Origin of the sequence: Chryseobacterium oryzae (assembly GCF_022811665.1) — a bacterium.
Lineage (GTDB): Bacteria > Bacteroidota > Bacteroidia > Flavobacteriales > Weeksellaceae > Chryseobacterium > Chryseobacterium oryzae.
Genome location: NZ_CP094529.1, coordinates 2,941,248 through 3,056,590 on the forward strand (window position 1 = coordinate 2,941,248; position 115,343 = coordinate 3,056,590).

The 115,343-nt window shown below is 34.1% G+C and carries 109 protein-coding genes (2 of these 109 cut by a window edge); 61 read left to right on the top strand and 48 right to left on the bottom strand.

The genetic code is table 11. The features are described from left to right. Nucleotides 1–758: the 5' portion of a class I SAM-dependent methyltransferase gene (locus tag MTP08_RS13340; RefSeq protein WP_243576360.1), read on the bottom strand. 19 nt of this gene lie to the left of the window's left edge; only the first 758 of its 777 coding nucleotides appear in the window; its start codon is at nucleotides 756–758; its stop codon lies off the left edge, out of view. A 90-nt stretch (nucleotides 759–848) separates the two neighbouring features. Here MTP08_RS13340 and MTP08_RS13345 point away from each other — a divergent pair, with 90 nt between their 5' ends. The 8 genes from MTP08_RS13345 (at nucleotide 849) to MTP08_RS13380 (ending at nucleotide 8,225) form a co-directional block, all read left to right on the top strand. Next, entirely contained in the window at nucleotides 849–2,000 is a 1,152-nt protein-coding gene (locus tag MTP08_RS13345; RefSeq protein WP_243576361.1) for a glycosyltransferase, read from the top strand. Between the two features lie 38 nt (nucleotides 2,001–2,038). Then, nucleotides 2,039–2,959, top strand: a complete 921-nt coding sequence (locus MTP08_RS13350) for a glycosyltransferase family 2 protein (RefSeq protein ID WP_243576362.1) — start codon at nucleotides 2,039–2,041, stop codon at nucleotides 2,957–2,959. A gap of 1 nt (nucleotide 2,960) precedes the next feature. Continuing rightward, entirely contained in the window at nucleotides 2,961–4,112 is a 1,152-nt protein-coding gene (locus MTP08_RS13355) for a glycosyltransferase (protein ID WP_243576363.1), read from the top strand. A 31-nt stretch (nucleotides 4,113–4,143) separates the two neighbouring features. Beyond that, nucleotides 4,144–4,701 (top strand): serine acetyltransferase, encoded by a 558-nt coding sequence (locus MTP08_RS13360; protein WP_243576364.1) that lies wholly within the window; start codon nucleotides 4,144–4,146, stop codon nucleotides 4,699–4,701. Between the two features lie 131 nt (nucleotides 4,702–4,832). Then, nucleotides 4,833–5,501: a carbonic anhydrase gene (locus MTP08_RS13365; protein ID WP_209389447.1), complete on the top strand. Its 669-nt coding sequence runs from the start codon at nucleotides 4,833–4,835 to the stop codon at nucleotides 5,499–5,501. A 19-nt stretch (nucleotides 5,502–5,520) separates the two neighbouring features. After that, entirely contained in the window at nucleotides 5,521–5,823 is a 303-nt protein-coding gene (locus tag MTP08_RS13370; protein WP_209389446.1) for a hypothetical protein, read from the top strand. Between the two features lie 142 nt (nucleotides 5,824–5,965). Next, nucleotides 5,966–7,561, top strand: coding sequence for a SulP family inorganic anion transporter (locus MTP08_RS13375; RefSeq protein ID WP_243576365.1), 1,596 nt, complete (start codon nucleotides 5,966–5,968; stop codon nucleotides 7,559–7,561). Between the two features lie 28 nt (nucleotides 7,562–7,589). After that, nucleotides 7,590–8,225, top strand: a complete 636-nt coding sequence (locus tag MTP08_RS13380) for a carbonic anhydrase family protein (RefSeq protein ID WP_209389444.1) — start codon at nucleotides 7,590–7,592, stop codon at nucleotides 8,223–8,225. A gap of 531 nt (nucleotides 8,226–8,756) precedes the next feature. Here the strand turns inward: MTP08_RS13380 and pth are convergent. The 3 genes from pth to mfd form a co-directional block, all read right to left on the bottom strand. Next, nucleotides 8,757–9,320: an aminoacyl-tRNA hydrolase gene (pth, locus tag MTP08_RS13385; protein ID WP_209389443.1), complete on the bottom strand. Its 564-nt coding sequence runs from the start codon at nucleotides 9,318–9,320 to the stop codon at nucleotides 8,757–8,759. An 86-nt stretch (nucleotides 9,321–9,406) separates the two neighbouring features. Continuing rightward, complete coding sequence (locus MTP08_RS13390; RefSeq protein ID WP_243576366.1) at nucleotides 9,407–10,354, bottom strand: hypothetical protein; 948 nt, start codon at nucleotides 10,352–10,354, stop codon at nucleotides 9,407–9,409. Nucleotides 10,355–10,566: 212 nt separating this feature from the next. After that, the gene (mfd, locus tag MTP08_RS13395) at nucleotides 10,567–13,929 is read right to left on the bottom strand and encodes a transcription-repair coupling factor (RefSeq protein ID WP_243576367.1); all 3,363 of its coding nucleotides are present in this window, start codon (nucleotides 13,927–13,929) and stop codon (nucleotides 10,567–10,569) included. Nucleotides 13,930–14,166: 237 nt separating this feature from the next. Here mfd and MTP08_RS13400 point away from each other — a divergent pair, with 237 nt between their 5' ends. After that, nucleotides 14,167–14,556 carry a hypothetical protein gene (locus tag MTP08_RS13400; protein ID WP_243576368.1) on the top strand — a complete coding sequence of 130 codons (390 nt, stop codon included), beginning with the start codon at nucleotides 14,167–14,169 and terminating at the stop codon, nucleotides 14,554–14,556. A gap of 158 nt (nucleotides 14,557–14,714) precedes the next feature. Beyond that, nucleotides 14,715–14,972, top strand: a complete 258-nt coding sequence (locus MTP08_RS13405) for a hypothetical protein (RefSeq protein WP_243576369.1) — start codon at nucleotides 14,715–14,717, stop codon at nucleotides 14,970–14,972. A gap of 51 nt (nucleotides 14,973–15,023) precedes the next feature. Here MTP08_RS13405 and trpS read toward each other — a convergent pair whose 3' ends face one another. The 12 genes from trpS to MTP08_RS13465 form a co-directional block, all read right to left on the bottom strand. After that, entirely contained in the window at nucleotides 15,024–15,992 is a 969-nt protein-coding gene (gene trpS / locus MTP08_RS13410; RefSeq protein ID WP_243576370.1) for a tryptophan--tRNA ligase, read from the bottom strand. 173 nt (nucleotides 15,993–16,165) lie between these two features. Further along, nucleotides 16,166–17,434 (bottom strand): serine--tRNA ligase, encoded by a 1,269-nt coding sequence (gene serS / locus MTP08_RS13415; protein ID WP_243576371.1) that lies wholly within the window; start codon nucleotides 17,432–17,434, stop codon nucleotides 16,166–16,168. 87 nt (nucleotides 17,435–17,521) lie between these two features. Further along, entirely contained in the window at nucleotides 17,522–18,064 is a 543-nt protein-coding gene (locus tag MTP08_RS13420) for a hypothetical protein (RefSeq protein WP_243576372.1), read from the bottom strand. Next, nucleotides 18,064–19,962, bottom strand: a complete 1,899-nt coding sequence (gene asnB, locus MTP08_RS13425; RefSeq protein WP_243576373.1) for an asparagine synthase (glutamine-hydrolyzing) — start codon at nucleotides 19,960–19,962, stop codon at nucleotides 18,064–18,066. The genes MTP08_RS13420 and asnB overlap by 1 nt, the downstream gene beginning before the upstream one ends. A 60-nt stretch (nucleotides 19,963–20,022) precedes the next feature. Continuing rightward, nucleotides 20,023–21,285, bottom strand: coding sequence for an MATE family efflux transporter (locus MTP08_RS13430; protein WP_243576374.1), 1,263 nt, complete (start codon nucleotides 21,283–21,285; stop codon nucleotides 20,023–20,025). Continuing rightward, nucleotides 21,282–22,424, bottom strand: a complete 1,143-nt coding sequence (locus tag MTP08_RS13435; protein WP_243576375.1) for a glycosyltransferase — start codon at nucleotides 22,422–22,424, stop codon at nucleotides 21,282–21,284. Before MTP08_RS13435 ends, MTP08_RS13430 begins: the two co-directional genes overlap by 4 nt. A gap of 69 nt (nucleotides 22,425–22,493) precedes the next feature. Continuing rightward, a complete protein-coding gene (locus tag MTP08_RS13440) occupies nucleotides 22,494–22,982 on the bottom strand; it encodes a hypothetical protein (RefSeq protein ID WP_209390262.1) in 489 nt (162 codons plus the stop codon). Between the two features lie 11 nt (nucleotides 22,983–22,993). Continuing rightward, nucleotides 22,994–24,136, bottom strand: coding sequence for a hypothetical protein (locus MTP08_RS13445; protein WP_243576376.1), 1,143 nt, complete (start codon nucleotides 24,134–24,136; stop codon nucleotides 22,994–22,996). A gap of 33 nt (nucleotides 24,137–24,169) precedes the next feature. Beyond that, nucleotides 24,170–24,955, bottom strand: coding sequence for a (Fe-S)-binding protein (locus MTP08_RS13450; protein ID WP_243576377.1), 786 nt, complete (start codon nucleotides 24,953–24,955; stop codon nucleotides 24,170–24,172). Nucleotides 24,956–25,043: 88 nt separating this feature from the next. Continuing rightward, nucleotides 25,044–26,375, bottom strand: coding sequence for a (Fe-S)-binding protein (locus MTP08_RS13455; protein WP_243576378.1), 1,332 nt, complete (start codon nucleotides 26,373–26,375; stop codon nucleotides 25,044–25,046). Between the two features lie 11 nt (nucleotides 26,376–26,386). Further along, a complete protein-coding gene (locus MTP08_RS13460; RefSeq protein ID WP_209390258.1) occupies nucleotides 26,387–27,337 on the bottom strand; it encodes an MlaD family protein in 951 nt (316 codons plus the stop codon). Nucleotides 27,338–27,465: 128 nt separating this feature from the next. Then, the gene (locus MTP08_RS13465) at nucleotides 27,466–29,607 is read right to left on the bottom strand and encodes a SurA N-terminal domain-containing protein (protein WP_243576379.1); all 2,142 of its coding nucleotides are present in this window, start codon (nucleotides 29,605–29,607) and stop codon (nucleotides 27,466–27,468) included. Nucleotides 29,608–29,866: 259 nt separating this feature from the next. Here MTP08_RS13465 and lon point away from each other — a divergent pair, with 259 nt between their 5' ends. Then, a complete protein-coding gene (gene lon, locus MTP08_RS13470) occupies nucleotides 29,867–32,275 on the top strand; it encodes an endopeptidase La (RefSeq protein ID WP_243576380.1) in 2,409 nt (802 codons plus the stop codon). A gap of 129 nt (nucleotides 32,276–32,404) precedes the next feature. After that, on the top strand, nucleotides 32,405–33,517 hold the full coding sequence (locus MTP08_RS13475; RefSeq protein ID WP_243576381.1) for an AI-2E family transporter: 1,113 nt from the start codon (nucleotides 32,405–32,407) through the stop codon (nucleotides 33,515–33,517). 74 nt (nucleotides 33,518–33,591) lie between these two features. On the opposite strand, the gene MTP08_RS13480 is transcribed toward MTP08_RS13475, so the two are convergent. Continuing rightward, entirely contained in the window at nucleotides 33,592–34,950 is a 1,359-nt protein-coding gene (locus tag MTP08_RS13480) for an acyl-CoA dehydrogenase family protein (protein WP_243576382.1), read from the bottom strand. Nucleotides 34,951–35,149: 199 nt separating this feature from the next. Between MTP08_RS13480 and MTP08_RS13485 the strand changes: the two genes are divergently transcribed. From MTP08_RS13485 to MTP08_RS13520, 8 genes are all read left to right on the top strand, one after another. Beyond that, on the top strand, nucleotides 35,150–36,052 hold the full coding sequence (locus MTP08_RS13485; protein ID WP_243576383.1) for a DUF4349 domain-containing protein: 903 nt from the start codon (nucleotides 35,150–35,152) through the stop codon (nucleotides 36,050–36,052). An 83-nt stretch (nucleotides 36,053–36,135) separates the two neighbouring features. Next, nucleotides 36,136–36,999 carry a hypothetical protein gene (locus tag MTP08_RS13490; RefSeq protein WP_243576384.1) on the top strand — a complete coding sequence of 288 codons (864 nt, stop codon included), beginning with the start codon at nucleotides 36,136–36,138 and terminating at the stop codon, nucleotides 36,997–36,999. A gap of 125 nt (nucleotides 37,000–37,124) precedes the next feature. Then, nucleotides 37,125–38,765, top strand: coding sequence for a glucose-6-phosphate isomerase (pgi, locus tag MTP08_RS13495; RefSeq protein ID WP_243576385.1), 1,641 nt, complete (start codon nucleotides 37,125–37,127; stop codon nucleotides 38,763–38,765). 107 nt (nucleotides 38,766–38,872) lie between these two features. After that, on the top strand, nucleotides 38,873–39,757 hold the full coding sequence (locus MTP08_RS13500) for a bifunctional 5,10-methylenetetrahydrofolate dehydrogenase/5,10-methenyltetrahydrofolate cyclohydrolase (RefSeq protein WP_209390252.1): 885 nt from the start codon (nucleotides 38,873–38,875) through the stop codon (nucleotides 39,755–39,757). Nucleotides 39,758–39,763: 6 nt separating this feature from the next. After that, nucleotides 39,764–40,393, top strand: coding sequence for a 7-carboxy-7-deazaguanine synthase QueE (locus MTP08_RS13505; RefSeq protein ID WP_243576386.1), 630 nt, complete (start codon nucleotides 39,764–39,766; stop codon nucleotides 40,391–40,393). A gap of 247 nt (nucleotides 40,394–40,640) precedes the next feature. Next, the gene (locus MTP08_RS13510) at nucleotides 40,641–41,393 is read left to right on the top strand and encodes an MlaE family ABC transporter permease (protein ID WP_209390250.1); all 753 of its coding nucleotides are present in this window, start codon (nucleotides 40,641–40,643) and stop codon (nucleotides 41,391–41,393) included. Continuing rightward, complete coding sequence (locus tag MTP08_RS13515) at nucleotides 41,393–42,208, top strand: ABC transporter ATP-binding protein (protein ID WP_243577761.1); 816 nt, start codon at nucleotides 41,393–41,395, stop codon at nucleotides 42,206–42,208. The genes MTP08_RS13510 and MTP08_RS13515 overlap by 1 nt, the downstream gene beginning before the upstream one ends. Beyond that, nucleotides 42,192–42,830 carry an outer membrane beta-barrel protein gene (locus MTP08_RS13520; protein ID WP_243576387.1) on the top strand — a complete coding sequence of 213 codons (639 nt, stop codon included), beginning with the start codon at nucleotides 42,192–42,194 and terminating at the stop codon, nucleotides 42,828–42,830. Before MTP08_RS13515 ends, MTP08_RS13520 begins: the two co-directional genes overlap by 17 nt. 52 nt (nucleotides 42,831–42,882) lie before the next feature. On the opposite strand, the gene MTP08_RS13525 is transcribed toward MTP08_RS13520, so the two are convergent. Further along, nucleotides 42,883–43,320 carry an exosortase F system-associated membrane protein gene (locus MTP08_RS13525; protein WP_243576388.1) on the bottom strand — a complete coding sequence of 146 codons (438 nt, stop codon included), beginning with the start codon at nucleotides 43,318–43,320 and terminating at the stop codon, nucleotides 42,883–42,885. Continuing rightward, entirely contained in the window at nucleotides 43,307–43,837 is a 531-nt protein-coding gene (xrtF, locus tag MTP08_RS13530; RefSeq protein ID WP_243576389.1) for an exosortase family protein XrtF, read from the bottom strand. Before xrtF ends, MTP08_RS13525 begins: the two co-directional genes overlap by 14 nt. 50 nt (nucleotides 43,838–43,887) lie before the next feature. Here xrtF and MTP08_RS13535 point away from each other — a divergent pair, with 50 nt between their 5' ends. The 5 genes from MTP08_RS13535 (at nucleotide 43,888) to MTP08_RS13555 (ending at nucleotide 47,439) form a co-directional block, all read left to right on the top strand. After that, entirely contained in the window at nucleotides 43,888–44,907 is a 1,020-nt protein-coding gene (locus tag MTP08_RS13535; RefSeq protein WP_243576390.1) for an aminoglycoside phosphotransferase family protein, read from the top strand. A 69-nt stretch (nucleotides 44,908–44,976) separates the two neighbouring features. Beyond that, nucleotides 44,977–45,387 carry a RapZ C-terminal domain-containing protein gene (locus MTP08_RS13540; protein WP_243576391.1) on the top strand — a complete coding sequence of 137 codons (411 nt, stop codon included), beginning with the start codon at nucleotides 44,977–44,979 and terminating at the stop codon, nucleotides 45,385–45,387. A gap of 50 nt (nucleotides 45,388–45,437) precedes the next feature. Next, on the top strand, nucleotides 45,438–46,151 hold the full coding sequence (locus MTP08_RS13545) for a nucleotidyltransferase family protein (RefSeq protein WP_243576392.1): 714 nt from the start codon (nucleotides 45,438–45,440) through the stop codon (nucleotides 46,149–46,151). Nucleotides 46,152–46,157: 6 nt separating this feature from the next. Continuing rightward, entirely contained in the window at nucleotides 46,158–46,910 is a 753-nt protein-coding gene (locus MTP08_RS13550) for an LOG family protein (RefSeq protein WP_243576393.1), read from the top strand. A 58-nt stretch (nucleotides 46,911–46,968) separates the two neighbouring features. Further along, nucleotides 46,969–47,439 carry a DUF6702 family protein gene (locus tag MTP08_RS13555; protein ID WP_209390243.1) on the top strand — a complete coding sequence of 157 codons (471 nt, stop codon included), beginning with the start codon at nucleotides 46,969–46,971 and terminating at the stop codon, nucleotides 47,437–47,439. Between the two features lie 71 nt (nucleotides 47,440–47,510). On the opposite strand, the gene MTP08_RS13560 is transcribed toward MTP08_RS13555, so the two are convergent. Further along, nucleotides 47,511–47,822: a hypothetical protein gene (locus tag MTP08_RS13560; RefSeq protein WP_243576394.1), complete on the bottom strand. Its 312-nt coding sequence runs from the start codon at nucleotides 47,820–47,822 to the stop codon at nucleotides 47,511–47,513. A 75-nt stretch (nucleotides 47,823–47,897) separates the two neighbouring features. After that, nucleotides 47,898–48,698: a M48 family metallopeptidase gene (locus MTP08_RS13565; RefSeq protein WP_243576395.1), complete on the bottom strand. Its 801-nt coding sequence runs from the start codon at nucleotides 48,696–48,698 to the stop codon at nucleotides 47,898–47,900. A 107-nt stretch (nucleotides 48,699–48,805) separates the two neighbouring features. Between MTP08_RS13565 and MTP08_RS13570 the strand changes: the two genes are divergently transcribed. Then, nucleotides 48,806–49,342: a DUF4251 domain-containing protein gene (locus tag MTP08_RS13570; protein ID WP_243576396.1), complete on the top strand. Its 537-nt coding sequence runs from the start codon at nucleotides 48,806–48,808 to the stop codon at nucleotides 49,340–49,342. Between the two features lie 12 nt (nucleotides 49,343–49,354). Here MTP08_RS13570 and meaB read toward each other — a convergent pair whose 3' ends face one another. Continuing rightward, on the bottom strand, nucleotides 49,355–50,338 hold the full coding sequence (gene meaB / locus MTP08_RS13575; RefSeq protein ID WP_243576397.1) for a methylmalonyl Co-A mutase-associated GTPase MeaB: 984 nt from the start codon (nucleotides 50,336–50,338) through the stop codon (nucleotides 49,355–49,357). Nucleotides 50,339–50,578: 240 nt separating this feature from the next. Between meaB and MTP08_RS13580 the strand changes: the two genes are divergently transcribed. Both MTP08_RS13580 and MTP08_RS13585 read left to right on the top strand, forming a co-directional pair. After that, nucleotides 50,579–50,872, top strand: coding sequence for a cytochrome C (locus MTP08_RS13580; protein ID WP_243576398.1), 294 nt, complete (start codon nucleotides 50,579–50,581; stop codon nucleotides 50,870–50,872). 29 nt (nucleotides 50,873–50,901) lie between these two features. Beyond that, nucleotides 50,902–51,189: a cytochrome C gene (locus tag MTP08_RS13585; protein ID WP_243576399.1), complete on the top strand. Its 288-nt coding sequence runs from the start codon at nucleotides 50,902–50,904 to the stop codon at nucleotides 51,187–51,189. An 84-nt stretch (nucleotides 51,190–51,273) separates the two neighbouring features. Here the strand turns inward: MTP08_RS13585 and MTP08_RS13590 are convergent, their stop codons facing one another. Further along, nucleotides 51,274–51,954, bottom strand: coding sequence for an RluA family pseudouridine synthase (locus MTP08_RS13590; RefSeq protein ID WP_243576400.1), 681 nt, complete (start codon nucleotides 51,952–51,954; stop codon nucleotides 51,274–51,276). 292 nt (nucleotides 51,955–52,246) lie between these two features. On the opposite strand from MTP08_RS13590, the gene MTP08_RS13595 reads away from it, so the two are divergent. The 9 genes from MTP08_RS13595 to fabF all read left to right on the top strand — a co-directional run bounded on the left by MTP08_RS13595 (nucleotide 52,247) and on the right by fabF (nucleotide 61,367). Then, nucleotides 52,247–53,794, top strand: coding sequence for a sensor histidine kinase (locus tag MTP08_RS13595; RefSeq protein WP_243576401.1), 1,548 nt, complete (start codon nucleotides 52,247–52,249; stop codon nucleotides 53,792–53,794). Between the two features lie 24 nt (nucleotides 53,795–53,818). Next, nucleotides 53,819–54,505 (top strand): response regulator transcription factor, encoded by a 687-nt coding sequence (locus MTP08_RS13600; RefSeq protein ID WP_243576402.1) that lies wholly within the window; start codon nucleotides 53,819–53,821, stop codon nucleotides 54,503–54,505. Between the two features lie 78 nt (nucleotides 54,506–54,583). Next, entirely contained in the window at nucleotides 54,584–55,222 is a 639-nt protein-coding gene (locus MTP08_RS13605) for a hypothetical protein (protein WP_243576403.1), read from the top strand. Between the two features lie 24 nt (nucleotides 55,223–55,246). Continuing rightward, a complete protein-coding gene (locus MTP08_RS13610; RefSeq protein WP_243576404.1) occupies nucleotides 55,247–55,609 on the top strand; it encodes a hypothetical protein in 363 nt (120 codons plus the stop codon). 98 nt (nucleotides 55,610–55,707) lie between these two features. Further along, a complete protein-coding gene (locus MTP08_RS13615) occupies nucleotides 55,708–58,398 on the top strand; it encodes a TonB-dependent receptor domain-containing protein (protein ID WP_243576405.1) in 2,691 nt (896 codons plus the stop codon). A gap of 158 nt (nucleotides 58,399–58,556) precedes the next feature. Next, nucleotides 58,557–58,973: an OsmC family protein gene (locus MTP08_RS13620; protein WP_209390934.1), complete on the top strand. Its 417-nt coding sequence runs from the start codon at nucleotides 58,557–58,559 to the stop codon at nucleotides 58,971–58,973. 121 nt (nucleotides 58,974–59,094) lie between these two features. Then, on the top strand, nucleotides 59,095–59,697 hold the full coding sequence (locus MTP08_RS13625; protein WP_243576406.1) for a TetR/AcrR family transcriptional regulator: 603 nt from the start codon (nucleotides 59,095–59,097) through the stop codon (nucleotides 59,695–59,697). A gap of 2 nt (nucleotides 59,698–59,699) precedes the next feature. After that, nucleotides 59,700–60,125 carry a PaaI family thioesterase gene (locus tag MTP08_RS13630; protein ID WP_243576407.1) on the top strand — a complete coding sequence of 142 codons (426 nt, stop codon included), beginning with the start codon at nucleotides 59,700–59,702 and terminating at the stop codon, nucleotides 60,123–60,125. Beyond that, nucleotides 60,126–61,367 carry a beta-ketoacyl-ACP synthase II gene (fabF, locus tag MTP08_RS13635; RefSeq protein ID WP_243576408.1) on the top strand — a complete coding sequence of 414 codons (1,242 nt, stop codon included), beginning with the start codon at nucleotides 60,126–60,128 and terminating at the stop codon, nucleotides 61,365–61,367. It begins immediately after the preceding gene. 95 nt (nucleotides 61,368–61,462) lie between these two features. On the opposite strand, the gene MTP08_RS13640 is transcribed toward fabF, so the two are convergent. Next, a complete protein-coding gene (locus tag MTP08_RS13640; RefSeq protein ID WP_243576409.1) occupies nucleotides 61,463–62,506 on the bottom strand; it encodes a PA0069 family radical SAM protein in 1,044 nt (347 codons plus the stop codon). A gap of 138 nt (nucleotides 62,507–62,644) precedes the next feature. After that, on the bottom strand, nucleotides 62,645–62,836 hold the full coding sequence (locus MTP08_RS13645; RefSeq protein WP_209390929.1) for a hypothetical protein: 192 nt from the start codon (nucleotides 62,834–62,836) through the stop codon (nucleotides 62,645–62,647). A 183-nt stretch (nucleotides 62,837–63,019) separates the two neighbouring features. On the opposite strand from MTP08_RS13645, the gene MTP08_RS13650 reads away from it, so the two are divergent. Continuing rightward, nucleotides 63,020–63,364, top strand: coding sequence for a hypothetical protein (locus tag MTP08_RS13650; RefSeq protein ID WP_243576410.1), 345 nt, complete (start codon nucleotides 63,020–63,022; stop codon nucleotides 63,362–63,364). A gap of 77 nt (nucleotides 63,365–63,441) precedes the next feature. Here MTP08_RS13650 and MTP08_RS13655 read toward each other — a convergent pair whose 3' ends face one another. Together MTP08_RS13655 and MTP08_RS13660 are read right to left on the bottom strand one after the other, a co-directional pair. Further along, nucleotides 63,442–66,051 carry an AsmA family protein gene (locus MTP08_RS13655; protein ID WP_243576411.1) on the bottom strand — a complete coding sequence of 870 codons (2,610 nt, stop codon included), beginning with the start codon at nucleotides 66,049–66,051 and terminating at the stop codon, nucleotides 63,442–63,444. A gap of 29 nt (nucleotides 66,052–66,080) precedes the next feature. After that, nucleotides 66,081–66,872: a DUF2797 domain-containing protein gene (locus MTP08_RS13660; protein WP_209391175.1), complete on the bottom strand. Its 792-nt coding sequence runs from the start codon at nucleotides 66,870–66,872 to the stop codon at nucleotides 66,081–66,083. Nucleotides 66,873–67,009: 137 nt separating this feature from the next. Between MTP08_RS13660 and MTP08_RS13665 the strand changes: the two genes are divergently transcribed. The 6 genes from MTP08_RS13665 to MTP08_RS13695 all read left to right on the top strand — a co-directional run bounded on the left by MTP08_RS13665 (nucleotide 67,010) and on the right by MTP08_RS13695 (nucleotide 76,269). Beyond that, nucleotides 67,010–68,032, top strand: a complete 1,023-nt coding sequence (locus tag MTP08_RS13665; RefSeq protein WP_243576412.1) for a GDP-mannose 4,6-dehydratase — start codon at nucleotides 67,010–67,012, stop codon at nucleotides 68,030–68,032. 141 nt (nucleotides 68,033–68,173) lie between these two features. After that, nucleotides 68,174–68,395 carry a DUF2795 domain-containing protein gene (locus MTP08_RS13670; protein WP_027382805.1) on the top strand — a complete coding sequence of 74 codons (222 nt, stop codon included), beginning with the start codon at nucleotides 68,174–68,176 and terminating at the stop codon, nucleotides 68,393–68,395. Nucleotides 68,396–68,518: 123 nt separating this feature from the next. After that, nucleotides 68,519–71,593 carry a preprotein translocase subunit SecA gene (gene secA / locus MTP08_RS13675; RefSeq protein WP_243576413.1) on the top strand — a complete coding sequence of 1,025 codons (3,075 nt, stop codon included), beginning with the start codon at nucleotides 68,519–68,521 and terminating at the stop codon, nucleotides 71,591–71,593. 145 nt (nucleotides 71,594–71,738) lie between these two features. Beyond that, a complete protein-coding gene (locus MTP08_RS13685; protein WP_317233003.1) occupies nucleotides 71,739–73,874 on the top strand; it encodes a TonB-dependent siderophore receptor in 2,136 nt (711 codons plus the stop codon). Nucleotides 73,875–73,996: 122 nt separating this feature from the next. Next, entirely contained in the window at nucleotides 73,997–75,223 is a 1,227-nt protein-coding gene (locus MTP08_RS13690) for a PepSY-associated TM helix domain-containing protein (RefSeq protein WP_243576414.1), read from the top strand. Nucleotides 75,224–75,303: 80 nt separating this feature from the next. Beyond that, complete coding sequence (locus MTP08_RS13695) at nucleotides 75,304–76,269, top strand: ROK family protein (protein WP_243576415.1); 966 nt, start codon at nucleotides 75,304–75,306, stop codon at nucleotides 76,267–76,269. Between the two features lie 76 nt (nucleotides 76,270–76,345). Here MTP08_RS13695 and MTP08_RS13700 read toward each other — a convergent pair whose 3' ends face one another. Next, entirely contained in the window at nucleotides 76,346–76,654 is a 309-nt protein-coding gene (locus tag MTP08_RS13700) for a thioredoxin family protein (protein WP_243576416.1), read from the bottom strand. A gap of 11 nt (nucleotides 76,655–76,665) precedes the next feature. After that, nucleotides 76,666–78,075 (bottom strand): MBL fold metallo-hydrolase, encoded by a 1,410-nt coding sequence (locus tag MTP08_RS13705; protein WP_243576417.1) that lies wholly within the window; start codon nucleotides 78,073–78,075, stop codon nucleotides 76,666–76,668. A gap of 409 nt (nucleotides 78,076–78,484) precedes the next feature. On the opposite strand from MTP08_RS13705, the gene MTP08_RS13710 reads away from it, so the two are divergent. From MTP08_RS13710 to MTP08_RS13765, 12 genes are all read left to right on the top strand, one after another. Continuing rightward, entirely contained in the window at nucleotides 78,485–80,014 is a 1,530-nt protein-coding gene (locus tag MTP08_RS13710) for a helicase HerA-like domain-containing protein (RefSeq protein ID WP_243576418.1), read from the top strand. Between the two features lie 99 nt (nucleotides 80,015–80,113). Next, a complete protein-coding gene (locus MTP08_RS13715; RefSeq protein WP_243576419.1) occupies nucleotides 80,114–81,337 on the top strand; it encodes a 3'-5' exonuclease in 1,224 nt (407 codons plus the stop codon). 222 nt (nucleotides 81,338–81,559) lie between these two features. Next, nucleotides 81,560–82,759 carry a diaminopimelate decarboxylase gene (gene lysA / locus MTP08_RS13720; protein ID WP_243576420.1) on the top strand — a complete coding sequence of 400 codons (1,200 nt, stop codon included), beginning with the start codon at nucleotides 81,560–81,562 and terminating at the stop codon, nucleotides 82,757–82,759. A gap of 117 nt (nucleotides 82,760–82,876) precedes the next feature. Beyond that, nucleotides 82,877–83,359 carry an energy transducer TonB gene (locus MTP08_RS13725; RefSeq protein ID WP_243576421.1) on the top strand — a complete coding sequence of 161 codons (483 nt, stop codon included), beginning with the start codon at nucleotides 82,877–82,879 and terminating at the stop codon, nucleotides 83,357–83,359. Nucleotides 83,360–83,463: 104 nt separating this feature from the next. Then, a complete protein-coding gene (locus MTP08_RS13730) occupies nucleotides 83,464–84,123 on the top strand; it encodes a hypothetical protein (protein WP_243576422.1) in 660 nt (219 codons plus the stop codon). Nucleotides 84,124–84,317: 194 nt separating this feature from the next. Next, nucleotides 84,318–85,754: a tRNA (N6-isopentenyl adenosine(37)-C2)-methylthiotransferase MiaB gene (miaB, locus tag MTP08_RS13735; protein ID WP_209388764.1), complete on the top strand. Its 1,437-nt coding sequence runs from the start codon at nucleotides 84,318–84,320 to the stop codon at nucleotides 85,752–85,754. A gap of 9 nt (nucleotides 85,755–85,763) precedes the next feature. Beyond that, nucleotides 85,764–86,279 carry a hypothetical protein gene (locus MTP08_RS13740; RefSeq protein WP_243576423.1) on the top strand — a complete coding sequence of 172 codons (516 nt, stop codon included), beginning with the start codon at nucleotides 85,764–85,766 and terminating at the stop codon, nucleotides 86,277–86,279. Beyond that, on the top strand, nucleotides 86,251–87,054 hold the full coding sequence (locus MTP08_RS13745) for a tetratricopeptide repeat protein (protein WP_243576424.1): 804 nt from the start codon (nucleotides 86,251–86,253) through the stop codon (nucleotides 87,052–87,054). Before MTP08_RS13740 ends, MTP08_RS13745 begins: the two co-directional genes overlap by 29 nt. 26 nt (nucleotides 87,055–87,080) lie before the next feature. Then, nucleotides 87,081–88,376 carry a sigma-54 interaction domain-containing protein gene (locus tag MTP08_RS13750; protein WP_243576425.1) on the top strand — a complete coding sequence of 432 codons (1,296 nt, stop codon included), beginning with the start codon at nucleotides 87,081–87,083 and terminating at the stop codon, nucleotides 88,374–88,376. Between the two features lie 12 nt (nucleotides 88,377–88,388). Continuing rightward, a complete protein-coding gene (locus MTP08_RS13755) occupies nucleotides 88,389–89,093 on the top strand; it encodes a hypothetical protein (protein WP_243576426.1) in 705 nt (234 codons plus the stop codon). Between the two features lie 4 nt (nucleotides 89,094–89,097). Next, entirely contained in the window at nucleotides 89,098–89,619 is a 522-nt protein-coding gene (locus MTP08_RS13760) for an LptE family protein (protein ID WP_243576427.1), read from the top strand. A gap of 4 nt (nucleotides 89,620–89,623) precedes the next feature. Further along, nucleotides 89,624–91,585 carry a tetratricopeptide repeat protein gene (locus MTP08_RS13765; RefSeq protein WP_243576428.1) on the top strand — a complete coding sequence of 654 codons (1,962 nt, stop codon included), beginning with the start codon at nucleotides 89,624–89,626 and terminating at the stop codon, nucleotides 91,583–91,585. 144 nt (nucleotides 91,586–91,729) lie between these two features. Here MTP08_RS13765 and MTP08_RS13770 read toward each other — a convergent pair whose 3' ends face one another. The 14 genes from MTP08_RS13770 to mraZ form a co-directional block, all read right to left on the bottom strand. Beyond that, the gene (locus MTP08_RS13770; protein WP_209388692.1) at nucleotides 91,730–92,176 is read right to left on the bottom strand and encodes a GatB/YqeY domain-containing protein; all 447 of its coding nucleotides are present in this window, start codon (nucleotides 92,174–92,176) and stop codon (nucleotides 91,730–91,732) included. Nucleotides 92,177–92,279: 103 nt separating this feature from the next. Continuing rightward, nucleotides 92,280–94,163: a cell division protein FtsZ gene (gene ftsZ / locus MTP08_RS13775; protein ID WP_243576429.1), complete on the bottom strand. Its 1,884-nt coding sequence runs from the start codon at nucleotides 94,161–94,163 to the stop codon at nucleotides 92,280–92,282. Between the two features lie 78 nt (nucleotides 94,164–94,241). Continuing rightward, nucleotides 94,242–95,627, bottom strand: coding sequence for a cell division protein FtsA (ftsA, locus tag MTP08_RS13780; RefSeq protein WP_243576430.1), 1,386 nt, complete (start codon nucleotides 95,625–95,627; stop codon nucleotides 94,242–94,244). 22 nt (nucleotides 95,628–95,649) lie between these two features. Continuing rightward, a complete protein-coding gene (locus tag MTP08_RS13785; protein WP_243576431.1) occupies nucleotides 95,650–96,621 on the bottom strand; it encodes a cell division protein FtsQ/DivIB in 972 nt (323 codons plus the stop codon). 83 nt (nucleotides 96,622–96,704) lie between these two features. Continuing rightward, nucleotides 96,705–98,075: a UDP-N-acetylmuramate--L-alanine ligase gene (gene murC, locus MTP08_RS13790; RefSeq protein WP_243576432.1), complete on the bottom strand. Its 1,371-nt coding sequence runs from the start codon at nucleotides 98,073–98,075 to the stop codon at nucleotides 96,705–96,707. Between the two features lie 67 nt (nucleotides 98,076–98,142). Beyond that, nucleotides 98,143–99,237, bottom strand: coding sequence for an undecaprenyldiphospho-muramoylpentapeptide beta-N-acetylglucosaminyltransferase (gene murG / locus MTP08_RS13795; RefSeq protein WP_243576433.1), 1,095 nt, complete (start codon nucleotides 99,235–99,237; stop codon nucleotides 98,143–98,145). Between the two features lie 77 nt (nucleotides 99,238–99,314). Then, nucleotides 99,315–100,553 carry an FtsW/RodA/SpoVE family cell cycle protein gene (locus tag MTP08_RS13800; protein WP_243576434.1) on the bottom strand — a complete coding sequence of 413 codons (1,239 nt, stop codon included), beginning with the start codon at nucleotides 100,551–100,553 and terminating at the stop codon, nucleotides 99,315–99,317. A gap of 48 nt (nucleotides 100,554–100,601) precedes the next feature. Next, nucleotides 100,602–101,927: a UDP-N-acetylmuramoyl-L-alanine--D-glutamate ligase gene (gene murD, locus MTP08_RS13805; RefSeq protein WP_243576435.1), complete on the bottom strand. Its 1,326-nt coding sequence runs from the start codon at nucleotides 101,925–101,927 to the stop codon at nucleotides 100,602–100,604. 86 nt (nucleotides 101,928–102,013) lie between these two features. Further along, nucleotides 102,014–103,255 carry a phospho-N-acetylmuramoyl-pentapeptide-transferase gene (gene mraY, locus MTP08_RS13810; protein ID WP_243576436.1) on the bottom strand — a complete coding sequence of 414 codons (1,242 nt, stop codon included), beginning with the start codon at nucleotides 103,253–103,255 and terminating at the stop codon, nucleotides 102,014–102,016. 81 nt (nucleotides 103,256–103,336) lie between these two features. After that, on the bottom strand, nucleotides 103,337–104,797 hold the full coding sequence (locus MTP08_RS13815; RefSeq protein WP_243576437.1) for a UDP-N-acetylmuramoyl-L-alanyl-D-glutamate--2,6-diaminopimelate ligase: 1,461 nt from the start codon (nucleotides 104,795–104,797) through the stop codon (nucleotides 103,337–103,339). Nucleotides 104,798–104,814: 17 nt separating this feature from the next. Beyond that, nucleotides 104,815–106,806, bottom strand: coding sequence for a penicillin-binding transpeptidase domain-containing protein (locus MTP08_RS13820; protein WP_243576438.1), 1,992 nt, complete (start codon nucleotides 106,804–106,806; stop codon nucleotides 104,815–104,817). Then, complete coding sequence (locus MTP08_RS13825) at nucleotides 106,790–107,155, bottom strand: FtsL-like putative cell division protein (RefSeq protein WP_243576439.1); 366 nt, start codon at nucleotides 107,153–107,155, stop codon at nucleotides 106,790–106,792. Before MTP08_RS13825 ends, MTP08_RS13820 begins: the two co-directional genes overlap by 17 nt. Before the next feature lie 51 nt (nucleotides 107,156–107,206). Then, the gene (rsmH, locus tag MTP08_RS13830; protein WP_243576440.1) at nucleotides 107,207–108,100 is read right to left on the bottom strand and encodes a 16S rRNA (cytosine(1402)-N(4))-methyltransferase RsmH; all 894 of its coding nucleotides are present in this window, start codon (nucleotides 108,098–108,100) and stop codon (nucleotides 107,207–107,209) included. A gap of 21 nt (nucleotides 108,101–108,121) precedes the next feature. Next, on the bottom strand, nucleotides 108,122–108,580 hold the full coding sequence (mraZ, locus tag MTP08_RS13835) for a division/cell wall cluster transcriptional repressor MraZ (RefSeq protein ID WP_209388704.1): 459 nt from the start codon (nucleotides 108,578–108,580) through the stop codon (nucleotides 108,122–108,124). Nucleotides 108,581–108,847: 267 nt separating this feature from the next. Between mraZ and MTP08_RS13840 the strand changes: the two genes are divergently transcribed. The 3 genes from MTP08_RS13840 (at nucleotide 108,848) to MTP08_RS13850 (ending at nucleotide 110,740) form a co-directional block, all read left to right on the top strand. Next, complete coding sequence (locus tag MTP08_RS13840) at nucleotides 108,848–109,609, top strand: alpha/beta fold hydrolase (protein WP_209388705.1); 762 nt, start codon at nucleotides 108,848–108,850, stop codon at nucleotides 109,607–109,609. A 65-nt stretch (nucleotides 109,610–109,674) separates the two neighbouring features. Further along, nucleotides 109,675–110,298 (top strand): ribosome biogenesis GTP-binding protein YihA/YsxC, encoded by a 624-nt coding sequence (yihA, locus tag MTP08_RS13845; RefSeq protein ID WP_243576441.1) that lies wholly within the window; start codon nucleotides 109,675–109,677, stop codon nucleotides 110,296–110,298. After that, a complete protein-coding gene (locus tag MTP08_RS13850) occupies nucleotides 110,291–110,740 on the top strand; it encodes a GNAT family N-acetyltransferase (protein WP_243576442.1) in 450 nt (149 codons plus the stop codon). Before yihA ends, MTP08_RS13850 begins: the two co-directional genes overlap by 8 nt. Before the next feature lie 70 nt (nucleotides 110,741–110,810). On the opposite strand, the gene MTP08_RS13855 is transcribed toward MTP08_RS13850, so the two are convergent. From MTP08_RS13855 to MTP08_RS13870, 4 genes are all read right to left on the bottom strand, one after another. Then, nucleotides 110,811–111,050, bottom strand: coding sequence for a DUF3820 family protein (locus MTP08_RS13855; protein WP_243576443.1), 240 nt, complete (start codon nucleotides 111,048–111,050; stop codon nucleotides 110,811–110,813). 2 nt (nucleotides 111,051–111,052) lie between these two features. Continuing rightward, nucleotides 111,053–112,141: an AI-2E family transporter gene (locus MTP08_RS13860; RefSeq protein WP_243576444.1), complete on the bottom strand. Its 1,089-nt coding sequence runs from the start codon at nucleotides 112,139–112,141 to the stop codon at nucleotides 111,053–111,055. Further along, nucleotides 112,142–112,867 carry a beta-carotene 15,15'-monooxygenase gene (locus MTP08_RS13865; protein ID WP_243576445.1) on the bottom strand — a complete coding sequence of 242 codons (726 nt, stop codon included), beginning with the start codon at nucleotides 112,865–112,867 and terminating at the stop codon, nucleotides 112,142–112,144. A gap of 68 nt (nucleotides 112,868–112,935) precedes the next feature. Continuing rightward, the gene (locus tag MTP08_RS13870; protein ID WP_243576446.1) at nucleotides 112,936–113,658 is read right to left on the bottom strand and encodes a hypothetical protein; all 723 of its coding nucleotides are present in this window, start codon (nucleotides 113,656–113,658) and stop codon (nucleotides 112,936–112,938) included. 47 nt (nucleotides 113,659–113,705) lie between these two features. Between MTP08_RS13870 and MTP08_RS13875 the strand changes: the two genes are divergently transcribed. Both MTP08_RS13875 and MTP08_RS13880 read left to right on the top strand, forming a co-directional pair. Beyond that, nucleotides 113,706–114,683 carry an aminodeoxychorismate synthase component I gene (locus MTP08_RS13875; RefSeq protein ID WP_243576447.1) on the top strand — a complete coding sequence of 326 codons (978 nt, stop codon included), beginning with the start codon at nucleotides 113,706–113,708 and terminating at the stop codon, nucleotides 114,681–114,683. Beyond that, the gene (locus tag MTP08_RS13880) at nucleotides 114,667–115,293 is read left to right on the top strand and encodes an aminotransferase class IV (protein ID WP_243576448.1); all 627 of its coding nucleotides are present in this window, start codon (nucleotides 114,667–114,669) and stop codon (nucleotides 115,291–115,293) included. The genes MTP08_RS13875 and MTP08_RS13880 overlap by 17 nt, the downstream gene beginning before the upstream one ends. Nucleotides 115,294–115,319: 26 nt before the next feature. Here the strand turns inward: MTP08_RS13880 and uvrB are convergent, their stop codons facing one another. Continuing rightward, nucleotides 115,320–115,343, bottom strand: partial view of an excinuclease ABC subunit UvrB gene (uvrB, locus tag MTP08_RS13885; RefSeq protein ID WP_243576449.1) — the 3' end only. The gene runs 1,968 nt beyond the window's last position; the window shows 24 of its 1,992 coding nt (coding positions 1,969–1,992); its start codon lies off the right edge, out of view; its stop codon occupies nucleotides 115,320–115,322.

Sequence of the window (115,343 nt, forward strand, 5' to 3'; positions counted from 1 at the left end):
CCCGCATATTTTCCATCAAACTCAATAATATAGGGCTTTCTTTTGTTTTTTTCGCAGTAATCTTTAAAAGCGGCATTATCACCAATGTCATCACTCATAAAGACACCTCCTTTCTCGAGTTTATCCCAAAGAATGTTGTAAGCCCACATTCTGCCGTCGTAAGTCTTATCACTATCGTAATGTACAACATTAAAAGAATTTTGATCTTCAAAAATTTTCGGCAAAGATTCTTTATCTGCAAAACGGAATAACTTCCAATTTTTCTTGTATTTTTCAGGAATTACACATCCTACAAAATCTTCACTCTGATTTTGTAATATATAAGGCATATCCGAACTATATAGAGTGCCATTTCTTTCGACTAACGAAGCTAATGCTGCAAAAGAAGACCACCCATAAGCAACCCCCGTTTCTATAGAATTTTGAGATTTTACAAATTCATTAATATAATAAATAACGCTCAGAGAACCGGCTCCACCCATCTTTACAGGAGTTTTAGACTGCTCTTCCAAAGCTTGTGCAAATTCTGCCGGAAATAGAATTTCAAAAGGAACAAATGACAATTTCAAAACATCTTCGATGAATTTTTTTTCGGATATAGCATTAGATTTACACCAAATTTCGGCTTCTTCTTTACCTCTTAATGCGGAAGATCTATTGAATAAATTTTTCCAAATTTTACGTCTTAATTCAGGATATAAGTCTGGACGTTTTAAGTAAGCGAAAAAAGTATTTGTTATTTCAGCAATTTTAGTCATACATTATGTTTTGATCGACAAAAATACAAAACAATTACTCAAACAATCTTATATTTGTTCTTTTAATGACTAATTTTTTTAATTACACAAATGCCTCAAAAAATAAAAATTTTATTTTATCACCGCTCCATGGAAATAGGAGGGGTAGAAAAAGTACTTATCAATCAATTAAAGAATATTGACCTAAATATTTTTGAGGTAACTTTATTACTAAAAACATTTCAGGGAGAAATGAAATCGCAAATTCCCTCTAATATAGATTTGAAATTTCTATCGAAAGGGAAAGAAGACTTCTCTAGAATAAAACCAATTTATTATCTTCAATTAATCATAAGAAATTTAAAATTAAGATTACTTTCTAAAATACCTTATTTGATAAGGAAGTTCTATTTAAAAAAAGATTTCGATATTATTGTTGCACCCACTTACTCCAGTTTTGATGATGTTCTTAACAATTTTGATAAGAACTCTAGAAAAGTAGCTTGGTTTCACACCGATATAAGAGACGGAAAAGATCATGTGAAAAATTTAGTTTTATTAAACAAACTAAAGAAATTCGATTGGGTTGTATTTGGCTCTAATCAAACAAGAGATGTTATTAAAGATAATTATGACATATCTTATCCAAAAAGCCAAGTGATTTATAACCCTATGGATATTAATGGTACAAGACAAAAGGCAGAAGAATTTGAAGTAGTTTATAATTCTAGCCCCACATTCGTTTCAGTTGGAAGATTAAATAAGAGAAAAGGTTATCATACCTTAATGCAAGCACATCGAAATTTGCTAAATAAAGGTATTAATCATACTATTATTATTATTGGCGATGGCGAAGAAAAAAATAATTTAAAAAATAAAATAAAGGAGTTAAATGTTGAAAATTCCTTCATTTTATACGGATCCAAAACAAATCCTTATCCTTATATTAAAGCTGCAGATTTTTATATTTTATCTTCAGATTCAGAATCTTATCCCATGACTATTGGAGAAGTGCTTATATTGGGAAAACCTATTATAAGTACCAACGTAGGAGGTATTTCAGAAATGATTACCCAACATGAAAATGGCTTATTAATTGAGTATTCTGAAGTTGCTATGGAAGATGCTATAAAAACATTTATTTCCGACAAAGACTTTGTAGATAAAATAATTTCAAATAATAAAACAATAGATCAAAAATTCGATAATAAGATTATTCATAATCAGATAGAACAAATGTTTAAAGATTTAACCAAGAAATAATCTGATAAAAATCTAAAAGCTCAAAATACAACTATCTGATGAATAATCCTTTAATAACAATTTTTTCCCCCACTTACAATGCAGAAAAATTTCTTCCCTATGTATTCGAAACATTAAGAAAGCAAGATTATAAAAATTTTGAATGGTTAGTCGTAGACGACTGCTCTACAGACAATACAGTTCAATTACTTGAGTCATTCCGAGAAAAAGCAGATTTTCCTATTCGCATTATTCGAAACACAACAAATCAGATGATTACAAAAAACATAGAAATTGGTGTAAATAACGCACATGGAGAGTTTTTGTATCTTACAGGTCATGATGATGGATTAACCAACCAATGCCTTTCTACCTTTGTTAATGACTGGAATAGTATTGATATAAACACACAAGATCATCTTTGTGGTCTTGTCTACCACTGTGAAGATCAAGATGGAAATTTTATTGGAACAGAATATCCTTACGACTACTGGATTTCTAATGATTTTGAAATGCGCTTTAAATACAAAGTTAAAGGCGAAAAAAGCAGCTTCCATAAAGTTGAATTACTAAAAAAAATACAATATTCTTACCCTGAAATAGACACATACATTCCTGAGAATTTATTTTGGTTTGAGCTTAGTTATACATATAATTTTATGTATATAAATAAAGTATTAAGAATTTATTTCCAACATGATACCCACGAAAACATTTCAAAATCCATTGGACCAGGAAAAAAATACATGGCAGGTTTTGCATTTTTCTTTAAAGAAATCATTAGAAAATACAATTCTGTACTCAGAAAAGATTATTTTAAAATTTGGCTAACATTTCAGTTCAATTATGTCAGATATTCTAGATATAATCTTCAATCTTATTCTCATATAATTAGCGAATCTGTTAATAAATTTACAACGATTATTTTGATACCTTTTGCTATTGGTTTTGAAATTCTTAAATTTAGGAGACTACTTTAATATGCTTCAAAAAAAGAAAATTCTTATTCGTATTGGTTCTCTTCGCCATGGTGGTGCAGAAAAAGTACTCGTTACTTTTTTGAAGAATCTACCCAAGGATCAATTCGAAATCGATTTACTTTTAAACCTTTATTCCGGGAAATATTTACAGGAAGTTCCCAACTGGATAAATGTTTTGTACCTCAACAAAGGTGAAATGATTACCACGAACCGAATTCAGGATATTCCCAAAAAGGCATCTCGCGTTATTTATCAAAATTTACTGAGAAAATTCCCGAATTTACTTTATAAAAGAAAACTTCAGAACAAAAAATACGATATAGAATTTGCCGCCATCCACGGAATGAGGGACGAAATATTAAATTCTCCTTTGCAGTCGTCCAAAAAAATTGTCTGGATTCACAATGATCTTTCGGAGGTACGAGGCTATAGTAATGATGAAATTAAAAAGTTTTTTGGCTTTGATAAAATCTTAGTTATTTCTCAAAAAATTGAAAAACTTTTTCACGATTTGGCAGAAAATATTGTTGAAAAACAAAAAATAGTAAAAATTTACAATCCTTTAGACACACACGAAATCTTAACTGAGGCAGAGAAACCGGTAATTAATTATACATTTGATAAAAATATTCCCACCTTTATTTCTGTAGGAACTGTTTTTCCACAAAAAGGGTTCGACAGGCTTCTCAATGTTCATAAAAAACTTTTAGAAGAAGGATTTCAACATAAATTGCTGATTGTAGGGGATGGTTACGATTTTGAAAAAATCAAAAATTTGAAAAATGAATTGGGAGTTGATGACACAGCCAAACTTTTAGGCTTTACAGAAAACCCTTATCCATATTTTAAAAATGCAGATTTTTACATTCTGAGTTCCCGATATGAAGGATTTCCTACGGTTTTATTTGAAGCCATTACTCTTCAAAAAAAAATTATCGCAACAGAAGTTTCGGGTGTAAAAGAAATGTTAGACAATGGCAGTTTAGGATTAATCGTAGACAATTCTGAAAAAGGAATTTACGAGGGAATGAAAAATGCCTTGGTAAACCCTGCTCTTTTCGAGAATTACACCATAAGAATGAAAAGCTACACCAAGCCATTTACTCTGGAAAAATCCGTAAAAGATATTACAGACGTTCTCAATAAGCTCTGATTTTTACCTTAAAGATTTAAATTTGTTTTTTATGACAGATCATCACTCAACATTACAGAAAGATTTTTACAGAGAGAGCGGGAAATGGCTTTCAACTCTACAGATGTTAAAAAAAAGCATCAGTCCCAATCTTCATTTTATATATATTTTCAGAAAAACTCAGCAATACAGCAAAACTCCGATTTTAGGATTTTACTGGAGACTTATCCTGAGGCATTTTCAAATTAAATACGGATTTCAAATTTATCCTGAAACAGAAATCGGAGAAGGTTTTTACTTAGGACATTGGGGAAGTCTGGTTATTAACCCAAAAGTAAAAATTGGGAAAAACTGCAATATCGCACAAGGAGTAACAATAGGGCAGCAAAACAGAGGAAACAAAAAAGGCTTCCCAATTATAGGAAACCAAGTCTGGATAGGCCCAAATGCAGTAATTGTGGGCGGAATAAACATTGGAAACAATGTATTAATCGCTCCGAATGCTTATGTAAATTTCGATGTTCCAAACGATTCTGTTGTGGTGGGAAATCCAGCTCAAATATATACTAATCCTAATGCTACAGAAGGATACATTAATAACCTCATCTAAATTTTTCAGTATTAAATTTTGTTAAAAACAATTAAAGCTGATTCAAAATTAATATATTTGTATGATTATTGATTTAATCTATCAACTTCCCGAAGTTATTAAACTAAATGAATAATTCTAAAATTTAAACTATGACATCTTCTTACGACCATATTTTTGAAAATAACAAAAAATGGGTAGAATCTAAGATTGCAGATAACCCTAAGTTTTTCGAGGAGCTTGCAAAAACTCAAAATCCTGAATATCTTTATATAGGATGTTCAGATAGTAGAGCAACTGCTGAAGAGCTGATGGGAGCTAAGCCAGGAGAAGTTTTCGTTCATAGGAACATTGCCAATGTGGTAAATACTTTAGATATGAGCTCTACTGCTGTCATTCAGTATGCGGTGGAACATTTAAAAGTAAATCACATAGTGGTTTGTGGACATTACAACTGTGGCGGTGTAAAAGCTGCTATGACTTCTCAGGATTTAGGACTTCTTAATCCGTGGCTCCGAAACATCCGTGATGTGTACAGATTACATCAGGAAGAACTTGATTCTATAGAAGATGAAGGAAAACGTTATGATAAACTGGTAGAACTTAACGTTCAGGAGCAGTGTATTAACGTCATTAAAATGGCTTGTGTTCAGGAAAGATATATCCTTGAGGAGTATCCCGTTGTTCATGGTTGGGTTTTCGATCTCAGAAGCGGGAAAATTATCGATTTGAAGATTAATTTTGAAGAAATATTAAAAGACATCCAAAAAATATACAACCTAACGGGATCCGATTGGGTAATGAGCCGAAAGACAAAATAATTTGTCTAAAACTAAGTAAATGAAATTCTGGAGTATTGTTACATTACTGTTTATGCTAAACTTCACAGCTTTGCCAAGCATTGCTGTTATGGCAGGATGGGAAATTCCCAAAACAAATGTAATGCTTAATGAGGAAGAGCCTCACTCCCAGTATTCTTCGCTTTTCACGATGTTTGAAAAAACATTACCTAAGACTTTAAACGTACATGACTTCCTGAAATTTTTCGAAAATGATCTGGAAGAAAAACCCTTTATACTGATTGATGATGCCTCTCATCTTTCTCCTCTTTTAACGATATTCTCGCCTCCCCCAGAAGCGTAATTTTCTTTACATATAATTTTCATCACCTTTATTTACAGGTTATGAGGATTATGCATTCCTTAAATTTCCACAATTTAATTTATTTCAGCGGGCTTATAATACCATAAAGTCCGTCGGATTATTTTAGCATTTTTCAATCATCATGAAAAAATCAAAATCATTATTTGGAGGGATTAAAGAAAATTTCCCTTCAGGTCTCGTTGTATTTTTAGTTGCACTTCCACTTTGTCTTGGTATTGCACTTGCTTCGGGAGCACCACCATTATCCGGAATTATTTCCGGGATTATTGGCGGACTTGTTGTTGGGGCAATCAGTAACTCCAATATCTCAGTTTCGGGACCGGCTGCTGGTCTTACTGCTATTGTTTTAACGGCAATTACAGACCTTGGAGCATTCGAACTCTTTCTATGTGCGGGAATTATCGCTGGACTCATACAATTGGTTTTAGGCTTTATACGTGCAGGAAGCATTTCGAACTATTTCCCTAACAATGTTATAGAAGGTATGCTTGCCGGTATCGGAATCATCATTATTTTAAAACAGATTCCTCATGCTGTAGGTTTTGACAAAGATTATGAAGGTCATGAATCTATATTCGATAATGTATTAAACTTCAACTACTTTACCGAACTTTTGGGAGCAATACAACCTGGAGCAGTGGTAATTACATTAGTATCTATCGGAATTCTTCTAGCGTGGGATCATATAACATTTTTAAAGCGAATGAAAATGCTTCCCGGAGCTTTGGTAGCAGTAGCTGTTGGTATTTTACTTAATGAGTTATTCAAATCTACAGGAAGTTCGCTTGCCATTGGTAAAGAGCATTTGGTTCCTCTTCCGGTTCCAAAATCTCTGGAAGACTTTAAAAACCTCATAACATTACCAGACTTCTCCGGATTTACCAATTCTAAAGTATGGCTTGCCGGTGGAACTATTGCGGTAGTTGCTTCGGTTGAAACGTTATTATGTATTGAAGCTTCCGATAGGCTGGATGTTCAGAGAAGAATAACCGATACCAACCTGGAACTTAAAGCACAAGGAATAGGGAATCTGGTAAGCTCATTTATTGGTGGACTTCCGATGACCTCGGTTGTGGTAAGAAGTTCTGCCAACGCCAATGCAGGAGCAACGTCTAAAGTATCTGCAATGATTCATGGTGTTTTACTTTTGGTTTGCGTTCTTACAATTCCTTTCCTGCTGAATTTAATTCCTTTAGCTACGCTTGCTGCGGTATTACTTTTGGTAGGATATAAACTGGCAAAGCCGGCAACTTTCAAACATTTCTGGCATTTAGGAAAGTATCAGTTCATCCCATTTGTAGCAACGGTGATTGCTATTGTGGCGACCGATTTACTGAAAGGAGTAGGAATAGGTTTAGCCATCTCTATTTTCTATATTTTACAGGGAAATATGAAACGGGCATACTATTTAAGCAGGGAAAAGCTGAGCAATGCCAATGGTATTAAAATAAAACTGGCAGAAGAAGTTTCTTTTCTGAACAAGGCAGCTATTAAAAAGACTCTTAAAAATATTAAACCTAATTCTAATATTACAATAGACGCAACAGAAACATCTTATATCGCAACAGATGTTTTAGAAATGATTCAGGATTTTGCCAATATCAGAGCTAAAGAAGATGATATTAACGTGGAACTTTTAGGATTTAAAACATCATACAGAGATTACGAGAGCAACGAAGATTCTCACATCGTAATTACACACAATAAAGCAATTTAATTAATTTCAAAAAAATAAGAATAAAAATATGAAAGCACATACATCAGAAACCCAATCTACAATTACTCCGGAAAAAGCACTTAATTTTCTTAAAGAAGGTAATGAAAGATTTGTTAATAATTTAAAAGCTAACAGAGACCTTTTAGGACAGGTAAATGCTACAAGAGAAGGACAGTGGCCTTTTGCTGTTGTTTTGAGCTGTATCGACAGCCGTACTTCTGCAGAATTGATATTCGACCAAGGGCTGGGAGATATTTTCAGCATCCGAATTGCCGGTAATTTTGTCAATCAGGATATTTTAGGATCAATGGAATTTGGATGCAACGTTGCAGGCTCTAAGCTTATCGTAGTTTTGGGACACACAAAATGTGGAGCATTAAAGGGAGGACTTGATGCTGCCGAAATCGAAAGCATGGGTATGGATAATCTTAACCATCTTATCAGCCATTTCGATCCTATCATCAATAGAATTATTGAAGACGGTGAAGAACGTTCTTCTAAAAATGCCGAGCTTTTAGAAAAGCTTAATCAGCATAATGTTCTGAATGCCATTCAGGATATCCGCAAGCAGAGTTCAACTCTTAAGAAATTGGAAACTGAAGGGAAAATAAAAATTGTAGGAGCCAATTATGATGTCGAAACGGGCGTTGTAAACTGGTTATAAGAGTTTTTATTTAAAACATAAAATTGCAATAAGTCGGAAATATAATTTCCGACTTATTATTTTGTAAGAATTTTTTTCTAGATTTACCGTATTAAAGACACAAAACGATGATTTTCCTCTTAGGCTTAATGGCAGCTGTGAGTCTTGGATTTGCTCTGCTCATAACATATTTCTGTTTAAAACTCACAAGAAACATCCGCCAATATTGGCTTTATTGGTTATTAAATACAATAGTTTTTACCGTTAGTTTTTATATTTCGGTTATAATCACAACATATATTGTATTTGGAGATGTGGATGGCTTATTTGAAAAAGACAGTTTGAAAATATTATTTATGTTGACTTTAGCCCCTTTATCTTTTTGGATTATGAAGCTTTTTAGTCAACGTCTAAAGAAAACTAAATATACATGGTTCAGTAATCTATGTATTTTTATTGCTGTTCTCTTTATTTTAATATATTTATTTACAAATATTAACTATTATCTATTTTATGCATTCAAATGAAAAGGGTTAGCTAGTTTTACAACAACTATTTGCCGTTGAACGAAGACATGGTATTATTAATTCCTGCAAAAACAAAAGAAAGACTGGCTTTGGCAAACTTATCTATTCTTTCCGGCAGTTTCTCGCTTTCTTCGGTATTCCAAACACCTAAAACATAGTCTACCTGTTTTCCTTCTGCAAATTCTGCAGAAATTCCGAAACGCAGCCTTGCATAATTTTGGCTTTGCAAAACTTCCTGTATATTTTTTAATCCGTTGTGTCCTGCATCAGAACCTTTCATTTTCATGCGTAGAGTCCCAAAAGGCAATACAAGATCATCGGTAATCACCAAGATATTCTCCATTGGGATATTCTCTTTCTGCATCCAGTATTTTACAGCATTTCCAGATAGATTCATATAGGTATCGGGCTTCAGAACCAGAACTTTTCTTCCTTTATATTTGCCTTCTGCCATCCAGCCAAAATTGGTGCTGTTAAAAGGAGCTTCTAAATTTTCGGCGATTTTATCGGCAACTTTAAAACCTATATTGTGGCGGGTATTTTCATATTCAGTTCCTTTATTACCTAAACCGACAATTAAATACTTCATGAATTTATTTTTTTGCAAAATTAAGTCTTATTCAACAAAAAACTCAACCCTAACAGGATTGAGTTTAAAAAATATTTTAGTTGATGTTACATCGGTTTGTAAAAATAATTCACCATGAAACCTTGAGTTACATACGTTTGAGGATCGTATCTGTAATTGGTTGAAAAAACAACCGGCGTAGGAATAGGTACCATTAAATCTGTAATAGAAACTCTTTTAGGGTTATTTGGTGATAAAATTAAACTTCTGTCGTCATTAATCTCTGTAGAAATTAGCACAGAAACTTTATATTCGAAAGGCAGTAAAGTATATGCATTTATGTTGGAATCATAATTCAAAAATTCAAAATTATACTTCTCTGTTGGTGCATTTAAGGTACTTCCGTTGATAACCCCAATTTCCTTTAAAGTTGAAGAAACATTATCTCCTAAATAACTGAAAGTTGCTCTTGAATAATCGGTATATGCAAAAGAACTACCTCCAGCATCCGGACCGTCTTTTTTCAAGATTGTAGCCAGTTTTCCAGTAGTAGAACTGTACGTTAAGGTATATATAGATTTTGTTTTAGAGAAAACTACCCATGGTTGAGGCGGTGTTCCCGAAGCTTTTCTGTAAACAGTTCTATTTTCCGAAATTAAAGTAAGCTTTCCTAAATTTCCGTATGTGTACTGTTGGGTATAAGAAGTACTGTCGGTATCCAAAACACCATCACCATCAGAATCCAGATAACCGTTAAAAGTTACTTTACTTATTTTATCACCGCTGTACTCAATCTGAGTTACAGAACCTTTTTCTGTAAGAACTTTCGTTAAAAGAAGACCACTGTACTGATATTCTGCAATAGTTCCTGCGTCTGTAACTTCTCTAGACAAAGCTCTCGGCCCAACAAGACCTGTATTGGGGTTCAAATCCAAAAGCGGATCACCTTCCTCATTGGTGAGATCTTTACAAGAATTTACAGATGACAAACCTGCTATCAGTAAAACAAAGTAGAAAAGTCTTTTCATTTCTAAATGGATTATATAATTTTCCACAAATATAATTTTTTTTTGTATAAAAACTATCTTTTTGCAGATATTATCGCAAAAAATACAATAAAAAATAAATGATAAAGCTTGGTAAATAAGTTTTCCTACCTACATATTTACTTCAAATGCATAAATCTGAAAATCAACCAAATAAATGTCTCACTCGGAAATTAGGCTGATTAAGAATTTTCACGTTACAAGTAAAAAGCTCTTCATTATCATATTCCCAAAATAGATTTCAGCAAAACATTTACTTCATCTACATTTTTCACTTTATCTTTTCGCATCATGAGCTGATTGCCTTCTTTAGCCACTTTTTCTTTCAGTTGAGCCTGTGCGGGGTTTTGAGTAAGATAAGAAATAATATGTCTGAATTTATCGGTCTGATAAAATTTATCCTGAGGATTTCCCGGAAAATACCCTAAGAATATACCGTTTTTCATCACTATTTTTTCAAAACCTATTTCGGCAGCAAGCCATTTCAGCGCAACACTTTTCAGTAAATTAACAGCTTCATCAGGCAAATCTCCAAAACGGTCTTTAAGTTCAGATTCAAATTGATGAAGATCTTTTTCGTTGTCGATTTCTGCCAGTTTTTGGTAAAGCTGCAACCTCTCTTCAGTACTGGAAACGTAAGAATCGGGTAACATCAGTTCCAAATCTGTATCAATGTTTACTTCTTTTACCGATTTGAATAGTTTTTGTCTTTCCTCTTCATTTTCGAATAAATTTTCAAAATCTTTATCATCTTTAAGTTCTTCCAATGCTTCCTGCATAAGTTTCTGATAGGTTTCGAAACCCATTTCATTGATAAATCCGCTCTGTTCACCACCCAACAAATCACCGGCTCCACGAATTTCCAGATCCTTCATCGCAATTTGAAATCCACTGCCCAAATCCGAAAACTGTTCTATCGCTTCAAGTCTTTTTCTGGCATCGGAAGTCATCATATCAAAAGGCGGAGTAATAAGGTAGCAAAACGCTTTTCTATTGCTTCGTCCTACTCTTCCTCTCATCTGGTGGAGATCTGCCATCCCAAAACGCTGTGCATCATTAATGAAAATAGTATTGGCATTAGGAACATCTACTCCACTTTCTACAATGGTGGTAGAAACCAAAACATCATATTTCCCATCCATAAAATCGAGTACATTCTGCTCAAGCTGTTTACCATCCATTTGTCCGTGACCCGTAATAACTTTTGCATCCGGAACCAACCGTTGAATAAGCCCTGCAATATCTTTCAGGTTTTCTACTCTGTTATTGATAAAATATACCTGACCGTCTCTTTGAAGTTCATAAGACACCGCATCGCGAATAATTTCTTCATTAAAGCCAATAATCTGAGTATCTACAGGCTGTCTGTTTGGCGGAGGAGTTTTAATGACCGACAAATCTCTCGCTGCCATTAAAGAAAACTGAAGTGTTCGCGGAATGGGTGTGGCTGTAAGAGTAAGCGTATCAATATTACTTTTCAGCGTTTTAAGCTTATCTTTTACCGCAACTCCAAACTTATGTTCTTCATCTATAATGAGTAATCCTAAATCTTTAAATTTAATTTTTTCTGATGTGAGTTGATGTGTACCAATCACAATATCCAGTTTCCCGTTTTTTAAACCTTCAATCGTTTCATTTTTCTGCTTTGCAGTTCGGAAGCGGTTCATATAAGAAATATTAACAGGAAAATCTTTCAGTCTTTCTTTAAAGCTTCTGTAATGCTGAAACGCCAAAATTGTGGTAGGAACCAAAACCGCCACCTGCTTTCCATCGGTTGCAGCTTTAAAAGCAGCTCTAATAGCAACTTCAGTTTTACCAAAACCAACATCACCACATACCAAACGATCCATAACGCCTTCATTTTCCATATCATTCTTCACATCGATGGTCGCTTTTTCCTGATCTGGAGTATCTTCGTAGACAAAGCTTGCCTCCAACTCATTCTGCAGATAAGAATCCGGACTGAATGCGAAGCCTCTTGCTGTTTTTCTTTCGGCATAAAGTTTTATCAGGTCGAAAGCAATCTGCTTAACTTTGGCTTTAGTTTTCTGTTTTAGAGATTTCCAGGCAGGAGATCCCAGTTTACTTAAAACAACTTCTTTTCCGTCTGGACCGTTGTATTTGGAAATTTTGTGTAAAGAATGAATACTCACATAGAGTAAATCTCCATTTTTATAGGTAAGTTTGAAACATTCCTGAATTTTACCATCATTATTTACTTTCACCAATCCCATGAATTTACCAATTCCATGGTCGATATGGGCAATATAATCTCCCACTTTTAAAGACATTAAATCCTTCAATGTTAACTGCTCAGATTTCGCAAAAGCATTTTTTGCTTTGTACCTTTGGTAACGGTCGAAAATCTGATGATCGGTATACACCAGAATTTTATGATCCTGATCTAAAAACCCCTCATGCAGTTCAGATTTAAAGCTTTTAAAAGAAATTTGATGTCCAAGTTCTTCAAAAATAGATTCGAGTCTGTCTTTTTGCTTTTCTGTGGAAAAAGAAATCCATAAATCGTAGCCATCATCATGTTTCTCGCGGAGATTTTCGATGAGCATTTCAAAATTCTTATGGAAAGAAGGCTGAGTGGTTTGGTTTAATTTTAATTCAGTCGATTTCAAATTTTCTATGCCAACACTACTAAAATCGATTGTTTTGAATTTCTTATAATCAAACAAAAACTCTTCATCCGAAATAAAAAGTTCCTGCGGAGTTCTGTGAGAAATATCTTTATTTAAACCTTCATATTTCTCTAATGCTTTTTCGTAGAAAGATTTAATTTTCTGAAGCCCAACTACCGCATTTTTAGAAATAATTACCGAATCTTGAGGAAGAATTTCCAGTAAAGAAACCTTTGTACCCGACACTGAGAAATTCATATTGGAAACCAACTGAAAACCGTCTACTTTATCTACTGAAAGCTGAGTTTCTATATCGAAAGTTTTTATACTTTCTACTTCGTTGCCGAAAAATGTAATTCTGTAAGGCTTTTCGTTGGAAAAAGAAAAAACATCTACAATCCCGCCTCGAACAGAAAATTCTCCGGGCTCGGAAACAAAATCGGTCTGCTGGAACTGATAATGGTTCAACAGTTCATCAACAAAATCAAAATCCAGATGATCTCCAGTTTTTATATGATGCGAAATGGCTTTAAAATCTTCTTTTTTAAGAACTTTTTCAGATAAAGCACCCATAAAAGCTACAATTACTTTAGGCGACTTTTCAGAATTTATTTTATTGAGAACTTCGGTTCGCAAAACAAGATTTGCATTCTGTGTTTTCTCGATTTGATAGGGTTCGAGGTGAGTCGCCGGAAAATAAAGTACGTTTTCATTACCGAGCAAATCTTCCATTTCTGTATTTGCATACAATGCCTCTTCTTTTTCATCCAAGAGAAAAAGAACCGTTTTGTTCTGGGTAAGAAAAACTTCTGCCGCAAAAATAGAAGAAGCAGAACCTGCACTACCCTTTACTGAAAGATGAGTATTATTTTCTAAAGAATGCAAAATTTCTTTTCCAAATTCTTTTTTTAACAAATCGGGCAAAAATTTTTCGCTGATGTTTTTTAGCTGCATAGATAATTTGTAAAAACGACAAAAACGATTTCGGAGAACTTCCCGAAACCGTGCAAATATCATACAAAGGTAACAGTTTATTTTAAAATGATAAGATTTTCCAAAAAAGAGCCGATGTATAGAAATCATCTTAAAATTCAACCAAAATATTAGAATTTAAGTTAAAAAAGTAAACCAAAATATTTTTTAGGCATACAATTTGAAAACCCTATACCACTAACCGAAAAAATAAATATTATGAAAAATGTATTCAAAATTTTAGGAGTGTTCGTACTTCTATTTGCTTTAACTTCGATTACTTCATGCAGTAGAGACGACGATCCTGCAGATAACGATTTTTTTGCAGGCACTTACAAAGGCAGCATATCTTACAAAGACAGTTCTAACGATATTGCTACGGATACCGGAGAAGTTTTTGTTACAAAAATCGCCAGCGGAACAAAATACAACTTCCGATTCTCTAACAGCATTCCCGATCTGAACGGTCTTCAATTTGAAAAACAAGGAGATAATTCTTTGGTAATGGTGGGATCTAATGCTTTAGTATATGTAAGAATAGACAATAAAGAATTAAAAATATACTATAAGGCTGACGGTAAAACTTGGACAGCCAATTGCACCAGATAATAAAACATTCTTGATACATGAAAATCCATCTCATATTTGAAGATGGATTTTTATTTACAGCAAATCTTAATATGTTATAAAATTTGGTTAAGAAAATGAAATTAAATTTTTTCTATTGAAATTTTATCTAAATTTACTCTTGTAAAATATAAAAACAAATGAAAAAATTCTTAACAGCAATGTCTATCGTATTAGGACTTGGACTTGCTTCCGCTCAACAAGTAGCTCCAGCTGCTAAAACAGCCAACAAAACTACTACTACAAAACAGGTAAAACCTGCAAAAGCTGTACAAACTCCTGCTGCAAAACCAGCAGTAAAACTGAAAAAAGACGGAACACCAGATAAAAGGTATAAAGAAAACCAAAAACTGAAAAAAGACGGTACTCCGGATAAAAGATTTAAAGTTAACAAATAAAAAAAAGCTGATTCAGATTTTGAATCAGCTTTTTTTTAAGTAATTATTGTTCTAAATTCCCAAACTCTCTCTAACTCTTTTCATTGTTTCGGTAGCAATTACTCGGGTTTTTTCGGCTCCTTCCTGAAGTTTTGCTTCCAATTCGCTAAGATTATTCATGTAATATGAGAAAAGTTCTCTTTCCTGAGCAAACTTCACTAAAATTAAATCTAAAAGTTCTTTTTTAGCATGTCCATAACCAAAATTACCTGCTTCATATTTTGCTCTTAATTCTTCAGTCTGTTCAGGGGTTGCGATGAGTTCGTAGATGGCAAATGTCTTATCTGTTGAAGGATCTTTAGGCTCTTCCAGTGTTTTAGAATCACTCTCTATGCTCATCACCTGCTTTTTCAGTTCTTTTTCTGGCAAAAATATATTAATAATATTCCCTCTGGATTTAGACATTTTGTGACCGTCTGTCCCGGGAACATATTTCGTACTTTCCTGAAGTTCAGATTGAGGCAATACAAAAACTTCTCCCATCTGATTATTAAATCGAGAAGCAACATCGCGGGCAATTTCCAAATGCTGCAACTGATCTTTTCCTACAGGAACAATTTCGGCATCATACAATAAAATATCTGCTGCCATAAGAATAGGATATGTAAACAAACCTGCATTAACATCCTGCAAACGGTCTGCTTTATCTTTAAATGAATGTGCTAATGTAAGTCTCTGGTAAGGAAAAAAACATGATAAATGCCAAGAAAGTTCACAGGTTTCCGGGATGTCGCTCTGTCTGTAAAAATATGTTTTTTCTGTATCTAATCCGCAGGCAAGCCAAGCTGCAGCAATCTCGTAAGTATTCTGTTTCAGTTCTTTTGCATCTTTAATCTGGGTAAGAGAGTGAAGATTGGCAATAAATAAAAACGATTCGTTTCCTTCCTTTTTAGAAAGTTCAATTGCAGGAATAATTGCACCTAACAAATTCCCTAGATGCGGTGTTCCGGTGGCTTGTATGCCGGTAAGAATTCTTGACATTGTTTAATATGGGTATTTAAAATTTAAATGAATTACAAATTTAATATGTTTACAAAACTTTCGGGCATATTTTTAAAACAAAGTTTATAAACAATCGTTGTTGATCTCAATCTGTATGGCAAACAAAAAAGGCTGCCATTACAGCAACCTTTATATTTTATAATGAAAACCTCTTAGTTGATTAAATCGAATTTTGCGTATTCTGCAATCTTCTTAGGAAGTCTGATGCCTTCTTCCGTTTGGTTGTTTTCTAATAAAGCTGCCATAATTCTCGGTAATGCCATTGCTGAACCATTTAGGGTATGAACAAGCTGAGATTTCCCGTCTGCTTTATAACGGCACTTCAACCTGTTTGCCTGGAAAGTTTCAAAATTGGAAACAGAACTTACTTCCAGCCATTTTTCCTGAGCGGCACTCCATACTTCAAAATCGTAAGTCATTGCAGAAGCGAAGCCTGTGTCTCCTCCACACAATCTTAAAACTCTGTAAGGCAGTTCTAAATCTTCAAGAATACTTTTTATATGCCCTACCATCTCTTCCAAAACGGCATAAGAGTTTTCTGGTTTTTCTATTCTTACGATTTCTACCTTTTCAAACTGGTGCAAACGATTTAATCCTCTTACATGAGCTCCGTAACTTCCAGCTTCTCTTCTGTAACACTGAGAAAATGCTGTATTTTTTATCGGCAGATCTTTTTCGTCCAACAGAACATCGCGATACAAATTAGTAACCGGAACTTCAGCAGTTGGAATTAAATATAAATCGTCTGCCTGAATGTAATACATTTGGCCTTCTTTATCCGGTAATTGCCCTGTTCCGTATCCTGAAGCTTCATTCACTACATGAGGCGGATTTACCTCCAGATAACCTGCATCAACATTTTTGTCTAAGAAATACTGAACTAAGGCTCTCTGTAATCTGGCTCCTTTTCCAAAATAAACCGGAAATCCTGCACCTGCGATTTTTACGCCCAATTCAAAATCGATGAGATTATATTTCTTTGCCAATTCCCAGTGAGGAATAGCACCATCTCCCAATCCTTCTACATCATGAGACTGATAAATTGTTTCATTATCCTCGGCAGTAGCTCCATTTTTCACCAGTTCGTTGGGAATATTGGGAATTTGATATAGAATATCTAATAAAGCTTTTTCTTTTACCTCTAACTGAGACTGTAATTCTTTGCTCGATTCTTTAAATTGTGCTGTTTTAGATTTTGATGCTTCAGCTTCTTCTTTTTTCCCTTCTTTCATTAAGAGACCGATTTCTTTAGAAATTTTGTTAATCTCTGAAAGCTGAGAGTCTAATTCGAACTGAATTTTTTTTCTCTGTTCATCTGTAGCGATAGCCTCATCTACCAGCTCAAGATTTTTGAACTGTCTTTTTTTAAGACCTTCTAAAACGCGTTCTTTATTATCGCGCAAAAAATTAACCTGTAACATTTTTGTTGTTGGGTATTAGATGTTTATTGTTGGTTGTTTTTAAGACATATATCAAACGTCTTCCAACAGAATTGTGCAAATTTAAGATTATTTTATGATTGTAACCACATTCGGCTGATCTGGAATTTTTGTAAACTTCAAAGATTTATTAAAATATACCTGAGAAACTTCAAAAACCGAAGGAGTCATTCTGTAAAATATCTGTAATGTATCGATATCCACAGGAGCAAACTGTGTGGCAGATAATTTTTTAGTGAGCGAAACCTGAATTTCGGATCTGTAAATTTTACTTCCATCTGAAGATTCAGACACGAATTCTCTTGTAGCTCCTGCCAAATACTCCATATAAAAAGTAGAATCTGAAAGCATAGATCTGGTAAAATTAACATTCGCAATATCACTAGATGCCAGTTCATCATTCCAAATTATTCCGGAATAAGACCCCACTTTTACAGGATTTACCAAATCGTTTCCTGCACTGTCTTTCATGAAAATCTGCAGTTTCTGATCTACTTTCTGCAAAGAGTCGTCATCACTTCCACAGCTTAAAAGTGTAAGACCTATCAAAATATAAACAAGAAAATATTTCTTCATTACGTGCAAAGGTAAAATTTTAATAAAAAAGTTCATTAGTTTTCGAAATATTTTTGATACCAAAGTTCAAAAGTTACCAGTTGCCAAATTTTTATGCAGTCGAAATCTGTATTTTGATTTTCCCACCAATCATCCACCGTTTCTGAATTGAAAAAATTTCTTTTTTTAAGACTATTCAGATTTTCTTCTATAAACGATCTTACTTTTGGCTCGGTTCTGATGAAATGAGCCAGCGGAAAAGAAAAACCCCGTTTTGGCATTTGTAAAATCTCCGAAGGAAGATATTTATCGCCCACTTTTCTCAATAAAGGCTTATTAATTTTCCCATTATAACGCAATTTCTCGGGCAAAGAAGAAACATAATCTATTAAATCATTACTCAGATAAGGATATCGGAACTCTACACCATACTTCATGGCACTCAGATCATCTCTGTAGACATGATGAGAAGAGAGAGAATACCTCATATCATATTCAAAAAGTCCTTCGTAATCTTGAGTTTCAGATAGTTTTTTGCTATTTAAATCGGTTTCAACAGATTTTAAAATTTCTTCCTTGAAAATGCTTTTAGCTTCCAAAGGCTTCATCCCAACCTGACTTTGCCTGAAAAAATCGAGCATAATATCCTGAGAAAAATAATTTTTCACTTTTCTTGAAAAAGAATCATTGGTAAAAATAAAATGACGCACAAAATTGAAATTCTTCATAAAAAGCCATTGATTCAGCTTTAAAGAATGTGAATATCCGGCAAAAAGTTCATCGGCTCCATTTCCACTTAAAACTACTTTAAAACCAAGCTCTTTAGCATATTCCGCAGCATTCATTAAAACTTCCAGACTGCTGTAAGGCTCTTCAAAATGCTGTATATTTTCTTTAAGCTTATTTAAAATTTCTTCATCTGAAACTTTTTTCACATCATGAGAAACATGGTATTTTTCTGCCAGTAAAGAAGCATTTTTTATTTCGCTTTCCGAAAACTGATAAGAAATGGTAAAAGCATTAATATCTTCTTTAAAACTTTTCGCTTTTGCGGTAATGAGTGTAGAATCTATTCCTCCGCTCATCATACTAACCACCGGAACATCGGCAAAAAGCTGACTCTGAACACTATTAGAGAGCAAACGGTCTATACTTTCTACAGCTTCATTTTCGGTAATATTTTCGTTTTTCTGAACAGGAAAATCCCAATACATTTTTTTTGAAAAAGAGAAATCTTTCAAATCAACGGTTAAAAAACTTGCAGGTTCTACTGAAAAAATATTCTGAAAACAGGTTTCGGGAGCCAAAGTTGTCTGAAAAAGAAAATTGGTATATACTCCATTCCAGTTAATTTCAGGTTTTACAAATTCATTTTTCAGAATCGATTTAATTTCTGAAGCCCAGATTAAAGCATAATCTTTTTTATAATAGAACAAGGGCTTTAATCCCACTCTGTCTCTTCCAAGAATGAGTTTTTGATGGTCTAAATCTACCAACGCAATTGCGAACATGCCATCCAACTTCTCAAAAACATCCGTTCCCCATTCCAGATAGGATTTTACGATAACTTCTGTATCAGAATTACTTTCAAACGAATATCCTAAATCTTCAAGCTCTTTTCTTATTTTTTTAAAATTATAAATTTCTCCGTTGAAGGTAACGGTAACTTTTCTGTCTTCCGAAACCATCGGTTGATGTCCCCTTTCGGACAAATCTAAAATTGAAAGTCGCCGAAATCCTAAGGCAATTTTCGAGAAATTTTCATTTAAAAGAGGGTATTTTTCTTTAATTTTTACTGTAGAATCTTTACCAGCAAAGGGATGTCCGGTAACTCCATCTGAAATCCAAAACCCTTCATCATCCGGACCGCGATGACGAATTGCGTTATTCATCATCAAAATATTTTCAGAAGAAATTTCTTTTTTAAATGAATAATAACCGCAGATTCCGCACATATTTAAGGCTTTTTAGAATGGTAAAAATAAGAATTTAACATTTACTTTTTGTAAGAATCACTAAGCTCTTTTCTTAGAAAAATTGGCAATAAAAGTTTTTATTTCATCTTTTGAAACGATAAAATCTTTCATCTGAAAATCTGTGGAACGATAAAATTTCCAAAACAGAATTCCGGCAGAAACAATGTAAGAAAATGTGGTAACCATACACGCTCCTGTAATTCCCCATTTCGGAATAGCGAAAAATGAAAAAGATACAGTAATTAGTAATCCTACAATTGATTTTATATTTAAAATTCTTAATTCTTTTATGGCAGAAAAATAATAGCCAACCATATCACTTACTGCAATTGCAAAAATCCCGGGACACAGTAAAAGCATAATCTTTTTAGTTTCACTAAATTCTTTGCCGAAAATTTCTGTGTAAACAAATCCGGGAATAATCATTATACCCAAAATAAAAATGAGCATTAACGAAAACGAAACTTTTAGTGAAGATTTGGTTTTAAGAATAGAATTTTCTCTGCTACTGCTATTTACCACATCAGAATAAAGCACAACAGCAATACTTCTGGTAATCGTCCAAATGGCTTCAGAAAAAGTAATTCCTATGGAAAAAATGCCGACTGCAGCAATGCCTTCAAAATATTCCAGAAAATAGAAAGACAGCCGGTAATTCAGAAATTGCACGAATGCACTGAGCTGGGTTTTCCAACCATAATCTAACATGCTGAAAAACACTTTTTTTGAGAAAGAAAATTCTGAAATTCTACAATTTTTAAGAATCAAAAAAAGACTCGTTAAAAATAATACTAAAAGGCAAAAAACGTGTGCTAAAAAGTAAACAGAAACATCTTTAAGCTGAACTATATAAATAAGAACTGCAATGAATAAAATATGTACAAGTTGCTGCAATACGGTGTATATATTAAAAAGCCGTATGTTTTGTGTTCCTACAAACAGATTGATATTGGTAAAAAGCAAGGAAGACAGAACAGAAATTCCGATTAAATAATATAAATATTCTCTCTCAACAGAAATAAAACTAAACAGTAAAGGAATGGCTAAACCAATAATAACCGACCAAACATAAGAATATAGTAAAACCTGTTCTATTCTAAATTTTCTCGCAAAATAAGAGGTACTGCTACCCGAAAAAATACTGCTGAAAAAACTAACCAATGCCACATTTGCCACGACAATAGAAATGGTGCCTTTCCCTTCGCTTCCCCAAATATTGGTGGAAAAGATGACTAAGCCAAAGCTCAGTATCAAAATAAGAAATCTTGATATGAATGTCTGAACAACTTTAAGCTGTTTCATGGTTTGCTTTTAGGTAAAGAATTCCGAATAAAGTTAACGAAAGAATTGCTGATTTTCTTCCAATTATAATGATTTAAAAATGATTTTCTTCCGTTAGAAGCATGAAGATCATACAAATGAGGATTTTTGATGTAATTTTCGATGCAAATGGCAATTTCTTCAGAATTTTTGGGATTTACTAAAAATCCAAAGCCTGAAACATCCAAATGTTGACTTATTCCCTTTAAATTTGAGTAAATAATCGGTTTTCCCGCTCCCATGTAATAAAAAAGCTTAATCGGTAGCGAATGATGATTTTCAAAATTAAAATTTCTTAAATCGAAACAAATATCTGCTTCTGCAAAAGTTTTGGTAAACGTTTCGAAGTAAGCTGGTTTATTAATTTCAATATTTTTTACGGAAGATTTCGAAAGAATTTTAGAAAAATATTCTTTGTCGGCTACAGTTCTTGCATAACCTACAATAAGAATTTTTATATCAAGCTCCGGGTTTCTTTGCTTGAGAACTTCAATAGTTTCAAAAAAATTCCCAATCCCTTTATCTTCAGAAATGGCTCCTGTATAGCAAAGGGTAATTTCATTTGGAGTCAGTTTTTTTATATTTTCTGAAACAAATTCCGGGCTCGGATAATACGGCAGGATTATTCTTTTCTTCAATGGAAAAAGATATGCCAGAGGAAATTTCTTAGTTCCTTCTCCGAAAATAAAATGATTACTCAGAAATCCTGCGTAACACTGGATAAGAAAAAACTTTAAACCTTGAAAGAATTTCTCAAACAAACCGTAAGGCTCTAACATAGACATTGCCGGATACCATTCTGTAATATCATAAACAATGCTTACTTTTTTAGTTTTACTAAAATTTTTAGCTGCAAATACCGCAATGGGTTCCGAACACAAAATACAGTCTGGCTGAAAAGCTTCGCAAACTTCGATAAATTTTTGAATTTTCTTTTTGGTAGACTGTTGTAAAATATCAAAAGATTCTATGGTAATTCCATCAATTTCACCTTCAAAAGCTGATGAAAGACTGCAAATTCCCACATCAAACCCATGATTTTTCAGCTCTTTTGCCTGATGGAAAAAGATTCTGTCATCATTGTAATGATGGGCTGTAGTTAAGAATAAAACTTTTGACATGGAGGAAATTCATAAAAAATCCTCAATAGTTTATAAACCAAGAGGATTTTTCTTTTATTTTTTTTGAAGTTACTTTATTGTAACTGCCCAACTCTTGTTAAACGGCAAGAGGAAATTACCCAAAAACTCTAAATACGTGTTTTTAGAAAAATCGAAAACTTCTATGTCTTTGGAGATTTCTCCGCTTCTTATTTTGTTTTTAAAGTCTAAAAGCTTCAGTGTTTTTACTTCTCCATTTTCTACGAAACTTGCTTTCATTCTGTCGAATAATCCCAAATCGTATTCCTCATCAATTTCTCTCATTATTTTCCCTAAAGCATCAATACTGCATCCTGAAGCCATTTCTTTTTCTTCATCTACACAGATTACGATAAACTGATTTTTTTCAATTTTAAATGATGAAGAAAGCGGTTTCCCATGAGCCGCCCAACCTGCCAAAAAATCGTAAAGCTTTTCGGTAATTACTTTTGCTTCTTTGGTTGTGAAAGGTCTGGATGCGGGATATATTATAACTCTGTAATCGTTAGCTTCAACAATATTAGAATCTTCAATTTTCATTGTAAATAATTTTAGATAGTAAAATTACGCAATTTTCCTGATTTGGAAACCATTGTATTTTTACTGACTGCATAAAGCAAAACTATAAAGAGAAGAATGACAAAACCTATAAAAAACCTAAGATTGGCACTGTCTGGGAAAAACACAAACTTTATATAAATATTCGCATAGAATAAAACCCCTAAAATACGTGTCCATTTATCTTTGGTAACATAAAATAGAGTTCCCAAAAGAATAATAGAAGCCAAACTTATTTTTTTGAAGTTGATTAATTTAATAAAAAGGAAATCTAAATATCTTTTGGCAGTAAAATCTGCATTTTCAGCGGAAATTACAGGTCTCCTGTAAAAAAAGCTGTCGTAGAAAAGATCTTTCCATCCCGGATAATGGTAATAAGTAATAATAGACAGATAAATTGAAGCCAATACAACCCCTTGAATTATCGCTATGTAATTTATTTTTTTACTCTTATATAAGAATTCAAAGACAATTACTGCAAACAGATATGTTCCAGCAAAAAGGATATAATCTGGTCTTATGAGTACACAGCAAACGAGAATAATAAACCGAACCCAAATATTCTTATTCTGAAGAACATTTATGGTAAAAAGTAAAGTAAAAATAAAAAGAAAAGTGTCGGGCGTTGGGTTTTCTGCCATACTTTTTACTGGAGGTAAAGAGAGAATTCCCAGTGAAACTAATGGAGCAAGAAAATATTGGGAAGGAAATAAAAATTTAACCAAATAAAAAAGCAATAATCCTGCAATAAAATAAGAAAAAATATTAACTAAAAGCACGGAATGAGGACCGCTAAATCCTATTTTATACAACGCATAAACGGCAACGTTAAAACCTAATTTTATCTGATAATAGGGCAATTGCTCATCAAAAGCTTTATAATCTGCCGCAAAAACTTCGTTGGCGTGGTTGTAAGCAACAATATCGTGAAACTCTAGTTCAGAAGCTTCTTTTTTAATAGAAGAATAAACTATCTGATGTACTTTTTGCGGATTATCCGGATTTTCCCACGAGAGAACACTTCCCAAATATCCGGGCATATCCCAGTCGTAAACTCTGTTTTGATAACAAGAATAAGTAAGAAACCCCAAACAGACAATAAAAAAAACAAAGGATAAACCCCATTTTAATTTCATAAACTCAAGATTTATCCTTTGCTGAATTTTTAATTACAAATCTTCTGCCTCCGCCAAAAGTTCTACAATATCTTTAACTTCTACTTCGGTATTTTTATTGAAATGCTTTACACCATCTGTAAGCATAGTGTTACAAAAAGGACATCCGGTAGCAATGACTTTAGGTTCAAAAGAAAGTGCTTCTTCTGTTCTTTCTATATTAATGTCTTTATTACCCTTTTCGGGTTCTTTAAACATTTGTGCTCCACCAGCTCCACAGCAAAGGCCGTTGGTTTTACAACGTTTCATCTCTACCAATTCTGCATCCAGTTTTTCTAATAATACTCTTGGTGCTTCATACTCATTATTGGCTCTTCCTAAATAACAAGGATCATGGAAAGTAATTTTTTTACCTTTGAAAGATCCACCTTCAATCTTCAGCCTTCCTTCTTCCATAAGTTGTCTTAAAAACTGAGTGTGATGAATCACTTCATATTTTCCTCCTAAACCAGGATATTCATTTTTGAGTGTATTGAAGCAATGCGGACAAGCGGTAACGATTTTTTTCACTTCGTAGGCATTCAGAATTTCAATATTCGTCATTGCCATCATTTGGAAAATAAATTCATTACCTGCACGTTTTGCAGGATCTCCGGTACAACTTTCTTCCTGACCCAGAACAGCAAATTCTACCCCAATTTTATTTAAAATTTTACAAAAAGCTTTAGTAATTTTTTTAGCACGGTCATCGAAACTTCCCGCACATCCTACCCAAAATAAAACTTCAGGAGACTTACCTTCGGCAGCATAGTCTGCCATTGTTTTTATATTGAAATCCATTTTGTTCAATTTGAAAATGTGAGAATTTGAGAATTTGAAAATGTTTAGAACAACCAGTTTTCAAATTTCAAATTGATTAATTATCTGATTAGTCTTTTGCCCAGTTTAGACGATCTGCCTGATTGTATTGCCACGGTGCCGCATTATTTTCAACGTTCGTCATCATGAGATTCAATTCCTGTGGTGCCGCAGATTGTTCCATCACTAAGAATCTTCTCATTTCGAAAATGATAGAAAGCGGGTCTAAAAGAACAGGACAGGCTTCTGTGCATGCATTACAAGTTGTACATGCCCAAAGTTCTTCTTTCGTAATATAATCATTCAGCAATTTTTTGCCATCGTCTTCAAACTTCCCGTTTTTATCAATATTCTTACTGACTTCTTCCAAACGGTCTCTCGTTTTCATTAAAATTAATCTTGGAGATAATTTTTTACCAGTAATATTTGCCGGGCAGACAGAAGTACATCTTCCGCATTCTGTACAAGAGTAAGCATTAAGCAACTGAACCTGATTTAAATCGAATATATCTTCTGCACCAAATTTTGAAGGTGCTTCTGCATCTGCTTCCGCCGGTGCAGCATAAGGATCTGCATTAGGATCCATCATCAACTTAATTTCTTTGGTTACAGAATCCAGATTATTAAACTTTCCATAAGGATTTAAGTTGGCAAACCACGTACTTGGAAATGCCAAAATTATATGTAAGTGCTTAGAATAATACAAGTAATTCATAAAGAACAGAATTCCCACAAAGTGAAACCACCAAGCTCCTCTTTCAATAACCATTAAGAAACCATCATGAAAACTGAAAATTTCTAAAAACGGAACCAAAGACATTTCGCTTATCGGAAAACTTCCATGTTGTGCTAAAACACCTCTCTGCTGCAAAATGAAATCTGAAGAATTCATGGTAAAAAAAGCCACCATTAAAGCAAATTCAATTATCAAAATCCAGTTGGCATCTTCTTTTGGCCATCCGAACAGTTCTTTCATGGTTAATCTCTTAACACCGTAGAAATTTCTTCTGATGAAAAAGATAACCACTCCCACAATTACCAAGAGTGCCAGAACTTCTAAAGTTGCAGTGAAAAAATTGTAAAAACCATGTCCGAAAACCTGAGCCAAAAAGCGATGCGTTCCGAAGATACCGTCTACAATAATTTCAACCAATTCGATATTAATAATCACAAAACCTACATACACAAAAAGGTGAAGAATACCCGCTACAGGTCTTTTCACCATTCTGCTTTGCCCTAAAGCCACTCGAGCCATAGTTGCCCAACGTTCAGATTTTCTGTCGGATCTGTTAATCTCTCTTCCTAACCTGATGTTTCTGTAAATTTTCTGCAGACTTTTTGCAAAAAGCCCAAAACCGGCAATAAGTAATATCAGAAATAAAATATTATCAAGATACTGCATAAAAATAGCTATTAGTCTTTATTGTTTTTTCCAAAAACAGAGAAGTTTAGATATCTCTTAGGATTAGCTTTTAAATCTTCAATTAAAGAATTTAGATTGGTTGAAGCCGAATTCAGGTTATTGTATAACTGATCGTCTTTCATTATTTTACCTAAACTACCTTCACCTCTGTCGATTCCTGCAACCACTTTATTAAGTTCTCCTACAGTTTGATCTAAATTGGCAATTGTTTGATTCAATTGTTTGGTATCGATACTTTCAGCAAGATTTCCATATTTATCTAATGTTACTTTACCACTTTTCATGGTTACACTTGCTTCATCCAGAACTTTCTGTAATTTAGGATCATTATTTCCTACCAGTTTATTTACGCTTCCGGCAGTATTTTCTAAAGCACCTACTGTTTTGTTTAGATTATGAAGTAAAACTTTGATTTCTTCTCTGTTCTGTGCATTCATCACCAAATTGGCATTTGCCATTAGCGAGTCTACTCTGTACAAAACCGTTTGCAGCTGATCTTTAACCGGACCAACTTGTGAAGAAAGACTGTTCATCATCCCAAGTTTAAATGCTCCCTTCAAAGTATCTCCATCTTTTGCAGTGGGACCTCCGTAAACAAGATTTACTCTAACTTCCTTACCGGACATTAAACCCGGCTCAAAAATTTCTAAGCTTGAATTTTTAGAAAACTCAAAATTATCATCTACGGTAATTTTAACGATAAAATACAGCTTCCCGTCTTTACCTGTCTGCGGGATGATTTTATCTACCTGCCCAACTTTTAAACCATTAATGGAAACTGGTGAAGATTGTGCTAAACCTTCAACATTATCATATTTTGCGTAAAAGATATTATCTGTTGTAAAAAGGCTTCTGCCCTTCATAAACTGGAACAAAATAACAAAGCCGACAATGGCTAAAAGTGCTATTAAACCTGCTTTTAATTCTTTGCTGAATTTCACTTTCTCAATTTTTTCTAATGTAGCAAATATAGTACATTTATATTAATGTTTTTCTCTATTGCTATGGGTTAAACATGAAAAAAGTGGCAAAAACTCTGCCACTTTTTTTAATATGATTGAAGTATCTTTTATTGCTGATTTCCCATCTTACTCCAGATCTCAATTCTATAATCGTCTATATCGGCATTGTCCTGAAGACTCTTAAGCCAAGCCTGACCAAACATTCCTGAATTTCGTTGAGTTACAGATTCTGTAAACTGCTTCACATCTCCAGGTTGTTTATTAACTGTTTCATTCTTTTTAATGATTACATAAACACCTGTTCCTCCTTCAATTGGGTTAGAAACTTTTCCTTTAGCAATTCCAAATGCTGCTCCAGCTACTTTAGGTTCCATTGCTCCTGCGATATTAGGACTTAACATATTGATCTGCCCTGACTGTTTCGTAGTAGCAAACATTTTCGCAACCTGATCCAGGTTTGTACTGTTCCCTATTTTCTCTGAAATCTGCTTAGCTGCCAATTTATTTTGTACAACTGTTTCTATCTGATCTCTTACAGATTCTGGATCTGCAAGACCTTTTTCTTGTTTTCCGTTAAGATAAACAACAATTTTATCGCCTGTTCCGTCTACTGTAAATAATTCAGAATCTCCTTTTTCTCTCTTCTTATCGAATGCCCAAGCAATAATTTCACCGTCTTTATCCGTACCTAAACCTTGTAGTTTTCCGTCGAATCTTTTTGCTGCTTTAGCATTAGAATACTGGAAGTTAGATTTTTTAGCAATATTTACAAAATCGTTGAAAGATTTTCCTAAAACTTGTTGAGCAAATCTTCTTGCATTTTTATCTACTTCATTCTCTGTCGCTTCAGAAGGTTTGATTTCTTTCACAACGTGAGCAACTTTATACCCCATTGTTCCGGCTTTTTTATCTTCAACATTAATAATGTGATAACCAAACTGAGTTTCTGCTAAACCTGTAGAACCTTTCGCATTCGATGCAAGGAAATTAAGATACCCTGGTGCAAACTGACTTTCAGGGGTAGTCCAACCTACGCTACCATTTCTTTCCACCGCATTAGGCTCATCAGAAAGCTTAAGTCCTTCTGCAAATTTCGCAGGATTAGATTTAATAACTGCCAATAAACTATCTGCTATTTTTTTAGCCTGTTCTTTTGTTCTTGTTGCTGTAGATCTTTCAGCACCTTTGTAAGCAATTAAAATATGCTTAGACAAAGTTGAATCTGAAGGCTTTTTACCTAACAATTTAGAAAGAACATAAAAGTTTTGCTCTTTGTAGGGACCAAATACCTGTCCTACTGTTGCGGTCGCAATTTTATCTTTCAAAGTAAGCGGCAATTGTGCTGCAGTAACATATTGGCTATTGTAAGGCATATCTGAATTTGCCATTACAAACATAGAGTCGTTTGTAGTGTTCTGGAAGTTTTCTTTTCCATCACTTGCATCTGTCCCTTGAGAATAAAGTTTATTAATCTCTTTTTCTACAGAAGCTTCATCTGCTGCACTTGGCTTAGAAGGAAAATATACAATTCCTAAATTTCTGCTCGGCTCTGTTTTAAACATTACCGGATGCTGACTGATATAATTCTTAAGATCTTCTGTACTAACCTTAATTTTATTTTTTTGAAGATAAGAAGCATAATCTACTTTCACAAAATCGATATCTGCAAGCTGATCTCTTTCTTTCATTAATTCTTCAGCTTCTTTTTTACCGGTAGTGATTCCCGTAGAAATATTGGCAAAAACCTGTCTTGCCATGATTCTGTATTCAATCGTTTTTCTGGTTTTCAGCCACTGGTTATACCCTTCAGGATTAGTGCTTTGCAAAGTTTCAACTTCTTTTTTAAGTTCCTGAAGTTTAAAATTACCTTTTTCATCAAAAAGCTGTTGATTTTGAGCAAACATCTGATCGAACTGAATCTGGCTCCAGAATAAATCGTCTGTCATGGTAAAGCCCATTTTCTCAAACTGCTGTTTTATTAATTTAGACTGTACTAGAAGCTGCCAAGCTTGCTCTTCCAGTCCATTTTTAGGCTGCCCCTGCTGTTCTGCCTGCTGCTGTAATACAGAAAGTTGATCGTTATACTCTTCTCGGGTAATCTTATCACCATTTACTTTACCTAAAACATCTGGGTTTTTACCAAAAACCTTATCAATGCTGTCAGGATTTACCAAAAAAGCCAAAAGAGCCAGTGCGATTACTCCCATCAAGAGCCAAGGTCTACTTCTAATCTGTCCTAAAATTGCCATTTTATAAATATAGTTTTTATATCAGTGTGCGAAAATACACATTTTTAAGAAATTACAGAAATATAAGTAGTGATTTTAATTTTTAAAATGCAATTACCCGTAAAACGGAAATTTTGACCAGATTTTTTAGCAATCATCAAATGGCATTAATCTTGACAAATCTTCTTACTCATTACTTATTACGATCTCTTTTAGAGAAATGAGTAAAACGACAATAACTACTTTAAAATATAAATGACAATTTGTCATTCAGTTTATTATGGCAGAATTTGAAGACATGAATTTTGATGATATCATCGGTGAAGGTTTTAATATCGTAACAGAAGAAATAAATCTTTCCGATCTTAATGTAGATGAGGAAAAAAGCTCTATACAAACTATTTTCCCCATCCTTCCGGTAAGAAATATGGTAATGTTTCCCAATGTTGTAATTCCTATAACTGCAGGAAGAAAGAATTCCATCACACTTTTGGAAGAAGCACAGCAGAACGGAGATTTCATCGGTATTGTAAGCCAAAAAAACTCCGAGATTGAGCAACCTGGCGAAAAAGATCTTTACCTTATCGGAACTTTAGCCAAAATTGTAAAAATCATTAAACTTCCTGAAGGAAATGTAACTGCTATAACCAAAGGTTTCCAGCGTTTTAAAATTAAAAGAATTACAGACACTAAACCTTATCTAAAGGCTGAAATTATTAAATTAAAAGACAGTAAACCAAGAAACAAAGAAGAATATGAAGCCTTATTGGAAAACATTAAAGATTTGGCTTTAAAAATTATTGATCTTGACCCCAATATTCCCAACGCTGCCAATTTTGCAATCAAAAACATGGGCAGTAACGAAGATTTACTGAATTTCGTGAGCACGAATGCCAATTTTCCTTATCCTGAAAAGCAAAAGCTTCTTGAGGAGAAAAGCCTGATGGAAAGAGCCAATAAATGCTATGAAATGATGCATGAAGATTTCAGAAAGTTGGAACTTAGAAATCAGATTCATCAAAAAACTTCTAAAGATTTAGATAAGCAACAAAGAGAATACTTTCTTAATCAGCAAATTAGAACCATTCAGGATGAATTGGGCGGCGGTCCGGACAGTGATGTAGAAGAACTTCAACAAAAAGCGTCTACAAAAAATTGGAAACCGGAAGTTGAAGAGCATTTCCAAAAGGAAATCAACAGACTTCAAAGACAGAATCCTAATTCGCCAGATTATAATGTACAGAGAAATTATCTGGATTTTTTCACAGATCTTCCTTGGGAAAAGTTCACAAAAGATATTTTCGACATAGAAAAGGCTCAAAAAGTTTTAGACAAAGCCCACTTTGGTTTAGAAGATATTAAAAAGAGAATTTTGGAGCACATGGCTGTTTTAAAATTAAAAAATAATATGAAATCTCCCATCCTATTATTGGTAGGCCCTCCGGGAGTTGGTAAAACTTCTTTAGGAAAATCTGTAGCCGATGCTTTAGGAAGAAAATATGTGCGTGTTTCTTTGGGCGGACTTCATGATGAAAGTGAAATTCGTGGTCATAGAAAAACTTATATTGGTGCGATGGCGGGAAGAATTCTTCAGTCTATTAAAAAAGCAGGTACATCTAACCCTGTCATTGTTTTAGACGAAATAGATAAAGTAGGAAAAGGGATGCATGGTGATCCCAGTTCGGCTTTGCTGGAAGTTCTCGATCCTGAACAAAACAGCTCTTTCTACGACAATTTCCTTGAAATGGGTTACGATTTGTCTAAAGTAATGTTCTTAGCCACTGCAAACTCGCTTTCAACAATCCAAACGCCGCTTTTAGACAGAATGGAAATCATTCAGATTGCAGGATATACTTTGGAAGAGAAAATTGAAATTGCAAAACGACATTTAATAAAGAAGCAACAGGAAGAAAACGGTTTAACATCGAAATCATTCAAACTGGGAAATCCAGAGCTTAAACATATTATTGAAGCCCACACTTCTGAAAGTGGTGTAAGAACTTTAGAAAAAAGAATTGCAGCCATCGCTCGTTGGGTAGCTTTGCAAACTGCTTTGGTAAAAGAATATGACGCTAAAATTTCTATTGATAAAATTGATGAAATTCTTGGTGTACCAAGACCAAAAAGTTTATCCGAATTAACAGACGTTCCGGGAGTGGTAACCGGATTGGCATGGACGAGTGTCGGAGGTGATATTTTATTCATAGAAAGTATCATCAGCAACGGAAAAGGAAATCTCACCATGACCGGAAATCTAGGAACGGTAATGAAAGAATCTGCAACTATCGCCTTAGAATATATTAAAGCAAAACACATAGATTTGGGCATAGATGAAGAACTTATTGAAAAGAAAAACATTCATGTACACGTTCCCGAAGGAGCTACCCCAAAAGACGGACCTTCTGCCGGAATTGCCATGCTTACTTCGATGGTTTCTTCTTTCACTAACAAAAAAGTAAAACCTCATCTTGCTATGACTGGAGAAATTACTCTTCGCGGAAAAGTGCTCCCAGTTGGCGGAATTAAAGAAAAATTACTTGCCGCAACAAGAGCAGGAATAAAAGAAGTTATCCTATGTGAGGCCAACCGTAAAGATGTTGAGGAAATAAAACAGGATTATCTCAACAACCTTAAAGTACATTATGTCGGATGGATGAGAGAAGTTCTTGAAATTGCTTTAGAAAAATAAAATTTATCAAACAGAAAAAAAACACGTTTTTAAGACGTGTTTTTTTTGTTTTAATTAATTAAAAAAAGGTGAATTAAAAACATCAAGATTATTTCCATTTGCTTATTTTTATCGGGTAGAAAATTATTTATGAATTACTTCAGACTGCCTTTTCTTAGTAAGCTTACTTTAGCAATTATTTCCATTATAGGAATAGGATATATTGTAAAACTGGGACAGAGTATCTTAGCTCCATTTTTTCTGGCATTTTTATTAGCTATGATTTTTTTACCCATCGCTAATTTCCTGGAAAAAAAACTCAAATTTCCAAGGTCTTTATCTACCTTATTCTCGTTAGCTGTTTTACTTGTTGTACTCACCGGATTGCTTTTTTTCTTCGGATCTCAGCTTTCGAGCTTTAGCAAAGACATTCCGCAGTTAACTGTTCAGGCAACTAATGTTTTTCACGATTTGCAGAGGTGGGTTTCTAAAACATTCAATGTGAAAATTGATGAGCAATTCACCTATCTTGATGAAGGCTTAAAGAAACTTCTTTCCTCCACTGGTGTAATTTTAGGATTTACCCTGAGTATTTTTTCCAGCGGTTTGGCATTTTTGGCATTTTTCATCATATTCTTCATTTTCATTTTAAACTACAGAAGAATACTGAATAATTTTATTGTTAATGTTTTTAATGAAAAACACAAAACAAGTGTGCAGGAAGTTGTTTCAGAAGTAAGAATTATGACGAAACGCTACATCATTGGCTTATGTCTTCAGATTATTATCGTTTCTATTCTCACCACAATACTTTTAACCATACTTGGAGTGAAATACGCAATTCTTCTTGGAGTTTTAACCGGTCTACTGAATGTAATTCCCTATATCGGAATTTTTATATCCCTGCTTATTTCCTGCTTTATTGCTTTTGCAACCGGAACAGTTTCTAGTTGTGTATATGTTGCGATTGGATATGTTCTTGTACATGCTATAGATGGAAATATTGTACTTCCTTTTGTAGTGGGATCTAAAGTTAAAATAAACGCACTGTTTTCCTTTATCGGAATTTTGATAGGAGAACATCTTTGGGGAATTTCAGGTATGTTTTTGTGCATTCCCGCCATTGCCATTTTCAAAATTATTTTTGAAAGGGTTGATGGTTTGAAACCTTGGGGTAAACTGCTAGGCGAAGAAGAAAAACCCAACAAGAAAAAGAAAACTTATAAAATTTCTAAGAACATTACTCTTAAAGAAATGGACTAAGATTGAATTAAAAGTTGGTGAATTATCAAATTTAAAATCACTTTAAAATATTGATAATTCACCATATAACAACCTTAAACAAAAGCACTGAAGCCCGTAATTGATCTTCCTACAATAAGAGAATTAATTTCTTTGGTTCCTTCATAAGAATAAATAGCTTCTGCATCGGCAACAAATCTGGCAACATCATATTCCAGCAAAATACCATTTCCTCCCATTACTTCCCGAGCTCTGGAAACCACGTCTCTCGTTCTCAGGGTACAGAAAACTTTTGCCAAAGAAGCATGTTCGTCTTTTAAAATTCCTTCATCCTGCATTTCAGAAAGCCTGAAAACCATAGTCTGCATCGCAGTAAGATTAGAAAGCATTTCCACCAAATGCCCTTGAATCATCTGGAATGAGGCAATTGGTTTACCGAACTGCTCTCTTTTCCGAGTATAATCCAAAGCACTTTCGTAGGCTCCTCTCGCACATCCTGTTGCCATCCATGCAACACCTGCTCGTGTCATTTGCAGTACTTTTGCAGTATCTTTGAATGAATTGGCATTCTGAAGACGGTTTTCTTCGGTTATTAAGCAATCTTTTAAAGTAATCAACCCGTTTTGCACAATTCTGAGTGCCATTTTGCCTTTTATCTTTTCCACGGAAAATCCGGGATTATCTTTTTCAACAATAAAACCTTTCACTTCACCATCATCCAAATCTCTTGCCCAGATAATAACCAAATCTGCAAAAGTAGCATTACCAATCCATTTTTTCTGTCCGTTCAAAACCCAGCCATTCTCTGTGTTTTTGCAGGTAACCGTGAGTCCGCCAGCCGCTCCGGAACCTACTTCGGGTTCTGTTAAACCGAACGCGCCAATTTTTTCAAATTTCTGCATCTGAGGAAGCCATTTCTGCTTTTGTTCTTCGGAACCGCACATGTAAATAGAACCCATTGCCAAACCCGATTGTACGCCAAAAAATGTTGCAATAGAAGCATCGATTCTTGCCATTTCCATAGCAATAACGCCTTCCATCAAAAAAGGCATTCCTTTGCAGCCATATCCTTCATAAGTGACGCCACAAATATCTAATTTTTGGAATTTGGGAATCAGCTCGAAAGGAAATTCATCCCGTAGCCAATAATGATTGACCAGAGGTTTTACTTCCTTTTCCATAAAATCCCGAACTTTCAACTGAATTTCTCTCTGCTCGGGAGTTAAGGTGTGATATATATCGTAAAAATCACCGTCAATGGGCGGAAGTTCTTTCTTTTTCCGGTTGGGATCAAGCATTTTCATCATTCCTTTCAGTTGCTTATCATCCAGCTTAGAAAAATTTTCCATAAGTTTCGGAAGATTTACTTTTTGTGAAATCTCATCAAGCTGATCAAAATCTATTGATTTAAAAAGTTGTAAAGCATTTTTTATTTTGGAAAAAGTAGTAGACATAATGAATAAATGTATTTGATTTTGTAAAACATCAGCAAAAATTACTCCGAAATAACATAGACTAAATTGTAGTTGTTTTACAATTATTTGAAATTCAATGCTTTAATAATATTTATTTGTTTGCAAAAGATTTACTTTTCTTATTCAAATAATACAAAAAATTCTGTAGCACCTTTGAACTAGCAAAACATAAAAATCTATGAAAACAAAGTACATTAAATTATCATTGGCAAGTATTTTATTATTTGGAATTTATTCATGTAAAAAAGGGGAATCACTATCTGATAGTAGTAATGATAATAAAAAAATCACTGCAATATCAGACAGTATTTCTTCGGCAGCAACCATGAAGGTAAAAGAAAAGCAGTTCATAAAGACAGCAGCGGTAAATATGGAAGTGAAAGATGTATATGATGCTACAATTTTCATTGAAAAATCGGCTCAGGATTTGAGTGGTTTTGTAACGCATAGTGATCTAAAAAGCAATGTAGTATCGGAGGAAACCTATGATACATCTGATGAACAGGCTATTTTAATTAAGAAGTATCAGACAGAAAATACGATGCAAGTTCGGGTTCCCACAGAAAGGCTGGGAGAATTGCTGACTCTTATTAACGATAAAAAACTATTCCTTAATTCCAGAGTAATCAATGCTGAAGATGTTACCTCAAATATTAAATATGGAAAGTTGGAGGGAGAAAGAATCAAAAAGAACGAAGAAAATATTTCTAAGCTCAAAAACAACAAAGGAAAAGTTCAACTTGATAATAATAACACGTCTGAAGGTAATCAGCAACAGTTGGAAAATATGAATATTGCTGACAATCTAAAATACAGCACTATTGATATTTATCTGAAAGAACCTAAAATAAGAGTTGCAGAAATTACCGTTACCAATACCAAAAATATTGAAGATAAATATAAATTCAATTTCTTTTACAGTATAAAAAATGCTTTTGTAGAAGGATATTATTTAGTTCAGAAATTGATAGTTGGCTTAATAACGGTTTGGCCATTGGTAATCATTGCTGCAATCACATTATACTTTTACCGGAAAAATAAATCAAACAAAATAACAAAAAACAGCAATTTTGAAAAATAATCTGTCCATCTAACCGTTTGATTATCTATATGCCTCTGAAATCTCTGCCTATTGTAGGGGTTTTCAGTATTTTAAATAAACAAATGAAGATTTTTTTTACCCTTGCACTCATTATAAGTTCAACGCTAGTTTTAGCACAAAAAATTAAAATTTTAGATGCTGAAACAAGAGAGCCAATACCCTATGCAAAAATTATTTTAAATGGTAAAGATTATTACAAAAATACCGAAAAAGATGGAGAAATTATTTTAGAAAAAGATGAACAAATCTCTTCGGTAGAATATTTCGGGTACGAAAATTTGAAAGTTGAAAAATATCAGTCTGTTTACTTTCTGAAACCTAAATTTACTGAAATTACGGAAGTACAGATTACTAAACCGAAATATCAAAACAATATTAAAATAGGAAGTTTAAAAACGTACGGAAGCTTTGGCGGAGGGATCAATCACACAAGTTCAGCTTTATTGGGGAAAGTAATTACTTTTAATAATGAAAAGAACGAAACTCTTTTCATTAAAAAAATTAGTTTCAAAACCATATCTTACAAGCCAAATACAGTCATCCGAATAATGATTTATGAGAATGTTAATGGCTTACCCGGAGAAATTTTACAGAGCGAAGAAATTACTTGTAAAGCAGGAATAAATAAATTACATGAGTTTTTCCCGAAACAAATGAGATTCCCGAAAGAAGGAATCGTCGTGGGTTTTGAATGGATTTTAAATGAAAATAATCTGTACGAAACCACTATGAAGATGAAAGGTTCTAATGAATACAAAAAAGTATTCTCTTTTTATCCTCAAATATCAGGAAGTAAAGAAGATACCAATAAAGATAGAATTATTGGCGTTTATAATGAAGGAAAATGGCATTTTCAGTCAGCTGAAGATTCCGGTTATGTAAAGATTAAGTATAACCCTGCCATTCAGCTTGAGCTCACGAATTGATTTTTAATGATGCATTAACATCTTTGCACTAAAATTCCGTAAATTTGCCAATCGGAATTTAATAACAGTGATTTTTGACGTTTTAACTCATTTTTACTCAAAAAATCTTATTCAAACTTACAAATATGCTATCTAAAATAAATCCTACCCATACAGAAAGCTGGAAAGCTCTTGACGAACATTTCGCTAATAATGACTTTGATTTAAGAAGTCTTTTTCAGTACAACCCAAACCGATTTAACGAATTTTCTATCAAGAAAACCAATTTTCTGTTTGATTATTCAAAAAATTTAATTGATTCTAAAACAAAAAATCTTCTTTTGAATCTTGCGGAAGAATGCCAGTTGAAAGATGCGATTTCTAAAATGTTTTCGGGAGATAAAATCAACGAAACGGAAGGAAGAGCAGTGCTTCATACCGCATTAAGAGATTTTTCGGATAACGAAATTTTGGTAGATGGCGAAAATATTAAGCCTCAGATTAAAAGAGTTCTCGATCATATGAAATCGTTTTCTGAAAGCATTATTTCAGGAACGCACAAAGGTTTCAGCGGAAAAGAAATCACAGATGTGGTCAACATCGGGATCGGAGGTTCAGATTTAGGGCCTGTGATGGTGGTTTCTGCTTTAAAGCATTTTAAGACAAGACTGAACGTTCATTTCGTTTCAAATGTAGACGGAAATCATATTGCAGAAGTGGTGAAAGACTTAAACCCTGAAACTACATTATTTATCATAGCTTCTAAAACGTTTACTACCCAAGAAACCATGACCAATGCTCTTTCTGCGAGAGGTTGGTTTTTAAAGTCTGGAAAACAGGAGGATGTGGCTAAGCATTTTGTTGCTTTATCTACTAACGTTCAAGCTGTTAAAGACTTCGGGATTGCAGAAGAAAATATTTTCGAATTTTGGGATTGGGTAGGCGGAAGATATTCACTTTGGAGTGCGATTGGCTTAAGCATCGTTCTTGCCGTAGGTTACGAAAATTTTGAGCAGTTATTAAGAGGAGCTTATGATACCGATCAACACTTTCAGACCTCCGATTTTTCTGAAAACATTCCGGTTTTAATGGGATTATTGGGAATTTGGTATCGTAATTTTTATGCGGCCACCACGTATGCCATACTTCCGTATTCTCAGTATTTAGACAGATTTCCTGCCTATTTCCAGCAAGGAGATATGGAAAGTAACGGGAAATGTGTAGACAGAAACGGAGAATTTGTAGAATATGAAACCGGACCCATCATTTGGGGCGAGCCGGGAACGAACGGACAGCATGCTTTCTATCAGCTTATCCATCAGGGAACAGAATTAATTCCTGCAGATTTTATTGCGTATGCGAAAAGTCCAAATAAAGTTTCGGATCATCAGGATAAACTTTTAGCGAATTTCTTTGCTCAAACTGAGGCACTTGCCTTTGGAAAAACAGAGGAGGAAGCAGAAGCTGAGCTTAAGACATCAGGAAAATCTGATGAAGAAATAGATTTCTTATTAAATTATAAAGTCTTCCATGGAAATACGCCTACTAATTCATTTCTAATTAATGAATTAACTCCTTTTTCTTTAGGGCAATTAATTGCTTTGTATGAGCATAAAATTTTTGTACAGGGCGTGATTTGGAATATTTATAGTTTTGACCAGTTTGGGGTAGAATTAGGAAAAGTTTTAGCGAATAAAATCCTTCCGGAACTTGAAAGTAATGAGACAATTAGCTCACATGACAGCTCAACAAACGGTTTGATTAATTATTATAAAGCAAACAAATAAAAACTGGTAAAGATTAAAAGTATGGTTGATTATAAATGAAAGTAAATTCAACCTTCAAATATTTAATTTTTATCTAAAATCTAATAATTAAAGTAATAAAAGTAAAAATGGCAGAAATTCTCGACGGATTAAAAGTATCCAAAGAAATAAAACAGGAAATAAAAGCTGAAGTTGAAAAAATTGTTGCCGGAAAAAGAAGAGCTCCGCATTTGGTGGCTATTCTTGTAGGGAACAACGGTGCGAGCAAAGCTTATGTCAATTCTAAAGTGAAAGACTGCGAAGAAGTAGGATTTCAGTCGAGTCTTATTAAATTTCCCAGTACAGTTTCCGAATCTGAATTACTGGAAAAAATTGATGAATTAAATAAGTCGAAAGCAGTGGACGGATTTATCGTTCAGCTTCCGCTGCCAAAACAGATCGACCAGGAAAAGATCATCAATGCAATCGATCCAAGAAAGGATGTTGATGGATTCCACCCCGAAAATTTCGGAAGAATGGCATTGGAAATGGACACTTTTTTACCCGCCACTCCTTTTGGAATCTTAACATTACTGGAAAGATATAATATTGAAACAAAAGGAAAAGACTGTGTCATCATCGGAAGAAGCAAAATCGTAGGAAGACCGATGAGTATATTAATGGGAAGAAAAGATTTCCCAGGAAATTCTACCGTTACTTTAACGCATTCATACACCAAAGATATAGAAGAATACACCAAAAAAGCAGACATTGTAATTACCGCTTTAGGAGATCCTCACTTTTTAAAAGGCGAAATGATTAAAGACGGAGCTGTAATTGTGGATGTTGGGATCACAAGAGTAGATGATGATTCTCCTAAAGGATATCATCTTGCAGGTGATGTAGATTTTGATAGCTGTGCAGCAAAAGCAAGCTGGATTACGCCGGTTCCCGGAGGTGTAGGACCAATGACCAGAGCTATGCTGATGAAAAATACCATCATCGCCTACAAAACTTCGGTCTACAACGATTAATTAAAAATGAAAATAGAAGAAAATATTTTATTGAAAGAAGGTAAAATGCTCCCTGTAATGGAGCATTTTTACACTCTTCAGGGCGAAGGTGCCCATACCGGAAAAGCAGCTTATTTCATCAGGTTAGGAGGCTGTGATGTGGGTTGCCATTGGTGCGATGTGAAAGAAAGCTGGGATCCGAACTTGCATCCGCTGATGAATGCAGAGGAAATTGCAGAAACTGCTGCAAAACATTGCAAAACTATTGTTTTAACTGGTGGAGAACCTTTGATGTGGAATCTTGATATTCTTACATCCAAATTAAAAGAATTAGGATGTACCATTCATATTGAAACTTCTGGGGCTTATCCTATGAGTGGACAAATCGATTGGATTACGCTTTCACCAAAGAAAACAGGGCTTCCCAAAGAAGAAATTTATGCTAAAGCCCATGAGCTCAAAGTAATTGTTTTCAATAATAACGATTTTAAATTTGCAGAGGAACAGGCTGCAAAAGTTTCGGCGAGTTGTACACTGTATCTTCAAAGTGAGTGGAGCAAAAGAGATGAAATGTACCCGAAAATTACAGATTTCATATTGGAGCATCCGGAATGGAGAGCCTCTGTACAGACCCATAAGTATCTGAATATTCCTTAGAAAATACTGTAATTAATTTTTAAGTTCACAAAAAGGTTACTGTTTTTTGTATGAATTTAGAATAATTTTTGCTTTGAAAAATAGTGTTTATTATTATTTTAACACATTGGTCTTAGTTTTGATTTGTTTTTGGATGTTTATAATTCGAAAATAAAAACATCCAAAATTGAAAATACAACGATTAAGTGTTAATAATGGAAGCCATTAGACAGCATTTAATTTCAATAAAATAGCCTAATTTAGCAGAATGTTAAAAAAGTTTTTTACAGCAATAGGAGAATACATGCTCCTTCTTGGCAAATCGATGCAAAAACCACAGAAAATGAGGGTTTTCTGGAAACTTTTGTTACGGGAAATAAACGATTTGGGAGTTAATTCCTTTGGATTGGTTATTTTTACCTCCATCTTTGTGGGTGCGGTTGTTGCCATACAGATGTTTAACAATTTCGATGCCTCTTCATTCCCCATTCCGCCATCTTTTGTGGGATATGCTACTAAAGCGGTATTGGTTTTAGAATTCTCCCCTACTATTATCAGCTTAATTTTAGCAGGAAAAGTAGGTTCTTATATTGCATCCAGTATAGGTACGATGAGAGTTTCAGAACAAATTGATGCTCTAGACATTATGGGAGTTAATTCACCTAATTTTTTAATATTTCCAAAAATAATCGCCTGCATAATATTTAATCCTCTGCTTATTGCCATCAGTATTGTTTTTGGTATTGGAGGAGGTTATATTGCCGGAATTCTTACAGGAAACTGGACCACAGCAGACTATATTAACGGTATCCAAATGTACATGCCTAATCTTTTTATCTATTACGCATTTACAAAAACAATAGCCTTTGCATTTATTATTGCTACAGTACCTTCTTATTTTGGATATTATGTTAACGGAGGATCTCTAGAAGTTGGTAGAGCAAGTACGCAGGCTGTAGTATGGACAATGGTTTTTATCATTATCTCCGAATTAATTCTAACCCAGTTAATATTAAGCTGATGATTGAGGTAAAAGATCTGAAAAAAAGTTTCGAACATGTAGAAGTTCTTAAAGGAATTACAACAACATTTGAAAAAGGAAAAGTAAATCTCATCATCGGGCAGAGTGGTTCGGGTAAAACCGTTTTTCTTAAAAGCCTTTTGAACGTTTATCAACCATCTTCAGGAGAAATTCTTTTTGATGGTAGAGATATCAATGTAATGACCAGAGATGAAAAACAGCATTTGCGATCTGAAATTGGCACCGTATTTCAAGGAAGTGCTCTTTTCGATTCGCTTACTGTGGAAGAAAATATTATGTTTCCGCTAGATATGTTTACCAACCTTACCTTCCGGGAGAAAAAGAAAAGAGTTTTTGATGTAATTGGAAGAGTTCATTTAGATAAAGCAAATAAAAAGTTTCCTTCTGAAATATCCGGAGGGATGCAGAAACGTGTAGCAATTGCAAGAGCTATTGTAAACAATCCTAAATATTTATTCTGTGATGAACCCAACTCAGGTTTAGATCCTTACACTTCTAATATTATTGATGATTTGTTATTGGAAATTACCAAAGAATACAACACAACCACTATCATCAATACCCACGATATGAATTCTGTGATGACCATCGGAGAAAAAATTGTATATCTGAGACTGGGCATTAAAGAATGGGAAGGTAATAAAGACATTTTGATAACTGCGGGTAATAAAAACCTGATAGATTTCGTTTATTCATCAGAATTATTTAAGGAATTAAGAGAATATTTGTTGGAAAACAATAAAACGATAGAGAATAATATTACAAAATTTGACGATCATGAAAAAATGGATTAGTGCAGCTTTTATAGGCTTAAGTATTATGGCTTCGGCACAGATTTCACTAGCGGGAAAAGCAAATGTGCTAATTCCTACGAGTTCTGCTTCATGGAAAAATCTTAAAACAGCAGCAACTAATGCGGTAGAACAAAAGGGTAAAAACATCACCGGGTTTAATGTTGGGCTTTCCCTGAAAATCGATCTACCAAGCTCTTTATTTTTGATGCCGGAAATATACTATACCAATTTCAGCAACGAAGTTACTGTGCAAAATGATGCCAGTTCAGAGCAAACCACTATTAAAGCTAAAAACAACAGAGTAGACATTCCTGTTTTGATTGGCACCAATATATTAGGCAATCTATTGAGTGCTTATGTTGGTCCTGTAGGAAGTTTTAATCTTGCCAAAGACGATAATTTCGACAATTTCGTTCAGAAAGTGAATACTAAATCTTTTACTTTAGGTTATCAATTAGGATTGCAAAGCGAAATTTCTAAAGTTATTATTTCGGCTCGATATGAAGGTGCTTTTTCTAAAGATCAAAGAAAATTCATCAATAATATTGCAGGATCTAACCAGGAAATTAACTACGATAACAGATCCAGTTTATTTTTATTGGGATTAGGATATAAGTTTTAGTATAAACTTAATAAAGATAATGAATGAGACCGTGTTTAGCAGTCTCATTTTTTTATTTTGAAGTTTTTAAAAGCTGCTTTCTATAGTAAAACAAAGGTATAATAAGCAAAATAATGATAGGCTGAATGACAAATCTTCTCATATAAAAAGAGAAAAGATAACCTATCTTAAATTCGTTGTGTATGCAGAAAAGGTAAATAGGAAATGTGATGACAAAAACAATTGTAATCATGATGAAAGCTTGAATTGTCCATTGCTTATTTTTAAACAGAAAATGAATGATTAAGCAGGAAAAAAACAGATTCAGTACAAATCTAAATAAGTGGCTTAAGATTAATTTACCCCACACAAAATGGGGAAATGGTATATTCTGAACCGCTTCATGAAAATAATTCAAAAAAGGATCATAGAAAATCTTATCTTCAAGCATTCTCACACTTACAAGACCGAAAATCCCTATCAAAACCAAAAGCCAACTAAGAATTTTCATTTTTTAGAGCAAAAAATTTAATCCACACCAACCACAAAATGACGACGCTTCCATAGATTACCGCCGGAAAAAAATAGTCGTGTGCAGTCTTGCTGTAATCCGGGTAATCGCTAATAATAATATTTAGCCCAACAATTCTCAAAACATTCATCACGTACAAAAGAATAAGGCTTAAACCTACAAATACAAAAGTTTTTGCTCCTTTATAGAAAGCAAATATAAACGCAGTGAAAAGAATGATAACCGAGATGGCATTACAGCCTTCTACCATTCTGCTCACAACTTCTTTATTGATATAAAAAAAAATCTGCTGGTTCGGAACATCATCATAAAAATTTGTAGGAAAACCTAAAGCATCCTGAACAATCCCAACATGGCCAACTATCATCCTAGAATAAGGGTCTAAACCAGAATCCTGAAAATTATTGAGGTAAAACTGATACCCAAAGAGCAACACCATATAAATAATGATGAAACGAAGCAAAATTCCCAAGACAGGTTTAAAGTCCTTTAGCATACTGCAAATATAAAAATTAGGATTCAATTTAGTATATTTGTTTCGGTATTATGATTTCAGAAGACGCAAAATTATTTTTAGAAAACTACTGCAAAGGGAAATCCGACAGATTTCTTACTTTAGCACAAAGTGGTTCTGCAAGAATTAATTTTTTAGCAGAAAACAAGGGTTGCGAATATATTATTACTTATAATGAAAACATCCGAGAGAACAACAGTTTTCTCTATTTTTCGGAAGTTTTTTCCCAATTAAAACTCAACACGCCCAAAATATATACGGTTTCGGAAGACAGAACAATGTACATTCAGGAATTTTTGGGAAACAAAACGCTTTCTGAGATTATCAGCGAAGAAAAATTATCAGAAAGAGTACAAAATTTGATAAAACAAACGCTTGAAAAGCTTTTCGAACTTCAATCTAAAACCGAAAATAAAATCGATTTCCGTAAAACTTTCGAATACGAATCTTATGATGAGTTGCCTGTAATAAACGATTTATATTATTTTAAAAATTTTGTTGCAGATATTCTGGAACTCGAATACCACAAATCTTCATTACTGAAAGAATTTAAAAAAATTGCTGCACTTATTGAAGATTTACAGCCTAAAGGCATTATGATCAGGGACTTTCAGGCGAGAAATATCATGGTAAATAATCAGGATCAGGTTTCTTTTATAGATTATCAATCGGCTATGAAAGGTCCGCTGATGTATGATGTAATTTCTTTTTTGTTTCAGGCAAAAGCTAATTTTCCGGATGATTTTAAAAATGAAATGTTGGATTATTATATAAGTCAATTTAAAAATACAGACTTACAAAATGATCTTAAAGCATCTGTTAAGCCCATCCAGTTAATGAGATTTCTTCAGGTTTTAGGAGCGTACGGATTTCGCGGACTGATTCAAAAAAAGCCACATTTTATTTCAAGCATTGAAAAAGGAATACAGAACATTACAGATTTTGCCCAAAACTGGGAAATGATGGATAATTTTCCTGAGTTGAAAAACGTTATCCAACAACTGGATACTCCACAAACAAAAAATAAAATAGAAGATATTTTAAAACATTAGCCGATTTTTAAATTCAAAATCTATCGGTTTGAAATTTTAATTTTCTTCAAAAAACAAATTATAAAAAATATGCTACACATAGACATTCACAGTTTTTCATACAAAAAAGGTGGAATTCCGAAAGACGAAACAGGAAACGGTGGCGGATTCACTTTCGATTGCAGAGGAATTCTTAATCCGGGAAGAGTTGAAGAATACAAATCTCAAACAGGAAACGACATTGGCGTGCAGGAATATCTTGAAACAAAAACAGAGATGCCGCAATTTTTAGATTTGGTTAAAAAAATAGTTTCCATTAATATTGATAATTATCTCGGAAGAGACTTCGATAATCTTCAGATTAATTTCGGTTGTACCGGAGGACAGCACAGATCTGTGTATTCAGCAATAAAAATAGCGAAGTTTATTGAAGAAAAATACGGAAATAAGGTAGAAATCAGTCTGCATCACGATGAGCAACATCAGCTTAATCATCAATAATTATTGTTTTCAATAAAAAACCATCAGACTTTTCTCAATTTTAGCATTTTATGAAAGCATTAATTTTTGCAGCCGGAAAAGGAACACGCCTTAAACCTTTCACCGATCATCATCCAAAAGCTTTGGCAAAAGTAAACGGAATTCCGCTCCTTGAGCGAAATATTAAATACCTTAAAAGTTTTGGCATTACCGATTTTGTGATCAATATTCATCATTTTGGAAATCAAATTGTTGAATTTCTAAAAGAGAATGATAATTTCAACTGCAAGATTGAAATATCTGATGAATCTAAAGAACTTCTTGAAACCGGAGGCGGTCTTGTTTTTGCCAAAAAATTTCTGGATCATGGCGAAGATTTTTTAATCATGAATGCTGATATTTTAACCAATATCAACATAACCGACTTTGTAAGATACCACAAAGAAATTAAAGATTTTGCTACCTTAGCGGTTTCAGATAGAGAAAGTTCCCGAAAATTATTGTTTAATGACGATCTTGTTTTGCGGGGATGGCTTAATGTACAAACGGGAGAACAGAGGCTTGCAGAATTCAACAAAGGATTTAAGCCTTTAGCGTTTAGCGGTGTGCACTGTATTAATCCGGTTATGTTTACCAAAATGAAAAGAACGGGTAAATTTTCGGTTATGGAAGAATATTTGGACTTAATGCTGAGCGAAAAAATTCATGGTTATGTACACGACAGCATTCTTGTAGATGTTGGTAGACCCGCGTCTGTACTTGAAGCTGAAAAATATTTTAAATAAATTTAAATGAATACGGAAAATATAAAAGACGGAAATTTAGAAAATAATCCCCTTAATATTGACGAAACTAAACTGCACAACAGTTTAAGAGAGAAAACATGGGACGAAACCATTACCAAAGACAGTTGGATGGTTTTCAAGATTATGGCAGAATTTGTAGAAGGATACGAAAAAATGGCAAGAATTGGTCCGTGCGTATCCATCTTTGGATCTGCAAGATTGAAGCCCGAAAGCAAATACTATAATATGGCAGTAGAAATTGCCGAAAAAATAACCAAAATTGGATTTGGAGTAATTACCGGTGGCGGACCAGGAATTATGGAAGCCGGAAATAAAGGAGCTCACAATGGCGAAGGAAAATCTATCGGACTGAATATTGACCTTCCTTTTGAACAGCATTTTAATCCTTACATCAACAAACTGTACTCACTTAATTTTGATTATTTTTTTGTGAGAAAAGTAATGTTTGTAAAGTATTCTCAGGGCTTTATCGTAATGCCCGGAGGATTTGGCACTTTGGACGAGCTTACAGAAGCCATTACCTTAATCCAGACCTATAAAATCGGAAGATTCCCAATTGTTTTGGTAGGAACAGAATTTTGGAGCGGATTATTAGACTGGTTTAAAGACACTTTACTAAAAGAAGGAATGATTTCTGAAGGAGATTTAGACCTTTACCGTGTGGTAGATACAGCAGACGAAGCTGTTGCCCATATTAAAGCATTTTATGATAAATATTCTGTAAACGTTAACTTTTAATTGGCATATTATTTGTGATATTTTTAAACAGTCAATATGCTGAAAATCTACTACTGAGATGAAAAAATTATTATATATTTCTAGTTTACTTACATTAATAATAATGATGAGTTTTAATGTTGCAGACTTCTATTCTTCTATGACGAAAGTAGATTACGTAGATGGCAGTAAAACTTTGAAGTTTACAACAAAAATGAATACGAGCCATATTTCTGATGCTATTAAAATCAACAGAAATACAGCAGGCTTCGAAGCTGAAGTAAAAAAATACGTTAATAATAATTTTGATGTATTTGTAAATGGATCTCCCAAAACGCTCACTTTTACCGGAAGCCAGGTAAGTGGAGAAACAGTTTGGGTTTATTTTGAAACATCCGGAGTTTCTGACATTAACAGCCTGAAAATAAAAAACACCATTCTTTTAAGTGCATTTCCAAAGCAGATTAACTTGGTGAATATCGCTTATATGGGAAATCTAAAAACAATGAATTTTCAGCGCGGTAAAGAAGTGAATGAAGTTTCTTTTTAAAAAATAATTTATCAAAATAAAATCCGGTAGCATTATTAAACGTACCGGATTTTTCATTTTATAAATCAGCATTAATATGGACTGTTAAATTTTCTGCTTTCAAGCTCAGCTTTTTGCTTTTCCATTTCCAAAGTCTGTTTTTCAAGTTCTTCTTTCTCTTTTTGAAGTTGCTTAAATTCTTTTCTTTTGGCTTCGGCCTTCATCGCAGTTCCTTTGCTTACATAACCCACCATTCCTCCAACGATAAGACCAATTCCTATTCCTGCCATTACACCCATTACATGAGAAATGGTAATTCTCTCCACTGTAAAGTCTGTTGTAAGATAAAATAGCAGTGCCGATACTGCTAAAAGTATCATGCCTATTACTGTTATGCTTTTCATATCTGGTTATTTAATTATTCGGATTTTATAAAAAATCCTGAATTAAAATTTAAATCAGGATTCTAAGAATTTTTATTATTTTCCACCTGCTGCTCTGTAATATTCCAAAGCTTTAGGTAAATCTTTTTCAATATCACCAATTCTTGTCTGTGGACTTGGGTGAGTAGATAAAAATTCTGGCTGTCTGCTTCCAGAAGACTGAGCTTCCATCCTGCTCCAGAAAGGAACTGCCTGTCTAGGATCGTATCCCGCCATTGCCATTAAATATAAACCCATTTTATCTGCCTCAGATTCTTGTCCTCTACCATATTTAAGCAAAACAACCTGTGAAGTCGGAGTATATAATGCCTGGATAATCTGAGCCGTTTTTTCATTTTTAACTGCCAATCCTGAAGCCATTCCTATTCCCTGAGCAACCATAGCCTGAGAAATTCTCTCATTACCATGACCAGCTAAAGCATGAGCAACTTCGTGCCCCATAACTACTGCAAGACCTGTTTCATCTTTGGTAATAGGAAGAATTCCTGTATAAACAGCCACTTTTCCACCAGGCATACACCAAGCATTTACCTGTTTATCTTGTAAAAGATTAAATTCCCACTGATAGTTTGCTAAATCTGCACTTCTGCCAATACTTGCATAATATTTTTCTGCAGCAGCTTTTATTCTGTTTCCAACAGTTCTTACCATTTGAGCCTGAGCTCCAGTAACAACTTTAGATTCTTTTAAAGTTTGTTGATATTGCTGCACTGCACTATTTCTGATATCTGAATCGTTTGCAAACTGCAAAGATGATCTTCCAGTCATTGGATTTGTAGTACACGCTGTTACACTTAACGCAAATGCACCTATCCCTAATAAATGTGTAATTTTCATAACTATGTTTATTATTTTATTTTGAAGGCTTACAATTTCTGTTCCAAAACATATTTCAACAAGACTTTGCACAGATTTTGATATATAAATTTACTAAATTTATGGTCATGAAAAAAATTATCACAATATTCTCGATATTTTCTGTGTTTTTATTTTTACAAAACTGCTCAGCACAAGGAAAAAGTGATCCTCAAGTTGTAAATAATCTTTTAAACTCGGAAGAATTTACTTTTTATGCAGAAAAAGCACTCCCATATAATCAGGATGTAATAAATATTGCCTACTCTATGCCCAATGCTGCTGCACAGAGAATTTTCGATTTATCTGGAGAAGGATATTCTATTGAAATAAAAAACAAAGTTTTAGATGTTGTAATGCCTTATTTTGGAAGAACTTACAACCCAAGTTATGGAAGTACAGACAACAGTTACCGATTTACATCAAAAGATTTTACTCTAACTAAAACTCAAAACAAAAAAGGAAACTGGACCGTTAAAATAAAACCAAACGATATAAAAAATTCACTTCAAATATTTATAGATATCTCTAAAAGCGGATCGTCATCGGTTTCCATACAGAGTAACGACAGACAGCCAATTACTTATAATGGTTATGTTGCTAAAAATGAAGAAACTGAAGAATAAAATCTTGTTATTTTAAGACTTGTTAAAGAATTTTTCGACAAATTGTTTTGCTTCTGTAATGGGATTAGACACCAACGCAGAAGCATTTTTTTTGTGTGCAATATAAGCCTCTTCAGAGGAACCATTGTTTCTGATTTTCGCTAAAATATATTCCTGAACCCAATACTCATATCTTTTTTCTGCCTGAATTTTCCTTACCTCATCGAAACGGTTTTCTTTCTTTTTTAATGAAATAAAATCATCAATTTTTTCATAGACATCTTCTAAACCAACATTATTAAGAGCGGAACCTAATAAAACAGGAACTCTCCAACCTTTTTCTTTAGGTGGAATAAAATCCAACGCACGTTTTAATTCAAGTTTGGTATTTTTGGCTTTCTGTAGATTATTTTCTTCTACTTTATTGATGAAAATTACATCTACCATTTCCATAATTCCACGTTTAATCCCCTGAAGTTCATCTCCACCACCTATAATTTTCAAAAACAGAAAAACATCCGTAATATCTGCAACCAACACTTCAGACTGCCCTACTCCAACAGTTTCTATTAAAACATAATCGTAACCTGCGGCCTCACAAATAAGCATGGTTTCGAAAGTAGTATTGGCAACACCACCCAAAAATCCGGAACTCGGTGAAGGTCGAATAAACGCATTTTCTTCTTTTGCCAACTCTTCCATCCTGGTTTTATCTCCCAGAATACTTCCTTTATTAATTGCAGAACTGGGATCAATAGCCAAAACAGCGACTTTCTTGCCTTTGGAAATAGCCATTCTTCCAAAATTTTCTATAAAAGTCGATTTACCGGCTCCCGGAACGCCTGTAATCCCTATTCTGACAGAATTTCCCGATAAGGGAAGAATTTTTTCTAAAAGTTCTTCTGCCTGAATTCTATGCTCAGGTTTTGAGCTTTCTGCTAAGGTGATCGCTTTACCAATAAGGCGTTTGTTGCCAGTTTTTATTCCGTTAAAAAGTTCTTCTGTAGAAAATTTCATTTGGGCATTATCTTCTTTAAAAACAAACTGTTTTTATTTATATATTTCAAAAATATAAAAATAACCTGCAAAACAGAATGAAAGATTTAATTTTAATTCTTCTAAATTAATATTCGATACAGAAACCTACCTCAAAATTTTGCTATTTTTGTTTAGTAAACTATGATCATTGTACTGATTTACAAATAAAACGATTATTTCAATTTTATAAACCCGAATTTTAATATCAAAAATAAATACATGAAAAATATACTTTTAACAGGATTAGCAATCGGTCTTTTATCCGTTTCTTGTACCCCTAAATCTAATGCAGCGACAGAAGCTCAAAAAGTTTCGACCAGTACAGCAGAACAAATTGCACAGGGAAAAACGATTTTTGAGAACGCATGCAAAAGATGCCACGAATTACCGGAACCTACAAAATTCACTTCTGTAGAATGGGTGGGAATTATGAACTCTATGGCTCCTAAAGCAAAACTGAGCGACGAACAACATCAGTGGGTTTACGATTATGTAGTATCGGTAAAGAAATAAATTTCGTTTAACCATCAAAAAATATTAACATGAAAAAAAGTATTGCACTTGCCTTATTGGCTTCAGCTTTTATTATTTCCTGCGGACCAAAAAGTTCTGCGGTTACAGGTCCAAAATTTACTTCTTCAGAGCATCTTGCTCAAGGAAAAACGGTATTTGAAAATTCTTGTAACAGATGTCATAAATTACCAGATCCTGCAAAACATGATGACAAAGGCTGGATTAAAACTTTAAGCAGAATGGCTCCTAAAGCAAAACTTACGGATGAGCAACATCAAATGGTGTATGATTATTTGATATCAGTAAATAAGAAATAACTGTCAATCTTTCAGAACGACTGAAATTAAAAACTGCCGTTTACAAATTTTGTAAAACGGCAGTTTATTTTTATAAAAAACATTTTATTCTTCACAAGCCCTCCAAACTGCATCATTTTGAGGAACTTTAGCTACAATTACAATATCTTCTTTTGTAACAGGATGTACAAACTCTAGTTTTCTTGCATGAAGATTAATTCCGCCATCGGGGTTAGAACGAGGAGAACCATATTTCAGATCGCCTTTAATGGGAACACCTGTTTTGGATAATTGTGCTCTTATTTGATGATGTCTTCCGGTTTCCAAATCAATTTCCAGCAAAAGATAATTATCTAATGTTTTGATGGTATGATAAGTTAAAACAGCCTCTTTTGCCCCCTCTGTTGCTTTGGGAAATACAATAGCTTTATTGTTTTTCTCATTTTTCTTTAAATAATGAACAAGCCTTTGGCTTTGCGGAATCATTTCTTTAGCAACAACTGCCCAATATGTTTTTTTAATTTCTCTGTTTTTAACCATTTGGGTAAGTCTAGATAAGGCTTTGGAAGTCTTAGCGTAAATTACCAAACCGGATGTAGGTCGGTCTATCCTATGCACCAATCCCAAAAAAACATTTCCGGGTTTTCCGTCTCTTTTTTTAATAAAGTTTTTTATAGCATCCAATAAAGATTCGTCGCCCGTTTTGTCACCCTGTACCAGCTGACCAACTTTTTTATTGATAATTAAAATATGGTTGTCTTCATAGACAATTTGCTCTCCGATCATTTCTAAGGAAGAAAATCTTGTTTTCTTGCTGCAAAGATAATCACTTCTGCAAAACTGCTTCAAAAGATGATTACTCTCTACAAAACCATATAATCAACAAATTCTTGAAGATAATATTATTGCTCACATAACAGTTTCATAATTATTTTTAAGAAAAAATAAAAATATTTATAATTAAATGTTAAAAGAAGTGTTTTTAAGAAAAAAAATACAATAATTTGGCTTATATTTTGTTGGTAGAATCTTAAAATGATTAATTTTAACATTTATAAATTTAATTTAAAATAAATTAATGAATAACAAATTCATTCCGATAATTTCTGTTTTTATGACAATATCTCTTATTGTCTTTGTAACGTTGCAGTTTTATTGGCTAAAAGGTTATTATGTGGCTTTAGATCAGGAGTTTTCCAATAAAGTATATTCTGTATTAGAAAGTACTTCAGACAATATTGCAAAGCTTGAGACTGATAAAGTTTTAAATGAAAAATATCCTAACCTCAGAAATTATATTCTTGCTAATAAAAATAAGCCTTCTCTTACTACAATACAACAAATTGAAGATTCGGGTACTCAAAAATCAATTACTTATTATCGAAATATTATAGAAACTCAGCAACTTCCTATTTCGAAACTCGGAGACACGCTCAAACTTACTACAATGTATAAGGATGATGCAAGATATAAAGTAAAAAAAGATACCGTCAAAAGAGAAATACTTACGCCACAAATTAGTCAGGACATAGAAAGTGGAGATTATCAAATGGCTGAGTTTGCAAAAATAACCGGAACCAACCTTCCTATCAATAAACGGGTGGATACCAAAAAGCTGGATTCTATTATTATTAAAGAACTCAGAATGAAAGGAATTAACTCCGAATTCGGTTATGGTATTTATGACAGCAACAATAAACTTACTTCAGTTGCCAATAAAATTTTTAAAGAAAAAAAAGACAGCAATACATACTCATATCCTTTGTTTACAGACGATAAAGACCACACTTTATATACTTTAGCACTCATTTTCCCTAAAAAAGAATATTCTTTGGCGATGAATAACTGGCCAATGCTTTTGGGAACTTTCTTATCTCTACTTACCATTTTGGGTATTTACATTATTTCCATTAATTACATGATGAGACAAAAAAAATTGGCGGAAGTAAAAACAGATTTCATCAACAATATGTCGCATGAGTTTAAAACGCCTTTGGCAACAATCTCTGTAGCAACAGATTCTTTGGCAAATGATAAGATTGCAACCAATCCCGACAAAGTAAAGTACTATTCTAACCTCATTAAGCAGGAAAATCTCAGAATGAAAAAACAGGTAGAAAATGTTCTGAACATGTCTAAACTAGAGCGAAATGAAGTTAAATTATTTCTGAAAGAAACCAACGTAAGAGAGCTGATAAAAAAGACCACAGAATCTTTCGGACTCATCGTGGCACAGCGAAACGGAATTCTCACACAGAATTTCCTTGCAGATAAATACCAGTTTAAAATTGACGAATTTCATATCTCTAATATGTTGGTTAATCTTTTGGATAATGCCAATAAATATTCTCCAGAAACTCCAGAAATTAAAATTGAAACCAGAAATGAAGGCAATTTTTATGTGATTGAAGTTTCAGACAAAGGCATGGGAATGGAAACTCAAAATAAAACAAAGATTTTCGAAAAATTCTTTCGTGAAGAAACAGGAAATATTCACAATGTAAAAGGACAAGGTTTGGGATTATCTTATGTGAAGAAAATTGTAGAACTGCATAAAGGTCAGATTATTGTAGAATCTCAAAAAGATAAAGGAAGCAGATTTATCATTAAACTTCCTATGAATTAAAATAAATATTAAAAAGATAAAATCATGAGTAACAGAATATTATTAGTAGAAGACGACCAAAGTTTTGGTGCAGTGCTAAAAGATTATCTTACCATCAATAATTTTGAAGTTACCCTCGCTATAGATGGAGAGCAAGGACTTAAAGAATTTACTGAAAACGAATTCGACATCTGCATTTTTGATGTGATGATGCCTAAAAAAGACGGATTTTCTTTAGCAGAAGACGTTAAAAAAATCGATAAAAATACGCCTATCATTTTCCTTACTGCCAGAAATATGCGAGAAGATATTCTTAAAGGATATCAATTAGGAGCAGACGATTACATTACAAAACCTTTTGACACAGAATTACTTCTATATAAAATTAAAGCCATTTTACAAAGAAGCTCAACGTTAGAAAATGAAGAGCAGGAACAGTTTAAGATCAGCAATATTTTCTTCGATTCTATGCTGAGACAGCTTAGAGTAGGCGATAACGAATATAAATTATCTCCTAAAGAGAACGAACTTCTTAAATTGCTTTGTCTTCACAGAAACGATTTTATGCCAAGAGACCTCGCTTTGAGAAAAATCTGGAAAAAAGAAAATTATTTTACGGCAAGAAGTATGGACGTTTATATCGCAAAACTTCGTAAACTTTTGAAAGATGATGAAGGTTTAGAAATTATTAATGTTCATGGAGAAGGGTTTAGACTTTTGGTAAAGAACTAATTTAAAACAACATATCATTCAAAATAGCAAAGCAATTCAAAATGTTTTGCTATTTTTGTTTTTATGAAGAGATTTGATATGAAAAATTTACTGTTAGCGTTTTTGGCATTTTCGAGTGTTATTTCGTGTAAAAAAGACGAAAAGCCGACCTACATAAAAGAAGAAGGAGGAATACAGCAACCCAATGTAGCTTTCAGTCAGCCTCAGACAACGCTTATGGATCAGGCTGGAATTAAAAAATCCAGTGGTTCTACAATGGTAACCGCTCCAGGAATGAATCCTCCACACGGAGAACCTGGACACAGATGTGACATTCCTGTTGGACAGCCTCTTAACGGAGCTGCTCCTCAACAGATAAATTCTTCTACCCAAAATATAACCGTTAATCCAAATACTCCTATACAAATTGATCCCAACTCTGTAAATCCGGGTAAAATTGCTATTGACCAAAATGGAAAAGCAGTAACAACAGTACCAGGAATGAATCCACCTCACGGACAGCCGGGACATCGTTGCGATATTCCTGTTGGACAGCCTTTAAACAGCAAACCATCTCCAGCAGCTCAGACGTCAAAAAATACGGCAACTGTTCAGGCTCCGCAAACTGTTACTGCCAATCAGCCAGTCGCAGCTAATACCGGACCGAAGCCAAAACTTAATCCTGCACATGGGGAACCTTGGCACGATTGTGCAAAAAAGGTAGGAGATCCACTTTAATCATTTTTTATTAACTTTGCATTTGTGAAACCGGGTCGCTTTTTAATAATTATTTTCACTTTAGTAATTTTCTTAATTCCTAAAGATAATTTTTATGCACAGGCTTCTCAGGAGAATTGCTGTAAAACAGAATCGGAAACCAAATCTTGCTGTGATAAAAACAACGAGCACCATTCTGAAGAATCTAAAAAAGAACACCAGTCTTGCAATGATGATTGCTGCTCTTTCTGTATGACATGCCATACTTTTGTGGAAAACAATCTGCCTAAAAGCAATTTTCCGGAAATTTCTTCATTTCAAAACATTAGCAAAATTCAGGTTCAATACATTGATCCCTTCTTTACAAACCGTTTAAAAGAGATTTGGCAACCGCCTAAATTAGTTTAAAATTACACGAAAAATTACGCTTTCAATTTAATAATGTATCATAATGATAACATTGTTAGGTTGTTGGAGAAAAAATAATTCAACTAATTTTTAAACTCATGAAATCATATATTACCAAGATTTTTCTTGGAACATTATTTTTCTTATCTCTTTCTCTATCTGCACAAAACCTTAGCAAACACCAGTCTATGGTTAAAGGAAACTGTAATATGTGTAAAGAAAGGATAGAAACTACCGCGAAAAAAGCAGGTGCAAAATCTGCAGTATACTCAATCGACACACAAACTTTAAGTTTCGAAACCCCTGAAAAAATTTCAGCAGACGAAATTCTCAAGAAAGTAGCAGAAGCAGGGCACGACAACGATTCTTACAAAGCATCGGATGATGTTTATAAAAATCTTCCTGCTTGTTGCCATTACCAAAGAGATTCAGAATCTCCCGTTCCAGCAATGAATCATTCAGATTCAACGAAAAAAGAAAATGAGTTTTTTGTAAAAGGGAACTGCAGTTCTTGTAAAGCCAGAATAGAAAAAGCAGCCAAATATGCTGGTGCAGATTCTGCAGAGTGGAGCGCAGAAAAACAGACCGTTATCCTAAATTTCAATCCTTCTAAAACTTCAGCAGATAAAATTTTAAAGAAAATTGCTGATGTGGGACATGATAATGAAATGTATAAAACTACGGAAGAAGTATATAAAAAACTACCCGGTTGCTGCCTGTATGATAGAAACATACCTTTCGGAGATACCAATCCCAATGTTCATTACGATGAATCTGCAAAGAAGGAAAATCATAGCAATCATATAGGATCAGAAGATCACAGCTCTCATTCAGCTTCAGAAAAAAATATTGAGCAGGTAAATATCATAGGTTCAAAAGCAGCAACTTCTATTGGTAAAAAAGAGGCTGGACTTGTTTTTAATATTGATTCTAAAGAACTTCTGAAAGCAGCATGTTGCAATTTATCTGAAAGTTTTGAAACCAACGCAACGGTAGATGTTTCTTTCAGTAATGCGGTAACGGGAACAAAGCAACTGAAAATGTTAGGTTTAGACCAAAAATACACCAGTCTTACAAAAGAATTACTTCCTGAGATCCGAGGTATAGCTTCTGCTTATGGCTTGAGCCTCATTCCGGGACGTTGGATTGAAAGTATTCAGCTCACCAAAGGAGGAAGTACCGTAACAAACGGCTACGAAAGTATTACGGGGCAGATTAATACAGAATTAATAAAGCATGCCGAAAAATCTGAAACTTCTCTAAATCTTTTTGCCGATTTTAATGGCAGAGCTGAAGCGAACATTACTCACGTAGAACCTATCAACGATCATTGGACACAGACTTTTCTTCTCCACGGAAACGGAACTTTCGGAGATACAGATATGAATAAAGACACGTTTCTGGACAGACCGAAAGGAACTCAGATTAACGCTGCTTATCTGTTAAATTTCAATGATTTAACGCATTCGGGATTTGGTTCTCACTTCGGAATTAATTTTGTGAAGGATGAAAGAACTTCCGGACAAATAGGATTTGATAAAAAAATACCTCAGGCTCAACAAAACCTTTATGGTGTAGGAATTGATATTTCCAGATTTCAGGTTTGGAACAAAACAGGGTATGTTTTTAAAGGAAAACCATATCAGAGTTTAGGCTGGATGAACCAGTACACCTATCACCAACAAGACAGTTTTTTCGGACTTAGAAATTACTCAGGAAATCAACATACGTATTATTCTAATTTAATTTTTGAAAGTATTATTGGCAATACCAACCATAAATACAAAACTGGAGCAAGTTTCTTATACGATGGTTACAACGAAACCTATCTTAATAACCAGTTTAAAAGAACAGAAACCGTTCCGGGAATTTTTGCTGAATATACTTTAACCGGCTCAAAATACACTTTAGTTGCAGGAGCAAGAGCAGATTTTCACAATTTAGCAGGTACTCAGTTCACTCCGAGATTAAATTTTAAATACGATTTTACTCCGAAAACTATTCTAAGACTTTCCGCAGGACGTGGTTTTAGGACAGCGAATGTATTTGCTGAAAACCAGCAATATTTTGCATCCAACAGAAGTATTCAGATTTTAGAAAACGGTGGAAATATTTACGGATTAAAACCGGAAATTGCATGGAATTTTGGGGCAAGTTTACAGCAGGAATTTAAAATTTTCGGCAGAAAATCTACCATTATTGCAGATTTTTTCAGAACCGATTTTCAGAACCAAGTGGTTGTAGATCTCGACAGATCACCTCAGCTTCTTACTTTTTATAATCTGGACGGAAAATCTTTTGCCAATTCTTTTCAAACCCAATGGGATTTTAGTCCGATAAAGAATTTTGATGTACGACTGGCGTATAAATATTATGATGTTCAGGCTCAATATCTTGACGGAAAACGTGAAGTTCCATTCATGGCGAAACATCGTGGATTTATCAATTTGGCGTATTCTACCAACAAAAATTCAAAAGAAGGTTTCTGGAGTTTCGACACCACTCTAAATTGGGTCGGAAAACAAAGATTGCCTAATACATCTAACAATCCTTCAGAATTTCAATTATCTAAACGTTCAGAATCTTATGCGGTTCTAAATGCACAAATTTCCCGAAATTTCAACAAAAAACTAAGAGCTTACTTAGGTGGTGAAAATTTAACATCATATTATCAAAAAAATGCTATTGTAGATTTCAGAAATCCATTTGGTAATTATTTTGATGGCGGAATGGTCTACGCACCTATTATGAAAGCCAATTTCTATGTTGGGTTCGATGTAACTTTTTAAAATTTTAAATTTTCAAAATAGAGCTGAGATAATTTGTGAAAATCATTTCATGCGGAAATTTATATTATAAAAATGCATGGTTTCAATTATTTATTAGTTTGAAATCGTGCATTTTTCGTATTTTTAATCTCAAATTTAACTCACCTAAATATTAATACATGAAACGTAACGCAACCGCCGTTTGGAACGGAACCGTAAAAGAAGGTAAAGGACATTTAACCACTCAGAGTACCACTTTAAACCAAACCCAGTATTCTTTCAGCAGCAGATTTGAAGAAGGTGTAGGAACCAATCCGGAAGAATTACTTGCAGCAGCTCACGCAGGATGTTTTACCATGAAACTGAGTGCAGAACTTTCTGAAGCAGGTTTTATTCCCGAAGAATTAACCACAAAATCTGTGATTACCTTAGATCCAAAGATTGGAAAAATTACAAAATCTGAACTGACTTTAACGGCAAAAATTCCTGGAATTTCTCAGGAAGACTTTCAGAAATATGCCAAAATTGCTGAAGAAGGATGCCCTGTAAGTGCAGCTTTTAATTTTGAAATTACATTAAATGCCGAACTGGTTTAATGATTTAAAATTCAGCATCTCATCAAACAATTAAATCTGAATTTGTATGAGTTCAGATTTATTTTTCTAATAAAATATACCGATTGGTATATTTTTGTATATTTGTTCTATAATCTTCGAAATGTCTAAAGCCGAAAAAACGAAACAGTATATCATAGAGAAAACAGCTACCTTATTCAACACACAAGGGTATGCTTCTACATCTCTTTCTGATATTATCGCTGAGACAGGCTTAAGCAAAGGAAGCATTTACGGAAATTTTGAAAACAAAGAACAGGTTGCTTTAGATGTTTATCATTATAATGCACTATCATTAAAAAAAAGGTTAGCAGAATCTTTAAATAAAGAATTCTTAACAGTAACCGAAAAACTTCTCGTTTTTTTATCTTTTTATAGAGAAAACTGGAGACAGGTTTTTCAGAATGGAGGTTGCCCGTTGCTAAATGCTGCCGTAGAATGCGATGATACTTTTCCGGAACTTAAAAATCTAGTTCAGATTTCGTTTACGGAATGGATTGAAATGATATCGGAAGTTATTAAAGACGGACAGATATCTAATGAATTCAAACCGGAAATTAACGCGGAAGAATATGCATCTCAGATCATTATGATTATAGAAGGCGGAATTCTTTTGGCAAAAACTATGGATGATAAAAACTTTCTATATCTCGCTTTAGACAGAATATCGTATATTATTGAAAAAGAAATTAAATTCATAAAATAACTATGGATAAACTAGAAATACTAAAAACATTTATCGGAAAAGAGTTTTCAGGCTCTCCTTCACCTTTTATGAGATGGCTCAATCCAACAGTAATTTCGGCAGAAGAAGGTCATCTGGAATTTCAGTATACTGTAAGACAAGAATGGCTTAATCCAATGGGTAATCTTCATGGTGGAGTAACCGCAGCAATTTTTGACGATATTATTGGGGCAACCATGTTTTCCCTCAACGAAAATAATTTTATTGTAACCATAAATAACAGCATAGATTATTTTTCAACTGCGAAAGAAAACGAAACTATCATTGCCGAAACAAAAATAATTAAAAGAGGAAAACAGTTTGTGAATGCCGAATGCGAAATATGGAACTCAGACAAAACGAGACTTATTGCACGAGGAACTTCCAATTTATTCAAAATTAATAATTAAATGAAAAGAGTTGTCATTACAGGTCTTGGTGCGGTTACCCCTTTGGGAAACAGCATAGAAGAATTCTGGAAGAACTGTATAAACGGAGTAAGTGGTGCTAATGCGATTACTCATTTCGATACCGAAAAGTTTAAAGTAAAATTTGCCTGTGAGGTTAAAAATTTCGATTCGAAACTTCATCTGAACCATACCGAAATTAAAAGAAGCGACCTTTTCACACAATATGCACTGTATGCCGCTTCCGAAGCTTTACAAGATTCCGGATTGGAAATTGAACGCATGGATCCTTTCGACATAGGAGTGATTTGGGGAACCGGACAGGGCGGAATGTGGACATTCGAAAATGAAGTTATGGAATTTGCCAAAGGAGACGAAAACCCACGTTTCAATCCTTTTTTTGTGCCGAAATTTATTTCTAACATGGCTGCAGGAATGATTTCTATGAAATTTGGACTTCAGGGAATTAATTATGCTACCAATTCTGCTTGTGCTACCGGAAATACAGCTTTAATGGATGCGTTTAATTACATCCGTCTTGGAAAAGCAAAAGTTTTTGTAAGCGGAGGTTCGGAAGCTGCCATTACACCTGCATCTGTTGGAGGTTTTTCTGTAATGAAAGCAATGTCTTCCAGAAATGATGATTTTGCTACAGCAAGCAGACCTTACGATAAAGACAGAGATGGATTTGTAATGGGAGAAGGAGCTGGAGCTTTAATTTTGGAAGAATATGAACATGCAAAAGCCAGAGGTGCAAAAATTTATGCAGAATTAGCAGGTGCAGCAATGACAGCCGACGCTTACCACATGACCGCTCCTCATCCGGACGGAAATGGTGCCATTAAAGCAATGCAATTGGCTATGAATGAAGCAGGAATCAATACAGAAAATATTGATTACATTAATCCTCACGCCACATCTACTCCTTTGGGAGATTTGGTAGAACTGAATGGAATTAACAAATTATTCAAGGGGAGTAAATCCCTAGATATTAGTGCAACAAAATCTATGACCGGTCATTTATTGGGAGCAGCTGGTGCGGTAGAAGCAATTATCTCTATTAAAGCAATTGAAAACGGAATTATACCTCCAACAATAAACCTGCATTCTATTGACGAAAATATTCCGAGGGATATTAATATTGTATTTGGTGAAGCTAAAGAAAAAAATATTAATTATGCTTTAAGTAACGCTTTCGGATTTGGAGGGCATAATGCTACTCTTATCTTTAAGAAGTTTAACTAATTTATATAATTCTCTCAGAAAACTTCGCCGTTATTTGAGGGAATTATTATGAATAATTACTTATAAAAAGTAAATTTCCAGTGATAAGATTTTCCTTAAAACAACCTTAACTGCTGTTCTTTTGCTCCAGTAAAACCATCTGTTGAAAGCTTTGGAAATTCTTTACCTTCAAAATATTTCTTTTTTCCGATTTTAAAAGTATTATGGATCATTTCAGCAATATTTCCTTCTCCAATATGCCGGTCAAACAATCTTTTATCTCCTAATTTTCCGCCGCGCATAGAACGAATTAGGTTTAAAACTCGTTGTGCTTTATCAGGAAAAGCCGTTTCAATCCATTTTATAAAAACAGGTTCTACGGTATCATTTAAACGCACCAAAGTATAACCAAAACTGTTTGCACCTGCATCAGAAATAGCCTTTAAAATAGTTAATGGTTCATCGCTGTTAAGTCCGGGAATGATGGGAGCTACCATTACATGAGTGGGGATTCCGTTATCAGATAAAATTTCTACTGCTTTCAGCTTATTTTTTGATGAACTCGTTCTGGGTTCCATCTTTCGACGTAATTCTTCGTTGATGGTCGGAATGCTTAAAGAAACGGAAACCAAATTTTGCTCTGCCATAGGCTTCAAAATATCCAAATCACGAAGAACTAAAGCGTTTTTTGTAAGCACATTAACAGGATGTCTGTAATCTAAACAAACCTGTAAAAGTTTTCTTGTAATTTCAAACTGTCGTTCTGCGGGTTGATAGCAGTCTGTATTTCCTGAAAGCAGAATCGGTGCGGGTGAATGTCCTTTTTTTCTGAAAAGTTTTTCTAAAAGTTCTGGTGCATTTTTCTTGACCATAATTTTTCTTTCGAAATCAATTCCTGCACTGTAACCCCAATATTCATGCGTAGGTCTTGCAAAACAGTAAGAACAACCATGTTCGCAACCTTGGTAAGGATTCATAGAATATTCCATCGGTAAATCTTCACTTTTTACCTTATTGACGATGGTCTTTGGAAAAATTTCTGTAAAAGTGGTTTTTATGGTTTCGAAGTCATCATCTTCAGGCTCAAAGGTAAACCTGTCGAAACGATTAATTACATTTCGCTGTGCACCCTGTCCTTTAATGATATTATTGTTCTGCATATTCAAGATTGTAAAAATAGTTTCAGTACTTTCAAAAACAATTAGTTTTAACACAGAAGTTTTCCACAAAAAAATCCGGAACAAAAATGTTTCCGGATTTTAAAAAAAATTATATTCTACTATTATTTTAGTAATGTATTATTTGAGGGCAAAAAACTCAATCCCATGATCATCGTCAGAATTATTTTCATCAAAATGTCTGTGATAATCAGAGTAGTAATCGTTATACTTTTTGTTTTTCTTGGATAATAATTTTTTTACACTTAGGAAACTCAAAACTGTCAAAAGTCCAACTCCTCCTGCTAGTAAAACCGCTACTTCTTTTCTCATATTGAAGATATTATTTAATGTTTTGCCAATCTAAAAAAAATCTACATCTTCTTAGATTTGAATGTGTATATCAAATAATATACCTTTTCGTATTTGTTTCAGGATAAATTTTGTTAACATAAAAAAAATTACCTTATAAACTCTATGGTTTAATAATTGTATCTATTCTAGAAAAATATTATTATGGAAAATCACGAAAATATAGACAGAATGTCCACCCTTAGCCAAGTAATGGAGACCCTGAGAAAAAGAGGGATACATAAAGAATTCAGAATGAATGAGCAATGTGAGATGAAATACGAAAACTCTGAAAAAAATTATCAACCAGACGAATTAACGATTGTAAAAAGTTACCGTTTTGAAGGCGACAGCAACCCGGATGATAATGCAGTTTTATATATTATTCAGGATAATGAAAAAAATGTAGGAATCATCATAGATTCTTATGGAGCCGACAGTAATTATCCCGGTGAAGAATTTGACGCTTTTCTTAGAGATATTCCCATTCAGGATAGTGACGAATTTTAATCCGTTTTTATTCTCGAAAAAACAATCCCGATTCTGTTGAGAATCGGGATTGTTTTATATATTTTTTTGAAAGTTTATTATTTTTTGTCCTTATTTTTCCTTTTATGTTGAGTTGAAGATGAGGAAGTGAGTGTGGAAATATCTTTTTTGGCATCTTTAATAGATTTTTTCACAGATTCAATTTTTTTCTCTGCTTTTTCAACTTTCTTCTTTGTTTTATCTACATTTATTCCCACTAATGTTTGTTTAAGCCCACTTTCGATACCTTTCCAGAACATATTGAAGAAAGATTTTGTAGGATCTCTTTCCACACCTTCTACAACAACCGATTCTGGAAATTTCCCTGAATCTGATTTGATGAAAAGATTGGCAACCGCACTAAGTAAATTCTTTTTCTCCCGGCTTTTTTTGTCTAAAACTGAAATTTTCAGGTCTTTATGCTTCAAATTGAATGTCCCGCCAATTCCTTTAGGATTCCCTTTGAAGTTAAACAGCATTTGCTGTATAGATCCCGTTGCAGAAACACTTAAATATGGAACAATAAATGAATTTAATGCCACTGCAGGAATATTGCTTAGTTTTCCTGAAATGGCAAAATTATCGTTTACATCTGCAGTATTAAAGCTCCAGTTAACATCCAAAGGAGTAGTTTTCATAAAATTACAATCGATTTTAATGTCTACATTGGTAGGTTTCCCTTTCATTTTTGCAGAATTCAGGTTTTTAACATTCATATTGAAATTGCTGAATGTTAATTTCCCAGGTCCATTGCTTTTTGGAGTATCTTCTTCATATTCCAGAATAGAATTTTTCAGTTGAAGCTGATTAATATACATCGGAATTTTAATTGATCTCAGTAATTTAGAATACAGAGGTTTTATTTTCGGATCATCTGCAGGAATTTTACTTCGGAAAATATTGGCATTGGCAGACTGAATAATTACATTAGAAGCATTAACAGATTTATTTTCTCCAAACAAATCCCAATTACCCTGTGCTGTAATCTGGTTAACTTTAATATTGTACAAATCCTGCTCTACAGGAATCATTCTGATGAACTGAGCTCTTGACACCAACGGAAGCATAGAAAATTGTGTTATCTGTACTGCATTTTGGGTAGCATTCAGATTTGCCATTTTCATTTGGTAAAAACGGGTTTTATACTGAAAATCGTCCGCAACAATTTTGTAGCTTTTTATTTTTGCTGCCATTCCGTTTTTGGCTGAATTTTCAATCAGTTCAAGATTTTCTACCTGTGCATTGAGGTTACGTAAACTCAAAGGCTGATTATTCGCATCGTAAGTTATATTAGAATTTTTAACATTTATTTTTCTTACCGTAATCGGATAATTGATTCCTTGCGATGAACCTTTCTTTTTCGGAGCAGATTTTAGCGACGTAATCTTACCGTTTATTCCGTCTACCAAAACATTGCTGATGTCGAGATTAAGCTTTTTTTCATCAAACCCAAATTTAGCTATGTTGAATTGAAGCAAGTTGGTTTTAAAATCCAGCAAAGCATTGGAAGACTGCACAGGCTTAGCAATAATATTTTTTATCTCACCAGTTTTGGGTGTTAAACTAAAACTTTCGGCAAATAAATCCTGCTTATCGTTGTAGTAGATATTCTTCCCATAAATTTTAAAATCTTTGTACAATACAGGAATTAGTTCCTCTGAACTTTCTTTGTTCATTTGAAGCTGATTGATATTAATATTAAGATCCTGAGCAAAAAGCAAATCTTTTTCATTGCTTTTTACCATCTGAACTTTAGCATGATCTACTTTCACATCTTTAAAATCAATATCAAAAGATTTTTTCTTCACTGCTTTTTTAACTGAAATGCCAGTATCGTAAGCTTTTATAAAAGGATTTATTATATGGGCATTCGCCAAAGAAATTTTATTCTTCTCCAAAGCAATATCCGTAAAATTCATTTTTGGAATACTGAACTGAAACATTTTAGATTTCTCAGGATAATTCTGCTTAAATTCCTCAAAAGAAATAAGTGGCTGCAACTGAAAATTTTCAACAGACATCTGTCCATTGGTGGTGGTAATTTTATCTATTTTAAGAGCATATACATCATCCGGCTGGAAAAAGAAATTTTTCCCTTTAATACTGTATTGGTCGAATACTACCGGAAGTTTTTCTTCTACAGATTCTTCTGTAAGCTGAAGATTTTCAACATAAAGATTAAATGCCTCAACTCCAACATATTTTTGTCTGTTGTAGCGAAAGATATTAATTGTTCCATCGTTAATTCTGATATTTTCAAACTTAACAGGATTTGGTTTTTTACTTGTTTTCTGGTCTACAGGCTTTGCCAAAATAATATTAAGATTAGGTTTTGCCAGTAATAAATCTGATGAACTGATTACTTTATTGAAAATCGCATCATAAATACCGAAACGGCTTATTTTCAGGGTATCAATAGTTCCCTGCAGCCCAATTACATTAGTATTCTGTGGGTTTTTATTGTTAACGGTAATTCCGGTGGCAAGAATATTACCCGTTCCCAAATCTACATTAAGAGATTTGTAAGAAACTTTATAATCTGTGTTTTTTTTAATATAATCGGGAAGTTGGGTCTTAAGCCAGATATTTAAGCCAAAATTTGCCAGTAAGATAATTCCCAGCAAAATTCCAAAGCCTATTAAAAGCTTTTTAACCCAATTTTTTTTCATGATTATAACTTGTATTAATGTTATATATTTTAAATTTTCAGTTCAATTACAAATCCTTCATGACCTCTTACATTCATAAAATTTCCACCTTCAAAACCTAAATACTGCCCTTTAATTCCGGTTAATTTCCCCGTAAATTCAGGATTTTTACTTAGTGTAAAAGAATTTATTTTTTCCGGCTTTTCATAAGGATAATCGAAACTCCAGAGATTTTCTCCTTCCGAATAAAACTTTTGAAAATCTTCAGGAAAATACTCTTTTATTTTCTGTTGAAAATCTGCTAAATCTATTTCGTCTTCAAAATCGTCCTGAAGCATTTTTTTCCAACTTGTTTTATCTGCAACATGTTGTTTCAGTGCAACTTCTATCATTCCAGCTTCATAACGGTTTTCGGTTCTTGCAATAGGCAAAGCAAAAGTTGCACCCTGATCGATCCACCTTGTAGGAATTTGGGTATTTCTGGTTACTCCAACTTTCACATCTCCTGTATACGCCAAATACACAGTATGCGGCTGTAACTGAATTTGTTTTTCAATATCCAAATCCCGTTCCGCAATTCCCAAATGGGCTGTAGACAGTTCTGGGCGAATGATGGTATCGCTTGCATAAGGACTTTCAAAAAAACAGCTTTTGCAGAAACCCATTCTGTAAATAGGTTTATCTAATCCGCAATTTACACACTGATATCCAATATGTTTAATAGATAGTTCTCGCCCAAACAATTCATTCATGTGAATTAAATCATTAGAAAGATTAAGATAATATTGAATTGGCTGAGCATTGAAACTCGTCATTTTTAAAATTTGCCCTTGAAACTGCATGATATTTTATTTGAAAGTAAAAGTACAAAAAGCAGTATATTAAATTTAAGAAATAAAGCCTGTTTTATCATTTTCTAAAAAAATATTAATCTGAAAAACTCTTAAAATTCCTATTTTTGCTTAACTAAAACACGCAAATGACATATCTCATTACCGGAGGGAGCGGTTTTATTGGTTCCCATCTCGTCGAAAATTTATTAAAAAAAGGACATTCTGTCATTAATATTGACAATTTTGATGATTTTTACGATTATAAAATAAAAATTCAAAATACAATAGATTCTTTAGGTAAAAATATTCAGTTTGAATTTTCTGAAAAGAGAAAAGACATTATCAAGTTATCAAATGATTTAAAATCAGATCATTATCAATTATTTTTTCAGGACATCCGCGATAAGAATAAACTTGCTGAAATTTTCAGAGAAAATAAGATCGATATGGTTATACATCTTGCAGCATTAGCGGGAGTTCGCCCATCCATCGAAAGACCTTTAGAATATGAAGAGGTAAATATTCGTGGCACCATGAATATTTGGGAACTTTGTCAGGAATTCGGAGTTAAAAAATTTGTATGTGCATCTTCTTCAAGTGTTTATGGCAACAACGAGAAGATTCCTTTCTCTGAAACCGACAATGTGGATAATCCCATATCACCTTATGCAGCAACCAAAAAATGCGTGGAAATTTTGGGACACGTTTATCACGATTTATATCAGATAGATATTATTCAGCTCAGATTTTTCACGGTATATGGCCCAAGACAAAGACCAGATTTAGCCATACATAAATTTACAAAATTAATTTCCGAAAATAAAGAAATTCCTTTTTACGGAGACGGAAGCACCGCCAGAGACTACACTTATATTGATGATATTATTGATGGAATCCTGAAATCTGTAGAATATCTGCAACAAAACTCGAATGTTTATGAAATCATCAACCTTGGAGAAAGTGAAGTTGTTACCCTTTCTGAAATGCTTTCTGAGATAGAAAAGAACTTACAAAAATCTGCCATCAAAAAAAATCTGCCATTACAACCCGGAGATGTGCTAAGAACCAATGCCGATATTGCAAAAGCAAAGCGACTTATTGGCTATAAACCTGACACCAACTTCCAAAATGGCATGAAAAAATTTGTGGAATGGTTTTTGAGAAAATGATCTCATTATGCAGGAAAATCCTCTTACACAACAAACTAAGAGATTTTGGCAATTAAATTTTTATTAAAAGAATTGAAAATCAACCGATAAAAAAGTTTATAATATAACCTATTTTTATACTTTTGCAAAAAAAATAAAATTATGTACTGGACATTAGAATTAGCTTCTTATTTAAGCGACGCACCTTGGCCGATGACAAAAGCAGAACTTATCGACTATGCGATCAGAACTGGTGCACCTATGGAAGTGGTAGAAAACCTTCAGGCAATTGAAGATGAAGGTGAAATCTACGATGCAATAGACGAAATTTGGAGCGACTATCCTACAGACGAGGATTATCTTTGGAACGAAGACGAATATTAATAAAGCATAAAGGCTTTAGGCATCTCGCCTGAAGCTTTTTGCCGATTCTAGATATTATCATTTACACGATAAGTGTTATTAAAACGCTTAAAGCATTTCGCTTGAAGCATAAAGCAAAAATTTATGAGTTTTTTAAACAAAGTTCTTAAAGGGTTTTTGGGAGACAAAAAAGCGCAGGACCTAAAGGAAGTAAAAAAAGTTGTAACAAAAATCAAAGCCGTTGAACCCAACATTCAGCAATTATCTGATGATGGTTTAAGAGAAAAAACTGCAGAGTTCAAATCTAAAATTAAAGAGGCAACAAGCAGCATATCGGCACAGATAGAACAGATTAAAGAGCAGATCAAAAACTCTAAAAATGTAGACGAAAAAGAAGCTCTTTTCTCCAGAATTGAAGCTCTAAAGAAAGATTCTTACGAAATTGAAGAGAAAATTCTTGCACAGGTTCTTCCGGAAGCATTCGCTTTAATTAAAGAAACATCCAGAAGATGGGCAGAAAATGGCGAAATCCGTGTAACTGCTACCGATTGGGACAGACAATTGGCTGCTGCAGGAAAAGATTTCATAGAAATTCAGGGTGACCAGGCAATTTGGAAAAACTCTTGGAATGCCGCAGGAACACCTGTTGTTTGGGACATGGTGCATTACGATGTACAGTTTATCGGAGGTATTGTTCTTCACAGCGGAAAAATTGCAGAAATGGCAACCGGAGAAGGTAAAACTTTGGTAGGAACACTTCCTATATACTTAAATGCTCTTCCGGAAAGAGGTGTTCACGTAGTAACGGTGAACGACTATCTTGCAAAAAGAGACTCGGCTTGGATGGGACCATTATATCAGTTTCATGGAATGTCTATTGACTGTATCGACAACCACCAACCCAATTCAGACGGCAGAAGAAAAGCATACAACTCAGATATTACGTACGGAACCAATAATGAATTCGGTTTCGATTATTTGAGAGACAACATGGTTACTTCACCTACAGAATTAGTTCAGAGAGAATTAAATTTTGCTATTGTGGATGAGGTAGATTCTGTATTGGTAGATGATGCGAGAACACCATTAATTATTTCCGGGCCTGTTCCTCAAGGAGACAGACAGGAGTTTGATGTTCTAAAGCCTTCTATCGACAGAATTGTTGAAGTTCAGAAAAAAACAGTTTCTGCTATTTTCAATGAAGCTAAAAAATTAATTGCTTCAGGAAATACAAAAGAAGGTGGTTTCAAATTACTTCAGGCTTACAGAGGTCTTCCTAAAAACAGACAGCTCATTAAATTTTTATCCGAAAGCGGAAACCGTGCTTTGCTTCAGAAAGTTGAAGCTCAGTATATGCAGGATAACAACCGCGATATGCCAATCGTAGATAAAGATCTTTACTTTGTAATTGAAGAAAAGAACAATCAGGTTGACTTAACCGATAAAGGGGTTGAATACATGTCTCAAGGAAATTCTGACCCTAACTTCTTCGTACTTCCTGATATTGGGACAGAAATTGCAGAAGTTGAAGCCAAAAATTTATCTAAAGAAGAAGAATTCGAGGCAAAAGAAAAATTATTCTCAGAATTTGCAGAAAAATCTGAGCGTGTACATACCATGAGCCAATTGCTTAAAGCATATACTTTATTCGAAAAAGACGACGAATATGTTGTTATTGACGGGGAAGTAAAAATTGTAGATGAGCAGACGGGTCGTATTATGGAAGGAAGACGTTATTCCGACGGTCTTCACCAAGCTATTGAGGCTAAAGAAAGTGTAAAAATTGAAGCAGCAACTCAAACTTTTGCAACAGTTACCCTTCAGAATTATTTCCGTATGTACAACAAACTTGCGGGGATGACGGGTACTGCAGAAACGGAAGCTGGAGAATTGTGGCAGATTTACAAATTGGATGTTGTGGTGATCCCAACTAACAGACAGATTCTTAGACACGACAGACAAGATTTGGTATTTAAAACCAATAGAGAAAAATACAATGCTGTAATTGAAGAAATTGAAAATTTAACAGCTGCAAAAAGACCTGTTTTAGTAGGTACTACTTCTGTTGAAATTTCTCAGTTGCTTTCAAAAGCACTTCAGTTAAGAAAAATTCCGCACCAGGTTCTGAATGCAAAACTTCATAAGAAAGAAGCAGAAATTGTAGCGGGAGCAGGACAGCCGGGAGTGGTAACGATTGCAACAAACATGGCAGGTCGTGGTACCGATATTAAGCTTTCTAAAGAAGTAAAAGAAGCCGGAGGTTTGGCAATTATTGGTACAGAAAGACACGATTCCAGACGTGTAGACAGACAGTTGAGAGGTAGAGCGGGACGTCAGGGAGATCCGGGAAGTTCTCAGTTCTATGTTTCTTTGGAAGATAATTTAATGCGTTTATTCGGTTCTGAAAGAATTGCTAAAATGATGGACAGAATGGGACATAAAGAAGGTGAAGTTATTCAGCATTCTATGATCTCAAAATCTATCGAAAGAGCTCAGAAAAAAGTAGAGGAAAACAACTTCGGAACAAGAAAAAGACTTTTGGAGTATGATGACGTAATGAACAAACAGCGTGATGTAATCTACAAAAGAAGAAAGAATGCTCTTTTTGGAGATCATTTGAAATACGATATTGCAAACATGATTTTCGATGTAGCCAATTCTATCGTAACTAAAGGAAAAGCATCTGGAAACTATAAAGATTTTGAATTTGAAGTCATTAAAAACTTTACGATGGAATCTCCGGTATCTGAAAATGATTTCAAGAACAAAACCATACAGGAGTTAACAAATATCCTTTTCAAAGCAGCAGAAGATGATTACAGCATGAAACTGAATTTGCTGAAAGAAAAATCTTTCCCTATCATTGAAAATGTATTCCAGACACAGGGATCAATGTTTAAAATGATTCAGGTGCCTTTTACAGATGGTATTAAAACATTAACTATTGTTACAGACCTTAAAGAAGCTTACGAAACTCAGTGCGACAGCTTAATTAATGATTTTGAAAAAAATATCACGCTATCGATTATTGATGAGAACTGGAAACTTCATTTAAGAGAAATGGACGACTTGAGAAGATCTTCTCAAGGTGCTGTTTACGAGCAGAAAGATCCTTTGGTAATCTACAAACAGGAGTCTTTCCATCTCTTTACAGAAATGGTCGATAAAATGAATAAAGAAATCATTTCTTTCTTATACAGAGGAGAAATTCCTGCTTAAGAAGTAGAATATAAATTTTTACCCGCTTTTCACGAAGCGGGTTTTTTCTTGCTAAAAACTTTAGGATTAGAAATATGACAAATGTCAAACTAATTATTTATTTAGAATAAGTAAAAACAATACCTTTGCAGGAAAATAATCATTCATGAATAAACTTTTGATATCTGCTTCGTTATTGGCAACTGTATTTACTTTCGCTCAGGAAAACGATTCAGTTAAGACAAATAAAATTGACGAAGTTGTTGTACAAGGCTATATTACTCGCGATAGAGAGTCTGTAAACAAGATGCCTTTGAAAGAAATTGAAAATCCGCAAGTTTACAATATCGTTAATAAAAATGTTATCAAAGAACAGGTTGTAACTAACTTTAATGATGCATTAAAAAATGTGACCGGTATTACAAGACTATGGGAGTCTACAGGAAGAGGAAATGATGGAGGTGAATATTACACAATGAGAGGATTCTCTTTACAACCAAGTTTGACGAATGGAATGCCCTCTCTTACCAATGGAACTTTAGATCTTGCCGGAGTTGAAACCATCGAAGCAATTAAAGGTCCATCAGGAACACTTTATGGTGGAAGCGTAATTTCTTATGGTGGATTAATCAATGTAATTACTAAAAAACCTTATCAATATTTTGGAGGTGAGGTAAATTACGTTAACGGAAGTTACGGACTTAATAGAGTTTCAGCTGATGTAAACGCTCCTTTAAGCAAAAACTTATTTGCAAGAGTAAACGCTGCTTATCAAAAACAAAATACTTTTCAAGATGCTGGATTTAGCGAATCTTTTTATGTTGCACCTTCAATTAAATTTATTGCAAATGACAGACTTACATTCTATGTAAATACTGAAATTAAAAAAAGTGAGTCAGCAAATGCACCAATGCTTTTCTTGAATAGATATAATCCTCTTACTTATTATTCTATCGGTGTTTTCAAAGACAACTATAAAAATTCATACACCAATGATGATTTAACGATTAATAATACTACTTTCAATCTTCAGGCAACAGCAAATTATAAAATTTCAGAAAACTGGACTTCTAAAACAATTGTTTCACGAAGCATTACAAAAACAGAAGGTTATTATCAATATTTATGGGATCAGTCTAATGGAAAAGACTTTACAAGATTCATTGCTGATGTAGGTGGAGAAACCAACACCACAGGAATTCAGCAAAACTTTGTTGGTAATTTAAATTTCGGAAGTGTTAAAAATAAATTATTAGTTGGTTTAGATTATTTCCAAAGAGATTTTATTCAAGGAGGAACAGGATGGATTGGCTATGGAACAGTAAATATTGTTGATCAAACTGATACTAATGCAGGTGTACTAACAAAATCTTCTGTTTCTGCAGCTTTAGAAGGAGCTGGGCAAAAAATCGGCCACGCTCAAGCAAAAATATACAGTGCTTATGTTTCTGACGTGGTAAACATTTTGCCAAATTTATCTGCAATGTTAAGCTTAAGAGTAGATCATTTTACAGGTAGAGCAAGTGCATATGCTACTGATGATTCTAAAGAACAAACCACCTTGTCTCCAAAATTAGGATTAGTTTATCAACCAATTCCGGATAAAGTTTCTGTTTTTGGTAATTATATGAACGGATTCCGAAATGTAGATCCTTCTACAGTACAAATTACAGACAATCTTGGAAATGTATTAAGCAGTGAACTCCGTTATTTTGATCCAGAACATGCTAATCAATGGGAAGTTGGGACAAAAGCAAACTTAGCTGGTGATAAATTCTCTATTACTGCAAGTTATTACAGCATCAATGTTAAAAACAAAGTGATGGGTAATGGTGTCAATATAAATCAAGGAGGAGAAGTTGACAGTAAAGGGTTTGAAGTAAGTGTTTTAGGAAGTCCAATTCCTGGAATGAATATTATTGCAGGTTATAGCTATAACGACAGTAATGTTGTAAAAGGTGATGAAGGTTATCCAGGTCACAGAACAGAAGATGCAGGACCGAAGAATTTGATTAATTTTTGGGGAACATACAAAATACAGGAAGGCTCTTTAAAGAATTTCGGGATCGGTTTCGGAGGGAATTCTGCAAGCAGATTTTACACACTCAACAGAGGTGAAATCGGAGCATTTCCGCTTCCTAGCTACATTATTATGAATTCTTCTCTTTCATATACAGAAGACAGATACAGCATTATTTTAAAATTAGACAATATTGCTAATAAAAAATATTTCTCCGGTTGGTCTACTGTAACGCCTCAGAGATTAAGAACGTTATCTTTAAGTCTGAATTATAAATTCTAATACAGAGAAAAAACAATCAATCAGCTGCCAAACTGCGCAAGTAGTTTGGCAGTTTCAATTAATCTAATTTGAATTAATCTAAATAAAAATAGAAAACCTATCTTTGTATAACTCTAGAATTCATGAAGAAAAAACATCATCCAAAAAAGAAGCCCGGTAGATTTAAAAAATGGACAGGAAAACTGCATCTGTGGTTCGGTCTATCTATTGGCATTCTTATTTTTATTATTTCGATAACAGGAGCTCTGTATGTTTTCAAAGATGAAATAGAAAACTTTACCCGCAAAGAAGTAATTTATCATAACGAAAAAAACATAGCCCAAAAAAAGACGCTTCCTATTCGGGTATTAGAAAAAGCCGTTGAAGAGCAAGTTCCCGAAAAATTTAAAATACATTGGGTAAATGTTCCTATCGATAAAAAAATGTCTTATCAGTTTTACTGGTACGAACACGACACTCATGGGACATGGAATTATTTTGATGAATTCCCTATTTACCAATCGGCATACGTAAATCCTTATACTGGAAAAGTTTTAGAGGTTATTGATGAGAAAAACGGTTTTTTTCAAATCATAAAAAGCATCCATTGGAGTTTCTTGCTTAAGCAGGATTGGGGAAAATACGTTGTGGGAATTCCTGTAATTATCTTTATAATTATGCTTATTTCCGGAATTATATTGTGGTGGCCCAAGAACAAAGCCGCCCGAAAACAGAGATTTTCATTCCATTGGAAAAATGTTAAAAGCTGGAAAAGAAAAAATTATGATCTACACAATATTTTCGGATTTTACGCTTCCGTATTTGGTTTAGTTTTTGCGATTACCGGTCTTTTTTATGCGTTTTTTGCTGTACAGGCAATGATTTATGTTATATTCTCAGGAGGAAATACAGTATATCCGGATTTCTCGCACATTACTACAAAAGCACCCATCGAAATGCGTAACGAAACCACGCTCGACAAAGTAATGGCAACCGTAGAGAAAAAATATCCTCAATCGTATGGCTACTCAATAGATTTGGGACACGAGCACATGGACGATCATGAACATACAAACTTTTCGGTTTTTGTAAAACATTTATCGTATTCTTATCATAAAAACAGCAGTTTAATTTTTGATGAAAATTCAGGAGAGCTTCTCCACACCCATAATCATGAAGATAAGAATTTGGGAGAAAAAGCTATCGCCGCCAATTACGATGTACATGTAGGTTCTATTTTGGGTCTTCCTACTAAAATAATAGCTTTTATAGTAAGCTTAATGTGTGCATCACTTCCAGTAACAGGATTTCTAATTTGGTGGGGAAGACGTAAAAAAGCAAAAAAAACAGTGTCGACAAATCATAATTAAACAATTATTTTTTCTCATTAATAAATGATTAATTCAATCTTTTTTATAAATTTATTGCTTCTAAAATTATAAAGCAAGAAATGTCATTAGTAGATTTGTCTAAACAGGTTGCATTAGGTATCGACATCGGTGGAACCAATACTAAATTTGGTTTGGTTAACCACAGAGGTGAAATCTTAATAAAAGGATCTATACCCACAGATCGCTATGCTACTCCGGAAGAATTTGTAGATGCTCTTTATAAGGAAATTCAACCTATGATTGAAAATCATTGCAAAAATGGTGTTGAAGGAATTGGTGTAGGTGCTCCTAATGCCAATTATTATAAAGGAACCATAGAGCTTGCTCCCAATTTGCCTTGGAAAGGAATCATTAATTTCGCAGACCTCATGTCCGCTAAATTTAACAGCCCATGTAAAATGACCAATGATGCTAATGCCGCAGCTTTAGGTGAAATGATGTATGGTGCAGCAAGAGGAATGAAAGATTTTATCATGATTACTTTGGGAACCGGAGTTGGAAGCGGAATTGTTTCTGGAGGTCATTTAATCTACGGAAACGATGGTTTTGCCGGAGAATTAGGTCACACTATCGTAAAACCAGGCGGGAGAAAACATTGGAGTACCGGTTCTGAAGGAAGTTTAGAGTCTTATGCATCCGCTACCGGAATTGCAATCACCGCTAAAAAAATGAGAGCAGAATTTCCAGACTCCATGCTCAATCAGTATCCGGAAGAAGAAATAAACTCTAAAACAGTACACGAATGTGCCGTAAAAGGAGATCCAGTCGCTATTGAGGTCTTTAGATATACCGGACAGAAATTAGGTGAAGCATTGGCAAATTTTGTAATGTTTTCTTCACCTGAAGCCATTCTTTTGTTTGGTGGAGTCATCAAAGCCGGAGATTTCATCTTAAAACCTGCTAAACTTCACATGGAAAGAAACTTACTGCCTATTTTCAGAAATAAAGTAAAATTAGTTTTCAGTGAGCTTGATGAAGCAGACGCAGCCATTCTTGGAGCCAGTGCTCTGGTATGGGAAAAATAAAATGAAGAGCTAATCATCATAAATAACAAAAGCATCCAATGAAGGATGCTTTTTTGGTATATTGAATGAGAATATTTTATATATTTTCAGATAACTGTTTCAAAAGATCTGTTAAGGTATTCACATCATGTACTCCGCTTTGCTTGTACAGAAGTTCACCATTTTTAAAAACTGCCAGAGTAGGAACTCTCCTTACACCAACTTGTGCCGCAATTTCCGGATATTGATCTACATCCAGCATCATAATTCTGGCAGATTCACCAATATTTTCCTTTACTTTATTCAGAACCGACGACTGAACCTTACACGGTTGACACCAAGTTGCAAAAAAATCGATAAGAACAGGACGTTCAGAATTAATAACTTCCAGAAATTTTTGTGACATTCACAATGATTTTAAAGTGTTTTAGACTGACATACAAAATTAGTTAATGGTAGTTTTTCTGTTTTTTTAATTCCATTAAAACCTCCATCAATTTCAGTAAAATTTCTGATTCCGTGAGAGTTTAGGATACTTGCTGCAATCATACTTCTGTATCCACCTGCACAGTGAAGAAAGAAATGCTCAGAATTATCTATCCCCGAAACCCAATCACTAATCATATCTAAAGGTCTGTTATAGGCATTTTCGATATGCTCCGCAGAATATTCAGAAATTTTTCTTACATCAATTACTTTAGCTTGGCTGTTAAATACTTCAGCAAATTCAGAAGATGAAATTCTATTAACTTGGTCAGTTTCTTTGTCTGCATTTTTCCACGCAATAAATCCACCCTTCAAATAACCCAAGACATTATCAAACCCTACTCTACTCAATCTTGTAATAACTTCTTCTTCCGTTCCTTCATCAGATACAAGCAATATAGGCTGCTTCACATCTACCACCAAAGCACCTACCCACGGTGCAAAATCTCCTTTTAAACCTACATTAATTGAATTTGGAATAAATTCTTTGTAAAAATCTCCCGGACTTCTTGTGTCTAAAATCAACGAACCTGTTTCTTCGGCAAAACCTTCAAAATCTTCAGCTGAAATAGGATTTAAACCTTTATTCATTACTTCATCAAGACTTTCATAACCTCCTTTATTCATGGCAACATTCATCCCGAAATATTTGGGCGGTGCGGTAAGACCCTCTAAAACTTCTCTCACAAAAGATTCTTTATCTGGCTGATTTAGAGCATAATTTGTTCTTTTCTGATTTCCCAAAATATCCACCGTTTCTTTCTGCATGTTTTTTCCGCAAGCCGAACCCGCACCATGCGCAGGATAAACAGTAATACTGTCATCCAAAGGCATTATTTTATTCTGCAAACTGTCGTATAAAATCCCTGCAAGATCTTCCTGAGTTACACTTCCCGCTTTTTGGGCTAAATCTGGTCTTCCTACATCTCCTAAAAACAAAGTATCTCCGGTAAAAATAGCTGTTTCAACGCCATTTTCGTCAATAAGAAGATAGGTTGTACTTTCCATGGTATGTCCTGGAGTGTGAAGAATCTTAATCTTTATTTTTCCAACTTCAAAAATTTGATTATCTTCTGCTATAATTGCCTCAAACTGAGGTTCAGCGGTTGGTCCGTAAACAATCGGTGCACCCGTTTTCTTGCTTAAATCTAAGTGTCCTGAAACAAAATCTGCATGAAAATGTGTTTCAAAAATATATTTTAAGGTTACTTTATCTTTTTCCAGACGGTCAAGATAAGGTTTTACTTCTCTCAGCGGATCTATAATTGCCGCTTCATTTTCAGATACAATATAATATGCACCTTGAGCAAGACAGCCTGTATATATTTGTTCAATCTTCATTTTAATAATGCGTTTATGTTCTTCAATATGCAAAAATCGACTTTATTTTTATAAAAAGCATTATCGTTTCACAATAGCTTTTCATAGACCTGGTCTATTTTGAAAAAATTTTCTCAATTTATTTTATGTAAAAAGGCTTTATTTTGCTGATATTAATACCCTTTCTGAATCCGTATAAAGTAAAAATTGTTTCCTTTTTTCTTTTTTGGAAATATAACTTATTCTCCTATTTTTGTCTAAAAATAAATCCCCAACTTCATTGTATAATTTTTAATGAAATTAATGACAAAATTCTGTAATAAATGCTAAATTAGGTTTATTTTTTCAAAAAAATCTACTTTCCGGATGTGATATACAACAGCTTGTTTTAATATTCTCAAAAAATTATCTTTAAAAAATAAAAATTCAAATGGCAGACAAAACAAAATTTATTGAAGAGCTCAGTAAAAGATACACTCCGAGTGGAGATCACATTATATTAGGAAAAGGAATGTTAGACGGTGAAGTTGTTATCGAAGTGAACGTTACCATTCCCCTAAAAACCATTAACAGACACGGCTTAATTGCCGGAGCCACCGGAACCGGAAAAACAAAAACACTTCAGGTATTTGCTGAACAGCTTTCTCACGCGGGAATTCCTTCCTTAGTTTTAGACATTAAAGGAGATTTTTCTGGAATTGCAGAAGCCGGAAAAATGAATCCAATTATCGAGGAACGCTATGCCAAAACTCAGCTTCCTTACAATCCGCAGGCTTTTCCTGTGGAACTGATGAGCATTTCGGGTGAAAAAGGTGTAAAATTACGGGCGACAGTAACAGAATTCGGTCCCATTTTGTTATCTAAAATTTTGGAATTAAACGATACACAGCAAAGCATTATGTCTATCGTTTTTAAATATTGTGATGATAAAGGACTTCCGTTAATTGATCTGAATGATTTAAAGAAAGTTCTTCAATATGTAAGCGATAACCCTCAGGGAAAATCCGAATTAGCAGCAAATTATGGCTCTATTGCTCCTGCTTCTTTAGGAGCAATTCTAAGATCTATTGTTGCTTTAGAACAGCAGGGAGCTTCAGATTTCTTTGGAGAACCCAGTTTCGATGTACACGATTTGCTGGAAACCCGCGATGGAAAAGGCGTGGTAAATATTTTAAGAGTTGCAGACATTCAAAATAAGCCACAACTGTTCTCTACTTTTATGCTTTCACTTTTTGCTGAAATTTACATGACTTTTCCTGAAGAAGGCGACAGTGGAAGACCAAAACTCGTTTTGTTTATCGACGAGGCACATTTAATTTTTGATGAATCTTCTAAAGCGCTGGTTTCTCAAATTGAAACCATGGTAAAACTCATTCGTTCCAAAGGAGTGGGAATTTATTTTATTACTCAAATTCCGGGGGATGTTCCGGAGAATGTACTTTCGCAGTTGGGACTAAAAATTCAGCATGCATTAAGAGGATTTACCGCTAAAGACAAAAAAGAAATTTCGAAAGCGGTAGAAAATTATCCTACAACCGAATTTTACAATGCTTCAGAATTAATTCAGAATCTGGGAATTGGAGAAGCTTTTGTGACTGCTTTAGACGAAAAGGGAATTCCTACGCCACTTGTTCAGACTTACTTAATTTCTCCTGAATCGAGAATGGATGTTTTGAGCGATTCTGAAATTTCAGACTTAACTTCAAAATCGGCTTTGGTTGCTAAATATGAAAACTCTGTAGACCGCGAATCTGCTTACGAAATTTTAGCCAAAAGAATGGAACAGGCAGTAGAAAATTCTGTATCTTCTCAAAAAACAAAACCCGTAAAAGAAGAGCCCGGAATGTTTGAACAAGTCATGAAAAGCAGCGCGGGAAGAACATTTGCAAATACATTAATGCGAGAAGGTGCGAAAGCTATTTTGGGAATGCTTGGTTTAGGAGGAAGAAAAAGAAGATAATCAGTTTACGGGGAATTTTATTATTTTAGCAGATTGCGTTAAAAAAACTGTCGGTTAAAAGGTTTGGTTTTTGATTGTTGTATTGTAAGAGAAAAATAAATGTATTCAATTATAGATATAGAAAGTAATGGTGCAGGTTTCAGAAAAGAATGCATTATAGATATCGCCATTTATCGTTATGACGGTCACAAAATTGTAGATCAGTTTATTTCTCTGGTAAACCCCGAAAGCGATATTACTCCTTTTGTACAGAAACTTACCGGTATTACGCCCAAAATGGTGAAAACAGCACCGAAATTTCACGAACTGGCAAAAAGAGTGGTAGAAATTACCCAAAATACAACTTTAGTAGGACACAATATTGATTTCGATTACAGAATGTTGCGGCAATCGTTCAGCAGACTCGGCTACGATTTTAAAATCAACACCTTAGATACAATTCCTTTAGCCAAAAAACTGATTCCGGATGAAGCAAGTTATTCTCTTCAAAAGCTGGTAAAATCTTTGGGAATTCCGTTAACCAACGCTCACAGAGCAGATGGCGATGCAAGAGCTACTCTAGAACTTTTTAAACTTCTTGTTTCTAAAGATACAGAAAATGAGATTATACAGAAGCAGCACGAAGAGAGCAACGCAAAGAATTACATCAACAAAATCAAAGAATTAACTCAGGATTTACCTCACGAAAAAGGATTTGTTTATTTTCAGAACAGCGATGGTAAAATTGTTCTTTCCGACTATGTTCAGGATGTTAATAAATATTCCAAAAAACTGTTCAATTCCAAATCCAAAAAATGGGAAAAGGTACAAAATGATACAGAGCAGATTCATTTTGAACTTACAGGCTCTGATATTATTGCAAAACTGATGTTAAATTCTAAAGGAATCAAGAAAAGAGAAGTATTTCCTTATGGTTTATATTTTAGAAATCAGAAATATATTGTAGAAAAAAATAATCTGAATAAAGAAGAAAAACCTATTCTTAAATTCAAGGCTTTTACACAAGGAATGAAGGCAGTGCATTTCATCAACGAGAATGAGGAGTTCAAAACGCCAGAAAATCTTTCAAAAAAAATAGATTTTAGAAAAAGAAATGAAATTTGGCTTGGATCAGGAAAAAAAATGGGAGAAAAACTTTTTATCGTTATTAAAAACGGAAAGCCAGAATCCTATGGTTTTTATGAACTTTTCACCCAAATTCAAACCTTGACTAAAGTTTCTAAACTGAAAATAGATTTACCACTTCCTGCTTCAGATTTAATTAGTGACCTGCAATTGGCTTTGCTTCGTGGTGATTTCGAAACACTTCCGTTACCACAATAAAAAATGTTATTGCTAGCATTTTTCTTTCATATAAAAAAGAAATAGTATTTTTGCTAAAAATTAAACAGAGCAATGCAAAATTTTAAACAAAATAAAACCGGAAAAAAGGGAGCTGTAAAGTTCTCTAAGGTTTGGAATATTTAAAAGAGTAGCTTGCATAAAATAATCATTGCGGCAGACTCTTTTGGAAGAATCTGCCGTTTTTTATGTTAAAATGAAATTATGAATTCAAAAGATTTACTTAAGATTGCCAATGAATTTGGCACGCCGTTGTACGTTTACGACGCAGATTCGATTAAAGCTCAATACGAAACACTTTCTTCGTCTTTTCTAAAACACACTAAGTTTTTTTACGCAGCAAAAGCTTTAACCAACATCAACATCTTAAAGTACATCAAAAACCTAGGTGCTTCTTTAGATTGTGTTTCCATTAATGAAGTAAAACTTGGCTTAAAAGCGGGCTTCACCAAAGAAAAAATACTTTTCACTCCCAATTGTGTAGATTTAGCCGAAATTGAAGAAGCAATGCATCATGGAGTGCATATCAATATCGACAACATTTCAATTTTGGAACAGTTTGGGAATAAATACGGAAATTCTTATCCTATTTTTGTGAGAATTAACCCACACATTTATGCGGGAGGAAATCACAAAATCTCTACAGGACATATTGATTCTAAATTCGGAATTTCTATCCACCAGATGCGACACATTGAGCGTGTTATGAAATCTACGAACGTTAATGTTGAAGGTCTTCACATGCACACGGGAAGTGAGATTAAAGATCCTGAAGTTTTCATCCAAGCATTAGAAATCATGCTGGATTTAGCAGAAAATTTCCCAAATTTAAAATATCTGGATATGGGGAGCGGTTTCAAAATTCCTTATCAGGAAAGCGAACTGGAAACCGATGTAAAAACTTTAGGCAAAAAAGTAGAAAAAGTACTTTCGGAATACGCTAAAACTACCGGAAGAAAGTTTGAACTTTGGTTTGAACCGGGAAAATTTTTAGTAGGAAAAAGCGGCTATCTTCTGGTGAAAGCTAATGTAATTAAACAGACTACGGCGACCGTTTTCGTGGGAGTGAATTCGGGATTCAATCACTTAATTCGTCCGATGTTTTACGATTCATATCATGAGATTGAAAACCTTTCTAACCCTAAAGGTGCCGAAAGAATATATACCGTTGTAGGAAATATTTGTGAAACCGACACATTTGCATGGGACAGAAAACTGAATGAAGTAAGAGAAGGCGATATTCTGGCTTTTCACACCGCAGGAGCTTATGGTTTTGAGATGAGTTCTAATTTCAATTCCCGATTAAAGCCTGCTGAAGTTCTATTTTTAGACGGAAAAGCTCATCTTATCCGAAAAAGAGACGAATTTGAAGATTTACTGAGAAATCAGATAGAAGTTTTATAATTCAAGTTCAATAAAGGTTTCAGGAACTTCATTATTTATAGTGAAGTTCTTTTTTGGCTCAATTTTTACTGTTCTTTTCAATGAAAGAATGATATTTTACTTTTAAAAAATCTATATATGAAAACACTTACCTTTTTATTCGCTTTACTTACGGCAAATTTTGCATTTACTCAGGTAATAGACGAAAGAGACGATTCTTTTATTATGGAAAACAATAAGAATCTCATCAAAATAGATATTAAAGAACCATTTATGCAGGTTGCAGTAAAAGGATGCAACCATTTTGAACCGGCAAGTTTCGAAGGAGGAGCGGCAGCTTACAAAGAAATCCTGTCCAAATACATGTATACTTATCTGAATTCTGATTTTTATACTTTATCCGGAGATTTTACTTTCACATTAACCATTGATGCTATGGGCAAGGTTGTAGATGTTACCGGAGAACCTAAAGTGCTGAAAAGCGAAGTTTTCTTCGATGATATGCAGTATATAGTAAGACGAATTAAGAAAAACTGGAAACCTGCAATGTGCAACGGAGAACCTGTAAAATCTGAAATGAAATTAAAAATGAATTTCTCTTCTTTATCGGCAGATATATAGGAAAAAATTATTGAAGTTTAAATTTTAGAGAATTAATAATTTTTAATATTCAAATTCTAAATAATACATAGGTTGTACTTTTACGACAGCTTTTATTTTTCAACATGAATAGAATTATCATTTTCTCTTTAATGCTTTTTTCAGCAGCTGTAAGCGCTCAGATATTATATAAATACCCTAAAGATCAGGATTTTTATGAAGGTGGCAGAGAAGCATTCTTTAAAGATCTTCAGCAGATTACAGTAAATAACAATTACAAACCTTGTGATAAACAAGAGGCTTTAGCGATGAGATTTGTGGTATATCCAGACAATACTGTTAAATATGTAGCAGATGAGGACACAAAAGCCGTTGAAAACAACAAATGCCTCAAAGACAAAGTACTGAACGCCATTTCTCAGACAAAAAAATGGAAATCAGCCGAAGTTGATGGAAAAAAAGTACCCGCTATGTTTTTTGCCAGTTTCTCTGATGACTTGTTATTTAATAAGCCAACTGAACGTTCAGATTTCACTCTGCCGGTTTATATGTATAAAGATAAAGAAAGTGACATTATGAAATTCCGGGATAATTTTATCAAGTGCTTCGACAACAGCTATCGTTCTGATAATAATTATTCTTTCACAATTTATTTTGACGTTAATACCCATGGAGAAGCAACATTTTTCCACATTGATAATATTTCTAATTTAGACAAGTTTAACGAAATGGTAATTAAATGTGCCTCCAACACCAAAAAATCTTATATAAAGGAATTCCTGTAAAACACTACTTTAAATTACCGGTCACCCTTAAGGTAAACTAACACCTCGGAAACAAAATTTCTCTCCTGCCATTCTGTCACAATATTTTGTATCTTTGCAAACTGAATTGATTTGAAATCTGATGCTTGATGTTTGAAATTGCCCAGCAGTAAAAACATTAAACCCTGAATTTTAAATCTCAAATTTTAAAGACCGTGCAGGAAAAATATATAGACGAAACTAAACAGGGCGAAGCTTTTGCCATAGCTGAAAAAGAAGGAAATTCCAAGAAATTATTTTTGGAAAGTTATGGTTGCCAAATGAATTTTTCAGATTCGGAAATTGTAGCTTCTATCTTAAACGAACAAGGTTACAACACGACATTGAAAGTAGAAGAAGCTGACTTGATTCTTCTTAACACCTGCTCCATTCGTGAAAAAGCTGAGCAAACTGTTAGAATGCGTCTTTCACAGTTCAAAAACCTGAAAAAAGAGCGTCCGAGCATGACGGTTGGCGTTTTAGGATGTATGGCAGAAAGACTTAAAACTAAATTTTTAGAGGAAGAGCAACTTGTCGATTTAGTCGTAGGTCCCGATGCGTACAGAGATTTACCCAATCTTTTAAAAGAAACCGAAGACGGAAGAGATGCCATTAATGTTATTCTTTCTAAAGAAGAGACCTATGCAGACATCAACCCGGTTCGTTTAGGCGGAAACGGCGTTACAGCTTATGTTACCATCACAAGAGGTTGCGATAATATGTGTACTTTTTGTGTAGTTCCTTTCACAAGAGGCCGAGAAAGAAGCAGAGATCCGCATTCTATTCTTGAAGAATGCAAAAGTCTTTCTGAAAGCGGATATAAAGAAATTACATTATTGGGGCAGAACGTAGATTCTTATTTATGGTACGGTGGCGGTCCTAAGAAAGATTTTGAAAAAGCCTCTGAAATGCAAAAAGCAACGGCAGTAAATTTTGCTCAATTGCTGGATTTGGTTGCTAAGGCTGTTCCAGAAATGAGAATCCGTTTTTCTACATCCAATCCGCAGGATATGAGTTTAGAGGTATTCAGAATGATGGCGAAGCATGACAACATTTGTAAATATGTACATTTACCTGTACAAAGCGGAAGCAACGCGATGTTGGAAGCGATGAACAGACAACATACCCGTGAAGAATATTTAGATTTAATAAAAAAAGCAAAAGAAATCGTTCCGGAAGTGGCTTTTTCCCAAGATATGATTGTAGGTTTCTGCAACGAGTCTGAGGAAGATCATCAAGATACACTTTCCTTAATGAAAGAGGTTGAATATGATTACGGATATATGTTTGCGTATTCAGAAAGACCCGGAACTCCCGCACACAAGAAAATGGAAGACAACATTCCTGCAGATGTTAAACAGAGACGTTTGGCAGAAGTAATTGCATTGCAGGGAGAATTATCCAGAAAGCGAATGAAGTCTTATGTAGGAAAATCTCATCAGATTTTAATTGAAGGAATTTCTAAAAAGAATAAAAACCAATGGAAAGGAAGAAATTCTCAAAATGCCGTTTGTGTATTCGATATGCTTGAAGGACAGAAAATTGGTGACATTGTGGATGTTTTTGTTTTTGATAATACACAGGGCACACTTTTAGGGGAAACCGTAAAGTAAAAATTTCGGATGAAAAACGCTCTGTCTCTTTTATTTTTAATTCCACTCTTCAGCAATTGTCAGATAGATAAAACCGCTGTTTCGAAATATCCTGCTCATGTGGGAAATGTAGAATGGGATAAAAAATTAGATGATCCAAATTTTAAGAATTGTTTATCCGAAGGATCTTATTCTTATCAGTATTATAACGGAGGTTCATCGGGTATTCAGTACAAAGGAGAGAAATTAGAAATTGTCCGAAAGTTTGAGAAAGAAAACATACATAGTTCAAAAGATGTTAACGGCTATGTTACCATAAGATTTGTTGTAAATTGTGAAGGAAAATCCGGAATCTTCAGAATGAAACAGATGGATGAAAATTACAAGGAAACACAGCTGGATTCGAAATTAACATCCCAAATTCTTTTTTTTACTAAAAATCTAAATGGCTGGATTCCCAAAGAGATAGACGGAAAAAAAGTAGACTATTACCAATATTTAACCTATAAAATAGAGCATGGAAAAGTTTCAGAAATACTACCTTAGCCTTCTCGTATTGGTTATTTATTCTAATCTTCAGGCACAGGTTAACTGCAATACAATGCAGAATGACAACTGTAAAAAGGCCTGCGAGATGTATAATTATTGGGAAGAATATGGACAGGGAACCCGAGAGTCTCAGGAAGGTTTTGATGAAGCGATAAAACTATGTCCCACATTTTCCAATTTATATAAAGAAAAAGCAGTTCCTTATCTTAAAAACGGAGATTTTATCTCTTGGAAAATACTAATAGATAAGGCTGTAAATCTCGACCCTAAAATGAATTTAGGCTACAGAGGTTGGTGCAAATACCAGTTTTTGAGAGATTACAAAGGAGCTATTGAGGATATTGAGGCTTTAGAAAAATTATATCCCAATGGTTATTTAGGCTATTCTCAAAATGGAGATTACGAATTGCATATTGCAAAAGCGATTTGCTATTCCGCTTTAGGGCAAAGAGAAAAAGCGGTCTCGATTATAGAAAACCAGTTGGCGAAAAAAGACCATACGGTTGGTTTTTACGATTATTACCAATTGGGAGTTACCTATTTTGAACTCGGAAAATACGATAAAGCCTTAGAAAATTTCGAAAAGCAAAGTAAACAATACGATTTTGCCGAAAATATATATTTTAAAAGTAAAGTTTCAAAAATTAGGAACAAAGATTATTTGGATTTAAAAAAGTTAGCTCTCAAAAGCTATGATGAAGGAAAAACCATGAAAGATGGCTATACTCATCACTTCAACAAAGTTTACAGAACTGAAATTGAGGAACTTTAATATTTAAATCTAAAAAATCAAAAACAATGAACGAACTTCAAAATATAAAAAACCGCTTCGGAATCATCGGGAATTTCCCTGCATTAAACCGAGCATTAGAAAAAGCAATACAAGTAGCACCAACCGATATTTCGGTACTTGTAATTGGAGAAAGTGGTGTGGGAAAAGAATTTATCCCGAAAATCATTCATTCAGAATCCAAAAGAAAACATCAGCCTTACATTGTGGTAAACTGTGGTGCAATCCCGGAAGGAACTATTGATTCCGAATTATTCGGTCACGAAAAAGGGGCATTTACAGGAGCTACGGCAACCAGAAAAGGATATTTTGAGGTTGCCGATGGCGGAACCATTTTTCTTGATGAAGTGGGCGAACTGCCTTTGCAAACCCAGGTGCGTTTACTAAGAGTTTTAGAAAGCGGAGAGTTTATGAAGGTAGGATCTTCTCAAATTCAGAAAACCAACGTAAGAATTGTTGCTGCAACGAACGTGAATATGATGAAGGCAATTCAGGATGGGCGTTTCCGTGAAGATTTATTTTACCGTCTGAACACCGTGCAGATAGATATGCCGCCTTTGAGAGAAAGAAAAGGAGATATCCATTTACTTTTCAGAAAATTTGCGATAGATTTTGCCGAAAAATACAGAATGCCGGAGTTGGAACTGGAGCCAAGTGCCGTTCATTACATTGAAAATTATTCTTTCCCGGGAAATGTGCGCCAGCTGAGAAACCTGGTGGAACAAATGACAGTAGTGGAAAGAGACCGAAAAATCTCTGTTGAAAAGCTTGCGGAATACATCCCGATGGATGCACATCTGCCAATGGTAGTTACGCAACCCAATACCCCGAAGCAAAATGATTTTGGAAGTGAAAGGGAAATCATGTACAAAATTCTCTTCGATATGAGAAACGATATAAATGATTTAAAATCCTTAACTTCGGAACTCATTAAGAACAGGGGCAATTCGGATCTGAGCAATCAGGAGAAAAATCTAATCAGCAGAATTTATACTCCTGAAGCAACTCCTCAGACGGCAAGTCCCAACTCTTTATTATACTTTGAAAATAATAATAACGTAAGCAGTCAGAATATTCAGAATCCTACAATTATTTCGAATCCTGAAGATTCTTACGAGGATTTTGAGGATATTGAAATTGAAGAAAACAAGCCGGAATCTCTATCTTTACAAAACAATGAAAAAGATTTGATTGTAAAAGCTTTAGAGAAGCACAACGGCAGAAGAAACCGCGCTGCAGACGAACTGGGAATTTCGCAACGAACCTTATATAGAAAAATAAAACAATACAATCTCGAAGAATAAAAATTTAATTTTATGAATACACACATTACGGCTAAGCCCATCGATTTTAAGTTTGGTGACTACATCAGTAAAGGATTTAATTTATTGAAAAATAATTATGGGTCAGTTTTTTTGGGTTTTCTTGTAACAATAGTTATGAGTATCATTCCTTTTTGTGGTCTTGTAGCTCTTGGAAATTATCACAAGTATTTAAGAAAAATAAGCAAAAACCAAAATGCAAGTGCAGGTGAAATTTTTGATTTTAAGGACTTTATGCCCTACTTCATTTTGCAATTAATCATCTTAGCTGCAGTATTTGTAATGTATATTCCCATAATTATTATTGTAGCGATTACTGGTGGAGTTAGTGAATATTCTAATGATGGAGGTTCAAGCTTTCCGTTCATCTTATTTCCCGTGATGGCGATTATGATTTTCTTTTTATATTATCTTTTGCTTAAAACTTTTTATATCGTTCCTTTGATAAGTCTTAAAGGTATTACCGATATTAAAACAGCATGGAATATTTCTAAAGTAATGACTAAAGGTAATTTAATCATGATTTTATTATTCAGCATAGTTTTAAGTTTTTTATCTCAACTTGGAATTTTAGCTTGTGGTATTGGTATTTTTTTCACGTTACCTTTAATATATACATGCAATCATATTGCCTACGAAGATGCTCTTCAGCAGATTGAATATGATGAAATTAAAGAAATAGGTACACAAGAATTATAATAAAATGAATACGCTCAAAAATCTTTTAATTTTAATGGTATCTGTGGGGTTTCTCAATTCCTGCTACACCTTTACAGGCTCTTCTCTGAAAGATGAAAAAACAGTTCAGATTAACGAGTTTCCCAACAATGCAGCTTTGGTAAATCCTGCATTATCTCAGCAATTTTCTACGGATATTCAGAACAGGTTTTTACAGCGTACCACTTTAAAAGGAACCAAAACGAATCCCGATATATTAATTGAGGGTGAAATTACAGATTACGGAATTACTCCTACAACCATTAGTTCTTCAACGCAGCAGACCAGTGCGGGAACTATACAACAATCTCAGAATAAGCTTACGATTACTGTAAAAGTGCGTTACGAAAACAAACTGCATTCTGAATTAAGTTTTGAAAGAACCTATGTGGATGAAGCCGTTTTCAACAGTAATTTATCCCAGAGCCAGATCGAAACTTCTCAGGTAAAACTGGTAACAGACAGAATTATTAATAAAATTTTCAACGACATTGTCGCTAACTGGTAAGATAATGAATAACAGAGTTTTAGAATTATTAAAAAATCCAAAAATTATTCAGCCAGAAGATTTAAATCTTTTGAAAGAAGAAATTAATTCTTTTCCTTACATTCAGAATATCCGTGCATTGCATTTGTACGGAGTTCATCTTTTCGATAAAGAAAACTACCAGAAAGATTTATCTACCACGGCTGCCTATACAACAGACAAGAAAATTCTCTATCAGCTAATTAACGGAAAGCCACAGCCAAAACAGGAAATTCAGACAAAAGAAATTCCGGTGGAAGATATTAAAGAAACTGAGAACATTCTACCACAGGAAGAAAAACCTGCAAAACACGATTACGAAGCGATTTCCGAGTCTTTAATTATCCCTAAAGCTGAAATAAAGACAGTTATTGTAAACGGAGAGCGAAACAGAATTTTATATGAGGGAGAAGAAAATTTCCTGAATGAAGAAAATTCCGAAAAAATAGATTTAGAATCTACCATAGAATCTGGCGTAATTGTTACCCAAAAGGCAGAAAGTTCTCCAATTTCATCGTCAACTGAAGAAATTATTGTTAATAAAAAAGAAGAAGAATTCCCTGAAGAAAACGAAACTAAAAATAAAGATTCTGAAAAATTTAATGAAAATTCTACAACAGAAGATCTTGACATAGAAACGGTAATTGATGAAAGTACAATAAATTCTGAAAAAGTTTCGGAAGAAATAGATAATGAAGCCGAAATCAGCTTTATAGAAACCGAACCTTTTGAGCCTCAAAAAGAGAATGTAGAAGAAGATGTTGAGGAAATTCATGTAGAAAAAGAAGAAGCCCAAGAACCGCTGAATGCAGAAACTATTGTTGAAGAGAATAAAATAGAGAGTCCGAAAATTGAAGAAGAAATTCAGGACGATTCTCAGCTAAGTTTTCACGGGACAGAATCTTTCTTTCCAAATGTGAAAATTGAAACTGCTCAACCCAACCAAGAGGTAAAAACTGAAGAGAAAAAATCTTCTGCCAATAAATACGAAGATGAAATGCGCCGTCTGATTGAAGAGGTTGAAAAAAAGATGAAATCTCAAAAAAAGGCAGAACCGGAGACGGATAAAGAAGAAAGCATTTTGCATTCCGGAAACGAAATCAGTTTCTCTGAAACTCAAGATTTTGTTGTTGATTTTTCGCCGAAAGAGGAAAAAGAAGACGTAATTGAAGAGCCTTCAACAGAAGAAATTTCTTCGGATAGCAATGAAATTGATGAAGAGCCTATTGCAAATACTGCCTGGAAACCCATGAGTCTTGAAAGCAGTTTGCCCGATTCTTTAATAGATAAAAAAGAGAGTCAGGAAAAAACCGTTGAAAAGATCATTCCAGAAGCTAAAACCTCTGAAATTACTCCAAATAAAAGTATAGTGGAAGAGCAACCTCAGATTTCTAATGAAGCAAAAGAGGAAACGGCTGAAGAAGAGAAAACTTTAGAAGAAAAAGAAACTGAGAGTGAAGTTCCTGTGATGAATGTTTCGTTTTTCGGATCTGAAATCTCTTCATTGCCTATCAATAACAAGAAAAATGCTGAAGAAAGCGTTGCTCCAAAAGAAGAACCTCTAAAAGAAGAATCTGTAAAGAAAACGGAGTCGGTTGACAGTAATGTTCCAGGCTTCATCAATACGTGGCAAAGTTGGCTTAAAATAGACCGTACAGAAGAAATTTTAAAAGAAAAAACAGCAACAAAAAATAAAGCTATTGAATCTTTTATAGAAAACAACCCAAAAATCAGCCAATTAAAAGATGAAGTAAGTTTTACGGTAAAAGAGAAAACGGACGATATTTCTCATTTGATGACCGAAACTCTCGCAAACCTTTATATTGAACAAAAGCTGTATACGAAAGCGATAAACGCTTTTCAGGCACTTATCCAAAAGCATCCCGCCAGAAAAGATTATTTTGAAGGTAAAATCCAGGAAATAAAGGATAGCAGAGGAAAAAACTAAGAGTAATTTTATTACAGAATAAAAATGAAGCCCGAAATTAATAATTTCGGGCTTCTTTAATCAAATCGATATGCAAAGGTTGAATATCCAATAATAAATATAGCTGCATGATGATCATCATCATTTATCAGCCATCAATAATACTTAGGAAAGCAGCTTTTTAGCCATTTCGGAAATACTTTTCCCATCAGATTTTCCGGCTAAATTTTTTGAAGCTATTCCCATAACTTTACCTAAATCTTTTACAGATTCGGCTCCTACTTCAGCAATAATTGCTTTCATTTCGGTTTCCAGCTCTTCCGCAGAAAGCTGTTTAGGTAAAAACTGCTCTATCACTTTCATCTGAGCTTCTTCTACTTCCGCAAGATCGTTTCTTCCCTGTGCAGCAAACTGATCAAAAGAATCTTTACGCTGCTTTACCATTCTCTGAAGAATGGCAATTTCCTGTTCTGCAGAAACTTCTGCTCCTAAAGCTTCTGTTTTTAATAATAATATTTGAGATTTTACAGCACGAAGAGAGTCCAAAGCTATTTTATCTTTAGCTCTCATTGCTGTTTTAATCGCTTCGTTTATGGTATTTTCTAAACTCATAATTTTTGTATTAATGTAAAAAGTACAATGTATTTATGATTAAAATATAAAACGATTCTGATATATCGTAAATACATTTTACGTAAATACATGAGTACAATTCTTAATCTACATCTTTATTTAAAAATCTGTTTTCTCTAATCTGCATATTTCCGTTGTTATCAGAAAGATACGTGTTGATGTTTTGGTCTGATGCGTTACTTCCGTCTATAGAAATATTTTTTCTCTTGAAAGCCGGTACAGATTCAAAATCATTAACTACATCGAAATTTTGGTAACGGGAATTAAACTCTTTCAGTTTATTTCTTCTTTCCGTTACGCGCTCCTGATCTGCAGGTTTGCTTACAAAAGTAAATTCGCTTTCTGTCTGAACAGATGTTTCAGAATGGAACTCAACAGTATTTTTTGGATCTTCTTTTACTTCGAAAGTGTTCTGAACTTCTACCGCTTTTTCTTCAATGATACTTGTAAAAGTTTCTACTTCATTTTTTGGCTGTCCAAAATCATTTTTCGGTTCGTTTACGGGCTCATTTACAGTAAAGCTGAATTCTACAGGCTTTTCATCGGAATACACTCTGGAAAAATCATTGCTTTTTGGCTCTTCTTGTTTATTTTCAAAATCGAATGTGAAAGATTGGGTTTCCAAATCGTTATCTGTTTCTTCATCAAAAGAAAAAAGATTGTAGGCATCATCCTGAGAATCGTCACCCTTCCAACTTTGAGCCGGATTATCTATTGTATCCTGATCTCTGTCTGAAAATTTGACTTCTGTTTTTACATCTTCATCCTCAACAATCATTTTTTTTTCATTGGAAGAAACCTTGAATTGTGGTGTATCCTGCTCTTCATCGTCTAATCTGAAAAGATTTTTTCCTCCAAAATCATATCCCTGCTCCACTTCTGTTTCTCTTTCTTCTTTTGTTTTGAAAGGCGAAGTTTTTGGCGCATCCAATGCATCATTCAAACCTATTCTGATTTTTTCAGTAGGTCCGGCAAATTTTTTATTATCATTAGAAAAACCCGTTGCAATAACCAATACACTTACTGCATCGCCCAATTCTTCATCTGCACCCACACCAAAGATAATATCCGCAGTGTTTCCTGCTTCCTTCTGAATATAATCCATGATAATACCGATTTCGTCCATAGTAGCTTCTTCGGCACCACTTCGGATTAATAAGAGTACATTTCTAGCTCCGGTAATTTTGTTGTCGTTCAATAATGGAGAATCTAATGCTTTTCTTACCGCTTCTTCAGCTTTATTTTCGCCTGAAGCCATTCCTGTTGACATTAATGCCGTACCGGAATTCTGAAGCACAGATTTAGCATCTCTAAAGTCAATATTCACATCAAAATAACCTGTAATAACTTCTGCCATTCCTTTTGCGGCATTTGTTAAAACTTCATCGGCTTTCGAGAATCCCTGTTTAAAACCTAAATTCCCGAACTGCTGTCTTAATTTATCGTTATTGATGACAATTAGAGAATCAACATTATTTCTCAGTTTTTCAAGACCATTTTCTGCCTGCTCCAGTCTTCTTTTCCCTTCAAAACTGAAAGGTACGGTAACAATTCCTACCGTAAGAATCCCCATATCTTTGGCAACTTTGGCAATTACGGGAGCGGCTCCGGTTCCGGTTCCACCGCCCATTCCTGCAGTAATAAAGACCATTTTGGTGTTTTGTCCCATGGCTGCTTTAATGTCTTCTATACTTTCAATAGCAGCTTTCTCTCCTACTTCAGGATCTGCTCCTGCTCCAAGACCTTCTGTAATGGTAACTCCCAACTGTACTTTGTTGGAAACAGGATTATTGTCTAGAGTTTGGGCATCTGTATTGCAGATAACGAAATCTACACCGTGAATTCCTTTTTCGTACATGTGCTTCAGCGCATTGTTACCGCCGCCACCTACACCGATTACTTTTATAATTGATGAATTTCCTTTTGGCAAATCAAATGAAAATCCTTGTGTACCTATATTTTCCATGCTTTATTTTTTTATAATTGATAATTGATTAATGATATTTGACAATCATTGATCGCATATCATTCATCATTTATATTTTTATTCTACTTCTTCAAAGAATTTTTTTACTTTCTCCATTAAAGACTGTCCAAATGTTGGTTTAGACGGTTTTGCAGGCTGCTGAACTTTCACTTCCTCTTTCATTTCGTCTATAGCAACAATCTGTTGGGAAACCGTAGTTTCGTTTACTGTTTGCTGCTTTTCTTCTGCTTTAGCTTCAACCTTGGTTTCAATAATTTCATCAATAACGGTAGTTTTCTTATCTCTGATTTTCAAACTCTCCATTAGCAACCCTATTGAAGTGGCAAATTCCGGCCCTTTAAGATACTGATTTTTATCGTTGGCAATATACTCATTTGCAAAACCAATTCTACTATCGAATCCTGTGGTATAATTTGCAAGCTGACGAAGATGTTTCAAATTAGAACCACCACCGGTAAGTACAATTCCTGCAATCAGTTTTTTCTTTTGTTCGAAGGCACCATATGCTTTTAATTCGGTGTTCACCATTTCTAGAATCTCCTCAACTCTTGCATTAATAATCTGTGCTAAAGTTTTAAGAGAAATTTCTTTATCCGGTCTTCCGTGAAGCCCTGGAATGGTAACAAATGTACTGTCTTTCTCTAATTCCGGAACCGCTGAACCAAATTTTACCTTTAATTGCTCTGCATGTTTTTCTATGATTGAACAGCCTTCTTTAATATCTTCGGTAATAATTCCTCCACCATAAGGAATTACACAGGTATGACGGATAATATTATCTTTAAAAATAGCAATATCTGTAGTTCCACCACCAATATCTACAATGGCAACTCCTGCTTCTTTTTCTTCTTTGGTTAAAACAGCTTCTGAAGATGCCAAAGGCTCCAAAGTAAGTGCTTCCATCTCTAAACCGGCTTCTCTAACACATCTTGCGATATTTCGGATGCTTCCCATTTGCCCTACAACCACATGGAAATTGGCTTCCAAACGTTTTCCGTGCATACCAACCGGCTCCTGAATTTCCCCTTCAGAATCTACTTTATATTCCTGAGGAAGAACATGGATAATTTCTTCTCCCGGAAGCATAACCAGTTTTTTTACCTGATCTTTTAATGCTTCTATATCATCATCGGTAATAAATTTATCCGGATGTTCTCGCATAATGTAATCGGAATGTTGCAAAGAACGGATATGTTTACCTGCAATTCCTACTGTTACTTTCTTTATGGGAACACCTGCGCTAGACTGTGCTTCGGACACAGCCGCTTTAATTGAATTAATAGTCTGCGAAATATTATTCACAATCCCTTTGTGTACTCCAAGACTTTTGGCTTTACCAACACCGAGAACTTCTATTTTCCCGTGTGCATTCCTCCTTCCGACAATGGCGACAATTTTTGTTGTCCCAATGTCCAGACCTACTGAATACTCTTGATTTTCCATTGCTTATATTGATTTGATTTTTTTATTCTATTTTAACTTTTCCTTTTGGCTTTACCGTAGATTTTTTTTCTTTCGGTTTTGCTTCAGTTTTAGGCTTTGCAGCCGTTTTGGGTTTTTCTTTTTCTTTTGCTTTCGGAAGTGTTGAACTTACCTTCTTCTCTTCCTTTTTGATGCTTATTTCAGGTTTCTTTTCCTGAACTGAAGTTGCAACGGGAACTTTCGCCAAATCTTTGTGCCCAGCTTTCAGAATACTGTCATTCTCTTTAAAATAAGGATTTAGCGTAGTTACAATCTGGTTCTGATATTTTACAGAGATCATTTTATATTTCTGTGGATCCTGATAAACCAGATATTTTTCTACAAAGGTTTTAAATCCTTTTACTTTAAAATCTATATTATCTAAATCTCCAATTTCCACTTTGTAATTTCCTTCACTGGTAAGAAGATTGTAATCGTCATTATTATCTCTGGAAATCCCGATAAAATATTTTTTACTGAATTCATCCTTATCAATTTTCTCTACCAGTTCTGCCAGTTTTTTATATTCTTCTTTACCGACATTGCCTGTTACCAACATACAGGGATGAGAATAGGTTTTTGAAATCGGAAACTCTACCCCTTTTTCGTCTACATAAAAATCTTTTCCGTTTTTATTCAGTCTGAAAACCGGAACTCTCTGTTTAATGTCTAAATTGAGTTTTCCATTCAAGTTAAGATAAACATTTGCGCTGTCTACCGCAGGAAGTGCATTAATCTTCTTTTCCAGCTCTGGAATGTTAAGATCTCCTACTTTTCTTGAAGGGTTTTCTTTATTTACAATCTCACGGATGTCTTTTTCATCAATAAAATATACCGGAGTTTTCTCATTCATTTTTACAGATATTTTATTGTCTGTAATCTTCTGACTGCTGAATTTCTTCAACGAGAAACTTAGCAGAAAACCAAGAATGATTACTGTAATGGCAATTTTTAATATTCTGTATTTATTTTTCATATTTCCTGTACAATGTAAAAAGTACAATGTACCTATGTATTTGTTTTATTATCTTTTTATAAAATTTCTCTACGCTATACTTTCTATACTACAGTTTGCACAGAGCTTAACCATTCACAAATCGGATCATATAGTGTATCTATATTTCCTGCCCCTACCGTGAGCAAAATATCAAAATCTTTTTCTTTTATCTTATTAAAAGCATCGGATAAGTTTGAAATTTCTTTTTTATCCAAAGTCACTTTTTCTAGCAGCCAATCTGAAGTGATCCCCTCAAAATTCTCCTGAAGTTCTCTTGCCGGATAAATATCAAGCAAAATCAATTCTTCGGATTTACTCAGGCTTTCAGCAAATCCATCTGCAAAATCTCTGGTTCTGCTGAATAAATGCGGCTGAAAAACCACCAATAATTTTTTATCCGGGTAAAATGTTTTTATTGAACCTACCACCGCATCTATTTCTGTGGGATGATGTGCATAGTCATCAATATAAATTTTACCATTAGGATAAATATGTTTGGTATATCTTCTTTTAATTCCTTTAAAATTGGCAATCGCCTTCTTCAAAGTTTCAAAATCTACTCCTAAATTGTGCAAAATAGCAATGGCAGCCGTTGCGTTTTCTACATTATGAATTCCCGGAATTTCCCACACAAAATCTTTTACTGTTTCTGTCGCCGTATGAAAATCAAAATAAATCTTATCATGATCCATCCTCAAATTATCCGAAAAATAATCTGCTTTTTCATTTACTGCATACGTATTATGTGCTCTTCCGATTTCAATTCCTTTTCTTACAAAAAGTTGTTTATCTTCAGGAACCAAAGCCGCAAACTCTCTGAAACCTTCCTCAATGGTATTTTTGTCGCCGTAGATGTCCAAATGATCTGCATCTATTGACGTAATTACCGCCCAATCCGGAGAAAGATTGAGGAAACTTCTGTCGTATTCATCAGCTTCAACTACAGAATACCGATTTCCATTATAAAGAAAATTCGATTTAAAATTCTCGGATATTCCACCTAAAAAACATGAAAACGGCAAATCTGCTTCTTTACACAAATGCGAAACCAAAGTGGAAGTTGTAGTCTTACCGTGGGTTCCTGCAACTGCGATGCAATCTGTATTTTCTGTAATTAAACCTAAAACTTTTGCTCTTTTTAAAACTTCAAACTGATTTTCATTAAAATAGTCTAAAATCCCCAGTTTTTTGATTGCAGGAGTATAGATTACCAATGTATTTTCTTTCTGAAGTGATGTGATTTTAATATCAATAACATCTTCAAAAACAATATCAATTCCCTCATTCATTAAAGTCTGAGTGAGTTTGGTGTTGGTTTTATCATAGCCTGAAACTTTTTTGCCCGAGGCATGGAAATAGCGCGCCAAAGCACTCATCCCGATACCTCCGACTCCAACGAAGTAAAAATTTTGATATGTTTCTAAATTGTTCATTTTCTTTGTATTAATGTATTCTGTAAAATGTGTAATGAAGTCGTAAATGCATTTTACATTGTACTTTTTACAGTTCTTTTAAAATCTCATCTACAATCTCTTTTGCCGCATTTGGTTTGGCAAAATATTTCAGATTTTCAGACATTTCTTTTCTTACATTTTCGTTTTCGCAGATTTCTGATAAAGTAGTCCAGAATTTTTCTTTCATTTCTGAATCTTTTACCATTCTTGCTGCATTTTTTTCAACCAGATTCATTGCATTTTTGGTTTGATGATCTTCCGCCGCAAAAGGGTAAGGAACCAATAAAACAGGTTTCTGTGCCACTGCCAATTCTGAAATGGCAATCGCTCCGGCTCTCGAAACAATGATATCTGCAGCAGAATAGGCAGTTTCCATATCTTTGATGAATTCTTTCAACTGAATGGAAGCTGGAAGCTGGAGATAAGAAGATAAATCTTTATAATCCAAAGTTCCGGTTTGCCAAATCAATTGATGACCTTTTTCTTTCAGGTTTTCTAAATTGAGTTTCCAGCCATTATTTAATGTTCTTGAACCTAAAGAGCCGCCCACCGATAAAATTGTAAGTTTATCTTTATCCAGCCCCAATTTTTCTTTTGCCTGAGCAGTTTCCTGCATTCCCGAAACAATATTCTCCCGAATAGGATTTCCAAGGAAAAAAACTTTCGAAGTGGGGAAAAATTTCTCCATGTTCGGATAAGCCGTAAAAACTGCTTTTGCTTTTTTTCCGTTGGCTGTATTGGTTTTCCCTGGTAAGGAATTCTGCTCCTGAATAAAAGTAGGAATTCCCATTTTTGCAGCCATAAACAATGCCGGACCGCTTGCGAAACCTCCTGTTCCAACTGCGAAATCTGGTTTAAAACTTTTTATAATTTTTTTAGCTTTAAGCAAACTCGAAATAAGTTTGAATGGCAAGCCAATATTTTTAAGCAAATTTCCTCTGTCGAAACCTGCGATATTTAATCCTTCTATTTTATAACCCGCTTGTGGAACTTTTTCCATTTCCATTTTCCCGTTGGCTCCGATGAACAAAAATTCTGCATCGGGAAACCTTTTTTTGATTTCGTCTGCAATAGCGATTGCCGGGAAGATGTGTCCTCCTGTTCCGCCTCCGGATAACAATACTTTTAGTTTTTTGTTCATACTTTTTTATTATTGATAAATGATTATTGATAAGCGATACGAAAATCAATTATATAATATCATTCATCATTTATAACTTATGCTATATCGTTTATTTCTGCTACGCTCTGTTTTTTCCCCAACCCTTCTTCATCATAAATCTGAATTCTTGAACTTATATTCAAAATAATTCCCAACTGAATATAAGTAACCAACATAGATGTTCCTCCATAACTTATTAGTGGTAGCGGTTGTCCGGTAACTGGTATAAGATTTACCGCAACGGCTATGTTTACAGCCAATTGGGTAAAAATCATCACACCGAGACTCAGAACGAGCAATGAACCAAAAAATGCAGGCATTTTACTGGCAATCATTACAATTCTTACAATCATAATGAGGTACATACTGATAAGAAATCCGGCTCCAATGAGCCCATATTCTTCAACAATAACTGCAAAAATAAAGTCTGATGCAGATTGTGGAAGCATTTGTTTCAGTGCAGATTTTCCAGGTCCCATCCCTGTAATTCCACCATGAACAATGGCTGCTTTTGCCTGCATAACCTGATAGTTTTTTGCCTTAACACTTTCATCATCAACATCTGCAGATTTTGCCTTGCTGGAAGTAAATGTTTCTATACGGCTCATCCATGTATGAACACGGTTTCCACCAATAATATTGGTATTTAAAGCAATAAATAAAAACAGCATAATAGCAACAAAGGATGCAGAGATAAATCCTGCAATATACTTCCAGTTGAGCTGCCCGATAACCAAAACGATTACCGATACCATTAAAATCATCAATGCAGTAGAACCATTGTCTTTTGCCACCAAAACGAAAACGAGCAATATGGGACCGAAAATGTACAGTACATTCTCAATAGGCAGTCTTTCTCTCGTTATTTTCTTAGTTAAATATCTGCACAAATAAATAATCAGCATTAAAAAAGCAAAAGACGAAGGCTGAAAAGAAATGGGTGTCCCCGGTATTTTGAGCCATCTTGAAGCACTCGCTCCATCAATAGTTTGACCTGTAAACATGGTAACAATCAGCAAAATAACCATAAGCCCAAGCATAATACTGCTGAGCTTGCCCATATACTCATATCTTACAGTTCCTACCAGTCTCATGATTCCTAATCCTAAGATTACAAAAAACATGTGCTTCATTACGTGACCGGTTGTGGTTCCGTTATTAACAATATATTCTAAGTTTGAACTGGCAGAATATACCGGGAAAATAGAGAAAATGGAGATCACAAGAATGACCATCCAAAGTACTTTATCGCCCTTTAGAAATTCGAATCTGCTTTCTGTATTCTGTTCGTTCATATTTTTGTTTTGGGATGGAAAATATTTTACACACCCGAAATTTTACAATTATTTTAAAACTTGTTCTTTAAACTGTTGTCCTCGGTCTTCATAGTTTTTAAACAGATCAAAACTTGCACAACATGGTGACAGTAAAACCGTATCTCCACTTTTAGCCAAAGATTTTGAAACCTCTACCGCTTCCTGCATACTGGATGTACTGTAGATTAACTCTTTTTTATCTTTAAAGAAATCTATAATTTTTTGATTATCAATTCCTAAACAGACAATAGCTTTTACTTTTCTTTTCACCAGATCTTCCACCTCCGTATAATCATTTCCTTTGTCGGTTCCTCCTACAATCCAAATGGTGGGATTTTTCATGCTTTCCAGAGCATAATACGTTGCATTGACGTTGGTTGCCTTACTGTCGTTAATGAATTTTACACCATTAATTTCAGTTACAAATTCTAATCTGTGCTCAACTGCCTGAAATGTCATTAGTGAATTTCTGATGCTTTCATTATTGATTTGCAATATTTTACCGGCAATAGAAGCGGCTAAACTATTGGCAACATTATGGTTTCCCAACAAAGAAAGCTCATCTATTTTCATAGAAAACTCATCTTTCAGTTTTACCACAATTTTATCTTCTTCTACAAAACCTCCTTCCGGGAGTTTTTCGTTTGTAGAGAAAGGAATCATTTTCGCTTTAACTTCAAATTTCTCCAGAATGCTTTTACTCATTTCATCATCTTTATTATAGATGAAAAAATTATCGTTTTCCTGATTTTCAGTTATCCTGAATTTTGCCAAAGCATATTCTTCGTAGTTGTAATTGTACTGATCCAAATGATCTTTAGACAAATTCAGCAATAGAGAAATATACGGTCTGAAGTTCTGAATGTCATCCAGTTGGAATGAACTTACTTCCAACACATAATAATCGTGGTTTTCATCAGCCACCTGCTTTGCGAAACTGTAGCCAATATTTCCTCCAAGACCAACATTAAGTCCATCATTTTTCAGAATATAGTAAATGAGAGAAGTTGTAGTAGTTTTTCCGTTGCTACCGGTAATGGCAATAATTTTGGCATCTGTAAATTCTGAAGCAAATTCAATTTCAGAGGAAAGTCTTATTCCTTTTTCATGAATTTTATGGATAATGTCTGCTTTTTTAGGAATTCCAGGGCTTTTTATAATCCAGTCTGCATGGAGAATTCTTTCTTCATCATGGTTTTCCTCTTCAAAATCGATATCATTTTCTGCTAAAAACTGTTTGTACTGATCTTTAATAGCTCCCTTGTCTGAAAGAAATACTTCCAGACCTTTCTTTTTAGCTAGATAAGCAGCACCACAACCGCTTTCGCCTCCTCCTAAAACAACTATTTTCATAAATAATCTTTTTGTAAAATGTAAATTGTAAAACGAACGATGTATTCTTATTTTTCTACATTCATACTTTTACTTATTACATGATTTTATCTCATCTTCAATGTAATGAGACATACAATTGCCAACATAACCCCTATGATAATCATCCTATTAACGATTTTACTCTCGTGAAAACCTTCTTTCTGATAATGATGATGTAAAGGAGACATTTTAAACAATCTGTTATTCTGGGCATATTCTAACCCAAATTTTCTTTTTCTGTATTTAAAAACCCAAACCTGAAGAATTACAGACAAAAGTTCGATCAAGAAAACGCCACACAAAACAGGTATTAGTAATTCTTTTCTTAAAATAATCGCTAGAACGGCTATTACCCCTCCCAACATTAAACTTCCTGTATCTCCCATAAAAACCTGCGCCGGGTAGGTATTGTACCAGAAAAAACCAATGACCGCTCCTACCATGGCGACAGCAAAAATTGTCGTTTCTCCCATATTCGGAAGGAACATGATATTGAGGTAATCAGCAAAAATGATATTCCCTGAAACGTAGGCAAAAAATGCCAGTGCGAGGAGAATAATTGTACTTGTTCCCGCGGCTAAACCATCAATTCCGTCGGTAATATTGGCACCGTTGGACACTGCTGTAACAATAAAAATTACAATAGGAATAAAGACAATCCATGCCCATTCGTGAGCATCTTTATCATTCATCCAAAATAAAATTCCACTATAATCGAATTCATTATTTTTAGTAAATGGAACTGTTGAAACGGAAATTTTTTCTGCGGGCGAAAAATTTTGTTCAACATTATTTCGGTTAATTACTTTGGCATCTGCATACTTTCTTTTTACCGTAATATCTGGGTGAAAATACATCGTAACTCCGATAATTAACCCTAAACCAACCTGACCTACAACTTTGAATTTACCGCTAAGTCCGTCTTTATTTTTTTTAACCTTTTTTAAATAATCGTCTATAAAACCAATAGCTCCCATCCATACCACAGAAACGATAAGTAAAACGATATACACGTTCATAATTCTGGTGAAGAGTAAAACGGGTATTAACGTTGCAATAATAATAATAAGCCCTCCCATGGTAGGAGTTCCTTCTTTTTGTTTTTGTCCGTCTAATCCCAAATCACGCACCAACTCACCCATTTGTTTTGCACGCAGGTAGTTGATGATTCTTTTTCCGTAAACAAGAGCTATGGTTAAAGACAACAGAACTGCCATTCCGGCACGGAAAGAGATGTACCTCATCATTCCCATTCCCGGAATGTGGATGCCATGGTTGGTTAAGTATTCGTATAGATAGTATAACATATGTTATTTTAAATTTAAAGTTTAAGAGAATTGATTTTTTATAATTTTAATCTATAATATTTTAATATAGTATTAAAATATTCATTTACTCATAAGCTTCCACAACTCATTAATTACTTCTTTATCATCAAAATGATGTTTTACACCATTGATTTCCTGATAGGTTTCGTGACCTTTTCCTGCTACGACGATGATGTCTTTTGGCTCCGCAAATTTTATCGCCATTTTTATAGCTTCTCTTCGATCCGGAATTGAAGTATATTTGCTAAAATTCTGAGGTTCAACACCTGCTTCAATTTCTTTGATTATCGCATTGGGATCTTCGGTTCTCGGGTTGTCTGAAGTGATGATTGCCAATGTAGATTTTTTAGTGGCAATATTTCCCATTTCAGGTCTTTTTGAGTGATCTCTGTCGCCGCCGCAACCAAACACCGTGATAAGTCTTTCGTTTTTAGTTCGAATTTCATTGATGCTGTCTAACACATTCTCCAAAGCATCCGGTGTATGTGCATAATCTACAACGAAGAAAATTCCGCCATCTGACTTGAAGGTTTCAAATCGTCCGTTTACCCTTTTTAATGTACTGATTGACTGAAGAATTTCATCCTGTTCAAATCCCAATTCAGAGGCAATACCAAATACCAGAAGCAAATTGTAGACATTGAATTTCCCGGTAAGAGTGGTCCAGAATTCTTTTCCGTTGAAATTGAGGAGCATCCCGTTAAAATCAACTTCCAAAAGCTTTCCATGATAATCTGCCATAGTTTTCAAAGCATAAGATCTTTTTTTAGCCTTGGTATTTTGCAGCATTATATTGCCATTTTTATCATCCACATTGGTAATGGCAATGGCTTCATCATTCAATTCATCAAAAAATATTTTCTTCGTTTTTAAATATTCGTCAAACGTTTTATGATAATCTAAATGATCATGAGTAAGATTGGTAAATCCTGCAATTTTGAAGTGTAAACCTTCTATTCTGTTTTGGGAAATACCGTGTGAACTTACTTCCATAAAGGCAAATTCGCATCCTTCTTCAACTGCTTTAGCCAAAATCTGATTAATGGTAATAACATCCGGCGTCGTATGTGTTGCGGGAATTATTTCATCTCCTATTCTGATTTCTACCGTTGAAAGCAAAGCCGAATGATGTCTTAAATTTTTAAAAACATCAAAAAGCAAAGTAGAAACGGAGGTTTTTCCGTTGGTTCCGGTAACTCCTATTAATTTTAATTTTTCGGAAGGATTTCCATAAAAATTGGAAGCCAGATGCCCTAAAGCTTTAGACGAGTCTTTTACTTGAATATAGGTAAGATTTTGATCTAAATTTTCCGGTAAATCTTCGCAAACAATAGTTGTTGCTCCTTTTTCTATAGCTGATGCAATAAATGAATGCCCGTCTGCAACAGTTCCTTTCACTGCGATGTACAGTGAATTTTCTGAAACCTTTCTACTGTCGAAAACCAATGCAGAAACTTCACGGTGGGTATCACCATGACTTTCTAAAACTGGAATTCTGTTTAATAATTCAATTAACTGCATTGCTTATGCTTTTTATTTTAATTCTGAAGAGACAAATAAATTCTCTGGTTTTTACTTATTACAGTTCCTTCCTGAGGGAATTGTTCTTTAATTCTTCCAACTCCTTTATAATCTACCCGATAGCCTAAATTTTCCAGCTGCGGAATCACATTTTTACCGATTAATCCGACAACATTTGGCATCTGCTTGTTGTTTACGGCAACTTTCACATTCGGTTCTACCATTTTATTAAGATCAACCTTTCTATCTACCAACATTTCTTTTTCAACGTTTTGTGGGGTTTTAAGGAAAGTTTTACCTGCAATTTCTTTAAAAACAGGAGCTGCAACAGTTCCTCCATAAAAACCTTTCGAAACATTCGGCTCACTAATCATCACATAACAAGTATATTTAGGATTATCTGCCGGATAAAACCCTGCAAAAGAAGATCTATATTTCATCGGACCTGGAAGCCAATATTCGAATCTTGCGGTTCCTGTTTTTCCTGCCATTTTTAAGTTGGGCGTGAAAATACTTCTTCCTGTTCCTTTTTCTACAGCTTTCGTTAAAGCATCAGTCATCATTTTCAAAGCTTTTTCTGATGCCATTTTTTTAACCATCATCTGAGTTTGTGCTTCAAACGTAACCTTACCATTCTGCATGATTTTGTCTATAAAAAGAGGCTTTACCATTTTGCCTTTATTGGCTACACCATTGTAAAAAGTAGCCAACTGAAGCAGATTAATATTCGTAGAATACCCGTATCCTATTGAAGCTAAAGTTGCGGCATTCCATTTTTTATTTTTAGGCGTTAAAATTCTAGGTTTGGTAATTCCCGGAAGTTCAATATCCATTTTATCGAATAATTTCCATCTTCTTAAATGATCTAAGAAAATTTCAGGTTTGTCGGCATAAAATTTTGTAATCAATTTTGCGGTTCCTACGTTACTCGACTTTGCCAAAACATCCGAAATATCATAAGTTCCACCACCGTGACCATCAGAAATTCTTTGTTTGGCATACACCCAAATTCCGTTTCCTACGTTTACAGTTGTATTTTCATCAATAAAACCATCGTCCATAGCCGCTAAAAGTGAAACAACTTTGAAAGTTGAACCTGGTTCAATATTGTCTTTTATTGCATAATTGTAAGCATCTACATATTCTCCATCTTCATTTCTTTGAAGATTAACCATTGCACGAACCTTTCCTGTTGCCACTTCCATAACGATGACAGTTCCGTGCTTTGCCTCAAAATTCACAAGTTGCTTCTGCAATGCAGAATGTGCAATATCCTGAATTCTAAGATCTAAAGTTGTGTAAACGTCTTTTCCATCGGTGGGTTCATTTACTTTCCAATAATCAATAGGTTTCCATTGGGAAGAATTTACCCTCTGCTCCAGTCTGCTTCCATCTACACCCGAAAGATATTTGGAAAAAGCACCTTCCAGACCAGATTTAGACACCCCATTATCCATACCGATTGTTCCTGAACCGATTTCTGAGGTAGCCAGTTCTCTTTTATAATTTCTATCAACAATAAATCCCCCTTTATTTTTTCCTCTTTTGAAAATCGGGAATTTTCTGATTCTGTCGTACTGATCGAAATCTAATCCTTTTGCAAGAGCGTAATACTGATTTTTCTTCTCCTTTTGCTCATCGAATCTTTTTCTGAAATCTGCTCTTGGTTTATCGAACATTTTGCTTAAAGAATCTGTAAGTGCACCAATATTATTGCTGTAAACGGTATCTTTTATGGTTTTAAAATCGACATAAATATCGTAACGCATCACCGTAGTTGCCAAAATGGACCCGTCTGAAGCATATAGATTTCCTCTGGCTGCTTTTAAGGTTGCTGTTCTGTAATTATTGTTGATGTAATCATCTTTAATCTCCTGAACATTAGTGTTTTGAAGAATAATAATTCTCCCCAAAAACATTACAAATACGCACAAAGCAACCACCGCAAACAGGTATCCCCATCGCAGCGTTTTTTTTCGCTTGTTATCGTAATCATTTTGTTTTTGCATCGGTACTGTCTAATTTTATTAACAATTTGTGCGGATGGCTTTCGAGCGTCATTAAAGAGTCTGAAGCTACTTCTTTCCCAAGCTGAGATTCCATTTTCACTTTAATCAGTTTACTTTGCGCAAAAGCATTTCGGGACTTATATTCTTCGGTCTGCTCCTTTAAAGCATTTACAATTTTTATTTTTTTGTTGACTAAATGATTGCTGTAAATCATCGCCATCATCAATACAAAAAGCAACAGAAAATACTTATAGTAAACCTTAATTTCATCCCTGTTAAGGAAATTTCCTTTTATAATATCTATAAAAGTAAGTTTCTTCTGAGGTTTGTATGCTGTTCTTTTTGCCACTTTGTATTATTGATGATTAATAAATGATTACTGATTTCAATTACTAATTATTTACATTTTTATTCCAGTTCTCATTTTTGCGCTTCTGGCACGAGAGTTTTCTTCAATTTCTTTATCATCCGGAATTATTGCTTTGCTTTTTACCAGCTCGAATGCTTTTTTATAATTCCCAAAAATATCTCTCTCTGGTTCGCCTTCAAACATTCCGTTTTTCAAAAATCTTTTTACTAATCGGTCTTCAAGAGAATGATAAGATATTACCACAAGTCTTCCGCCTGGTTTTAAAATTTGATAAGACTGAACCAACATTTCCTTCAAAACATCCAGCTCCTGATTAACTTCAATTCTTATCGCCTGAAACAACTGCGCATAAAATTTATTTACTTTATGCGGCGGAAGATAGCTGAACAGTTTTTTCAGATCTTCGGTAGTTTCTATTGTTTTCGATTTCCGGTGATGAACAATATCACGCGCCAATTTTCTCGCTTCTCTCAGTTCTCCATAGTAATAGAAAATATCTGCTAAAGCTTCTTCATCGTATTCGTTAATGATTTTTTTAGCATCAAGACTCTGCATTACATTCATTCTCATATCAAGAGGAGCATTGCTGCGCGTAGAAAAACCTCTCTCTGCCTCATCAAACTGATGAGAAGAAACCCCAAGATCGGCTAAAATCCCATCAACCTGCGAAACACCATACATTAAAAGAGAATTTTCGAGAAATCTGAAATTCTGATTTATTAGTGTAAACCTTTCGTCATCAAAATTATTTTTCAGTGCATCAAGATCCTGATCGAAGGCATATAATTTACCTTTTTCTGAAAGGCGACTTACAATCTCACGCGAATGCCCACCGCCGCCAAATGTGCAGTCCACATAAATACCGTCGGGATTCGTCACCAAATCATCCACACTTTGCTTCAATAAAACGGGGTTGTGATACATTCTGTATTTGTGTTTATTAAATTATTCTTCACCAAAAGCTCCCATAACATCTTCCGCCAGACTGGCAAAATCTTGTTCGTTGGTCGCAATTACTTTTTCATACGCTTCTTTATCCCAAATTTCGAAAAGCTCTCCCGCACTTGTTACAACAACATCTTTGCTGAGATGGGCAAAAGTGGTAAGATCTTTAGAAACCTGCAGTCTTCCCGCTGTGTCCAGCTCTACCGTTTTTACTCCGGCCGTAAACATCCGTATGAAATCTGCATTTTTTTTGATGAACCTATTCAGTTTATTAATCTTCTCCATCAGCTTATCCCATGCTTTCATAGGATAAACTTCGAGACATGGTTGAAACACGGAACGCTTAACCACAAAGGTTTTATCCTCAAAGTTTTCCATCTGTTTAATAAGAGATGAAGGAACTTTCAGGCGACCCTTGTCGTCTATTTTACACTCGTATGTTCCAATGAAATTTCTCATTTGGGACAAAATTAGAAATATTTTTCCAAAATTTCCCACTTTTTCCCACTTTTTGACTTAATGTTAATAAGTTTTGATTTTAACTGATTGTCAGCAAGATAAACATACACAACATCCATTTTAAAAACCGCTATTCTCCACATAGAAAAAAGAATTTCAAATTTCTCCTGAGAAGTAACAGAATATATTATTTTTAGATTAAATTAGACATATCAAAACAGTTTTGGTGTTTAATTTGTATTTTTGCAAGGCTTATACAGGCACTTTATGAGATTTAGTACAAAAAAAGAAAAGAAATATAACTTTATAGAAGCGGGAGAAGGCCATCCGCTTGTGCTTTTGCATGGGCTTATGGGCGGTTTGAGTAATTTTGATAAAATGGTGAATTTTTTTTCGGAAAAAGGATTTAAGGTATATGTGCCTCAGTTGCCAATTTACGATTTACCTGTACTCAATACCAATCTTACTACTATTGCGAAATATGTTATTAAGTTCATCGAAACCACTATTGGGAAACCGGTTACGATTGTAGGAAATTCTATGGGCGGTCATGTAGGACTAATAATGACGCTTGCAAGACCAGATTTAATTCAAAATCTTGTTCTTACAGGAAGTTCTGGTTTATACGAAAGAGCTTTTGGTGACAGTTTTCCAAGAAAGAACGACCGCTCTTATATAAGGAAGAAGGCAGAAGAGGTTTTTTATGATCCTGCCGTAGCTACCGAAGATTTGGTAGATGAAGTTTTCAGCGTTGTGAATGACAGAATGAAGGGCATAAAAACCGTTATGCTTGCAAGAAGTGCCATTAAACACAATATGCTTAACGATTTGCCTAAAATCCTTACACCTACGTGCTTAATTTGGGGGAAACAAGATAATGTAACTCCTCCAGAGGTTGCAGAAGACATGCATAAATTCATCCCGAATTCTGATCTTTTCTGGATTGATAAATGCGGACACGCCGCCATGATGGAAAAACCAGACGAATTCAATGAAATTCTGTACAACTGGTTAAAAGATAAAGTATAAAAAGACAAACCATTAAGACCTTTTCTTAATGGTTTATTTTTCTCAATAAAATTCAAAATAAAAAGATGGTTATTAAAACAGCAACATTTGTAAAAAGCAGCGGAAAATGGCAGGAATGTCCCGAACCAAATATGCCAGAATACGCTTTTATCGGAAGATCAAATGTGGGTAAATCTTCGCTGATTAATGCAATGATGAATCATAAAGATTTGGCAAAAACTTCGGGAACACCAGGAAAAACACAGCTTATTAATCATTTTTTGGTTAATGACAACTGGTATCTTACCGACTTACCGGGTTATGGATATGCAAAGGTTTCTAAAGTCATCAGAAAAGATTTTGAAAAACTGATAACCAACTACATTCTCAACAGAAGAAATCTCGTTAACCTTTTCGTTTTGGTGGATTCCCGACACAGTCCTCAAAAAATTGATCTTGAATTTATCCAGTGGTGCGGAGAAAGTGGGGTTCCTTTCAGCATTGTTTTTACAAAAGCTGATAAGCTGAAACCTAATGTTGCGATACAGAATGTAGAATCTTATAAAAATGAACTTTTAAAAACCTGGGAAGATCTTCCGGAATTGTATTTAACTTCTGCAGAAAAAAAAGAAGGCTGTGAAGAGATTTTAAATTTCATTCAGACCACTAATGAATTTTTAGAAAATAATAGTGTGAGTTTTGATGAGTAATATAATCTGGAAGGTAAAAAGTTTTGAAGAAATTTCCACTTCAGAGCTTTACGAAATCATTAAAGCAAGAATTGATGTTTTTGTAGTTGAGCAAAACTGCCCATATCCGGATTTGGATAATTACGACAAAAAAGCTCTTCATCTCTGGGCAGAAAAAGATCACAATATTTTAGCCTATTGCAGAATTTTCGGTAAAGAAATTAAATATACTGAATGTTCTATTGGAAGGGTTTTAACAACCGATGAAGGACGTGGAAAATCTCTTGGAAAACAAATGCTTCAATATGCAGTGGAAATAATAGAAAACCGTTTTTGTACATCTGAAATAAGAATTTCTGCACAAGATTATCTCTTACCTTTTTATTCCTATTTCGGGTTTGAAGATACCGGTAAAAAATATTTGGAAGATAATATTCCTCATACGGAAATGTTTAGAAAATAGCTTTTCATATTCGTAAAAAATAAAACCAGGCTTTACAGTCTGGTTTTTTTCATGTATTAATCAATGATTATTATTTTAAATTTACTAATCCTTTCCGTATTGGGATGAGCAAATCTGTAAGCCCGTTCAGTTTTATTTCATAAATGGTTGAAAGCTGCATTCCCAGTTTCCCTTTGGGCATCCCCTGTCTTTGAAACCATTCGAGATAACTTATAGGAAGATCTGCCAATATGGTATTCTGATATTTCCCAAATGGCATTTTCACAGTACAAATCTCCTGTAAAATCTCCGGATTTACACCATTTTCCATAATTACAGTATTAAATCTATTTTATCTTCCAAACCTTTATCTTTATCGGAAAGTTCAAGCTCAGGAACCTCATCATCAGAAAATTCATTCCCGTACACCTGAATAAGCAAAAGAGTAAAAGACACCAGAATCGGTCCAAAAACCAATCCCATAAATCCAAATAAATTCATTCCCATAATAATCCCGAAAACCGTATTAAGAGGATGAATATCTTCAAGTTTTTTAAGCAATGTAAAACGCAGAACATTATCGGTAAGACCTACAATAACCAAACAATATGCTGCCAAACCTAAACCGGCTCCTGTGTTACCTTCCGCAATCATAAAAATACAAATTGGAACATAAATTATAGCAGCACCCACAATAGGAATCATAGATGTTGCAGCAGTTAGAGCAAATAATAAAATTGGGCTTGGAGCACCGAAAATGAAATATCCTATAATTGCAACAAGTCCCTGCCCAAGTGCAACTACAGGAATTCCGATAGCATTTGCCATAATGAGCTTTCTCATTTTTTCTCCAATCATTGCTACATTAGATCTTTTTAAAGGAGCTGCCGAAGCAAGAATTCTTTCGAAAAATCTAGGTCTTTCAAACATAAAATAAAGAATGAAATACATAGACATTATAATTGTAAGCGTATTAAAAGTACCGCTAACAGCCGATGTAGAATATTTTCCTGCAAATTCTTTAAGTTTGTTCATATTCTCTTTACTCAGAATATCGAAATTGGTTTTAGCATAAATAAATGAATGTATTTTATCTATAAAAACATTAAATTTATTCATGTAAATCTGTGCATTACCTAGCTTTTCCAGCAAAAGATCTGCGATGAAATAAATGGGCAGAATAATGATAATTAAACTTGCCAACATGAGCACCAAAGCAGATACCCAAGGTTTCCATTTTCTTTCTTCCTGAAGGTAAAAATTGTATTTCCGGCATACTACATAAATAGTAATTGCGCCTAAAACAGAGGGAATAAATAATGCAAGATTATAGCAGATAAGACCTGCTAAAACCAAAATGATGGCAAGGAGAGACACTTGCTTTATTTTGGTACTGCTAATTTGGTTTTCTTTATTTAACATCTAACGAGGGATTATTTGTCTTGGTTTTCCTAAAAATGCACAGTACGTAGAGTACATTACAATATTAATGAATGGTAAACTAAAAATTATACCAACACAGCACAAAATAAATCCCGACAAGCTAATTATTCCACCTAAAAGAGCAGTCAGCAAAAAAACTCCATAATTTTCTTTCGCAATATTGTAGGTTTTACCAAGTGCTTCTGTGGCATTAGAGTTTTCGAAAAACAAAATAGGATAGCCAATTAAAAACAACGGATACACAAACAGAAAAGGAATTCCGCACAACGCTAATGAAACCGTAAAAATGACAAAAGTAATTAAAGCATACAATAAAATATTAACTAAATTCTGACGATAACCAATGAAAAGATCTGAAAACTGAATCGAAATTTTGGTATTGAATTTATTCGTAATGTAAATTAATCCCACAGAAAGTGGTGCCAACAAAATACTCCATAACCCTGAAAACGAATAATAAACTCTTGAGTTGGGACCTTTCCACATATCGTAGCCAGAAGCGTTTTTGAAATCTTCATAATCGAAATCCCAAACTGTAAAACCTGTTAAAGATTGAATTATGCTGTCTCCTACTATATAAATAACCATATAGAGAAAAACATACAGAAAAACACCTTTGTACATTTCAAAAGCATGAGAAATAATAGAACCAGCATCTTTTGCCGGAACAGAGCCTTGCTCATCGAATTCGTTAAAATGTGACATCGTTTAATATTTTATGATTTCTCAAATTTAATTTTTTTGAGGCATTAAAACATTAAAGATTTTAAAATTTACGGCTTTTCGCTAAAAATTGTTTTGTAAAGAGAATAAATCATGGCATTCCAAAACGGAAAAGTAAAAAGAAATCCTATGAAGAATAAACCTAAACCAATGTATTTAAAGATAAATGCTACCAAAATGCAAACGAAAATTTCGACAAAATGACTTCTCATTGCTTTAAAACTGAGTGTTATTCCTTCCAAAATCGTCTTATTCTGAAAAAACATTAATGGAGCAATAAACAAAGTGACCGCAACCCAAAATAAAGGAAAAATTACCGTCCCCAAAAGCTGAGTATAAGGAATAATCCAAAATAAGAAATAAGCAGCATATCTGAAAAAATTGGCTCCGTTGTAGCCAACAAACAAATCAGAAATACTTATATTTTCTTTTAAATCTAATTTTCTGTAGATCTGAAAAAAACCAAGATTTAAAGGATAAAGAAAAACTATTGTAGCCAGAAAAGAGTACAGAAACATTCTGGATTCCCACGTCTGAGAAAGAGCTTCTGCTTTTTGCACATAAGCTTCCATACTTATTTTATAAGCTTCTATCAATTGCTGGTTCTGTTCCCAAATCCCGAATTTGGAAGCAAAGAAAAAAATCGACGTAAAAAATATCGAGAAATAGATAATAGAATACATCAACTGATAAAGCAAAGTTTTATTCCAATAAAAAAAAGCCTGCTTTAAAATAAAATCTATTCCCGGTTTTTGTGGATTGGTCTCCTGCATCAAAAAAATTTTATGCAAAAGTAAACATCAATAACTACTTTTGCAGAATGTTTTCGGCAAATACTCAAAAATTTTTGGAAATGGATGAACTTTCTCTTCAGAAAGTTCCTTTTTTCTTCATCATTGACTTTTCTGGAAATCATGTGGAAATTTATCAGGAAAACGAAATCACAGAAAAAGGTTTACTGATTGATTTTCAGACATTTTCTAACATCAATTGCGCAGAAGATTTAGATAAAGTTCCTTTTTTAAAATCTTATCCGGAAACATTGGAAGATTTTCAAAAAGGATTTGATTATGTACAGGAGAACATCCATTTAGGCAATTCTTATCTTACCAATTACACCAGAAAAACAAAAATTGAAACCAATCTGAGTCTGGAAGAAATTTTTTACCATTCCAGAGCAAAATATAAAGTTCTTTATCCGGATTTTTTTGTATTTTTTTCTCCTGAAACTTTTGTAAAGATTATCGACGGTAAAATTTCTACCTATCCGATGAAAGGAACTATTGATGCTTCCATAGAAAATGCAGCTGAAGTCCTGAAAAATGATCAAAAAGAAAAAGCTGAACATTACACGGTTGTAGATCTTCTGAGAAATGATTTAAGTATTGTGGCAGACGATGTTATGGTAGACAAATTTCAGTATATTGATTTTCTGAAAACCCATCAAAAAAATCTTTTTGCGATGAGTTCTGAAATTTCAGGAAAAATAAAGCCGGAATTTGTAGGGAAAGTAGGTTCTATCATGCAGCAAATTTTACCTGCAGGTTCTATTCTGGGAGCGCCAAAACCCAAAACGAGGGATATTATTCTTCAGACAGAAGGCTTTGAAAGAGGTTTTTATACGGGCATTTGCGGTTGGTTTGATGGCGAAAATCTCGACAGCTGTGTGATGATAAGATTTATAGAAAAAGACAACAATACACTTTATTTTAAAAGTGGCGGTGGAATTACCCACATGAGCAAATTAGAAGACGAGTATCAGGAAATGAAAAATAAGATTTATGTCCCAATTCATTGAAAGTATTAAGATAGAAGATCAGGAAATTTTCCTGTTAGAACTTCACCAAAAACGTGTAAACCAAACCTTTGCCCATTTTGGTAAGGAAGGTTCTATTGATTTAGAAAAAATCTTTAAAAACCTGAATCATGATGAAGACGGTCTGTATAAATTGAAGATCACTTATGATTTAGACAAACGCTTCCGAACCATGATGATTCCTTATGCCATTCCGGAGATTCATGATTTTCAATTGGTTGAAAACAACAGTTACGATTATTCTTTCAAATTTGAGGACAGAAAAGAACTCGAAAAAATGAAGATGATGGCAAAAGCCGAGGAAATCATTATTGTAAAGAACAACCATATCACAGATACTTCATTTTCTAATCTTCTCTTTCTGAAAGGAAAAGAGTGGTTTACCCCTTCAACTTATCTTCTTAACGGCGTGCAAAGACAGAACCTTCTTAAAAAGAAAAAAATAAAGGAAATGGAAATTACTTTACAAAACATTAAGGAGTTTTCTCATTTCCAGCTTATTAACGCCCTGAATGATTTTGATGATACTTTTATTTATCCCATACACAAAATAAACAATCTTCCGGGCAGTAATGATTATTTAGATTATTAAGGTAATCTAAATAATCATTTGCACAACTATCCTTTTAAAGCTGCAATTTC

Coding starts and splice junctions, on each gene's coding strand:
- MTP08_RS13345 (WP_243576361.1), top strand. CDS start 849: ATGCCTCAAAAAATAAAAATTTTATTTTATCACCGCTCCATGGAAATA.
- MTP08_RS13350 (WP_243576362.1), top strand. CDS start 2,039: ATGAATAATCCTTTAATAACAATTTTTTCCCCCACTTACAATGCAGAA.
- MTP08_RS13355 (WP_243576363.1), top strand. CDS start 2,961: ATGCTTCAAAAAAAGAAAATTCTTATTCGTATTGGTTCTCTTCGCCAT.
- MTP08_RS13360 (WP_243576364.1), top strand. CDS start 4,144: ATGACAGATCATCACTCAACATTACAGAAAGATTTTTACAGAGAGAGC.
- MTP08_RS13365 (WP_209389447.1), top strand. CDS start 4,833: ATGACATCTTCTTACGACCATATTTTTGAAAATAACAAAAAATGGGTA.
- MTP08_RS13370 (WP_209389446.1), top strand. CDS start 5,521: ATGAAATTCTGGAGTATTGTTACATTACTGTTTATGCTAAACTTCACA.
- MTP08_RS13375 (WP_243576365.1), top strand. CDS start 5,966: ATGAAAAAATCAAAATCATTATTTGGAGGGATTAAAGAAAATTTCCCT.
- MTP08_RS13380 (WP_209389444.1), top strand. CDS start 7,590: ATGAAAGCACATACATCAGAAACCCAATCTACAATTACTCCGGAAAAA.
- pth (WP_209389443.1), bottom strand. CDS start 9,320: ATGAAGTATTTAATTGTCGGTTTAGGTAATAAAGGAACTGAATATGAA.
- mfd (WP_243576367.1), bottom strand. CDS start 13,929: ATGCAGCTAAAAAACATCAGCGAAAAATTTTTGCCCGATTTGTTAAAA.
- MTP08_RS13400 (WP_243576368.1), top strand. CDS start 14,167: ATGAAAAATGTATTCAAAATTTTAGGAGTGTTCGTACTTCTATTTGCT.
- MTP08_RS13405 (WP_243576369.1), top strand. CDS start 14,715: ATGAAAAAATTCTTAACAGCAATGTCTATCGTATTAGGACTTGGACTT.
- trpS (WP_243576370.1), bottom strand. CDS start 15,992: ATGTCAAGAATTCTTACCGGCATACAAGCCACCGGAACACCGCATCTA.
- serS (WP_243576371.1), bottom strand. CDS start 17,434: ATGTTACAGGTTAATTTTTTGCGCGATAATAAAGAACGCGTTTTAGAA.
- MTP08_RS13420 (WP_243576372.1), bottom strand. CDS start 18,064: ATGAACTTTTTTATTAAAATTTTACCTTTGCACGTAATGAAGAAATAT.
- asnB (WP_243576373.1), bottom strand. CDS start 19,962: ATGTGCGGAATCTGCGGTTATTATTCATTTAAAAAAGAAATTTCTTCT.
- MTP08_RS13430 (WP_243576374.1), bottom strand. CDS start 21,285: ATGAAACAGCTTAAAGTTGTTCAGACATTCATATCAAGATTTCTTATT.
- MTP08_RS13435 (WP_243576375.1), bottom strand. CDS start 22,424: ATGTCAAAAGTTTTATTCTTAACTACAGCCCATCATTACAATGATGAC.
- MTP08_RS13440 (WP_209390262.1), bottom strand. CDS start 22,982: ATGAAAATTGAAGATTCTAATATTGTTGAAGCTAACGATTACAGAGTT.
- MTP08_RS13445 (WP_243576376.1), bottom strand. CDS start 24,136: ATGAAATTAAAATGGGGTTTATCCTTTGTTTTTTTTATTGTCTGTTTG.
- MTP08_RS13450 (WP_243576377.1), bottom strand. CDS start 24,955: ATGGATTTCAATATAAAAACAATGGCAGACTATGCTGCCGAAGGTAAG.
- MTP08_RS13455 (WP_243576378.1), bottom strand. CDS start 26,375: ATGCAGTATCTTGATAATATTTTATTTCTGATATTACTTATTGCCGGT.
- MTP08_RS13465 (WP_243576379.1), bottom strand. CDS start 29,607: ATGGCAATTTTAGGACAGATTAGAAGTAGACCTTGGCTCTTGATGGGA.
- lon (WP_243576380.1), top strand. CDS start 29,867: ATGGCAGAATTTGAAGACATGAATTTTGATGATATCATCGGTGAAGGT.
- MTP08_RS13475 (WP_243576381.1), top strand. CDS start 32,405: ATGAATTACTTCAGACTGCCTTTTCTTAGTAAGCTTACTTTAGCAATT.
- MTP08_RS13480 (WP_243576382.1), bottom strand. CDS start 34,950: ATGTCTACTACTTTTTCCAAAATAAAAAATGCTTTACAACTTTTTAAA.
- MTP08_RS13485 (WP_243576383.1), top strand. CDS start 35,150: ATGAAAACAAAGTACATTAAATTATCATTGGCAAGTATTTTATTATTT.
- MTP08_RS13490 (WP_243576384.1), top strand. CDS start 36,136: ATGAAGATTTTTTTTACCCTTGCACTCATTATAAGTTCAACGCTAGTT.
- pgi (WP_243576385.1), top strand. CDS start 37,125: ATGCTATCTAAAATAAATCCTACCCATACAGAAAGCTGGAAAGCTCTT.
- MTP08_RS13500 (WP_209390252.1), top strand. CDS start 38,873: ATGGCAGAAATTCTCGACGGATTAAAAGTATCCAAAGAAATAAAACAG.
- MTP08_RS13505 (WP_243576386.1), top strand. CDS start 39,764: ATGAAAATAGAAGAAAATATTTTATTGAAAGAAGGTAAAATGCTCCCT.
- MTP08_RS13510 (WP_209390250.1), top strand. CDS start 40,641: ATGTTAAAAAAGTTTTTTACAGCAATAGGAGAATACATGCTCCTTCTT.
- MTP08_RS13515 (WP_243577761.1), top strand. CDS start 41,393: ATGATTGAGGTAAAAGATCTGAAAAAAAGTTTCGAACATGTAGAAGTT.
- MTP08_RS13520 (WP_243576387.1), top strand. CDS start 42,192: ATGAAAAAATGGATTAGTGCAGCTTTTATAGGCTTAAGTATTATGGCT.
- MTP08_RS13525 (WP_243576388.1), bottom strand. CDS start 43,320: ATGAAAATTCTTAGTTGGCTTTTGGTTTTGATAGGGATTTTCGGTCTT.
- xrtF (WP_243576389.1), bottom strand. CDS start 43,837: ATGCTAAAGGACTTTAAACCTGTCTTGGGAATTTTGCTTCGTTTCATC.
- MTP08_RS13535 (WP_243576390.1), top strand. CDS start 43,888: ATGATTTCAGAAGACGCAAAATTATTTTTAGAAAACTACTGCAAAGGG.
- MTP08_RS13540 (WP_243576391.1), top strand. CDS start 44,977: ATGCTACACATAGACATTCACAGTTTTTCATACAAAAAAGGTGGAATT.
- MTP08_RS13545 (WP_243576392.1), top strand. CDS start 45,438: ATGAAAGCATTAATTTTTGCAGCCGGAAAAGGAACACGCCTTAAACCT.
- MTP08_RS13550 (WP_243576393.1), top strand. CDS start 46,158: ATGAATACGGAAAATATAAAAGACGGAAATTTAGAAAATAATCCCCTT.
- MTP08_RS13555 (WP_209390243.1), top strand. CDS start 46,969: ATGAAAAAATTATTATATATTTCTAGTTTACTTACATTAATAATAATG.
- MTP08_RS13560 (WP_243576394.1), bottom strand. CDS start 47,822: ATGAAAAGCATAACAGTAATAGGCATGATACTTTTAGCAGTATCGGCA.
- MTP08_RS13565 (WP_243576395.1), bottom strand. CDS start 48,698: ATGAAAATTACACATTTATTAGGGATAGGTGCATTTGCGTTAAGTGTA.
- MTP08_RS13570 (WP_243576396.1), top strand. CDS start 48,806: ATGAAAAAAATTATCACAATATTCTCGATATTTTCTGTGTTTTTATTT.
- meaB (WP_243576397.1), bottom strand. CDS start 50,338: ATGAAATTTTCTACAGAAGAACTTTTTAACGGAATAAAAACTGGCAAC.
- MTP08_RS13580 (WP_243576398.1), top strand. CDS start 50,579: ATGAAAAATATACTTTTAACAGGATTAGCAATCGGTCTTTTATCCGTT.
- MTP08_RS13585 (WP_243576399.1), top strand. CDS start 50,902: ATGAAAAAAAGTATTGCACTTGCCTTATTGGCTTCAGCTTTTATTATT.
- MTP08_RS13590 (WP_243576400.1), bottom strand. CDS start 51,954: ATGATCGGAGAGCAAATTGTCTATGAAGACAACCATATTTTAATTATC.
- MTP08_RS13595 (WP_243576401.1), top strand. CDS start 52,247: ATGAATAACAAATTCATTCCGATAATTTCTGTTTTTATGACAATATCT.
- MTP08_RS13600 (WP_243576402.1), top strand. CDS start 53,819: ATGAGTAACAGAATATTATTAGTAGAAGACGACCAAAGTTTTGGTGCA.
- MTP08_RS13605 (WP_243576403.1), top strand. CDS start 54,584: ATGAAAAATTTACTGTTAGCGTTTTTGGCATTTTCGAGTGTTATTTCG.
- MTP08_RS13615 (WP_243576405.1), top strand. CDS start 55,708: ATGAAATCATATATTACCAAGATTTTTCTTGGAACATTATTTTTCTTA.
- MTP08_RS13620 (WP_209390934.1), top strand. CDS start 58,557: ATGAAACGTAACGCAACCGCCGTTTGGAACGGAACCGTAAAAGAAGGT.
- MTP08_RS13625 (WP_243576406.1), top strand. CDS start 59,095: ATGTCTAAAGCCGAAAAAACGAAACAGTATATCATAGAGAAAACAGCT.
- MTP08_RS13630 (WP_243576407.1), top strand. CDS start 59,700: ATGGATAAACTAGAAATACTAAAAACATTTATCGGAAAAGAGTTTTCA.
- fabF (WP_243576408.1), top strand. CDS start 60,126: ATGAAAAGAGTTGTCATTACAGGTCTTGGTGCGGTTACCCCTTTGGGA.
- MTP08_RS13640 (WP_243576409.1), bottom strand. CDS start 62,506: ATGCAGAACAATAATATCATTAAAGGACAGGGTGCACAGCGAAATGTA.
- MTP08_RS13645 (WP_209390929.1), bottom strand. CDS start 62,836: ATGAGAAAAGAAGTAGCGGTTTTACTAGCAGGAGGAGTTGGACTTTTG.
- MTP08_RS13650 (WP_243576410.1), top strand. CDS start 63,020: ATGGAAAATCACGAAAATATAGACAGAATGTCCACCCTTAGCCAAGTA.
- MTP08_RS13655 (WP_243576411.1), bottom strand. CDS start 66,051: ATGAAAAAAAATTGGGTTAAAAAGCTTTTAATAGGCTTTGGAATTTTG.
- MTP08_RS13660 (WP_209391175.1), bottom strand. CDS start 66,872: ATGCAGTTTCAAGGGCAAATTTTAAAAATGACGAGTTTCAATGCTCAG.
- MTP08_RS13665 (WP_243576412.1), top strand. CDS start 67,010: ATGACATATCTCATTACCGGAGGGAGCGGTTTTATTGGTTCCCATCTC.
- MTP08_RS13670 (WP_027382805.1), top strand. CDS start 68,174: ATGTACTGGACATTAGAATTAGCTTCTTATTTAAGCGACGCACCTTGG.
- secA (WP_243576413.1), top strand. CDS start 68,519: ATGAGTTTTTTAAACAAAGTTCTTAAAGGGTTTTTGGGAGACAAAAAA.
- MTP08_RS13685 (WP_317233003.1), top strand. CDS start 71,739: ATGAATAAACTTTTGATATCTGCTTCGTTATTGGCAACTGTATTTACT.
- MTP08_RS13690 (WP_243576414.1), top strand. CDS start 73,997: ATGAAGAAAAAACATCATCCAAAAAAGAAGCCCGGTAGATTTAAAAAA.
- MTP08_RS13695 (WP_243576415.1), top strand. CDS start 75,304: ATGTCATTAGTAGATTTGTCTAAACAGGTTGCATTAGGTATCGACATC.
- MTP08_RS13700 (WP_243576416.1), bottom strand. CDS start 76,654: ATGTCACAAAAATTTCTGGAAGTTATTAATTCTGAACGTCCTGTTCTT.
- MTP08_RS13705 (WP_243576417.1), bottom strand. CDS start 78,075: ATGAAGATTGAACAAATATATACAGGCTGTCTTGCTCAAGGTGCATAT.
- MTP08_RS13710 (WP_243576418.1), top strand. CDS start 78,485: ATGGCAGACAAAACAAAATTTATTGAAGAGCTCAGTAAAAGATACACT.
- MTP08_RS13715 (WP_243576419.1), top strand. CDS start 80,114: ATGTATTCAATTATAGATATAGAAAGTAATGGTGCAGGTTTCAGAAAA.
- lysA (WP_243576420.1), top strand. CDS start 81,560: ATGAATTCAAAAGATTTACTTAAGATTGCCAATGAATTTGGCACGCCG.
- MTP08_RS13725 (WP_243576421.1), top strand. CDS start 82,877: ATGAAAACACTTACCTTTTTATTCGCTTTACTTACGGCAAATTTTGCA.
- MTP08_RS13730 (WP_243576422.1), top strand. CDS start 83,464: ATGAATAGAATTATCATTTTCTCTTTAATGCTTTTTTCAGCAGCTGTA.
- MTP08_RS13740 (WP_243576423.1), top strand. CDS start 85,764: ATGAAAAACGCTCTGTCTCTTTTATTTTTAATTCCACTCTTCAGCAAT.
- MTP08_RS13745 (WP_243576424.1), top strand. CDS start 86,251: ATGGAAAAGTTTCAGAAATACTACCTTAGCCTTCTCGTATTGGTTATT.
- MTP08_RS13750 (WP_243576425.1), top strand. CDS start 87,081: ATGAACGAACTTCAAAATATAAAAAACCGCTTCGGAATCATCGGGAAT.
- MTP08_RS13755 (WP_243576426.1), top strand. CDS start 88,389: ATGAATACACACATTACGGCTAAGCCCATCGATTTTAAGTTTGGTGAC.
- MTP08_RS13760 (WP_243576427.1), top strand. CDS start 89,098: ATGAATACGCTCAAAAATCTTTTAATTTTAATGGTATCTGTGGGGTTT.
- MTP08_RS13765 (WP_243576428.1), top strand. CDS start 89,624: ATGAATAACAGAGTTTTAGAATTATTAAAAAATCCAAAAATTATTCAG.
- MTP08_RS13770 (WP_209388692.1), bottom strand. CDS start 92,176: ATGAGTTTAGAAAATACCATAAACGAAGCGATTAAAACAGCAATGAGA.
- ftsZ (WP_243576429.1), bottom strand. CDS start 94,163: ATGGAAAATATAGGTACACAAGGATTTTCATTTGATTTGCCAAAAGGA.
- ftsA (WP_243576430.1), bottom strand. CDS start 95,627: ATGGAAAATCAAGAGTATTCAGTAGGTCTGGACATTGGGACAACAAAA.
- MTP08_RS13785 (WP_243576431.1), bottom strand. CDS start 96,621: ATGAAAAATAAATACAGAATATTAAAAATTGCCATTACAGTAATCATT.
- murC (WP_243576432.1), bottom strand. CDS start 98,075: ATGAACAATTTAGAAACATATCAAAATTTTTACTTCGTTGGAGTCGGA.
- murG (WP_243576433.1), bottom strand. CDS start 99,237: ATGAACAAAAAACTAAAAGTATTGTTATCCGGAGGCGGAACAGGAGGA.
- MTP08_RS13800 (WP_243576434.1), bottom strand. CDS start 100,553: ATGAACGAACAGAATACAGAAAGCAGATTCGAATTTCTAAAGGGCGAT.
- murD (WP_243576435.1), bottom strand. CDS start 101,927: ATGAAAATAGTTGTTTTAGGAGGAGGCGAAAGCGGTTGTGGTGCTGCT.
- mraY (WP_243576436.1), bottom strand. CDS start 103,255: ATGTTATACTATCTATACGAATACTTAACCAACCATGGCATCCACATT.
- MTP08_RS13815 (WP_243576437.1), bottom strand. CDS start 104,797: ATGCAGTTAATTGAATTATTAAACAGAATTCCAGTTTTAGAAAGTCAT.
- MTP08_RS13820 (WP_243576438.1), bottom strand. CDS start 106,806: ATGCAAAAACAAAATGATTACGATAACAAGCGAAAAAAAACGCTGCGA.
- rsmH (WP_243576440.1), bottom strand. CDS start 108,100: ATGTATCACAACCCCGTTTTATTGAAGCAAAGTGTGGATGATTTGGTG.
- mraZ (WP_209388704.1), bottom strand. CDS start 108,580: ATGAGAAATTTCATTGGAACATACGAGTGTAAAATAGACGACAAGGGT.
- MTP08_RS13840 (WP_209388705.1), top strand. CDS start 108,848: ATGAGATTTAGTACAAAAAAAGAAAAGAAATATAACTTTATAGAAGCG.
- yihA (WP_243576441.1), top strand. CDS start 109,675: ATGGTTATTAAAACAGCAACATTTGTAAAAAGCAGCGGAAAATGGCAG.
- MTP08_RS13850 (WP_243576442.1), top strand. CDS start 110,291: ATGAGTAATATAATCTGGAAGGTAAAAAGTTTTGAAGAAATTTCCACT.
- MTP08_RS13855 (WP_243576443.1), bottom strand. CDS start 111,050: ATGGAAAATGGTGTAAATCCGGAGATTTTACAGGAGATTTGTACTGTG.
- MTP08_RS13860 (WP_243576444.1), bottom strand. CDS start 112,141: ATGTTAAATAAAGAAAACCAAATTAGCAGTACCAAAATAAAGCAAGTG.
- MTP08_RS13865 (WP_243576445.1), bottom strand. CDS start 112,867: ATGTCACATTTTAACGAATTCGATGAGCAAGGCTCTGTTCCGGCAAAA.
- MTP08_RS13870 (WP_243576446.1), bottom strand. CDS start 113,658: ATGCAGGAGACCAATCCACAAAAACCGGGAATAGATTTTATTTTAAAG.
- MTP08_RS13875 (WP_243576447.1), top strand. CDS start 113,706: ATGTTTTCGGCAAATACTCAAAAATTTTTGGAAATGGATGAACTTTCT.
- MTP08_RS13880 (WP_243576448.1), top strand. CDS start 114,667: ATGTCCCAATTCATTGAAAGTATTAAGATAGAAGATCAGGAAATTTTC.